General features: G+C 73.0%; 101 protein-coding genes, 3 tRNA genes, 1 pseudogene and 1 riboswitch. Of the genes and pseudogenes, 44 read left to right on the forward strand and 61 right to left on the reverse strand.

Translation table 11 applies throughout. The features are described 5' to 3' along the window. Window positions 1-189: 189 nt before the first annotated feature. A complete protein-coding gene (locus tag ACIBNE_RS20305; protein ID WP_399273400.1) occupies window positions 190-1,584 on the forward strand; it encodes a GH1 family beta-glucosidase in 1,395 nt (464 codons plus the stop codon). A gap of 119 nt (window positions 1,585-1,703) precedes the next feature. Here ACIBNE_RS20305 and ACIBNE_RS20310 read toward each other — a convergent pair whose 3' ends face one another. Next, window positions 1,704-2,204 carry a peptidylprolyl isomerase gene (locus ACIBNE_RS20310; protein WP_399273402.1) on the reverse strand — a complete coding sequence of 167 codons (501 nt, stop codon included), beginning with the start codon at window positions 2,202-2,204 and terminating at the stop codon, window positions 1,704-1,706. Between the two features lie 98 nt (window positions 2,205-2,302). On the opposite strand from ACIBNE_RS20310, the gene ACIBNE_RS20315 reads away from it, so the two are divergent. After that, entirely contained in the window at window positions 2,303-3,061 is a 759-nt protein-coding gene (locus tag ACIBNE_RS20315) for an SDR family NAD(P)-dependent oxidoreductase (protein ID WP_399273404.1), read from the forward strand. A gap of 102 nt (window positions 3,062-3,163) precedes the next feature. After that, window positions 3,164-3,520 carry a MerR family transcriptional regulator gene (locus ACIBNE_RS20320; RefSeq protein ID WP_399273405.1) on the forward strand — a complete coding sequence of 119 codons (357 nt, stop codon included), beginning with the start codon at window positions 3,164-3,166 and terminating at the stop codon, window positions 3,518-3,520. A gap of 58 nt (window positions 3,521-3,578) precedes the next feature. Here the strand turns inward: ACIBNE_RS20320 and ACIBNE_RS20325 are convergent, their stop codons facing one another. After that, window positions 3,579-4,274, reverse strand: a complete 696-nt coding sequence (locus tag ACIBNE_RS20325) for a FadR/GntR family transcriptional regulator (RefSeq protein ID WP_399273407.1) — start codon at window positions 4,272-4,274, stop codon at window positions 3,579-3,581. A gap of 189 nt (window positions 4,275-4,463) precedes the next feature. On the opposite strand from ACIBNE_RS20325, the gene ACIBNE_RS20330 reads away from it, so the two are divergent. Further along, window positions 4,464-6,233 carry a 2-isopropylmalate synthase gene (locus ACIBNE_RS20330; RefSeq protein ID WP_399273409.1) on the forward strand — a complete coding sequence of 590 codons (1,770 nt, stop codon included), beginning with the start codon at window positions 4,464-4,466 and terminating at the stop codon, window positions 6,231-6,233. A gap of 270 nt (window positions 6,234-6,503) precedes the next feature. Here ACIBNE_RS20330 and ACIBNE_RS20335 read toward each other — a convergent pair whose 3' ends face one another. Both ACIBNE_RS20335 and ACIBNE_RS20340 read right to left on the reverse strand, forming a co-directional pair. Continuing rightward, a complete protein-coding gene (locus tag ACIBNE_RS20335) occupies window positions 6,504-7,913 on the reverse strand; it encodes an ATP-binding protein (protein ID WP_399273411.1) in 1,410 nt (469 codons plus the stop codon). After that, the gene (locus tag ACIBNE_RS20340; RefSeq protein WP_399273413.1) at window positions 7,910-8,608 is read right to left on the reverse strand and encodes a response regulator transcription factor; all 699 of its coding nucleotides are present in this window, start codon (window positions 8,606-8,608) and stop codon (window positions 7,910-7,912) included. Before ACIBNE_RS20340 ends, ACIBNE_RS20335 begins: the two co-directional genes overlap by 4 nt. A 425-nt stretch (window positions 8,609-9,033) precedes the next feature. On the opposite strand from ACIBNE_RS20340, the gene ACIBNE_RS20345 reads away from it, so the two are divergent. Continuing rightward, window positions 9,034-9,255: a hypothetical protein gene (locus ACIBNE_RS20345; RefSeq protein WP_399273415.1), complete on the forward strand. Its 222-nt coding sequence runs from the start codon at window positions 9,034-9,036 to the stop codon at window positions 9,253-9,255. A 55-nt stretch (window positions 9,256-9,310) separates the two neighbouring features. On the opposite strand, the gene ACIBNE_RS20350 is transcribed toward ACIBNE_RS20345, so the two are convergent. Together ACIBNE_RS20350 and ACIBNE_RS20355 are read right to left on the reverse strand one after the other, a co-directional pair. Beyond that, entirely contained in the window at window positions 9,311-10,177 is an 867-nt protein-coding gene (locus ACIBNE_RS20350; protein WP_399273416.1) for a spermidine synthase, read from the reverse strand. Between the two features lie 54 nt (window positions 10,178-10,231). After that, window positions 10,232-10,738, reverse strand: coding sequence for a hypothetical protein (locus tag ACIBNE_RS20355; RefSeq protein WP_399273418.1), 507 nt, complete (start codon window positions 10,736-10,738; stop codon window positions 10,232-10,234). A 237-nt stretch (window positions 10,739-10,975) separates the two neighbouring features. Between ACIBNE_RS20355 and ACIBNE_RS20360 the strand changes: the two genes are divergently transcribed. Then, complete coding sequence (locus ACIBNE_RS20360) at window positions 10,976-12,373, forward strand: tetratricopeptide repeat protein (protein ID WP_399273420.1); 1,398 nt, start codon at window positions 10,976-10,978, stop codon at window positions 12,371-12,373. 21 nt (window positions 12,374-12,394) lie between these two features. Here the strand turns inward: ACIBNE_RS20360 and ACIBNE_RS20365 are convergent, their stop codons facing one another. Next, a complete protein-coding gene (locus tag ACIBNE_RS20365; protein WP_399273422.1) occupies window positions 12,395-12,997 on the reverse strand; it encodes a histidine phosphatase family protein in 603 nt (200 codons plus the stop codon). A 271-nt stretch (window positions 12,998-13,268) separates the two neighbouring features. Between ACIBNE_RS20365 and ACIBNE_RS20370 the strand changes: the two genes are divergently transcribed. The 7 genes and pseudogenes from ACIBNE_RS20370 to ACIBNE_RS20400 all read left to right on the forward strand — a co-directional run bounded on the left by ACIBNE_RS20370 (window position 13,269) and on the right by ACIBNE_RS20400 (window position 19,963). After that, window positions 13,269-14,249 (forward strand): phosphatase PAP2 family protein, encoded by a 981-nt coding sequence (locus ACIBNE_RS20370; protein WP_399273423.1) that lies wholly within the window; start codon window positions 13,269-13,271, stop codon window positions 14,247-14,249. Beyond that, the gene (locus tag ACIBNE_RS20375; RefSeq protein ID WP_399274240.1) at window positions 14,161-15,456 is read left to right on the forward strand and encodes a hypothetical protein; all 1,296 of its coding nucleotides are present in this window, start codon (window positions 14,161-14,163) and stop codon (window positions 15,454-15,456) included. Before ACIBNE_RS20370 ends, ACIBNE_RS20375 begins: the two co-directional genes overlap by 89 nt. After that, the gene (locus ACIBNE_RS20380; RefSeq protein WP_399273425.1) at window positions 15,447-17,051 is read left to right on the forward strand and encodes a hypothetical protein; all 1,605 of its coding nucleotides are present in this window, start codon (window positions 15,447-15,449) and stop codon (window positions 17,049-17,051) included. The genes ACIBNE_RS20375 and ACIBNE_RS20380 overlap by 10 nt, the downstream gene beginning before the upstream one ends. Then, on the forward strand, window positions 17,048-18,379 hold the full coding sequence (locus ACIBNE_RS20385; protein ID WP_399273428.1) for an AAA family ATPase: 1,332 nt from the start codon (window positions 17,048-17,050) through the stop codon (window positions 18,377-18,379). Before ACIBNE_RS20380 ends, ACIBNE_RS20385 begins: the two co-directional genes overlap by 4 nt. A 260-nt stretch (window positions 18,380-18,639) precedes the next feature. Beyond that, window positions 18,640-18,993: a hypothetical protein gene (locus ACIBNE_RS20390; protein WP_399273430.1), complete on the forward strand. Its 354-nt coding sequence runs from the start codon at window positions 18,640-18,642 to the stop codon at window positions 18,991-18,993. Window positions 18,994-19,193: 200 nt separating this feature from the next. After that, window positions 19,194-19,899 (forward strand): annotated as a pseudogene (locus ACIBNE_RS20395) (hypothetical protein). Continuing rightward, window positions 19,890-19,963 (forward strand) — tRNA-Lys (locus tag ACIBNE_RS20400). The pseudogene ACIBNE_RS20395 and the gene ACIBNE_RS20400 overlap by 10 nt, the downstream one beginning before the upstream one ends. Before the next feature lie 101 nt (window positions 19,964-20,064). Here ACIBNE_RS20400 and ACIBNE_RS20405 read toward each other — a convergent pair. Continuing rightward, on the reverse strand, window positions 20,065-21,426 hold the full coding sequence (locus ACIBNE_RS20405; protein ID WP_399273432.1) for a M6 family metalloprotease domain-containing protein: 1,362 nt from the start codon (window positions 21,424-21,426) through the stop codon (window positions 20,065-20,067). 291 nt (window positions 21,427-21,717) lie between these two features. Between ACIBNE_RS20405 and ACIBNE_RS20410 the strand changes: the two genes are divergently transcribed. Next, window positions 21,718-23,517, forward strand: a complete 1,800-nt coding sequence (locus ACIBNE_RS20410; RefSeq protein ID WP_399273434.1) for a putative bifunctional diguanylate cyclase/phosphodiesterase — start codon at window positions 21,718-21,720, stop codon at window positions 23,515-23,517. Window positions 23,518-23,542: 25 nt separating this feature from the next. Here ACIBNE_RS20410 and ACIBNE_RS20415 read toward each other — a convergent pair whose 3' ends face one another. Next, window positions 23,543-24,646 carry an LLM class flavin-dependent oxidoreductase gene (locus tag ACIBNE_RS20415; RefSeq protein ID WP_399273436.1) on the reverse strand — a complete coding sequence of 368 codons (1,104 nt, stop codon included), beginning with the start codon at window positions 24,644-24,646 and terminating at the stop codon, window positions 23,543-23,545. Window positions 24,647-24,863: 217 nt separating this feature from the next. On the opposite strand from ACIBNE_RS20415, the gene ACIBNE_RS20420 reads away from it, so the two are divergent. The 7 genes from ACIBNE_RS20420 to ACIBNE_RS20450 all read left to right on the forward strand — a co-directional run bounded on the left by ACIBNE_RS20420 (window position 24,864) and on the right by ACIBNE_RS20450 (window position 30,558). Continuing rightward, window positions 24,864-26,294, forward strand: coding sequence for an amidase (locus ACIBNE_RS20420; RefSeq protein ID WP_399273438.1), 1,431 nt, complete (start codon window positions 24,864-24,866; stop codon window positions 26,292-26,294). Between the two features lie 150 nt (window positions 26,295-26,444). Continuing rightward, on the forward strand, window positions 26,445-27,341 hold the full coding sequence (ehuB, locus tag ACIBNE_RS20425) for an ectoine/hydroxyectoine ABC transporter substrate-binding protein EhuB (RefSeq protein ID WP_399273440.1): 897 nt from the start codon (window positions 26,445-26,447) through the stop codon (window positions 27,339-27,341). Then, on the forward strand, window positions 27,338-28,021 hold the full coding sequence (ehuC, locus tag ACIBNE_RS20430; protein ID WP_399273442.1) for an ectoine/hydroxyectoine ABC transporter permease subunit EhuC: 684 nt from the start codon (window positions 27,338-27,340) through the stop codon (window positions 28,019-28,021). Before ehuB ends, ehuC begins: the two co-directional genes overlap by 4 nt. Before the next feature lie 32 nt (window positions 28,022-28,053). After that, complete coding sequence (gene ehuD / locus ACIBNE_RS20435; protein ID WP_399274242.1) at window positions 28,054-28,671, forward strand: ectoine/hydroxyectoine ABC transporter permease subunit EhuD; 618 nt, start codon at window positions 28,054-28,056, stop codon at window positions 28,669-28,671. Beyond that, entirely contained in the window at window positions 28,661-29,482 is an 822-nt protein-coding gene (ehuA, locus tag ACIBNE_RS20440; protein WP_399273444.1) for an ectoine/hydroxyectoine ABC transporter ATP-binding protein EhuA, read from the forward strand. Before ehuD ends, ehuA begins: the two co-directional genes overlap by 11 nt. Before the next feature lie 170 nt (window positions 29,483-29,652). After that, a complete protein-coding gene (locus ACIBNE_RS20445; protein ID WP_399273446.1) occupies window positions 29,653-30,411 on the forward strand; it encodes an IclR family transcriptional regulator in 759 nt (252 codons plus the stop codon). A 73-nt stretch (window positions 30,412-30,484) separates the two neighbouring features. Beyond that, window positions 30,485-30,558 (forward strand) — tRNA-Lys (locus ACIBNE_RS20450). A gap of 66 nt (window positions 30,559-30,624) precedes the next feature. Here the strand turns inward: ACIBNE_RS20450 and ACIBNE_RS20455 are convergent. The 4 genes from ACIBNE_RS20455 to ACIBNE_RS20470 all read right to left on the reverse strand — a co-directional run bounded on the left by ACIBNE_RS20455 (window position 30,625) and on the right by ACIBNE_RS20470 (window position 38,092). After that, window positions 30,625-33,765 carry an amidohydrolase family protein gene (locus tag ACIBNE_RS20455; protein ID WP_399273448.1) on the reverse strand — a complete coding sequence of 1,047 codons (3,141 nt, stop codon included), beginning with the start codon at window positions 33,763-33,765 and terminating at the stop codon, window positions 30,625-30,627. Between the two features lie 549 nt (window positions 33,766-34,314). Further along, window positions 34,315-34,911 (reverse strand): lytic polysaccharide monooxygenase, encoded by a 597-nt coding sequence (locus ACIBNE_RS20460; protein ID WP_399273450.1) that lies wholly within the window; start codon window positions 34,909-34,911, stop codon window positions 34,315-34,317. Window positions 34,912-35,088: 177 nt separating this feature from the next. Next, a complete protein-coding gene (locus tag ACIBNE_RS20465) occupies window positions 35,089-36,654 on the reverse strand; it encodes an SPFH domain-containing protein (protein WP_399273452.1) in 1,566 nt (521 codons plus the stop codon). 58 nt (window positions 36,655-36,712) lie between these two features. Next, window positions 36,713-38,092 (reverse strand): peptidoglycan-binding protein, encoded by a 1,380-nt coding sequence (locus ACIBNE_RS20470; RefSeq protein ID WP_399273454.1) that lies wholly within the window; start codon window positions 38,090-38,092, stop codon window positions 36,713-36,715. Between the two features lie 185 nt (window positions 38,093-38,277). On the opposite strand from ACIBNE_RS20470, the gene ACIBNE_RS20475 reads away from it, so the two are divergent. The 3 genes from ACIBNE_RS20475 to ACIBNE_RS20485 all read left to right on the forward strand — a co-directional run bounded on the left by ACIBNE_RS20475 (window position 38,278) and on the right by ACIBNE_RS20485 (window position 42,701). Continuing rightward, window positions 38,278-38,351: transfer RNA gene (locus ACIBNE_RS20475), tRNA-Lys, on the forward strand. A 472-nt stretch (window positions 38,352-38,823) separates the two neighbouring features. Next, complete coding sequence (locus tag ACIBNE_RS20480; protein WP_399273456.1) at window positions 38,824-40,764, forward strand: glycosyltransferase family 2 protein; 1,941 nt, start codon at window positions 38,824-38,826, stop codon at window positions 40,762-40,764. Next, complete coding sequence (locus ACIBNE_RS20485) at window positions 40,761-42,701, forward strand: galactose oxidase-like domain-containing protein (protein WP_399273458.1); 1,941 nt, start codon at window positions 40,761-40,763, stop codon at window positions 42,699-42,701. Before ACIBNE_RS20480 ends, ACIBNE_RS20485 begins: the two co-directional genes overlap by 4 nt. A 44-nt stretch (window positions 42,702-42,745) precedes the next feature. Here ACIBNE_RS20485 and ACIBNE_RS20490 read toward each other — a convergent pair whose 3' ends face one another. Continuing rightward, complete coding sequence (locus ACIBNE_RS20490) at window positions 42,746-43,765, reverse strand: glycoside hydrolase family 6 protein (protein ID WP_399273460.1); 1,020 nt, start codon at window positions 43,763-43,765, stop codon at window positions 42,746-42,748. 734 nt (window positions 43,766-44,499) lie between these two features. Here ACIBNE_RS20490 and ACIBNE_RS20495 point away from each other — a divergent pair. The 4 genes from ACIBNE_RS20495 (at window position 44,500) to ACIBNE_RS20510 (ending at window position 47,061) form a co-directional block, all read left to right on the forward strand. Then, window positions 44,500-44,727, forward strand: a complete 228-nt coding sequence (locus ACIBNE_RS20495; RefSeq protein ID WP_399273462.1) for an ANTAR domain-containing protein — start codon at window positions 44,500-44,502, stop codon at window positions 44,725-44,727. 34 nt (window positions 44,728-44,761) lie between these two features. Continuing rightward, a complete protein-coding gene (locus tag ACIBNE_RS20500; RefSeq protein WP_399273464.1) occupies window positions 44,762-45,520 on the forward strand; it encodes a GAF and ANTAR domain-containing protein in 759 nt (252 codons plus the stop codon). Between the two features lie 352 nt (window positions 45,521-45,872). Then, window positions 45,873-46,012, forward strand: a riboswitch (cobalamin riboswitch). A gap of 30 nt (window positions 46,013-46,042) precedes the next feature. After that, on the forward strand, window positions 46,043-46,261 hold the full coding sequence (locus ACIBNE_RS20505) for a hypothetical protein (RefSeq protein ID WP_399273465.1): 219 nt from the start codon (window positions 46,043-46,045) through the stop codon (window positions 46,259-46,261). A gap of 23 nt (window positions 46,262-46,284) precedes the next feature. Continuing rightward, window positions 46,285-47,061: a CbtA family protein gene (locus ACIBNE_RS20510; protein ID WP_399273467.1), complete on the forward strand. Its 777-nt coding sequence runs from the start codon at window positions 46,285-46,287 to the stop codon at window positions 47,059-47,061. 75 nt (window positions 47,062-47,136) lie between these two features. Here the strand turns inward: ACIBNE_RS20510 and ACIBNE_RS20515 are convergent, their stop codons facing one another. The 12 genes from ACIBNE_RS20515 to ACIBNE_RS20570 form a co-directional block, all read right to left on the reverse strand. After that, complete coding sequence (locus ACIBNE_RS20515; protein WP_399274244.1) at window positions 47,137-47,781, reverse strand: class F sortase; 645 nt, start codon at window positions 47,779-47,781, stop codon at window positions 47,137-47,139. Between the two features lie 36 nt (window positions 47,782-47,817). Next, on the reverse strand, window positions 47,818-48,366 hold the full coding sequence (locus tag ACIBNE_RS20520) for a hypothetical protein (protein ID WP_399273469.1): 549 nt from the start codon (window positions 48,364-48,366) through the stop codon (window positions 47,818-47,820). A 114-nt stretch (window positions 48,367-48,480) separates the two neighbouring features. Next, window positions 48,481-49,260: an HAD-IIA family hydrolase gene (locus ACIBNE_RS20525; protein ID WP_399273471.1), complete on the reverse strand. Its 780-nt coding sequence runs from the start codon at window positions 49,258-49,260 to the stop codon at window positions 48,481-48,483. Window positions 49,261-49,426: 166 nt separating this feature from the next. Continuing rightward, window positions 49,427-50,485 carry a 2-aminoethylphosphonate ABC transporter substrate-binding protein gene (locus ACIBNE_RS20530; protein WP_399273472.1) on the reverse strand — a complete coding sequence of 353 codons (1,059 nt, stop codon included), beginning with the start codon at window positions 50,483-50,485 and terminating at the stop codon, window positions 49,427-49,429. 63 nt (window positions 50,486-50,548) lie between these two features. Next, on the reverse strand, window positions 50,549-51,346 hold the full coding sequence (locus ACIBNE_RS20535; protein ID WP_399273474.1) for an ABC transporter permease: 798 nt from the start codon (window positions 51,344-51,346) through the stop codon (window positions 50,549-50,551). Then, window positions 51,333-52,172 (reverse strand): 2-aminoethylphosphonate ABC transporter permease subunit, encoded by an 840-nt coding sequence (locus tag ACIBNE_RS20540; RefSeq protein ID WP_399273476.1) that lies wholly within the window; start codon window positions 52,170-52,172, stop codon window positions 51,333-51,335. Before ACIBNE_RS20540 ends, ACIBNE_RS20535 begins: the two co-directional genes overlap by 14 nt. A gap of 28 nt (window positions 52,173-52,200) precedes the next feature. Next, on the reverse strand, window positions 52,201-53,256 hold the full coding sequence (locus ACIBNE_RS20545) for an ABC transporter ATP-binding protein (protein ID WP_399273477.1): 1,056 nt from the start codon (window positions 53,254-53,256) through the stop codon (window positions 52,201-52,203). After that, window positions 53,253-53,933, reverse strand: a complete 681-nt coding sequence (locus ACIBNE_RS20550; RefSeq protein ID WP_399273479.1) for a phosphonatase-like hydrolase — start codon at window positions 53,931-53,933, stop codon at window positions 53,253-53,255. Before ACIBNE_RS20550 ends, ACIBNE_RS20545 begins: the two co-directional genes overlap by 4 nt. A gap of 5 nt (window positions 53,934-53,938) precedes the next feature. Further along, entirely contained in the window at window positions 53,939-55,060 is a 1,122-nt protein-coding gene (locus tag ACIBNE_RS20555) for a TIGR03364 family FAD-dependent oxidoreductase (protein ID WP_399273480.1), read from the reverse strand. A 138-nt stretch (window positions 55,061-55,198) separates the two neighbouring features. After that, window positions 55,199-55,987 (reverse strand): GntR family transcriptional regulator, encoded by a 789-nt coding sequence (locus tag ACIBNE_RS20560; RefSeq protein ID WP_399273482.1) that lies wholly within the window; start codon window positions 55,985-55,987, stop codon window positions 55,199-55,201. A 200-nt stretch (window positions 55,988-56,187) separates the two neighbouring features. Further along, window positions 56,188-56,976 carry a hypothetical protein gene (locus ACIBNE_RS20565; RefSeq protein ID WP_399273484.1) on the reverse strand — a complete coding sequence of 263 codons (789 nt, stop codon included), beginning with the start codon at window positions 56,974-56,976 and terminating at the stop codon, window positions 56,188-56,190. A 129-nt stretch (window positions 56,977-57,105) separates the two neighbouring features. Continuing rightward, window positions 57,106-58,314: an ROK family protein gene (locus ACIBNE_RS20570; protein WP_399273486.1), complete on the reverse strand. Its 1,209-nt coding sequence runs from the start codon at window positions 58,312-58,314 to the stop codon at window positions 57,106-57,108. 56 nt (window positions 58,315-58,370) lie between these two features. Between ACIBNE_RS20570 and ACIBNE_RS20575 the strand changes: the two genes are divergently transcribed. The 4 genes from ACIBNE_RS20575 (at window position 58,371) to ACIBNE_RS20590 (ending at window position 63,263) form a co-directional block, all read left to right on the forward strand. After that, a complete protein-coding gene (locus ACIBNE_RS20575) occupies window positions 58,371-59,474 on the forward strand; it encodes a Gfo/Idh/MocA family oxidoreductase (RefSeq protein ID WP_399273488.1) in 1,104 nt (367 codons plus the stop codon). A gap of 164 nt (window positions 59,475-59,638) precedes the next feature. Beyond that, window positions 59,639-60,163: a PadR family transcriptional regulator gene (locus tag ACIBNE_RS20580; protein WP_399273490.1), complete on the forward strand. Its 525-nt coding sequence runs from the start codon at window positions 59,639-59,641 to the stop codon at window positions 60,161-60,163. Further along, complete coding sequence (locus ACIBNE_RS20585; protein ID WP_399273492.1) at window positions 60,160-60,846, forward strand: ABC transporter ATP-binding protein; 687 nt, start codon at window positions 60,160-60,162, stop codon at window positions 60,844-60,846. The genes ACIBNE_RS20580 and ACIBNE_RS20585 overlap by 4 nt, the downstream gene beginning before the upstream one ends. Then, the gene (locus ACIBNE_RS20590; protein ID WP_399273494.1) at window positions 60,843-63,263 is read left to right on the forward strand and encodes an ABC transporter permease; all 2,421 of its coding nucleotides are present in this window, start codon (window positions 60,843-60,845) and stop codon (window positions 63,261-63,263) included. Before ACIBNE_RS20585 ends, ACIBNE_RS20590 begins: the two co-directional genes overlap by 4 nt. A gap of 6 nt (window positions 63,264-63,269) precedes the next feature. Here ACIBNE_RS20590 and ACIBNE_RS20595 read toward each other — a convergent pair whose 3' ends face one another. Continuing rightward, the gene (locus ACIBNE_RS20595; protein ID WP_399273496.1) at window positions 63,270-64,214 is read right to left on the reverse strand and encodes a hydrogen peroxide-inducible genes activator; all 945 of its coding nucleotides are present in this window, start codon (window positions 64,212-64,214) and stop codon (window positions 63,270-63,272) included. A 147-nt stretch (window positions 64,215-64,361) separates the two neighbouring features. Here ACIBNE_RS20595 and ACIBNE_RS20600 point away from each other — a divergent pair, with 147 nt between their 5' ends. Both ACIBNE_RS20600 and ACIBNE_RS20605 read left to right on the forward strand, forming a co-directional pair. After that, a complete protein-coding gene (locus ACIBNE_RS20600) occupies window positions 64,362-64,916 on the forward strand; it encodes a peroxiredoxin (protein ID WP_399273497.1) in 555 nt (184 codons plus the stop codon). A 15-nt stretch (window positions 64,917-64,931) separates the two neighbouring features. Next, entirely contained in the window at window positions 64,932-65,465 is a 534-nt protein-coding gene (locus ACIBNE_RS20605) for an alkyl hydroperoxide reductase (protein WP_399273499.1), read from the forward strand. 240 nt (window positions 65,466-65,705) lie between these two features. Here the strand turns inward: ACIBNE_RS20605 and ACIBNE_RS20610 are convergent, their stop codons facing one another. The 4 genes from ACIBNE_RS20610 to ACIBNE_RS20625 form a co-directional block, all read right to left on the reverse strand. Beyond that, entirely contained in the window at window positions 65,706-67,187 is a 1,482-nt protein-coding gene (locus ACIBNE_RS20610; RefSeq protein ID WP_399273501.1) for an AI-2E family transporter, read from the reverse strand. Between the two features lie 134 nt (window positions 67,188-67,321). Further along, window positions 67,322-68,032: a transglycosylase SLT domain-containing protein gene (locus ACIBNE_RS20615; protein ID WP_399273503.1), complete on the reverse strand. Its 711-nt coding sequence runs from the start codon at window positions 68,030-68,032 to the stop codon at window positions 67,322-67,324. A gap of 419 nt (window positions 68,033-68,451) precedes the next feature. Beyond that, window positions 68,452-69,774 carry a PhoH family protein gene (locus ACIBNE_RS20620; RefSeq protein ID WP_399273505.1) on the reverse strand — a complete coding sequence of 441 codons (1,323 nt, stop codon included), beginning with the start codon at window positions 69,772-69,774 and terminating at the stop codon, window positions 68,452-68,454. 324 nt (window positions 69,775-70,098) lie between these two features. Beyond that, entirely contained in the window at window positions 70,099-70,854 is a 756-nt protein-coding gene (locus ACIBNE_RS20625) for an isoprenyl transferase (RefSeq protein WP_399273506.1), read from the reverse strand. A gap of 111 nt (window positions 70,855-70,965) precedes the next feature. Between ACIBNE_RS20625 and mgrA the strand changes: the two genes are divergently transcribed. Then, window positions 70,966-72,003: an L-glyceraldehyde 3-phosphate reductase gene (gene mgrA, locus ACIBNE_RS20630; protein ID WP_399273508.1), complete on the forward strand. Its 1,038-nt coding sequence runs from the start codon at window positions 70,966-70,968 to the stop codon at window positions 72,001-72,003. Window positions 72,004-72,273: 270 nt separating this feature from the next. Here mgrA and ACIBNE_RS20635 read toward each other — a convergent pair whose 3' ends face one another. Together ACIBNE_RS20635 and ACIBNE_RS20640 are read right to left on the reverse strand one after the other, a co-directional pair. Next, window positions 72,274-72,642, reverse strand: coding sequence for a winged helix-turn-helix transcriptional regulator (locus tag ACIBNE_RS20635; protein ID WP_399273510.1), 369 nt, complete (start codon window positions 72,640-72,642; stop codon window positions 72,274-72,276). A 123-nt stretch (window positions 72,643-72,765) separates the two neighbouring features. Beyond that, on the reverse strand, window positions 72,766-73,572 hold the full coding sequence (locus ACIBNE_RS20640) for a prepilin peptidase (protein ID WP_399273512.1): 807 nt from the start codon (window positions 73,570-73,572) through the stop codon (window positions 72,766-72,768). Window positions 73,573-73,675: 103 nt separating this feature from the next. Between ACIBNE_RS20640 and ACIBNE_RS20645 the strand changes: the two genes are divergently transcribed. Further along, entirely contained in the window at window positions 73,676-74,047 is a 372-nt protein-coding gene (locus ACIBNE_RS20645; RefSeq protein ID WP_399273514.1) for a DUF192 domain-containing protein, read from the forward strand. A 48-nt stretch (window positions 74,048-74,095) separates the two neighbouring features. Here the strand turns inward: ACIBNE_RS20645 and ACIBNE_RS20650 are convergent, their stop codons facing one another. The 23 genes from ACIBNE_RS20650 to ACIBNE_RS20760 form a co-directional block, all read right to left on the reverse strand. Then, window positions 74,096-74,947, reverse strand: a complete 852-nt coding sequence (locus ACIBNE_RS20650) for a hypothetical protein (RefSeq protein ID WP_399273516.1) — start codon at window positions 74,945-74,947, stop codon at window positions 74,096-74,098. A gap of 59 nt (window positions 74,948-75,006) precedes the next feature. Next, window positions 75,007-76,149 (reverse strand): hypothetical protein, encoded by a 1,143-nt coding sequence (locus ACIBNE_RS20655; RefSeq protein ID WP_399273518.1) that lies wholly within the window; start codon window positions 76,147-76,149, stop codon window positions 75,007-75,009. Between the two features lie 71 nt (window positions 76,150-76,220). After that, a complete protein-coding gene (locus ACIBNE_RS20660; protein ID WP_399273520.1) occupies window positions 76,221-77,099 on the reverse strand; it encodes a hypothetical protein in 879 nt (292 codons plus the stop codon). A gap of 67 nt (window positions 77,100-77,166) precedes the next feature. After that, entirely contained in the window at window positions 77,167-78,927 is a 1,761-nt protein-coding gene (locus tag ACIBNE_RS20665; protein ID WP_399273522.1) for a Hint domain-containing protein, read from the reverse strand. 136 nt (window positions 78,928-79,063) lie between these two features. Continuing rightward, complete coding sequence (locus tag ACIBNE_RS20670) at window positions 79,064-80,191, reverse strand: hypothetical protein (protein WP_399273523.1); 1,128 nt, start codon at window positions 80,189-80,191, stop codon at window positions 79,064-79,066. Between the two features lie 334 nt (window positions 80,192-80,525). Further along, entirely contained in the window at window positions 80,526-81,146 is a 621-nt protein-coding gene (locus tag ACIBNE_RS20675) for a DJ-1/PfpI family protein (protein ID WP_399273524.1), read from the reverse strand. Window positions 81,147-81,386: 240 nt separating this feature from the next. Continuing rightward, on the reverse strand, window positions 81,387-82,013 hold the full coding sequence (locus ACIBNE_RS20680; protein WP_399273526.1) for an OmpA family protein: 627 nt from the start codon (window positions 82,011-82,013) through the stop codon (window positions 81,387-81,389). Between the two features lie 8 nt (window positions 82,014-82,021). Beyond that, window positions 82,022-82,600 (reverse strand): hypothetical protein, encoded by a 579-nt coding sequence (locus ACIBNE_RS20685; protein ID WP_399273528.1) that lies wholly within the window; start codon window positions 82,598-82,600, stop codon window positions 82,022-82,024. Window positions 82,601-82,627: 27 nt separating this feature from the next. After that, window positions 82,628-83,308 (reverse strand): pilus assembly protein TadG-related protein, encoded by a 681-nt coding sequence (locus ACIBNE_RS20690; protein ID WP_399273530.1) that lies wholly within the window; start codon window positions 83,306-83,308, stop codon window positions 82,628-82,630. Continuing rightward, window positions 83,308-83,532, reverse strand: coding sequence for a hypothetical protein (locus ACIBNE_RS20695; protein ID WP_399273532.1), 225 nt, complete (start codon window positions 83,530-83,532; stop codon window positions 83,308-83,310). The genes ACIBNE_RS20690 and ACIBNE_RS20695 overlap by 1 nt, the downstream gene beginning before the upstream one ends. A gap of 243 nt (window positions 83,533-83,775) precedes the next feature. Then, complete coding sequence (locus ACIBNE_RS20700) at window positions 83,776-84,843, reverse strand: response regulator (protein WP_399273533.1); 1,068 nt, start codon at window positions 84,841-84,843, stop codon at window positions 83,776-83,778. 69 nt (window positions 84,844-84,912) lie between these two features. Then, complete coding sequence (locus tag ACIBNE_RS20705; protein ID WP_399273535.1) at window positions 84,913-86,253, reverse strand: sensor histidine kinase; 1,341 nt, start codon at window positions 86,251-86,253, stop codon at window positions 84,913-84,915. A 10-nt stretch (window positions 86,254-86,263) separates the two neighbouring features. Then, a complete protein-coding gene (locus ACIBNE_RS20710) occupies window positions 86,264-87,154 on the reverse strand; it encodes a DUF5936 domain-containing protein (RefSeq protein ID WP_399273537.1) in 891 nt (296 codons plus the stop codon). A gap of 10 nt (window positions 87,155-87,164) precedes the next feature. Next, window positions 87,165-88,103, reverse strand: coding sequence for a type II secretion system F family protein (locus ACIBNE_RS20715; protein ID WP_399273539.1), 939 nt, complete (start codon window positions 88,101-88,103; stop codon window positions 87,165-87,167). An 11-nt stretch (window positions 88,104-88,114) separates the two neighbouring features. Continuing rightward, window positions 88,115-89,452 (reverse strand): CpaF family protein, encoded by a 1,338-nt coding sequence (locus tag ACIBNE_RS20720; protein WP_399273541.1) that lies wholly within the window; start codon window positions 89,450-89,452, stop codon window positions 88,115-88,117. 35 nt (window positions 89,453-89,487) lie between these two features. Beyond that, window positions 89,488-89,853, reverse strand: a complete 366-nt coding sequence (locus ACIBNE_RS20725) for a TadE family protein (RefSeq protein ID WP_399273543.1) — start codon at window positions 89,851-89,853, stop codon at window positions 89,488-89,490. A gap of 2 nt (window positions 89,854-89,855) precedes the next feature. Further along, complete coding sequence (locus ACIBNE_RS20730; RefSeq protein WP_399273545.1) at window positions 89,856-90,239, reverse strand: pilus assembly protein; 384 nt, start codon at window positions 90,237-90,239, stop codon at window positions 89,856-89,858. 29 nt (window positions 90,240-90,268) lie between these two features. Beyond that, complete coding sequence (locus ACIBNE_RS20735; protein WP_399273546.1) at window positions 90,269-91,537, reverse strand: CpaE family protein; 1,269 nt, start codon at window positions 91,535-91,537, stop codon at window positions 90,269-90,271. Between the two features lie 7 nt (window positions 91,538-91,544). Next, complete coding sequence (gene cpaB, locus ACIBNE_RS20740) at window positions 91,545-92,258, reverse strand: Flp pilus assembly protein CpaB (protein ID WP_399273548.1); 714 nt, start codon at window positions 92,256-92,258, stop codon at window positions 91,545-91,547. A 75-nt stretch (window positions 92,259-92,333) separates the two neighbouring features. Next, on the reverse strand, window positions 92,334-93,209 hold the full coding sequence (locus tag ACIBNE_RS20745; protein WP_399273550.1) for a hypothetical protein: 876 nt from the start codon (window positions 93,207-93,209) through the stop codon (window positions 92,334-92,336). 538 nt (window positions 93,210-93,747) lie between these two features. After that, on the reverse strand, window positions 93,748-94,206 hold the full coding sequence (locus ACIBNE_RS20750; RefSeq protein ID WP_399273551.1) for a hypothetical protein: 459 nt from the start codon (window positions 94,204-94,206) through the stop codon (window positions 93,748-93,750). Next, window positions 94,203-94,772, reverse strand: a complete 570-nt coding sequence (locus ACIBNE_RS20755; protein WP_399273553.1) for a hypothetical protein — start codon at window positions 94,770-94,772, stop codon at window positions 94,203-94,205. Before ACIBNE_RS20755 ends, ACIBNE_RS20750 begins: the two co-directional genes overlap by 4 nt. Window positions 94,773-94,806: 34 nt before the next feature. Then, window positions 94,807-96,387 (reverse strand): hypothetical protein, encoded by a 1,581-nt coding sequence (locus ACIBNE_RS20760; RefSeq protein WP_399273555.1) that lies wholly within the window; start codon window positions 96,385-96,387, stop codon window positions 94,807-94,809. Between the two features lie 155 nt (window positions 96,388-96,542). Here ACIBNE_RS20760 and ACIBNE_RS20765 point away from each other — a divergent pair, with 155 nt between their 5' ends. From ACIBNE_RS20765 to ACIBNE_RS20785, 5 genes are all read left to right on the forward strand, one after another. After that, complete coding sequence (locus ACIBNE_RS20765; protein ID WP_399273557.1) at window positions 96,543-96,989, forward strand: DUF3592 domain-containing protein; 447 nt, start codon at window positions 96,543-96,545, stop codon at window positions 96,987-96,989. Between the two features lie 189 nt (window positions 96,990-97,178). Further along, complete coding sequence (locus ACIBNE_RS20770; protein WP_399273559.1) at window positions 97,179-98,885, forward strand: chitinase; 1,707 nt, start codon at window positions 97,179-97,181, stop codon at window positions 98,883-98,885. 223 nt (window positions 98,886-99,108) lie between these two features. Beyond that, entirely contained in the window at window positions 99,109-100,434 is a 1,326-nt protein-coding gene (locus ACIBNE_RS20775; RefSeq protein WP_399273561.1) for a M14 family metallopeptidase, read from the forward strand. 75 nt (window positions 100,435-100,509) lie between these two features. Further along, entirely contained in the window at window positions 100,510-103,209 is a 2,700-nt protein-coding gene (locus ACIBNE_RS20780; protein WP_399273563.1) for a serine/threonine-protein kinase, read from the forward strand. Window position 103,210: 1 nt separating this feature from the next. Next, entirely contained in the window at window positions 103,211-104,137 is a 927-nt protein-coding gene (locus ACIBNE_RS20785) for a TIGR04222 domain-containing membrane protein (protein WP_399273564.1), read from the forward strand. Window positions 104,138-104,257: 120 nt separating this feature from the next. Here the strand turns inward: ACIBNE_RS20785 and ACIBNE_RS20790 are convergent, their stop codons facing one another. The 4 genes from ACIBNE_RS20790 to ACIBNE_RS20805 form a co-directional block, all read right to left on the reverse strand. Beyond that, window positions 104,258-105,721 (reverse strand): GntP family permease, encoded by a 1,464-nt coding sequence (locus ACIBNE_RS20790; protein ID WP_399273566.1) that lies wholly within the window; start codon window positions 105,719-105,721, stop codon window positions 104,258-104,260. A gap of 207 nt (window positions 105,722-105,928) precedes the next feature. Then, window positions 105,929-106,339, reverse strand: a complete 411-nt coding sequence (locus ACIBNE_RS20795) for a RidA family protein (RefSeq protein WP_399273568.1) — start codon at window positions 106,337-106,339, stop codon at window positions 105,929-105,931. Then, window positions 106,336-107,100, reverse strand: a complete 765-nt coding sequence (locus ACIBNE_RS20800; RefSeq protein ID WP_399273570.1) for an IclR family transcriptional regulator — start codon at window positions 107,098-107,100, stop codon at window positions 106,336-106,338. Before ACIBNE_RS20800 ends, ACIBNE_RS20795 begins: the two co-directional genes overlap by 4 nt. Beyond that, complete coding sequence (locus tag ACIBNE_RS20805; protein ID WP_399273571.1) at window positions 107,097-108,209, reverse strand: sugar kinase; 1,113 nt, start codon at window positions 108,207-108,209, stop codon at window positions 107,097-107,099. Before ACIBNE_RS20805 ends, ACIBNE_RS20800 begins: the two co-directional genes overlap by 4 nt. Window positions 108,210-108,342: 133 nt before the next feature. On the opposite strand from ACIBNE_RS20805, the gene ACIBNE_RS20810 reads away from it, so the two are divergent. Together ACIBNE_RS20810 and ACIBNE_RS20815 are read left to right on the forward strand one after the other, a co-directional pair. Beyond that, window positions 108,343-109,626, forward strand: coding sequence for an amino acid deaminase (locus ACIBNE_RS20810; RefSeq protein ID WP_399273573.1), 1,284 nt, complete (start codon window positions 108,343-108,345; stop codon window positions 109,624-109,626). 43 nt (window positions 109,627-109,669) lie between these two features. Further along, window positions 109,670-111,307, forward strand: coding sequence for an amidohydrolase family protein (locus ACIBNE_RS20815; RefSeq protein WP_399273575.1), 1,638 nt, complete (start codon window positions 109,670-109,672; stop codon window positions 111,305-111,307). Window positions 111,308-111,727: 420 nt separating this feature from the next. Here ACIBNE_RS20815 and ACIBNE_RS20820 read toward each other — a convergent pair whose 3' ends face one another. Next, window positions 111,728-112,090: a winged helix-turn-helix transcriptional regulator gene (locus tag ACIBNE_RS20820; RefSeq protein ID WP_399273577.1), complete on the reverse strand. Its 363-nt coding sequence runs from the start codon at window positions 112,088-112,090 to the stop codon at window positions 111,728-111,730. An 80-nt stretch (window positions 112,091-112,170) separates the two neighbouring features. Here ACIBNE_RS20820 and ACIBNE_RS20825 point away from each other — a divergent pair, with 80 nt between their 5' ends. After that, entirely contained in the window at window positions 112,171-112,821 is a 651-nt protein-coding gene (locus tag ACIBNE_RS20825; RefSeq protein WP_399273578.1) for an NADPH-dependent F420 reductase, read from the forward strand. The last annotated feature ends 39 nt before the right edge of the window (window positions 112,822-112,860 follow it).

A 112,860-nucleotide genomic window follows, 5' to 3' on the forward strand; every position in this document is an offset into this window, starting at 1 on the left:
GGGGGGGGGGGGGGGGGGGGGGGGGGGGGGGGGGGGGGGGGGGCCCCCCCCCCCCCCCCGGCCCCGCCCCCCGCCCCCGGGGGGGGGGGCGGCCCCCCCCGCGACCAGCCGCCCACCGGCCCGCGCCCACCCACGCACCGCACCCGCACCCCCGACCACCCCTCCACCCCCTCCCCTCAAGGAGCCCGTATGTCCCTCCGCTTCCCCCCGAACTTCCTCTGGGGCGCCGCCACCTCCGCGTACCAGATCGAGGGCGCCGTCCGCGCCGACGGACGCGTCCCCTCCATCTGGGACACCTTCGCCGCCGTCCCCGGCAACATCGCCGGAGGCGACACCGCGGAGACCGCCGTCGACCACTACCACCGCCGCCCCGAGGACGTCGCGCTCCTCGCGGACCTCGGCATCGGCGCGTACCGCTTCTCCGTCTCCTGGCCCCGCGTCCACCGCGCGGGGTCCAAGGGGCTGGACTTCTACCGGGGCCTCGTGGACGACCTCCTGGCCCGCGGCATCCGCCCCCTCCTCACGCTCTACCACTGGGACCTCCCCCAGGAGCTGGAGGACGCGGGCGGCTGGCCCGCGCGCGACACCGCGTACCGCTTCGCGGAGTACGCCCGTACCGTCGCCGACGCACTCGGCGACCGCGTCCCGATGTGGACCACGCTCAACGAGCCGTGGTGCTCGGCGTTCCTGGGGTACGCGTCGGGCGTGCACGCCCCGGGCAGGACCGACCCCGTCGCCGCCCTGCGCGCCGCGCACCACCTCAACCTGGGGCACGGCCTCGCCGTGCGGGCGCTGCGCGGCGCCCTGCCCGCCTCGGCCGAGGTGTCGATCAGCCTCAACCCGAGCGTGGTGCGGGCCGCGAGCGACGCGCCCGCCGACCTGGACGCGCGGCGGCGGATCGACGCGGTGGCGAACCGGGTCTTCACGGGGCCGCTGTTCGCGGGCGCGTACCCCCAGGACCTCCTCGCGGACACCGCGCACCTCACCGACTGGGCGTTCGTCCGCGACGGCGACCTCGCCGACATCCGTCGGCCCCTGGACGCGCTGGGCGTCAACTACTACACGCCCACGCTCGTGTCGGCCGCCCCAGGAGACGCGGCGCCCGGCTCGGGCGACCACGGGCACGGCGCCGCCGCGCACTCGCCCTTCCCCGGCGCCGACTCCGTGGTCTTCCACCGGGTCCCCGGCGAGCGCACCGAGATGGGCTGGCCGGTCGACCCGAGCGGGCTCACCGAGATCCTGCTGCGGTACGCGGCGGAGCTGCCGGGCCTGCCGCTGATGGTGACGGAGAACGGCGCGGCGTACGCCGACGTTCCGGCCGCCGACGGCACCGTGCGCGACCCGGACCGGATCCGCTACCTGCACGGGCACCTGAGCGCCGTGCACGAGGCGATCAGGGGCGGCGCGGACGTGCGGGGGTACTTCCTCTGGTCGCTGCTCGACAACTTCGAGTGGGCGTACGGGTACGGCAAGCGGTTCGGCGTCGTCCACGTGGACTACGCGACGCAGGCCCGTACGCCCAAGGCCAGCGCCCGTTGGTACGCGGAACTGGCGCGCGGCGGGGTGCTCCCCGAGCCCGGGTGAGCCCGGGTGAGCCCGGGTGAGACCGGGCGAAACACCTGTTGGCCTTGGTGAAACAGGCGTTGGCACGGGAACGGGGGCCACGCCCACAGGCGTGGCCCCCGTTCGGGCGCTGGAAGCGATCAGGCCACGACGCCCGAAGCCGCGATGGTGATCTTGGCGCTCGGGGCGCCGCTGCGGGAGCCGTAGCCCTCGATCTTCTTGACGAGCGCCAGGCTCTCCTCATTGGCGACCTCGCCGAAGACGACGTGCTTGCCGTCCAGCCAGTCGGTCACGATGGTGGTGATGAAGAACTGCGAGCCGTTGGTGTTCGGCCCGGCGTTCGCCATCGAGAGCTGACCCGGCTTGGTGTGCTTGAGCTTGAAGTTCTCGTCGGCGAACTTCTCGCCGTAGATGCTCTTGCCGCCCGTGCCGTTCCCGGCGGTGAAGTCGCCGCCCTGGAGCATGAACTGCGGGATGATGCGGTGGAAGCTGGACCCGGCGTAGCCGAAGCCCTTCTCGCCGGTGGCGAGCGCGCGGAAGTTCTCCGCGGTCTTGGGGACGATGTCGTCGAACAGGTCGAAGGTGATGCGACCCGCCGGCTCGTCGTTGATCGTGATGTCGAAGTAAACCTGGTTTGCCATAGCGCCCATCCTGACATTTCCGCGGAGCGATTTCGTCCCGGGGCCTGACAGACGCGCATTTGACCTTGTCACTGGCGGCAGGGTCGGAAGCTGCGGCCATGAACGCCACAGCGAAGACCCCCGTCCGCACCGTCCTGGTCACCGGCGCCGGCACCGGCATCGGCCGGGCCACCGCCCGCGCCTTCGCCGCCGGTGGCGCCCGCGTGGTGGCCGTGGGCCGCCGCCGCGGGCCGCTCGCCGGGACGGCGGGCGACGACCCCCTGATCACGCCGCTCGTGGCGGACGTCACGGCCGACGACGGGCCCGAGCGGATCGTACGGACCGTCCTGGAGGCGCACGGGCGGCTGGACGTGCTGGTGAACAACGCGGGCGTGGTGGGCGCGGGGGCGCTGGGCTCGTACGCGAAGGAGGCCCTCGCGCCCGTCCTCGCCACCAACCTCGTCGCGCCCGTCCTGCTCGCCCAGGCCGCGCTGCCCGCGCTGGAGGAGGCGGGCGGGGTGATCGTGAACCTGTCCACGTCCGTGGGCCAGCGCGGCTGGCCGGGCAACTCGCTGTACGCGGCGACCAAGGCCGGGGTCGAGCTGCTGACCAGGAGCTGGGCGGTGGAGCTCGCGCCGCGCGGGATACGCGTGGTGGCGGTGGCGCCGGGCGGGATCGACACCCCGATCGGCGAGCACCAGGGGCTGTCGCCGGAGCGGATGGCGGCGGTCAGGAACTGGCAGGTCGCGCACACGCCGATGGGCCGGATCGGGCGCCCCGAGGAGGTCGCCTGGGCGATCACCCGCCTCGCGGACCCGGCCGCCTCGTTCGTGACGGGCGTCGTGCTGGCGGTGGACGGGGGCGCGGTGGTGGCGTGAGGACCGGGTGCGCAGGGGGCCCGTGCGGAGGGGCGGGTGCGCAGGGGGCGCGCGGAGGGGCGGGTGCGCAAGGGGCGCGCGCGGCGGTGCACCCTTGGGGCCATGTTGATCGGGGAACTGGCCAGGGCCACGGGCACCACCGCGCGCTCGCTGCGCCACTACGAACAGGCGGGCCTGATCACCTCGGAGCGCGCGGCGAACGGCTACCGGGTGTACGACGGGCGCGCGGCACTGCGCGTGCGCAACATCCGCAGGCTGCTGGCGGCGGGGCTCACTCTGGAGGACGTGACGGTGTTCCTGCCGTGCCTGGAGTCGACCGAGGACGTGACGTCCGCGCCCGCGTCCCCCAAGGCGCTGCGGGTCGCGCGGGAGCGGCTCGCGGTGCTGGAGGCGCGGATCGCCGCACAGACGGAGGCACGGGACAGGCTGCGGGCCGCGCTGGAGCGTGCGGAGGGCTAGGGACTGCGGAGGGGAGGAGAGGAGAAGGCGCTGCGGGGGCTGTCGTCGGGCTCCCGCCTCACCGTCCGTTCAGCGTGCGCAGGGTGTGCGCGATCTCGGTCCGGACCTCGTGCACCGCCGCGTCCGGGTCGCCGTCCTTGACGGCCCCGACGAGCGCCGCGTGCGCCGCGTACCCCCGCTCGCGGTCCTCGGCGCGCACGTCCAGCAGGGACACCAGGCTGATCAGCCCCTCCCGCAGGGCGGGCATGAAGTCCGCGTACAGCGCGGTGAGCACGGGGTTGTGCGCCGCCGCCACGATCGCCGCGTGCAGCGCGATGTCGGCGTCCACGAACTCCTCGTCCGAGCGGGTGCACGCCGCCGTGCGCGCCGCCATCGCCGCGTCGAGCACCGCGACGTCCTCGTCGGTGCGCCGCAGCGCCGCCAGCCGGGCCGCCTGGACCTCGATCATCGTGCGGACCTCGTACACGTCGTTGACGGCGGCCTGCCGCAGCCGCGTCCGCCAGTCCTCGACGGGCCGGGTCGCGATCACGAAGACGCCCGCGCCCTGCCGCGCCCGCACGAGCCCGGCCCCGGCGAGCGCCCGCACCGCCTCGCGCACCGTGGAGCGCCCGACGCCCAGTTCCCTGGCGAGGGTCGTCTCGCCGGGGAGCCTGGTCCCGACGGGCCACTGCCCTCCGGTGATCTGCTCGCGCAGGTGCTGGGCGGCCTGTTCGACGAGGGGGCTCGGCCGGAGCGGCCGTAGGGGCGAGGTCATGGGAGGACTTTCACCTATCAGGTTGTCTGAGGAGTCGGTTCCTGGCTACGGTAGCGCGCATGACGTACCGCGGTCTCCTTCTCGGCTGCCGCGGCGGGGCCTGACGCGACCGGCACCCCGCCGCGGGGTGCCGTGCTGCGCCGGTCGCGATCCTGCCGACCGAAGACCGAAGGAAGAGTCCCGTACGTCATGAGCAGCGTCCGCAGTGCCACGAGAGGCTTCCCCGTCCTCCCCGCCCTCCGCACCCCCCAAGGGCCCGTCCCCGCCGACGCGCCCGCCTGGAACCCGCAGCGCCCCAGCTCCATGCCGCACCACCGCTACCGCTCCGCGTTCGACCGGGTGGACATCCCCGTCGACGCGCCGCGCGACTGGCCGTCCGCGCGCTTCACCGAGGCCCCGCTGTGGGTGCCGGTCGACCTGCGCGACGGCAACCAGGCGCTCGCCGAACCGATGGACACCCCGCGCAAGCGGCTGATGTTCGACCTGCTCGTCGCGATGGGCTACAAGGAGATCGAAATCGGGTACCCGTCCGCGAGCCGGACGGACTTCGACTTCGTACGGCACCTGGTGACGGACGGTGCCGTCCCCGACGACGTGACGGTCGTCGTCTTCACCCCGGCCCGCGCCGACCTCATCGACCGTACGTTCGCCTCGATCGAGGGCCTGTCCCGCGCCATGGTGCACCTCTACATCCCGACCGCACCGACCTGGCGGGACGTCGTCCTGAAGCGCGACAGGGCGCAGGTCGTGCGGACCGTACGGGAGGCCGCGACCCGGATGGCGCGGCTCGCGCACGACGGGGTGCGGTTCGAGTTCTCCCCCGAGGTGTTCGTGCTGACGGAGCCCGATTTCGTCCTGGAGCTGTGCGACGGGCTGACCGAACTGTGGGACGCGTCCCCCGACCGCCCGGTCGTCCACAACCTCCCCGCGACGGTGGAGATCGGCACGCCCAACCTGTACGCCGACCAGATCGAGTACATGCACCGCAACCTCGCGCGCCGTGACGCGGTGATCCTGTCCGTGCACCCGCACAACGACCGCGGGACCGGCGTCGCCTGCGCCGAACTGGCCGTCCTGGCGGGCGCGCAGCGCGTCGAGGGCTGTCTGTTCGGCAACGGCGAGCGGACCGGCAACGTCGACCTGGTCACCCTCGCGCTGAACCTGCACGCGCAGGGCGTGGACCCGATGGTCGACTTCTCCGACATCGACGGGATCCGCCGCACCGTGGAGCACTGCAACCGCCTGGCCGTGCCGCCCCGCCACCCCTACGGCGGCGACCTCGTCCACACGGCCTTCTCCGGCACCCACCAGGACGCGATCGGCAAGGGCTTCGCACACCGGGCTGCGCATCCTCACGAAGAGCGGTGGGACGTCCCGTACCTGCCGATCGACCCGGCGGACGTGGGGCGCACCTACGAGGCCGTGATCCGGGTCAACAGCCAGTCGGGCAAGGGCGGCATGGCGTACCTGCTGGCCGCGGAGCACGGGCTCGACCTGCCCGCGCGGATGCGGTCCGACTACTACCGGGCCGTACAGGAGTGGACGGACGCGACGGGGCGGGAGGCGACGGCCGAGGACCTGTGGGAACTGTTCTCGGCGGCGTACCTCGTGCCCGGCACCGACGGGGAGGTGGCGCTCACCGCCTGGACGACGGAGCTGACCGGGGCGGGCGAGCACCGGTTCGTGTGCACGCTGCGGATCGGGGAGCGGGAGGCGGACTACGAGGGGACGGGCAACGGCCCCCTCTCCGCGTTCACCCACGCGCTGTCCGCGGCGCTCGGGACGCCGGTGGACGTCCTGGACTACACGGAGCACGCGACGGCCCCGGGCGCGGGGAGCGCGGCGACGGCGTACGTGGAGTGCGAGGTGGGCGGCGCGCGGGTGTGGGGCGCGGGCCAGGACGGCTCGGTGCTCACCGCGTCGGTGCGCGCGGTGCTGGCGGCGGTGAACCGGGCGTAGGCGGGGCCGCCGGGTGTGGGCGGGGCCGCCGGGCGGCGGCGTGCGTACGGTCCGTGTGCGTGCCCGGCCGGGGCGGGGGGGGGTGGGCCCCGGCCGGGCTCGCCTGGAGGGGTGGTCCGATCCCCGTGGGGGGAACCGGATGCACGCTAGCCGCCCCCGAGCGGGAAAAGCACCCGCGCACCCGCCGCGGACGGCGCTCTTAGGGTTCCCTTAAGGCTCACATGGGGGCCGATTAATCCAGGCCGCTCCCCGCGGGCCCCGCACCTCTGTTCAGGCCCGCACCGCCCGCCTCCCCTTGCGCCCCCGTCCCGGCCGTTGCCCGCGCCGCGAGGTGCCCCGTCCGTCCCGCCCGGCGAGGCCGATCCAGAGGCGCACCTCCGCGCCGCCCAGTACCGACCTCCCGATCCGTACGTCACCGCCCGTGGACTCGGCGACCCGGCGCACGATGTCGAGGCCGAGCCCCGTGGAGCCCTCCCGGCCCCCGCTGTTGCCGCGCTCCAGAGCCGCGCCGGGATCGGCGATGCCCGCGCCCGCGTCCGAGACCAGGACGATCACCGCGTCGTCCCCGGCGCTGCGGTGCACGTCGACCGCGAAGGCGGTGCCCTCGACGGTGTGCCGGAAGACGTTGCCGAGCAGCGCGTCGAGCGCCGCCGCGAGTTCCGCCCCCACCACGGGGATCCGCACCGGACGGTCCACGCCCGCGAGCCGCACCTCGCGTCCCTCGTCCTCGGCGAGCGCCGACCAGAAGGCCATCCGCTCCCGGATGACCGCGGAGGCGTCGCACCCCACGGCGGCGGACGGCTGGGTCTGCGGCTTGGCCTCGCGCGCGGTGCGGATGATCGTGTCGACCTCCCGCTCCAACTGCGCGACGGCCGCCCGGGTCTGCTCGGCCGCCGCGCTGTCGCCGAGCGAGGCGGCGTTCAGCCGCAGCACGGTCAGCGGGGTCCGCAGCCGGTGCGACAGGTCGGCGGCCAGCTCCCGCTCGTTGGCGAGGAGCTGCACGACCTGGTCGGCCATGGAGTTGAACGCGACGGCGGCCGAGCGCAGTTCGGGCGGCCCCTCCTCGGGGACCCGTACGGCCAGCCGCCCCTCGCCGAGCTGCTGCGCCGCGCCCGCGAGCCGCTGCGCGGGCCGCACCATGCGCACGCCGAGCCGGTCGGCGACCGCGACGGAGCCGACGATCAGCGCGACGCCCACGCCCGCCAGGACCAGCCAGGCCGTGTCGACGCCGTTGGTGACCTCGGCCTCGGGCACGAAGACCTCGACGATCGCGATGTCGCCCGAGCCCAGCGCGATGGGCTGGAGCAGCGAGTAGCCGCCCGCGACCTCCGTGGTGGTGGCCCGGGGCGAGCGGCGGGTCAGCTCCAGGTCGGCGACGGCGGCGCGGCGGCGGCCGATCTCGACGGCGGGGCGCCCGGCCCCTCCGGCGCGCCCGACGGCGGGGATGTGCACGGCCGTACGGCCCTGGGCGCCCGCGTCGGTGGTGGCGACGGCCCTCTCCAGCGGGGCGCGGTCGGTGGTGACGGTGAGGGTCGGGGCGATGGCGGCGGCCTGCCGCTCGGCGTAGGTGAACGCCCGGTCCTTGGCCATCTCCTTGATGACCATGCCGAGCGGCAGCGCGAAGGCGAGCACCACCATGACGGTCACGGCCAGGCTGACCTTGACCAGGGCCCACCTCACGCGGCCCCCGCGGGCGGCTCCAGCTTCACGCCGACGCCGCGCAGCGTGTGCAGGTAGCGCGGGTTCGCGGCGGTCTCGCCGAGCTTGCGGCGGAGCCACGACAGGTGGACGTCGATGGTCTGGTCGTCGCCGTAGCTCTGCTGCCAGACCTCGGCCAGCAGTTCCTTGCGCGGTACGACGACGCCCGGCCGCCCGGCCAGGAAGGCGAGCAGGTCGAACTCTCGGCGGGTCAGGTCCAGCGCCGTCCCGTCCAACTCGGCCTGGCGGCGCAGCGGGTCGACGGTGAGGCCGCCGACGGTCAGGACGCGCGAGGGCGGCGCGTCGCCCGCGAGGGCACGGGAGCGGCGGAGCACGGCGGCCATGCGGGCGGAGAGGTGTTCGAAGGAGAACGGTTTGGTGAGGTAGTCGTCGGCGCCGTCGTTGAGGAGCCGCACGATCTCCGCCTCGTCGTCCCGGGCCGTGGCGATGATCACCGGCACGTCGGTGATCCCGCGGAGCATCTTCAGCGCCTCGGACCCGTCCAGGTCGGGCAGTCCGAGGTCGAGCACGACCACGTCGAACGGGACGTGCGCGACCTCCCGCAGCGCCTCCAGGGCCGTACCCACGCTCCGTACCGTGTGCCCGGCATCGGAGAGGTGGCGTATGAGGGCCGAGCGCACGAACTGGTCGTCCTCGACGACGAGCACACTTGCCATGGGCCGCACCGTACGCCATTGGGGGCACGGGTCGTACGTGGGGCAGGATGGCCCCGATGAGACGGGGACTCGTACACGCGATCGCCTGGACGCTGGCCACGGGCGCGGCCGTCACGCTGTCGTGGTGGGGCGTGCGGACGGTGATGTCGGGAACGGTGTACGACGCTCCGCGCGCCGTGCCGCTGCCCGAGGGCCCCGAGCCGCTGGCCTCGTCGACGGCCCGTCCTAGGTCCCCGGGACCGGTGCCGTCTGCCGTGAAACCGCCGGCCCGTACGAAACCCTCCGGAACGCCTCGCGCGACCGGACAGGGCGGCGCCCGCGACGCCTCGAAGCCCGCGCGGAAACCGGCACCGTCCGGGACGCCGCACAGTGCGAACACCGCACTGTCCGGCTCGGGTTCCGGCCCGACGCACGCTTCGTCCTCCGTGTCCGTGCGGAGCTACAGCACGGAGGGGGGCCGGGCCGTCCTGGACCTGGGGCCCAGGACGGCGGCGCTGGTGTCAGCGAGCCCGGAGCCCGGCTGGGCGATGCGGGTGTGGGAGGACCCGTCGTGGATCCGGGTGGAGTTCAGCACGGGCACGCGCGCGGTGACGGTGTTCTGCAGCTGGCACAACCACCCGCCGCTGGTCAAGGTCATCGAGAACTAGCGCCCGTGCGCGGACCGGTGCCCGTGCGCACGGGCACCGGTCAGGGCACCGGCTCTCAGCGGAACACCGAGGGCGGCGGGGCGGGCGAGGGCTTCGCGGCGGCGTCCGTGACGGGTGCCGCTCCCCCGCTGAAGTCCGCGAGCCCCTTGCCGTGTTCGACCCGCCCCGGGTGCGGGTCGGTGGCCACGCGCCGGGTGAACTCCGCGACGGGCAGCGGCACGTCGGAGGCGAGCAGCACCGCGTTGCCGAAGCGGCGCCCGCGCAGCACGGTCGGGTCGGCGGCCAGGGCCAGTTCGGGGAAGACGGCGGCCGCGGTGGCGATCTGTGCGCGGAGGTGGGCCAGCGGGGGCCCGTCCGCGAGGTTGGCCGCGTAGCAGCCGCCCGGCTTGAGGACCCTGCGCACCTCGGTCAGGAACTCCGTCGACGTGAGGTGGGCGGGCGTACGGGCCCCGCTGAAGACGTCCGCGACGACGAGGTCGGCCCAGCCGTCCGGGAGCTTGCCGAGCCCGGCGCGGGCGTCGCCGTTCCTGACGCGTATCCGGGCGCCGGGGTCCAGCGGGAGCCGGGTGCGGACGAGTTGGACCAGGGGCGCGTCCAGCTCGACGACCTGCTGGGTGGAGCGGGGGCGGGTGGCCGCGACGTAGCGGGCGAGCGTGAAGGCGCCGCCGCCCAGGTGCAGGACGTGCAGCGGGCCGCCCGCGGGGGCGACGAGGTCGATGGCGTGGCCGAGGCGGCGCTGGTACTCGAAGGTGAGCCGCGTGGGGTCGTCGAGGTCGACGTGGGACTGGGGCGCGCCGTCGATCAGCAGCGACCAGGCGCGGGGCCGCTCCCGGTCGGGTATCAGTTCGGCGAGCCCGCCGTCGACCGTCTGGACGACCGCCTCGGGTGCCGCCGTCCGCTCACTGCGTCTGCTCCGTGCCATCCCGCCATTATCGGACCGCGCCCCCGTACCGCGCCCGACGGCGGGCGCCGCCCGTCAGCGGCAGCCGTCCGCCGCCTCGATCAGGCGTGCCGCCTCGCCCAGCGCGTCGCGGAGCGCCGCGGGGTCGGTGACCGGGGCCTCGCCGCTGTTCTCGCCGGGCGGGAGCAGCCAGCTGCTCGGGGTGCCGTCGGCGGCGGCCGGGGGCTCGGCCGGGAGGCGCAGGCCGCGGCCGTTGGTCCGCGTACAGGCGCTGCCCGGTACGTCCCAGGCGGCGGCGGTGCCCGGCGGGACGAGGAAGCCGAGGGTGTCGCGGGAGCAGTCGTGCACGACGGGCCCCACGGAGTCCTGCGGGGCGCCGCGCCTGAGGATGTCCATCGCTTCGAGGCCCTGGCGGGCGGGGACCGTCACCAGGTCGCAGGGCTCGACGGCGTCGCCCTCCCCGAGTGCGGGGTGCCCGGCGGGTGCGGGGTGCCCGGCACCGTCCGCGGCGCCCTTTGGACTCCCTCCGCCCGCCGTGCCCGTACTCGTGGTGCCCGTGGCTCCCGTGCCGAGTTCCAACAAGAGAACCCCTCCTCTTCCTCGCCGGGTGGAGCGCCACCGCGCGTCCGTACGTCCTCGTGGTTCAACGCCCGACGGCGTCAAGGGCTACGGCGCCACGCCGCCGCAAAGAGTGGCAGTTCATGGCAGATCGGGGGTGGGATATCCGTTTTGTAGTCGTACAGGGCTTGTGCGGCGCGCGGCACCGGGTACCTTCTTGCCCCGCCGGGACGACCGGCCGCACCGAGAGAGGGCCCGGCCATGGTGTCGACACGGGCAGTCCCCAACCTCGTATTCCGACAGTTGCGCGGGCAGCGCTCGCCAGGAGAGTTCGCCGCCGCCGTGCGCCGGGTGGCCCGGGAGATCGGCGAACAGGTCGCCTGTGACGCCCGGTACATCGGGCGGGTGGAGGCGGGCGAGATCCGCTGTCCCAACTACGCGTACGAACGCGTGTTCCTGCGCATGTTCCCCGGGCTCACCCTCGCGGACATGGGGTTCGCGGCGCGCGAGACCGTGCGCGGGCGCCGCACGGCCCGCACCGGGCACGAGGCGCACCGGACGCCGCGCACGCCGACGGTCCCCGCCCAGTTCTCGCCGTTCCCCCCGGACCGGCCGGGCCACCCGGCCCCCCTGAACCATCCGAACCACGAGGAGAGCGACGTGCTGCGTCGCGCATTCATGACGAGCGGCGGCGCCACCGTGGCGGCCGCCGCCCTGCCGGCCCTCGGCGCGGGCGCCGCGTCCGCGACCACGCCGTGGCGGGTGGGCGAAGCCGAGGTGGACGCCGTGGAGCAGGCGGTGCGGCAGATCCGGCTGCTGGACGACCGGCACGGCGCGGACGGCCTCTACCGGCAGGCGGCCCAGCCGCTGCGCGCCGCGTACGCGCTGCTCGACGCGGGCACGACCGCGCGCAGGTCCACGTCCGACCGGCTGCACGCGGGCGCGGGCGAGCTGGCCATCTCGGTGGGCTGGCTGGCGCACGACTCGGGCCGCCTCGACCGGGCCCGCTCGCACTACACGGAGGCCCTGGCCACGGCGCGGCTCGCGGGCGACGCGGCCCTCGAATCGCACGCGTTCTGCAACATGTCGTTCCTGGCCAGGGACGCGGGCCGGCCGCGCGAGGCGGTGCGCACCGCGCAGGCCGGGCAGCAGGCGGCCCGCGCGCTGGGCTCGCCCCGGCTGCTCGCGCTGCTCGCGCTGCGCGAGGCGGGCGGCAGGGCCGGGCTCGGCGACCGCGCGGGGTGCGAGCAGGCGCTGGGCCGCGCGCACGCCTACTTCGGGTACGGGGAGTCGGGCGCCGACCCGGAGTGGATGACGTTCTTCGTGGAGGCCGAGCTGGAGATGCTGGAGGCGCAGTGCTGGTCCGCGCTGTCCCAGTGGGACCGCGCCGCCGGGCACGCGCGGCGCGCGGCGGCCCTCCAGGACCCGCACTTCACCCGCAACCTCGCGCTGTACCACGCGCAGCTCGCCGGTGACCTGGCGCGCGGCGGCGCCCCCGACGAGGCGGCGACGGCCGGGCTGCGGGCGCTCGCGCTGCTGGACCAGGTCAGGTCGTCGCGCATCCAGTCGATGCTCGCCCAGACCGCGCGGATGCTGCGGCCGCACCGGCGTACGGGCCAGGTGGCGGCGTTCCTGGCGAGACGGACGGCCCCGGCGTGACCCGGGTTCGGACTCGGGCCCTCAGAGCGACAGGTGCCCCGTGTCGTTCCAGCGTTCGATCGCGGGGGCGTCGTACGCCCAGCCCAGGACGGACAGCGACGTCGGGTCCAGACGGATGCGCGCGGCGAACGACACGTGCTCGCCCAGCCAGCGCGCGCCGATCGCGCGCAGGATGTGGCCGTGCGCGAAGACCAGGACGTCGCGGTCGGCCGAGCGCGCCCACCGGACCACCTCGTCGGCGCGCGCCGACAGGGACTCCATGGACTCTCCGTCGGGCACCCCGTCGCGCCAGATGAACCAGTCGGGCCTGCCCGCCTTGATCTCGGCCGGGGTCATGCCCTCGTACGCGCCGTAGTCCCACTCCATGAGCGCGTCCCAGTCGGTGGCCCGCCCGCCGAAGCCGGCGATCTCACAGGTCTCCCTGGCCCGTACGAGGGGGCTGGTCCTGACCTCGACGCCGGGAAGGCCCGACAAGGGCGCGCGGTGCAGCCGCTCCCCCAGCAGCTTGGCTCCCGCCCGTCCCTCGGGGAGCAGCGGGATGTCCGTCCTGCCGGTGTGCTTGCCGAGCAGCGACCACTCGGTCTGGCCGTGCCTGGCGAGCAGGATGCGCGGTGCCGGTGCCATGGGGAACTCTCCCGGAATGTGCCGTCGTGCGGGTGCCTGGGCGGACGTGTCCCCGCCCCGGGGCACACGTCAGCCGCCCTTCGGCGGGTGTGTGCCGTCTTTCACATCATCGCTCACGTGAACGAGAGGCAACCTACGGGGGGAGCGGGAGCGTCCCCCTCCCCGCGTGCTCCGTGCGGTTCGCGCGGCACTTTCGATCAAGCCCCGGCAAACGGACCCGGCCACGTACACCGTACGGTTGAATCGTGGCCGTCGGCCGCACCAAGAGACGATGGAGAGCGCACGGATGCCGTACACCGCCGCCACCGCGCAGCAGAGCGCGCTGCGCCAGCGACCCCGCTGGTGGTCCGAGCTGCTGCTGATCGTCGTGGTGTACGCCGCGTATTCCGGCGGGCGGCTGCTCGCGCGCGGCAACGTGCAGACGGCCGTCGACCACGGCCTGGCGATCCTGCGCGTCGAGAAGGCGCTCTTCCTGAACGCCGAGCACCCGCTGAACCGGCTGTTCACTGACGTCCCCGCGATCGGCATACCCGCCGACTTCGTGTACGCGTCGCTGCACTACCTGGTGACCCCGGTCATCCTGGTCTGGCTGTTCAGGCGGCGCCCCCTGGAGTACCGCGCGGCCCGCACCTGGCTGATGCTCTCCACCCTGCTCGGCCTGGTCGGCTTCACGCTGATGCCGACCTGCCCGCCGCGCCTGCTCGACGCGAGCCACGGCTTCGTCGACACGATGGCGCAGTACAGCTCGTACGGCTGGTGGGGCGGCGAGGCGAGCGCCCCGCGCGGCATGGGCGGCATGACCAACCAGTACGCGGCGATGCCGAGCCTGCACGTCGGCTGGGCGCTGTGGTGCGGCGTGATGCTCTGGCGCCACGGGCGCACGCCGCTGATGAAGGCGCTCGGCGTGTTCTACCCGCTGCTCACCACGATCGTGGTGATGGGCACGGCGAACCACTACTTCCTGGACGCGGTGGCGGGCGCCTTCGTGATGGGTGTCGGGCTGCTGCTCGCCAGGCCCGCGATGCGCCTCTTCGACCGGGTGCGCACCCGGGTCGCACCGGCCACGGCGGCCACCGGGGCCCCGATTGTCAGTCCCGGATGCGAGACTTCCGCGGGTGAGCGAATCCCCGGCCAGCGGACCTCCTCCGCAGACCCCGTCGACGCTGCGGACGCAGCCGGTGCCGCAGGAACGGCCGGCGTCGCGGCGGGCGGACCAGGCACGACCGACGGCGCTTCGGCAGCGGCTCGCTGAGCTGCGCGGCCCCTCGGTCGCACCCAAGGCCCTGGACGCCAGGGCGCTGGCCGCCCTCGCCGCCAACCCCGGCTGCCGCAGACGCGCCCTGCTCGACGGCGCCGGGGTCGACAAGGCGGCCCTGGCCGTCTCGCTCGGTTCCTCTTCGGGGTACGGCCAGTCGCAGTTCGCGTTCATGCGGGGCCACGCCTTCGAGGCCGCGGTCAAGGCCGACGGCGGCACGGAACTGCTGCGCCTGTTCGCCGAGCGGACGGGCGCGGAGCAGCCCGCCAGGGACGCCGTCGCGCTGCCCGACCTGGCGGCGGCGGGACCCGAGGGCAGGGCGGCCCGCACCGCGCTCGCCCTGCGCGAGGCGACCGCGTCCGGCGGCTGGGCGCTGCTCGACCACCCGCTGCTCGCGCTGGACGTGGCCGGGTCACCGGCCTATCTGGAGCCGGACGCCGTGGTGGTGCGCCCCGACGGGCGGTGGACGGTCGTGGAGATCAAGTCGTTCCCGATGCTGGACGGCTCGGCGGACGCGGCGAAGGTCGGCGCGGCGGCCCGGCAGTCCGCGGTGTACGTCCTGGCGCTGGAGCGGATCGCGGGCGTCACCGAGGGCGCGGAGGTCGCCCACTCGGTGCTGCTGGTCTGCCCGAAGGACTTCTCCAACACCGCGACGGCCGCCCTGGTCGACGTGCGCAAGCAGCGGTCCGTGACCAGGCGCCAGCTCGCCAGGCTGACCCGCGTCGAGGACATCGCGGCCGCGCTGCCCGATGGCACCTGCTTCGACCCCGGCCTGCCCGCCGAGGAACTGCGGGAGGCCGTCGACGCGGTCGGCGCGTCCTACGCGCCGGACTGCCTGGCCGCCTGCGAGCTGGCCTTCCACTGCCGGGCGCGGGCCCGGGAGGCGGGCGCGGTCGAGGCGCTGGGCCGGGGCCTGCGCGGTGAGCTGGGCGGGGTGACGACGGTCGACGCGGTCCTGCGCGCCGCGAGCGGCGAGAGCGGTGAGAGCACCGACCCGGCGGTGGTGGCGCTGCGCAGGGCGGCGCGGCTGCGGGCGGACGCGCTGCGCGAGGCGGACGAGCGGCACGGGAGCGGGGCACTGGCGGGGACGCTGTACGAGGACGGGGCGGAGCACGAGGGCGGGGCGGTGTCCGGGAGCTGGGACGGGGCCCGGGACGGGGCCGTGGGCGGAGCGGCGCGGGACGGGGGTGCGGGATGTCGTTGATCGGCACCCTCGCGCGCCTGGAGGCGGTGCGCGACGGACGGGCGCGGCCGCTCGCGACGGTGCGCCACCGGCACCTCGCCGAGCGGCCCCTGGTGTTCGTGCCGCTCACCACCGCGGGCGAGGCGGGCGCCCCGCTGGGCGCGCTGGTCGGCACGGACCGGGACGCGCCCCGGCTGCTGGCCGTGGCCCAGCCGCGCGACCGCGACCTGCGGTTCGCGTTCCTCGCCGAGCTGGCCGACGCGGTCCTGCCGTACGTGGAGGGGTTCGCGGACGGCGTGGAGGCCGCCGAGCGCAACGAGACCGACCCGGAGACCGGCAAGAAGGTCAAGGTCGAGGTCGAGCTGTGCGCGGACGCCCCGCAGCTGGTCGTGCCGAGCCGGGCGGGCGTGGAGTACGTACGGCTCCTGGGCCGGTCGACGCGGTTCCGGCGCACCGCCGCCGACGATCCGGACGCCCCGTACCCCGCGCCGCCGCGCGTGCCGCTGCTGGGCCGCTGGCTGACCCAGTACGGCGAGCGGGCCAGGGTCCCGGGCTCCTCGCTGCTGCTGTCCGCGACGGAGCTGCTGTCCCGGCACTGGGCGACGGGCCAGTCCCACCTGGAGGACCAGCAGCTGGGCGCGCTGCTCGGCTGGATCGACCCGCCGGAGGGCGAGTCGGGCGCGGCCGCGGCGCTCCGGGCCGAGCTGGAGCGGGACGCGGCGGGCCAGCTGACGCACCCGCCCGCGGGGCCCGCGACCGACCCGGCGTTCGACAACCGGCTGCTGGCGCCCGCCATCGACCGCTACGACCGGGCGCGCACCGCGCTCGCGGCGGCCGAGGACGGCCTGACGGCCGATGCGCACCTGGCCGCGCTGTCGGCCGCCGAGCAGGAGATCAGGGCGCTGCTGACGACGGTGCTGCGGCCCACCTGGGACGCGGTGTGGCGGGCGCTGGACCTGGTGCGGGCGCTGCCCGAGGGGGCCAGGGTCGCCGACCGGTGGACGCGCGACCGCTGGTCGTACACCGCGCACCGCGACAGGGCGCGGGCGGGCGAGCCGCCGCAGCCGCGCGTCGACGACGCGGTGACCGCCGCGTCCAAGCTGGCGTCCCGCGAGACGGCGCAGGCCCGGCTGGAGGTCCAGGAGGCGCTGGACGACCCGCTCGTGATGGCGGGCCGACGGCTGGCGGGCGAGGCGTTCGCCTCCGAGGTGCTGGACGTGACGATGGCGTACTCCGAGTCGAAGCGCCCCTCCCCGCGCCCGCTGGTGACCGTGCGCACGGACGACGAGCCGCAGTCGGCAACGGCGGGCGTGAAGGTGTACCGCTCGGCGGGCGGCAAGGGCCAGGCGGCGGAGTTCGTGCGCCGGGAGGACGCGGGCGACGGGGAGGGCGCGGTGCTGGTGCTGCGGGTCCTCAACGGGATGGGCCGGGGCAAGGAGCCCGCGGATGGCTCGCTGCCGGAGAAGGGCGAGCGGGTCGTCTGGACGCTCTTCGAGCACGAGCAGCGCGGCGGCCCGGCCCTGCCCGACCCCGAGGACACCCCGTGGACCCACGGCGGCCCGCCGTCGGCGGGCGCCGAGGACCCCGACCCCGTGACGGCGGAGGACATCCTGTGACCGGCTTCGACCCGGGCGCCGCGGCGGCGCGCGCCACGGACGCGATCCTCGCCGACACGCTGGGCGCGGACGCGCGCGGCGTCGTCGTGGACTCCCCGCCGGGCGCGGGCAAGTCCACGCTGGTGGTGCGCGCCGCGCTGGAGCTGGCGCGGGCGGGGCGCCCGCTGATGGTGGTGGCGCAGACCAACGCGCAGGTCGACGACCTGGTGCTGCGGCTCGCCGAGAAGGCACCCGACCTGCCGGTCGGCCGGCTGCACAGCAGCGACGCCGATCCGTACGACAAGGCGCTGGACGAGCTGGCGCACGTGCGGAAGTCGGCGAAGGCCGCGGACCTGGCGGGGCTGGACGTGGTGATCTCCACGGCCGCGAAGTGGGCGCACGTGAAGAACGTGGAGCCGTGGCGGCACGCGATCGTGGACGAGGCGTACCAGATGCGCTCGGACGCGCTGCTCACCGTGGCGAGCCTCTTCGAGCGGGCGCTGTTCGTGGGCGACCCGGGGCAGCTCGACCCGTTCTCGATCGTGGGCGCCGAGCAGTGGGCCGGGCTGTCGTACGACCCTTCGGCGAGCGCGGTCTCCACTCTGCTCGCGCACAATCCGGAGCTGCCGCAGCACCGGCTGCCGGTCTCCTGGCGGCTGCCCGCGTCGGCGGCGCCGCTGGTGTCGGACGCGTTCTACCCGTACACGCCCTTCCGCAGCGGTACGGACCACGGCGACCGGTCGCTGTCCTTCGGCGTCCCGTCGGACGGTTCGGCGCCGGACCGCGCGCTGGACGAGGCGGCGGCGTCGGGGTGGGCCCTGCTTGAGCTGCCCGCGCGGCACACTCCGCGCACGGATCCCGAGGCGGTACGGGCGGTGGCGCAGGTCGTCCGCAGGTGCCTCGACCGGGGCGGGGCCGCGCTGTCCGAGCGCTCGGACGCCCCGGCACCGCTGACCGCCGACCGGATCGCGGTCGGCACGGCGCACCGCGACCAGGCCGCGGCCGTGCGGGCCGCGCTCGCCGAGCTGGGCGTGAGCGGGGTCGCGGTGGACACGGCGAACCGGCTCCAGGGCCGGGAGTTCGACGTGACGGTGGTCCTGCACCCGCTGTCGGGGCGGCCCGACGCGACGGCGTTCCACCTGGAGACGGGGCGGCTGTGCGTACTGGCCTCGCGGCACCGGCACGCGTGCGTGGTGGTGTGCCGGGAGGGGGTGGCGGAGCTGCTGGACGAGCATCCGTCGACGGAGCCGGTGCAGCTGGGGGTGACGGTGAAGTTCCCCGACGGGTGGGAGGCGAACCACGCGGTGCTGGCGCACTTGGCGGAACACCGGGTCCGCTACCGCCCGTAGGCCGGTGGACGGCTGTTCGCGCAGTTCCCCGCGCCCCTGACGGGGCGCCTGTACTGAACGGCCCCGTTCGGACGGACCTCCCAGGGGCGCGGGGAACTGCGCGACCGATCGGGCACGCGCCGGGCGTACCCGCCCCGCCCCGAGCGGGCCCGCCGCCCCTCTCCCCACCGCCCCCCGGAGGGTCTTGCGGGGCATTGGACAATGGACGGTGGTCTTCGCGTCTCCACAGAGCCGCACCACCCCCAGGGAGGGACACCGACATGGCCGAGCCCGAACGGACCGAACGGCAGCGGCTGCGCCCCGCACCGCTCCTCTTCGAACCTTCGGAAGCCACCTCCGACCCCGAGCACTTCTTCGACCTGGAGTCGATCGAGGACCCGGCCGAGCTGCTCGCGCGCTCCACCGAGCTGACCCTCGCGTTCCGCGCGGCGGCCGACCGGGCGACGGAGTTCCAGGCGGTCGCGGCCGCCCAGCTCGCGGACCCGCGCCGGTTCGACCGGCTGACGACCGCGGCGATCGCCGAGCGCGCGGACTGGACCGAGGACTACGCCAGGAAGATGGTCGACTTCGGCCGCGACCTGCTGCGCGACGGCGAGCCCGAGACGGAGAGATAGCCGACGGGAGAGCGGGACCCTCCGGGGGCTCGAACGGGAGCTTCCGGTTTCGCTCGTACGAGTGCCTTTTCCGCGCTCCGGGCAACCAGCCACCCGCCTGGCATATGCCGGGGCCGAAAGATACCCCGCCGCGCCCCACCCTGTCCCGGTTTCCGGCAACCCTCCGAAACGGAACCCTCACTGCCGGTACATCTGGCTGCATGAGTACCTGGCTGCGAGACGAGTTCCCCCCGGCCCTGACCGCCGAGCCGGACGACGAAGCAGACAAGGGGACGGGGCGCCGCGGCGTGTTCGCCGCCCTCCGGGAGGACGCGGGCCACAGCGCCTCGCAGATCACCGTCGCGGGGGCCTGGTGGCTCGCGTCCGCCGCGACGCACCCGCGCAGCACCCTCGCCCTCTGGGAGGGCCGGCCGACCGCGCCCGGCGTGCTGCCCTGCGGCACCGCCTTCGACGTGGTGAACGTGCCCGCCGTCTTCGGGCGCCGCATGCTCGACCTGCTCTGGGCCAGCGGCCCCGGCTCGGGCCCGGTCGCCACGCACCGCGGCAGGATGCTGCTCTTCGCCTCCCCCGGCACCGCCCACCGGCTGCCCTCGCTGCTCGCCTGGGAGGCCGGGGCCGCGGGCGGCACCCTGCCGCTGCCGCTCTGCCACGGCGCCGGGGACGCCGTGACCGTACCGGCGCTGAGCTGCGAGGACGGCTCGATGGGCCCCCGCTGGATGGTGGCGCCCGACAGCAGGCAGCCGTGGCTCCCCGGACCCGAGGTCCTGCTGTGGGCCTGCGTCCGCGCGGCCCGCACCGCTCCCCCGGCGCCCGGCGGACACCCCTTCGGAGGCGCCCTTGCGCATATCGATTTTTCCTCCCGCCGATCAGGGTGCTAATGTCTACGACGTCAGCAGGCGCCGCTAGCTCAGTTGGTTAGAGCAGCTGACTCTTAATCAGCGGGTCCGGGGTTCGAGTCCCTGGCGGCGCACAGACGGAAGAAGCCCCCGGAGCGAAAGCTCCGGGGGCTTCTTCGTATCCCCGGACATCCACGAGCCGCCCGGGAGCCGCCCGCGCAGGGCCCGCAGGGCGTCAGACCGTCGTGACCTTCACCGTCCACGCCCCCGACGGCGCCCGGTCCGCGACCTCGACCCTGATCCGCTCCCCCGACTCGCCCGGCACCGTGAACGTCTCGCCGACGCCCAGCGGCGCGTCCGCGAGCGGCGGGTACACCGACCGGTCCCAGCACGCCTCCGTACCCGGATGGGCGTCCACCACCTCGACGGGCCCCCCGCCGGACGCGGCCCTGCTGCTCACGCGGTAGATCAGCACGCCCTCCGTACAGGCGCCCCGGTCGTTGCCCGCCGAGCCGCGCGCCTCGATGGCGAGCGCGGAGTCCTCACCCGTACGGACGACCGCGAGCCGCGTCCCCGCACCGGCACCGATACCGGCACCAGCACCCGCCCCGGACCTCCCGGAGCCCGCCTCCGCCCCGGCGTTCACCGCACCCGTCCCCGCCGGACCCGCCGGACCCGCGCTCAGCGGTTCCAGGGTGAAGCGGGTCGCCGCGCGGGCGGGCAGGCACAGCACGTGGCGCCGCTCCAGCCAGCCCAGCTTCCACTTGTGCCAGCCGAACAGGTCGGGCGCGAGGCCGAACTGGCTGCCCATGACGTCCCAGTCGCCGACGTAGGTGTCCCAGTCGCCCTTGCCGTCCGCCGGGCGGTGGTACAGGTCGGGCAGGTCGAAGACGTGGCCGGTCTCGTGCGCGAGGACGTTGTCGTCGGGCGGGTGCCGCTCGAAGACCGTGACGATGCGCCGGATGTCCGTGCCGTCCGCGCGCAGCGGCTCGTCGAAGTTGACGACCTTCGTGGCGTCCGAGTCGACGCCGGGCGCGTCCGGGTCCGCGACCAGGTAGACGATGTCGTACCGGGAGAAGTCCACGCTCGGGTCGGCGGCGCGCACCGCGTCGCGCAGGTACGCCGAGCGGCGCCCCGCCTCCCAGTCCCGCCGTATCGCGTACGAGGTGGAGGTCGCTGGCATCTCGATCCACCGCCGCTGGGCGTGCGCCCGCAGCTGGAACCGCCCGTAGGAGGCGCGCTCGAAGAAGCGGCTGGTCACCGGGAAGTGGTCGGCCGCGAGCTCGGCGGGCGCGACGAGCGGGGTCGAGTCGGGGAAGGAGAGGAAGACCATGACGGCGTCGAGCTCGCGCACGGGGCGCGGGTAGGCGCCGTTCCAGGTGTCGAGGCCCAGCGAGTGGTGGGCCTCGGTGCGGGGCAGCGCGCAGGGCCCCTCGGCGGTCGGCGCCGCGACCGCGGGGCCCGCGACGAGGCCGGTGGCGGCGAGTGCCAGGAGGGAGGTGAGGGCGGCCGTCGCCGCGCGCAGGCTCGGCCGCCCCACTCCCTCGGGTGTCTGCTGACGCGGCACGTCGACCTCCGGGTGCGGAAAGCGGGACATCCCACCCACCCTGTGACGATTTCGCGCGGTACGCCCTGTTCCGCTGCCCCAGTCGGGTGAGGCCCACACGCACCAGAAACATCACAGAAAGTCACAAGTGATCACCCGGAACCCGCGCCGGACAAGACCCGCGCAGAAACGATCAGTCGCGAACAGCAACGTCCACCAGGTGCGCATGATCACTGTGGCGAAGCTAGCTGTGCCGTTGCGCCAGCCTCTATGATCGGCACACTTTCCTGCGTGGATTCCGCCCCGGCGGCAGTCCCCCGAACTGCACTGCGGGAGCGAGCGGTGAGCGGAACATCCGACGGTCTCGTCCGGCCACCGGTCACGGAGCGTCAGCACACGGTCGGGCGCACCGCATCAGAACTGCGCGACTACCGCGCCGCCTTCAACGCCGCCCACCTCGCCATGGCGGTGGTCGACCGCGACGGCGTCGTGATCGCGGCGAACGACGTGCTCGGCAGCCTCGTGGGCGCCGACCCCGCCGACCTCTACGACCAGGCCGCGGCCGACCTCTTCGACCTGGCGTCCGACGGCCGCACCTGGAACGCGTACCGCGACGTGCTGCGCGGCAACCGCAACCGCTTCCGCTGCACCCGCCGCCTCAAGCACCCCGACGGCCGCTCCCTGTGGGCCGAGGTCATCGTCGCGCCGCTGCCCGACAGCTCCCACGTCCTGCTGTCCATCAACGACATCAGCGACCGCCGCGAGCTCCAGGCCAGGCTGCGCCACCTCCAGATGCACGACCCGGTGACCCGGCTGCCCAACCGCACGCTCTTCTTCGAGCGGCTCTCCCAGGCGCTGGAGGCCCAGTCGTACGACGACGGCTCCACCACGGGCCGGATCGGGCTCTGCTACCTGGACCTCGACGGCTTCAAGGCCGTCAACGACACGCTCGGCCACCGCTTCGGCGACCGGCTGCTCGCCGCCGTCGCCTCCCGGCTGACCGCCTGCGCCGACCAGACCGGGTACGCGCGCAGCGGCGGGCACCTCGTGGCGCGGCTCGGCGGCGACGAGTTCGCGATCCTGGTCGAGGACTCGACCGGCACGGAACAGCTGGCCGACCTGGCGCGCGCGGTGCTCTCCGCGCTCCAGGCGCCCTTCGACCTGGCGGGCCAGCGGATCTCGGTCTCCGCCTCGATCGGCGTGGTGGAGCGGGCCGCCGCGGGCAACAGCCCGACGGGCCTGATGCAGGCCGCCGACACCACGCTGTACTGGGCGAAGGAGGACGGCAAGGCCCGCTGGACGCTCTTCGACCCGGAGCGCAACGCCCACCGCATGACCCGCCAGGCCCTGTCCTCCACGCTGCGCGAGGCCGTGGAGCGCGGCGAGTTCGCCCTGGAGTACCAGCCGCTGGTCGGGATGGACGACGGGACGGTGCGGGGCGTGGAGGCGCTGGCGCGCTGGAACCACCCGCAGTTCGGGCAGTTGTCGCCGAATCGGTTCATCGCGATCGCCGAGGAGGACGGCTCGATCGTCCGGCTCGGCCGGTGGGTGCTGCGGACCGCGTGCGAGCAGGCCAGGCAGTGGCAGAAGGACCACCCGGGGGTCAGGCCGATCTTCGTCAGCGTCAACGTGGCGGTGCGCCAGGTCTGGGACTCCGACCTGGTGGCGGACGTCGCGGAGATCCTCGCGGAGACGGGGCTGGCGCCGCACCTGCTCCAGCTGGAGCTGACCGAGTCCGCGGTGATGGGCTCGGCCGGCCGCCCGCTCCAGGCGCTCCAGGCGCTCAGCGACATGGGCGTGCGGATCGCGATCGACGACTTCGGGACGGGGTACTCCAACCTCGCCTACCTGTCGCGGCTCCCCGTCTCCGTACTGAAGCTGGACGGGTCGTTCGTGAAGGGCTTCAGGTACGACGACGGGGCGCACCCCAACCCGGCCGACGAGACGATCGTCGAAGCGATGGTCGACCTCGCGCACCGGCTCGGCCTGACCGTCACCGCGGAGTGCGTGGAGACCTCGGGCCAGGCGCAGCGGCTGCGCCGCATCGGCTGCGACACCGGGCAGGGCTGGCTGTACTCGCGGGCGGTCGAGCCGTCCCGCATCGCCGCGATGATCAGCGGCGACGCGACGGTCGGGGGCTGAACCGGGGCCCCGGTCACCCGGGCCGTCAGCCCGGCAGCCCGTACGCGTCCGCGATCAGCTCGTACGAACGCAGCCGCGCGTCCCCGCCGTGCGCGTTGGCCGTGATCATCAGCTCGTCGGCGCCCGTGCGCTTCTGGAGGTCGTCCAGGCCTGCGCGGACCTCGTCCCCGGTGCCGTGCACGACGTTGCTCAGCCAGCCGTCCACGAAATCGCGTTCCGCGGCGCTGAACTCGTACGCCGCCGCCTCCTCCGGCGTGGGGATCAGGCCGGGCCGCCCGGTGCGCAGCCGGACCATGGACAGCGCGCCGGTGAGTACCTGGCGGTACGCCTCCTTCGGGTCGTCGGCCGCGAGGGCGCCCACGCCGATCAGGGCGTACGGGGCGTCCAGCACCGCGGACGGGCGGAACGACGCGCGGTACAGGTCGAGCGCGGGGATCGTGTTCTGCGCCGAGAAGTGGTGCGCGAAGGCGAACGGCAGTCCGAGGACGCCCGCGAGCCGGGCGCTGAAGCCGGACGAGCCGAGCAGCCAGACCGGCGGGCGGCCCGAAGGGCCCTGCACCGGTCCCGGCACGGCGTGGATGCGGGCGTACGGGTGCCCGTCGGGGAAGTCGTCGTCCAGGAACCGGGTCAGTTCGGCCAGCTGTTCGGGGAAGTCATCCCCAAGCTCTCGGCTTCGCTCGAGCAGGGGAGACCCCACTGCCCCTTCGTTCAGCCGGTCCGTGCGGCGCAGCGCGGCCGCCGTGGCGCCGTCCGTGCCGGGCGCGCGGCCCAGGCCCAGGTCGACGCGGCCCGGGGCCAGCGCCTCCAGCGTGCCGAACTGTTCGGCGATGACCAAGGGAGCGTGGTTGGGCAGCATCACACCGCCCGAGCCGAGCCTGATGCGCTCGGTGTGGGCGGCGAGGTGGGCCAGGATCACGGCGGGGGACGAGGAGGCGACGCCCGGCATCGAGTGGTGCTCGGCCACCCAGTGGCGGTGGTAGCCGCGCCGCTCGGCGAGCTTCGCGATCTCCACACTGGTGGCCAGGGCCTGGGTCGCGGTGCGGCCCTGTCCCACGGTCACCAGATCGAGCACCGACAGGGGTACCTGTGCGTCGCCGTTCGCCGTGCCTCGAATGTCGTCCGCGTCCACCGGGGGCCCTCCTGAGCGTGCTCGTACGTCTGCCGAAGGGCTAACAGGAGGGTCACTCCGCTTATTCCCCGCAGGTCGGCCCGCTTCGTGGAGTCCACGCCGGTCGCGCCGGTCACGGCGGTCGCCGAACGGTGGATCGCGGGCGCGGCCCCCGACGTCTTCGAGCGGAAGCCTCCGCCGAACGTGGTCGACGGGGAACGTGGGTACGTCACTGGGCATGACTGACGCGACCGAGTTAAGCGAACTGACAGCACGTCAACTCCTGACCGGTTACGAGAAGGGGGACTTCTCCCCCGTCGAGGCGGTCCGCGCGGTGCTGGCGCGGGCGAAGGAAGTGCAGCCGCTGTTCAACCCGTTCGTACGGCAGGAGGAGTTCGACGAGGCGGGGGCGCTCGCGGCGGCCCGGGAGTCGACGGCCCGCTGGCGCGCCGGGGAACCGGCCGGCCTGCTCGACGGGGTGCCGGTCACCGTCAAGGACCTGCTGCTCACCCGGGGCACGCCGACGCTGCGCGGCTCGCTGACCGTGCGGAACGAGGGGCCCTGGGACGAGGACGCGCCGTCCGTGGCCAAGCTCAGGGAGCACGGCGCGGTGCTCGTCGGGAAGACGACGACCCCCGAGTTCGGCTGGAAGGGGGTCACCGACTCGCCCGCCTTCGGGATCACCCGCAATCCGCACGACCCCGCGCGCACGGCGGGCGGATCGAGCGGCGGGAGCGCGGCGGCGGTGGCGCTCGGCGCGGGGCCGCTGTCGCTGGGCACGGACGGCGGGGGCTCCATCCGCATCCCCGCGTCCTTCTGCGGGGTGTTCGGTCTCAAACCCACCTACGGGCGGGTGCCGCTGTACCCGGCGAGCCCCTTCGGCACGCTCTCGCACTGCGGCCCCGTCGCCCGGGACGCGGCGGACGCGGCACTGCTGCTCGACGTGATCAGCGGGGCGGACTGGCGGGACTGGACGCACCTGGGGGCGGCGGGTGCGGTGATGCCGGTGCGGGACGCGCTGGGCGGGCCCGAGGGGGCGGGCGTACGGGGCCTGCGGGTCGCGTACTCGCCGTCCCTCGGCGGGCAGGTCGCGGTGCGGCCCGACGTCGCCGCGGCGGTGCGGGCGGCGGTGACGCGGCTCGCGGAGCTGGGCGCGTACGTGGAGGAGACGGATCCCGACATCCGCGATCCCGTCGAGGCGTTCCACACCCTGTGGTTCAGCGGCGCCGCGCGGGTCGTGCAGCGGCTCGGGCGGGAGCAGCGGGAACTGCTCGACCCCGGGCTGCGGGAGGTCTGCGCGCGGGGCGCGCGGTACAGCGCGCTGGAGTTCCTCGCGGCGACGGAGGTGCGGGCCGATCTGGGGCGGCGCATGAACCGCTTCCACGAGCGGTACGACGTGCTGGTCACGCCCACCCTGCCGATCACCGCGTTCGCGGCGGGCGTCGAGGCGCCCGGCGGGGGCGTCGCCGGGGGCGGGGCGCGGCGGTGGACCGGGTGGACGCCGTTCACGTACCCGTTCAACCTGACGCAGCAGCCCGCCGCGTCGGTGCCGGTCGGCCCGGACGCGGGGGGCCTGCCGGTGGGGCTCCAGGTGGTGGCGGCGCGGTACGGGGACGGGCTGGTGCTGCGGGTCGCGCACGCGCTGTACGGGGCGGGGGCGGCGGGGTAGGGCGGTAGGCCGGAGGGCGGGGCGGTAGGGCCGGGGGGCGTAGGCCGGGGGCCGGGGGCCGGGCGGGCGCACCGGCCCCGTCAACCCCGCCGAACCCGCCGTTCTCGATCCGCCCGCATACCTCGCGTGGAGTCGGGTAGCCGCGCGCCCATGGCTCGTACAAGAAAGACCGGCCCGCCCGCATCCGGCCACCGGGAGCGCATACCGCGGCGCTCGCTCCTCCTCGGCTGCGGCGCGGCCGCCGCCCTCGGGGCGGCCGGGTGCTCCAGGGTGCCGTCCGGCGACACCCTCGCCCGGCTCACCTCGCAGGGCACCGTGCGCCTGGGCATCGCGGGCGAGGCCCCGTACGGCTTCATCGACGCCGAGGGCGACTTCACGGGCGAGGCCGTGGAACTCGCCAAGGTCGTCTTCAAGCGCCTCGGGGTCCCCGGGGTCCAGCCCGTCGCGACCGACTTCGCCTCGCTCGTCCCCGGACTCAACTCCCAGCAGTTCGACGTCGTTTCGGCCGGGATGTACATCAACAAGGAGCGCTGCGCCCAGGTCCTCTTCGCCGACCCCGAGTACCAGATGCTCGATTCCTTCATCGTCAGGAAGGGCAACCCCAAGGGCCTGCGCGACTACGCCGACGTCGTGCGGACCAAGGCGCGCTTCGCCACCGGCGCGGGCTACGCGGAGATCGCGTACGCCGTCGAGGCGGGCGTGCCCGAGAAGGACGTCGTGATCCTCCAGGACCCCGTCGCCGGGCTCGACGCGGTGGAGTCGGGGCGCGTGGACGTCTTCGCCGGTACGGCGCTGACCAGCCGCAACGTGGTGCGCAAGAGCCGCAGGGCGGAGGCCACCGAGCCGTTCGCGCCGACCGTCGGCGGAAGGAAGAAGGTCGACGGCGGCGGCTTCGCCTTCCGCCGCGCCGACCGCGGGCTGCGCGACGCCTTCAACGTCGAGATCCACAAGATGAAGAAGAGCGGCGAACTCTTCCGCATCCTGGAGCCGTTCGGCTTCACCAGGGCGGAGATGACCGACCTGACGGCCGAGGAGCTGTGCGCATGACGTCCGGACTCTGGACGAACTGGGTGCTGCCCGGCATCTGGGTCACGGTCCAACTCACCCTGTACAGCGCGGCGCTGGCCACCGCCATCGCGTTCGGCGTCGGCACGGCCCGCACCCACCGCTCGCGCCTCGTGCGCTTCCTCGCCGGTTTCTACACCGAGGTCTTCCGCGGCACGTCCGCGCTGATCCTGATGTTCTGGCTGTTCTTCGTGCTGCCCGCGCTCTTCGGCTGGGCCCTCGTCCCGATGTGGGCCGCGGTGCTGGCGCTGGGCCTCGGCTACGGGGCGTACGGCGCCGAGATCGTGCGCGGCGCGCTGAACTCCGTGTCCCCGGCGCAGCGCGAGGCCGGGATCGCGCTCAACTTCACGCCCTGGCAGCGGCTGCGGCTGATCCTGCTGCCGCAGGCCGTGCCCGAGATGATCCCGCCCTTCAGCAACCTGCTGGTCGAACTGCTCAAGGGCACGGCGCTGGTGTCGCTGCTCGGCGTCGCCGACGTGTCGTTCGCGGCCTACCTGGTGCGGCTCGCCACCCAGGAGAGCGCCCGGATCTACTCGATCACGCTCGGGATCTACTTCGTGCTCGCCTTCGTCCTCACCCGCGGCATGAAGGCCCTGGAACGCCGGGCCAAGGCCGGGATCGGCATCGACGTGAAGGCCACGACCGCCGGAGGTGCCCGGTGAACGGCTGGGACTGGGACGCCGTCTGGGACTTCATGCCGCGCTTCTGGGACGGGCTGCTGGTCACCCTCCAGGTGCTGGCGCTCGGCTCGCTGCTCTCGTTCTCGCTCGGGCTGCTGTGGGCGATCGCCTTCCGGGCGCCGACCCGCTTCGTGCGCTGGCCGGTGAACCTGGTCACGGAGTTCATCAGGAACACCCCGCTGCTCGTGCAGCTGTTCTTCTTCTTTTTCGTGCTGCCGGAGTGGGGCGTGCAGTTCTCCGCGCTCACCACCGGCACGCTGGCGATCGGCCTGCACTACTCGACGTACACCGCGCAGGTCTACCGCGCCGGGATCGACGCCGTGCCCGCCGGGCAGTGGGAGGCGGCGACCGCGCTGAGCCTGCCCGTCGGCCGGACCTGGACCGCGGTGATCCTGCCGCAGGCGATCCGGCGGATCGTGCCCGCGCTGGGCAACTACGTGATCGCGATGCTGAAGGACACGCCGCTGCTCGCCGGGATCAGCGTGCTGGAGATGCTCCAGCAGTCCCGGCTGGAGAGCGCGACGACGTTCCAGTACACCGAGCCGCTGACCGTCGTCGGCGTCGCCTTCGTCCTCATCGCCTACCCGGCTTCCCTTCTGCTGCGAGCCCTGGAGCGCCGTCTTGTCCGCTGACACCACCGACACCACCGACACCACCAACACCACTGACACCGCCGAGAGCGCCGACACCACAGCGCCCCCCGGAACCACCGACCTCATCCGCTTCGAGAACGTCACCAAGCGCTACGGCGACCACACCGTCCTCGACGACCTCTGCTTCTCCGTGCGCCCCGGCAAGCACGTCACGCTCATCGGCCCCTCGGGCTCGGGCAAGACGACGATCCTGCGGCTGCTGATGACGCTGGTGAAGCCCGACTCGGGCACCATCCGGGTCAACGGCGGGCAGCTGTACCCGGCGCCGGAGAGCGAGCTGCGCGAGGTCCGCAAGGACATCGGCATGGTGTTCCAGCAGTTCAACCTCTTCCCCAACATGACGGTGCTGCGCAACATCACCGAGGCCCCGGTGCGGGTGCTCGGCCTCTCCAAGGACGAGGCGGAGGCGCGCGCCAGGGAACTGCTCGACATGGTGGGGCTCGGCGACCGCTGCGACGCGAAGCCGACCCAGCTCTCCGGCGGCCAGCAGCAGCGGGTGGCGATCGCCCGCGCGCTGGCGATGCGGCCGAAGGTGCTGCTGCTCGACGAGGTGACGTCGGCGCTCGACCCCGAGCTGGTCGCGGGCGTCCTCGACGTGCTGCGCGACATCGCCCGCACCACCGACATCACGATGCTCTGCGTGACACACGAGATGAACTTCGCCCGGGACGTCTCGGACGAGGTCTTCATGTTCGACCGGGGCAAGGTCATCGAGTCGGGCCCGCCGGAGCGGATGTTCTCCGCACCGGACCACGAGCGGACCAGGGAGTTCCTGAGCGCGGTCCTCTGACGGGGCGAAGATCGCACGGCGTGCCTCTGGCACGTGCCAGATCGGTGCGCCCCTGGTGACGGCCGGGGGCGCACTGTGATTCTGACCAACATCCGTGTCACTTCCGGCGCTTGGCCGTTATCGTGGAACGCGAGGACCGCCGTTGTGATCCGGTACTGGTAGGGGGACGCGTGGCCCTGAAGCCCGAGCCGACCGCACCGTTCCATTCGGTGCAGTACGCACTGCGCGTACTCGAAGCGATCGGCAGACACGGCGGCGGTGTCACCGACACCCAGGTCGCCCGCGAGACGGGACTGCCCCCGGGGCACCTCGCCCCGCTGCTCGCGATGCTCCTCAGGGAGGGGTACGTCGAGCAGGCGGGCGACGGCGCCTACGTGATCGGCGACTCCCTCGTCCTGCTCGGCTCGGGCGCCGCCCGCCAGGAGGCCGTGGCGGCCAAGCTCGACGCGACGCTCGCCGAGCTGCGCGACTCCGTCGGCGCGGCGGTCTACGTCAGCCGGTACATCGACGGCGAGGTCCGGATCACCCGGATCGCCGACGGCCCGCGCACCCCCGCGGTCAAGGAGTGGGTGGACTTCCGCTCCTCGGCCCACGCCAGCGCCGTCGGCAAGTGCCTGCTCACCCAGCTCGACCGGGACGGCCGCCGCGACCACCTCTCCCGCCACAAGATCGCCCGGCTCACCTCCCGGACGATCACCAGCGAGAAGGTCCTCTTCTCCAGGCTCGACAGCCAGCCCGCGACGGTGCCGGTGCTCGACCTCCAGGAGTACGCGGTGGGCACGGTCTGCGCGGCCGTGCCGCTCACCGCCGGGTCGGCCGTCGGCTGCCTGGCGCTCTCGCTGCCCGTGGAGCACGCGCACCGGCTGCGCTCGGCGGCGGACGCGCTGAACCGGCAGGCCGCGCCGATGGTCCTCTCGCTCACGCTCTGAGGGCCGGGGGGCGGCCGGAAGCGCGTGGTCGGGAGCACCCCGAAAAGCCAGGTAGTATTAACTCTGTCAGCAGGCGCCGCTAGCTCAGTTGGTTAGAGCAGCTGACTCTTAATCAGCGGGTCCGGGGTTCGAGTCCCTGGCGGCGCACAGACGGGAGAAGCCCCCGGAGCGAAAGCTCCGGGGGCTTCTTCGTGTCCGGACCCCGGCGCCCGGCTAGCAGCAGCCGTCCCCCCTCATCAGCTCCCCCACGGCCGACCAGTCCCCGCTCCCGTCCCCGGACCGCCGCCGGCCGCCGTACGGCTCCGCGAGCGCCGCCCTCTCGTGGACGCGCCCGCCGACGACCGCGCCCCCGATCCGCACCAGCGTCCCGAAGTCGTCGAACGGGTCGCCGTCCACCAGCGCCAGGTCCGCGAGCTTCCCCTCCTCGACCGTCCCGAGGTCGTCCGCCGCGCCGAAGATCCGCGCCGGGACCGCCGTCACCGTCAGCAGCGCCTCCGCGGGCGAGAAGCCGTGCGCCACCAGGGCGCGCAGCACCAGGTGCAGGTACATCCCGACCGGGGTGAGCGGGGTGTCCGTACCCATCGCGACGAGCCCGCCGCCCGCGATCACCGTCCGGTAGGTGTCCAGCTCGCGGCGGTGCGCCTCGCGCTCGGCCGCCGTCGGCGCCTTCGCCGCCCGCTCCCTGATCGACGCCACGTCCCAGGGCGGCATCATGTCCGTCACCCGGGGGTCGTCGACCAGGTCGGGGTTCTCGGCGAGCAGCGCGTTCGCGCTGAACGGGGTCGCCAGCAGGTGGAAGCCGCCCCGGGTGTAGTTCTCGACCGTGTCCGCGTACGTACGGCTCGCGGAGGTCGCGCCGTGGCCGTACTCGGTGCGCTCGGTGGCCACCAGGTGCGTGGTGAGGTCCTGGCCCGTCTGGACGCCCTGCGAGCACAGGTGCGAGCCGGAGAGCACCCCGAGCCGTTCGTGCCCGAAGCGGGCGGCCGCCGCCATGTACGCGGCGGGGGCGCGGACGTACGTCTTCACGAAGTCCCAGTCGAGCGCGGCGCCGCGCGCCAGGGAGCGGCGCAGCCCGTCCGCCGTGCGGTGGGCGCGGCCCATGGAGTACGCGACGCGCGGCCCGTCGAGCAGTTCCCCGGTGGTCAGCAGGCGCGGACCGTTGAGCCGCCCGGCGGCGATGTCCTCCCTGAGCCTGGCCTGCTCCAGCGAGAAGCCGCCGAGCGCGACGGTGGTGGTGACGCCGTAGGCCAGTTCCAGCGCGGTCTGCCGGGCGCCGTAGGTGTACTGCCAGGGGTGGGTGTGGGTGTCCCAGAGGCCGGGCAGGACGGTGCGGTCGGAGGCATCGACCGTGCGGGTCGCGCGGCGGCCCGCGCGGTGCGGCTCGACGGCGGTGATCCGGCCGTCGCTGATCAGGACGTCGACGTCCGCGCGGGGCGGGGCGCCGGTGCCGTCCCAGAGCTGCCCGGCCCTGACGACGGTGTCGACGGGGGCGGGGCGGCGGTAGCGCAGGGCGACCGGGACGCGGCGGGCGGGGCCGCCGTCGAGCGGGGTGAGCGTGAGGCGCCCTTCGGCGAGGTGCAGGAGGGTGCGGGAGTCGCCCGACCAGGAGGGGTGGTCGGCGCCCTCGTCGCCGATCTTCCTGGGCTCGCCCGCCGGGGTGCCGTCGGGGTGCACGGGCAGCACCCAGAGCGCGGACTCGCTGACGCACGCGAGGTGGCGGCCGTCGGGCGACCAGACGGGGCCCGACGCGTAGCGGTCGGAGAGCGAGGCGAAGGGCGCGAGGGCGTGCAGCCGGGCGGCGCCGGTCTCCGTGTCGACGGTGCGGATGAGGTTGTAGCCCTCGCGGAAGCGCTGGTTGAGGCGGTTGCGGTCGCAGTACGCGAGGTACCGGCCGTCCGGCGACCAGCTCGGCGGCCCCGGCAGCCCGCCGCCGCCGAGCGGGGCGGCCAGCGCCTTCTCCCCGCCGGTCGCCAGGTCCCGCAGCAGCAGGTTGCCCGCCAGGTCGAGGCAGGCGAGGCGGGTGCCGTCCGGGGAGAGCGCGCCGTGCACCCGGCCGCCGGGCGCCAGGACGGTGTCCTCGCCGGTGGCCAGGACGTGTCTGCGCACGGCGTTGAGGCCGCCGTCCCGGTCGTCGGTGTACAGCAGGGAGCGGCCGTCGCGCGCCCAGGAAGGGCCCTGGAGGTACGCGGTGGGCGCGGCCTGCACCAGTTTGCGCGGCGTGCCGCCGCGCGAAGTGGGCTGGATCCAGAGGGCGTTGAGCGCGACAAATGCGATGGATCGCCCGTCGGGCGAGAGGACGGGCTGCTGGATGCCGCGCACGCGGCGGGGGCCGCGGGGCTCGAAGTCGTACTCCTTGGTCCGGTACGCGGGGCGCCGCACGTCCAGCGTGGCACTGAACGGCACGGGGGTCTGGGGGCCCGGCTGGTTCGAGCCGCGCGGGCGCACGATCTGGAAGCCGCCGTCGACCGTGACGAGCAGCCGCTCCTCGTCCAGCCAGCGGGGCGGGGAGGCGACGAGCTCGCCCTTCACGGGGACGGGCGCGCCGTTGGCGACGAGGACGACCTGGTCGAGGCGGGCGCCCGGGTTGACGGTCCGCAGCCAGGCGGGTCGGCCCCCGGGCGAGAACGCGGGGGCCTGGAGGTTGCCGGGCTCGGTCTCGGTGTACCGGACGGTGACGGGGCCGCCTCCGGCGGGGACGTCGGCGAGGGTACGGGCCCTGAGGGTGGCGCCGTCCAGGTGGGCGCGGACGAAGACGACGCGCTCGCCGTCGGGGTACCAGGTGGGGTCGAAGTCCTCGAAGGGCCCTTCCCCTTCGGTGAGCGGCGTGAGCGTGCCCGTACGGATTTCGACGGTCCAGATGCGGTACGGGCTGCCCTTGACCGGGTCGCCGCCGCGCTCCGAAGCGAAGGCGATGCGGGTCCCGTCCGGGGACCAGGAGGGGCCGCGGTCGTCCCAGGGCCCGTCGGTGAGCTGCCGCAGCCCGCTGCCGTCGGTGTTCATCACCCACACGTGGAACTGCCCGCCCTTGTAGCAGGCCATGGCGACGCGCCGCCCGTCCGGCGAGGCGACGGGACGGGTGGGCTCCAGGTCGGGAGTGGTGAGGGCGCGGGCGGGGCGGCCGTCGTCGCCGAACTCCCAGAGGACGTTCTGCACTTCGGCGAGGTAGCGGCCGGGACCTGCGGGGGTGGCGCCGCCGTTGGTGGCGGCGGTGAGGTGGAGGGGGGTGCGGGAGGTGGTGGCGGCGGCCGGCGCGGGCGCGGCGCCGGCCGTGGGGGCGTTGGCGAGGGTGACGAGGGCGGTGCCCGCGGTGGCCTGGAGGAAGAGGCGGCGCGGCACGGGTGGCGTGGGCGACAAGGGGACCCCTTGGTCTCGGGGGGTGCGGTCGCTCCCACTCGTACCGGTGGAGGGCGTGCCCCGGCGAGAGGGCGGGGCAGGATTCAGCCGGACGTGGCAGGGCTCGCGCGATCCTTGGGGGCGCCCGGTCCTTGAGGGCACCCGGCCCAGGAGCGGCGTCCCTTCCAGGAGCCGCGTCCGGGGCGGGCCCGCTCCGGGTTCGCGGGTGCGCGGCCGCGTGCGCCCCGCACTCGCGCGGTTCCCCGCGCCCCTGTCGGGGCCCCGTACGGGACGCTCCCGTCCGGCACGGGTGCGCGGGACGGTCCCGTCCGGCACAGGTGCGCCCCTTCAAGGGGCGCGGGGAACCGCGCGACCGGCCCTTCACCGGGCCGCGGGCGACCGGCCGCCGGGAGCGGACTCGCCACCCCGCAAGGGGACGGGCGCCGTGCGCGCGTGCGCGGGGAAGGCCCCCGCGCAGGGGAAGCCGCACGCCCAGCGCCGTACGGCCGGTGCCCGGCGGCGGGTGGGGAGAAGGCCCCTCACCCGCCGTCCCGGGTCACCGGCCCGCACTCAGACCCGGACGTCGGCGCACGAGTAGAACGCGTTGCCCGTGTCGTTGATCGTCCAGACGCCCAGGATCAGGTGGCGTCCGGTCTTGCCGGAGGGGATCGCCGCCTGGTGGGTGACCGTGGCGTCCGGGCGCTGACCGCCGTACGGGATCGACAGGAACGGCTGCGGGTCGAGGTCGGCCCTGGTGAGCGCCCTCTTGCCGTCCCAGCCGTTCTTGGTGATGTAGTACTTGAAGTCGGTCGTGGAGTGCCGTGCGGTGATCCGCCACCGGAAGCTGTAGCTCTGCCCCGCGCTGACCTGCGTGGTCGGCCAGGCGCCGCCCCGCGGGTCGTCGAGCTGTGAGAACTGGCCGAGGCCGCCCGCACATATCCGCCCGTCGGACGGGCCGCCCGCCGGGAAGCCCTTGGGGCCCTCGACGCTCTGCGGCTCCCACTGGATGGGACCGCAGTTGGTGACAGAACCCTGCTGGCAGAGCTTCGCCCTGCTGACAGGGCTGTCCACATAGCCGTGACCGTCGGCGCTGCCGGTCGCGAGCGTCGTCACGCCCGCGACGGCGAGGCCGATCACGGCCGCGTACATCCTGTTGTTCTTCCGCATGCTGCCGCTCCCGTAGAACGTGGGGGAAGGTTCTGTGAGCCGTGCTGTGCGGTCTAGACCAAGTCCCAGATTATTGACGGGACTTGAACATGTCCATACCAATGGCCGTCGGTTTCGGGATGCGGACCCCAGGATTCTGGCCGCGCGGGCGGCGCCCGCCCCTCGGGGCGCCTTCCCTCAGGGCGCCTCCACCCCGCCGGCCCGGCCCGTGTAGAACGCCACGGTCAGGTCCTTCACCAGCGCCTTGCGCTCGTAGTCGTCCAGTTCCACGAGCCCCCGCGAGGTCAGCCGGTGCACCGTGTCGTCGACCGCGTCCACCACCGAGGTGAGCACGCTGTCCCGGTGCTTGGCGTCGATCGCCGCGACCCGCCGCCGCTGCATCGCCGCCGCGACCTCGGGGGCGTACTCGATCCTGGTCGGCTGCGCCGAGAAGACCTCGATCCCGGCCGCCTCGCCCTCCGACCTGAGCAGCCGCGTCAGCGCGTCGCCCACCGCCTCGGCGTTGCGCAGCGTCGGCGCGTCCTCGTGGAAGGCGTCGGCGGGCAGCTGGGAGAGGACCCGCGCCATCGCCGCCTCCACCTGCTCGCGCAGGTACGCCTCGTGGTCGGCCACGCCCAGCACCGCCCGCGCGGTGTCCCGCATCCGCCAGACGACCAGCACGACCACCCGCAGCGCGGTGCCGCACGAGTCCACCGCGGGCAGCGGCTCGCTGCGCCAGTGCCGCAGCCGCACGTCGACCCGGCGCCGCAGCAGCAGCGGGCTCACCCACACCAGGCCCGTGCGCCGCACGCTCCCCCGGTAGTCGCCGAAGAGCGTGAGCACCCACGCGTACCCGACCCTGCCCCTGCCGAGGCCGCCGAGCGCGAAGAGCACCACCGTCACCAGCAGCGCGAGCAGCGCCCACCAGCCGAGCCCGATGCCGTGGTACGGGTACGTGCGCGCCCCGAGCCCCTTCAGCAGCTCGCCGGGCGCCGCCCCCACGCGCCACAGCACACCCGCGATGGCGGCGAGCCCGGCCAGCCCGACGAGCGCGGCGATCCACCCCGCGACCACGGGCCCCCGCCGCTCCGCGATCGCCGGATCCCCGACGGGCGCGGGCCGCGCGGGCGCGGCGGGCGGCGCGGACACGGGACGCCTCGCGGCGGGGGGCCGCGCGGCGGGCCTCGGGGCGGGCCCTGCGTCGTCCCGGAACAACAGGTGCACCGGGATCGCGGAGGTCACCTCGTTGGCGATGACCGAACCGCGCCGCGCCCCGGGGGGAACGGCGCCGCCGGAAGCGGATCCGCCGGAGGCGGACGCACCCGGGACGGCGCCACCGGGAGCCGCGGCACTGGACGCCACCACCCCGGAAGCCACCGCGCCGGAAGGCACCGCGCCGGAAGCCGTACCGCTGGACACCGCGGCGCCCGCGGCCACCGCCGGGGCCGGTTCGGCGACCGGGCCGTCCGCGCGCACCGCCTCGGCCTCGGGCGCACCCGCGGGGCCCGCGACCGTCGCCGACGGGACCGCCGCCGGTCTCGGCACGGGCGCGGCCGGTTCGACCGCGGCCTCCTCCCGGCCCTGCGGCACGGCGGGTCCCGCCGCCGCGCCCGGGTTCGGCGGACCCGCCGGGCCCGTCCGAACCGGCCGCGCCGCCCTATCGGGCCGCTCCGGCCGCCCCGCCCCGGCCTCCCCGGCCTGCCCGGCCTCCCCCGTCACCCCGTCCTCCCCCGGCGTCCCGTCCGCCCGCTCCGTCTGGTCCATTCGTGTCACCCGTTCCGTTCCGTCCGCTCCGACCGGCCCGCCCGGTCGATGCCCTCGCTCATCCGAAGAGCCGTCGCCACGTCTCGGGGCCCGGGTAGCCGTCGGCCGCCCCGGCTCCCCAGCCCTGCGCCCGCTGGAACGCCTCGACGTTGCGCCGGTCGGCCTCGCTCCAGCGGGGCCCGGGGCCCGACGTGTAGTGCTTGCCGAACCCGCGCTTCACCAGCTGGCGCCCCAGCTGCTCCACGTACGCGTTGGACTGCCCCGGCTTGAAGTGGCCGCGCCCGGGGAAGGCCGCCGCCCCCGGCGCGCCGCCCGCCCCCTTGGCAGGGGCAGGGGCCGCGCCGCCCCTGCCGGAGCCTGGCGCCGCGTCGCCGATGTCCTTGCCGCCGCCGTCCACCAGCAGCCGCCAGGTGTGCGGCCCCGGCAGTCCGTCCGCCTCCGCGCCCGTCCAGCCCTGCGCCCGCTGGAACGCCCGGGTGGCGCGCCGGTCGGCGTCGCCCCAGCGCGGCCCCGGGCCCTGGCTGTAGTACTTGCCCGCGCCCCGGTCGACGAGCATCTGCCCGAGCCGGGTGACGTACTTGTTGGAGGCGCCGGGCCCGAAGAACTTCACGCCCGGGTAGCCGGTCGCGCCGACCCCGCCCCCGGTGGTGCCGCCCGCCAGGCCCTTGTAGCGGTAGGCGACGTACCGGGCGGAGTTGTTCCAGTACGCCATGGGCGTGGCCTGCTTGCGGGTGCGCGGGCGGGCCTGCTCGTAGGCGATGTAGTACGTGTGGGTGTAGTCGGTCCAGCCGCCGAAGATCGTGACGTGCGAGCCCCTGGTCGGGTTCGCCGGGTTGTGGAACAGCAGGATGTCGCCGGGCTGGAGGTCCTCACGCGCTATCCGCGTCCCGTACTGCGCGAGGCTTCCCGTCCATTCGTTGCCGCCGAGGTTCCAGGCCATCGAGACGAAGCCCGAGCAGTCCTGGCGGTACCCGTCCGACCAGTACTTCTCCATGCTGTACGGGACGCTCGCGCTCACCCAGCGCTTGGCCCGGTTGATGATGTCCGCCCGGGTCGTGGTCCGCAGCGCCTTGGTGGAGAACGCCGCAGGGGTGGCGGACGGGCCCGCGAGGGGCCGTCCGTGCAGCGGGGCCGCCCCGCCCTGGGGCGTGGCCGGATCCGCATCCCGCGCGGGGGCGGCGCCGAGCGTCCGCAGCGCGACCCCGCTCGCCGGGCCGTCCGCGGCGGCCGCCTCGCCCACGAGGGCGTCGGCGCCGCTGCCCATCACCACCCCCGCGGCGGTGACGAGCACCAGGGCGCGGCGGACGCACTGGGCCCCGGGGTGACCGCCCGCGCCCGGTGGCAGCGCCCCGGCCGCGAGCGCCCTGCGGTGCTGGACGCAGCCCGCGCAGGCGCAGTCGTCCGCGGGCTCGTACTCCTCGAAGACCGGAACAGTCATGCGATTCCCCTCCGCACTCTCAAGAATCTTTTGACGCATCCGCACGGGCGCCAGTGTCTCAACTGTCCCGACAAATCGCATTTTGACGGAGCAACGGTAAAAAACGACCATCCGACCCCGCCCCGGCGAGCCGCGCGCGGTGCGGAGCACCCCCGGACGTCGGGTAGAGTTATGCAGGTCAGCAGGCGCCGCTAGCTCAGTTGGTTAGAGCAGCTGACTCTTAATCAGCGGGTCCGGGGTTCGAGTCCCTGGCGGCGCACAGACAGTCGAGGCCCCTTCGCTCCACGCGAGGGGGCCTCGGTCGTATCCGCCCTCCCCGAGGCTCCCGGCCGCTTCCCGCAAGCCGGGTACCGGCCATTCACAGAGCCTCCACACGGGGTCCGCAAACCGTGTCCATAGCCGTTAAACTGCCTTTTTCGCCCTTGCCATCCCGCGGTGGCTCGTGGAACCTATGCTGAAGCCGCCGACTCCAAAGGGGCGCGGGGCCCCAGAAGTTGGGGGCGGCGCGCAGGGGGCTCCGGTCGAGGCGTCCGCGAGGCGGGGGTCCCGTTCGACGGGCCGCGGCGGGCGGGCATCATGCAACCGGAGGACGACGCTTCCATGTCCGTGGGAGCGACCCGTCCACCACTGACGTACCTGTGACACGCCCGGGGCGACCGAGGGGGAAGCACCTCGCCGGGCGGACCGACCGAACCAATTCACGCAGTGCCATGCGTGCGGGGGGATGACCGATGACCTCGACGCCGACCGGTTCCCGGCCGGAGGACGACCCGTCCCGTACGACGCAGCTGCGAATACCCCCGCAACCCAGGACGTCGAGGCACCGCACGCCCAAACCCCTGCCGAAGTACGACTACGAGCACTACAGCCGGCTCGCGGGACCGCTGACCCAGCCGGCCAAGGACGAGCCGTACGAGGTGCAGTACCGCTCCCTGATCTCCCAGGAGCCGCACCGGATACGCGCGGCCCTGCTGCTGGGCGCCGCGCCGCTGGTCTCGCTGGGCCTCTTCGTCTGGCTGATGCAGCCCGAGCACTGGACCGAGCGCGACCCGAACCTCAAGAACGACACGCTGCTGGTCCTCGACGTCGTGATGCTCGTCTCGATCGGTCTGATCGAGCTCTTCCGCACGATGAACGTCCTCTCCAACGCGCACGCGACCCTCGTCGCCCGCGACCCGGTGCCCGTCGTCCCCGAGCACGGCACGCGCGTGGCCTTCCTCACCTCCTTCGTTCCGGGCAAGGAGCCCCTGGAGATGGTGACGAAGACCCTGGAGGCCGCCGTGAAGATCCGGCACCGGGGGCTGATGCACGTCTGGCTGCTCGACGAGGGCGACGACCCCGCGGTCAAGGAGGTCTGCGCCCGGCTCGGCGTCCACCACTTCTCCCGCAAGGGCGTCGCGAAGTGGAACCAGGCCAAGGGCCCGCACCGCGCCAAGACCAAGCACGGCAACTACAACGCCTGGCTCGACGCGCACGGCGGCGACTACGACTTCTTCGCCTCCGTCGACACCGACCACGTCCCGCTCCCCAACTACCTGGAGCGGATGCTCGGCTACTTCCGCGACCCCGACGTCGGCTTCGTCATCGGCCCGCAGGTCTACGGCAACTACGACACCTTCGTCACCAAGGCCGCCGAGTCCCAGCAGTTCCTCTTCCACGCGCTGATCCAGCGCGCGGGCAACAAGTACGGCGCGCCGATGTTCGTCGGCACCTCCAACGCCGTGCGCATCAGCACGCTCAAGCAGATCGGCGGGCTCTACGACTCGATCACCGAGGACATGGCGACGGGCTTCGAGATCCACCGCCACAAGAACCCGGCGACCGGCAACAAGTGGCGCTCGGTCTACACCCCCGACGTGCTCGCCGTCGGCGAGGGCCCGACCGCCTGGACGGACTTCTTCACCCAGCAGCTGCGCTGGTCGAGGGGCACGTACGAGACGATCCTCAAGCAGTACTGGAAGGGCTTCGGCACGCTGCCCGCGGGCAAGCTCTTCAACTACACGATGATGATCATCTTCTATCCGATGTCCGCCCTGAACTGGATCCTGGCCGCGCTCTCCTGCGCGCTGTTCCTGGGCATGGGCGCGTCCGGCGTCCAGATCGACCCGGTGATCTGGATGATGCTGTACGGCAACGCCTCCGCGCTCCAGATCGGCCTCTACGTCTGGAACCGGCGCCACAACGTTTCGCCGCACGAGCCCGAGGGCTCCGGCGGCCTGGCCGGCATGGTGATGTCCGCGCTCTCCGCGCCCATCTACGCGCGCTCGCTGATGGACGCGGCGCTGCGCCGCAAGAGCTCCTTCGTGGTGACCCCCAAGGGCGACTCGTCGAGTCCCGACACCCTCTTCGGGACCTTCCGGATCCACCTCTTCTTCATCGTGGTCTTCGGCGCCTCGATCACGGCCTCCTTCTTCAACGGGCACAGCCACCCCGCGATGCTCACCTGGGCGGCCCTCGCGACGCTCATCACCGCGGCGCCGATCATCGGCTGGCGGTACACCGTCAGGGCCGAGAAGAAGAGCCGGAAGAGCAGGAAGGGCAGGCGCAGGGCGGGCCACGGGCAGCGGCCGCGCACCGGGCCCATGCAGCAGCGGCCCGCACCGCACCGCCGGCAGGGCGACGGCGACACCGACCAGACCATGCAGATCGCCCTTGGGGGACGCAGCGAATGAAGTACCGTCCGAGCCGCCGTACCCGCCGCCTGGCGATCAGTACGGCGGTCGTCCTCGCGCTCGCCGGAGCCAACGGACCCTGGCTGTACCGCACGGCCTCCGAGCGCTACCACGAGTACAAGATCAACCAGCCGGACTACAAGGCCGAGAACGGCCACTGGGACTTCCTGGACGTCCCCTCCGAGTACCGGATCAACTCGATCCACGCCGCCCTGCTGCACACCGGCAAGGTGCTGCTCGTCGCGGGCTCGGGCAACAACCAGAAGAACTTCGACGCGAAGAAGTTCGAGTCGGTGCTGTGGGACCCGAAGACCAACGGCTTCAAGATGATCCCCACGCCCAAGGACATGTTCTGCTCCGGGCACACCCAGCTGCCCGACGGCAAGCTGCTGATCGCGGGCGGCACCAACCGGTACGAGAAGCTGGCCGGTGACGTCACCAAGGCCGGCGGCCTGATGATCGTCCACAACGAGAACCCGGACAAGCCGATCACGCTGCCCGCCGGGACCCGCTTCACCGGCAAGGAGAACGGCAAGACCTTCGTCTCCAAGGACCCGCTGCTGGTCGAGAAGGCCAAGAAGGTCTTCGACCCGAAGACCGGGAAGTGGCTGCGCAACGACCCGGGCTACGGCCGCATCTACGTCGAGGCGAAGGAGTCCGGCAAGGAGTACGAGACCGGGACCGAGGACAACTACCGGATCCAGGGCCTCGGCGGCGAGGACTCCCGCAACACCTACGGCATAGCCCAGAAGCTCGCCCTCGACAAGAAGGACTTCCAGGGCATCAAGGACGCCTTCGAGTTCGACCCGGTCGCCGAGAAGTACGTCAAGATCGACCCGATGAACGAGGCGCGCTGGTACCCCACGGTGACCACCCTCGCGGACGGCAAGCTCCTCGCCGTCTCGGGACTCGACGAGATCGGGCAGATCATTCCCGGCAAGAACGAGACGTACGACCCCGAAACCAGGACCTGGAAGTACACCGAGGCCGTCCGGAAGTTCCCCACCTACCCGGCGATCTTCCTGATGAACAACGGCAAGCTCTTCTACTCCGGCTCCAACTCCGGGTACGGCCCGGCCGACGTCGGCCGCGATCCGGGCGTCTGGGACCTGAAGACCAACAAGTTCGACAAGGTCCCCGGGCTGAGCGACCCGGACCTCATGGAGACCTCGGCGACGGTGCGGCTGCCGCCCGCCCAGGACGAGAAGTTCATGGTCATCGGGGGCGGCGGCGTCGGCGAGTCCGAGGAGGCGAGCGAGAAGTCCCGGCTCGTGGACCTGAAGGAGGCCGCCCCGAAGTTCCGCGACGGGGCCTCGCTCGCCAAGGGGACGCGCTACCCGAGCGCGTCGCTGCTGCCCGACGACAGCGTGTTCGTCACCGGCGGCTCCAGCGACTACCGGGGGCGCGGCGGGTCCAACGTCCTCCAGGCGCGGATGTACGACCCCAAGACCGACGCGTACAAGCGCGTGGCGGACCCCAGGGTCGGGCGCAACTACCACTCCGGATCCTTGCTGCTGCCCGACGGGCGGGTCATGATCTTCGGCTCCGACTCGCTCTTCGCGGACAAGGCGAACACCAAGCCCGGGGTCTTCGAACAGCGCATCGAGATCTACACGCCGCCCTACCTCTACCGCGACGCGCGGCCCGTCATCAGCGGCGGACCCAAGCGGATCGAGCGCGGCGCGACGGCGGAGTTCGAGGTCGGCGGGTCGGTTTCGGGGTCCGTGGGGACCGCGAAGCTGATGCGGCCCTCCGCGGTCACCCACGTCACCGACGTCGAACAGCGGACGGTGGCCCTGAAGGTGACGAAGACGGCGGGGGGCGTGTCGGTGACGGTGCCGAAGAGCCGGGCGCTGGTGCCTTCGGGGTGGTACATGCTGTTCGTGACCGACGCGGTGGGGACGCCGTCGGAGGGGTACTGGGTCGAGGTCCCGTAGGGCCTGCCGTACGGGGGGCGGGCGGGACCCGCCCCCCGCGGCGGCTACTTCGCGTTCCGCGCCAGGCCCAGGGCGTACTCGGCGAACCAGTCCCCCGCCTTCGGACCGCCCTTGCAGTCCCCGTCCGACTCGCCGGGGCGCTTGATCCACAGGTAGGCCGCCACCTTGGGGTCCCCGGTCCTCACCGTGGGCATCTCCCCGAGCGCCCGCCCCGGAGGGTTGCACCAGGTCTCCCCGGGGTCGCCCCCGGTGTACGGGCCCTTGCCGTTGCGGCTGGTGTCGATCACGAACGGCTTGCCGCCGACCTTCTCGGACACCTTCTTCCCGTACTCCCGGCTCGCGGCCGTCGTCTGGAAGTTGGAGACGTTGACGGCGAAGCCGTCCGCCTCCGCGATGCCCGCCCGCCACAACGGCTGGAAGATCTGCTCGGGCCTGCCCCAGCCCGCGTTGCCCGCGTCGAGGTAGACCTTGGTGTTCGGCTGCCGCTTCAGCCGCTCGACCGCGCCCTTCAGGAGGGCGTACCGCTCCTCGTGGTACTGCCCGTCCGTGCAGTTGTCGACCATGTGCATCACGGCGTCCGGCTCCAGGACCACCGTCGCCCTGCGGTCGCCGATGCCCTCGGCGACCTCGTCCAGCCAGGCGCGGTACGCGTCCCCGTCGGCGGCCCCGCCCGCGGAGTGCTGGCCGCAGTCGCGGTGCGGGATGTTGTAGAGGACGAGCAGCGCGTCCCGGTCGGCCTTCGCCGCGGCCTCGGTGAAGCCGCGCGCCTCCTCCTGCGGCTTCTCCGTGCCGATCCACTCGGCGACCGGCTGCGCGGCGATCTTCCCGATCAGCGCGGCGTTCCCGTCCTCGCCGTCCCCGGCGTAGTCGGCGGCCTGCCGGGCGGCGCGGCTGTCGGGGTTGACCCAGTAGGGGGCGACCTCCTTGGGCCGCTGCGCCACCGGGGGCACGGTGCCCTTCTTCCCGTCCCCGTCGGACGAACAGCCGCCGAGCAGCAGGGCCGCCGCGACCGTCAGGGCGCTCACCGCCCCGACCGGACCGCCGCGCCGGTAACCGCCGTACATCCACTCCCCCTTGGGTGCACCGAGTCCGCTCCGGACAGGACCGGGCGGATCAATCGTGACACACCCGCCCCGCGCGCCGGGATGCCGGGCGGGGACGCCCCCCGGCCACCCCGTGACCGCCCCGCAGCAGGTGAAGGGCCGCAACAGCCCCTCCGGGGCTAAGCTGTGCGGCGCTGCTCGGAAACTTCGGGAGGAGGGCTTGGTCAGCGCGCACATGGCCGCCCTGCTGGACGAGCTGGCGGCCCATCGCACCGCCGGTCTCGACGTCTCCTTCGCCCGCCGCTGCTGTGTGGCCCTCGGGGTCGACGGACTGGCCGTGACGCTCTGCGACAACGGCTCCTTCGGCGAGCTGATCTGGGCGAGCGACGAGCTCAGCGCACGCCTGGACGACCTCCAGTTCACGCTGGGCGAGGGACCGGGACCCGACGCGGCCCGCGGCCTCGGACCGTCGCTGGACGCCGATCTGCGGCTGGTGCCGCAGGCCAGGTGGCCGTCGTTCCTGCCGGCCGCGGAAGCGCTCGGACCGAGCGCGGTCTTCGCGCTGCCGCTCCAGATCGGGGCGATCCACGTCGGAGTGCTGACCTGCCGGAGGGACGTGCCGGGGCCGCTCGGTGAGGCCTCGCTCGTCGACGCCCTGGTCTTCACCGAGGCACTGACCCTGGCCCTGCTGGGGGAACGGCGCGAGGGGGGAGGACGGATGGCTGGAGGAGGGGGTCTGGCTGCACCGCGCGGAAGTGCACCAGGCGACCGGCATGATCTCCGTACGGCTCGGGATCACGCCCGCCATCGCGCTGCTGCGGCTGCGGGCCTACGCGTTCGCCGAGGAGCGCGCGGTGCTGGAGGTGGCCAGGGACGTGGTGGCGAGAAGGCTTCGATTCCCGCTCCCGGGGGAGCAGCAGAGCGAGGGGAACGAGGCGGGGGACCGTGGGGGCAGCGACGACGACAGGGGGACGGGACGATGAACGTTCCGCACTCCGCCGGATCAAGGTGACAGGCATGGACAACCCCTTGCGCGAACAGCAGCTCGCCTCGGTCTTCGCGGAACTCGCCGACACGCTCGTGGACGACTTCGACGTCATCGAGTTCCTGCAGCGGACGGCGGCGCGCTGCGTGGAACTCCTCGACGTCAGGGCCGCCGGGCTGATGCTGCTCAACCAGCGCGGCAGGCTCCAGACGGCGGCCTCCTCCGACGAACGCGCCTGGCTGCTCGGCGTGCTGGACGCCCAGCACGCCGAGGGGCCCTGTCTGGACTGCTGCCGCACCGGGGCCCCGGTGGGCCCGATCGCGCTCGACTCGGCGGAGGCGGCGGCGCGTTGGCCCGCGTTCACCGCGCACGCCCGCGCGGCCGGGTTCGTGAACACGTTCGCCGTGCCGATGCGGATGCGGGAGAACCCGATCGGCGCGCTGAACGTGTTCCTGAACGCCGACCAGCACCCGCCCGATCCCGCCGACGTACGGCTGACACAGGCGTTCGCGGACACCGCGACCATCGGCATCCTCCAGCAACGGACCGTGCAGCACGGCGAGTTCCTGCTCGGCCAGCTCCAGTCCGCGGTCACCAGTCGCGTCAGGGTGGAACAGGCCAAGGGGATACTCGCCGAACGCTGGGGAATCTCGGTGGACGCGGCCTACGAGGAGCTGCACGACTACGCGGCCGCGCACCGCGCGCCGCTGTCCCAGGTGGCGCTGGCGCTGGTCAGGGGCGAACTGGACGCGGAGGCACTGCGCGCGGCCGGGGACGAGGAGCGGGACTGAGCCCCACGGGCGCGGCCCGCGCGGCGCGCCCCGCGCAGGGCACGGACAGCGACTGGTTCGCGACATCCCGTCAACGGCCCCCTAGGCTCTGCCCGTTCGCCGTTCTAAAGTGAGGCGCAGAGGCCCCGGTCCCCGGCCCCGAGCACCACGGCTCCACGGACCCTCCAGACCTCCCGTGCAGGCGCCGGGTTCCTCCCGCAGCCCGCGCACCCACGGTCGAGGACCGGTCCGGTCGTCGGCTCCGGGGGGAGCGGGCCGTCGGCCGGACCAGGTGGTGCCCCGCGGCCTCTCCGCACCCCCGAACAGGTGTTCCGCCACTCGGACGTTTGGTTGACAGGTTCCGGCCATGCTGGGACTCTCGCGGACGACAAGTCCATACATCGAGGCGACGCCAGCCAGGAACCCGGTGCGAATCCGGGACGGTCCCGCCACTGTGAACCCGTGCGCCACGCGCGGGAGAGTCAGGTACTGGCCCGTCGTCCTCCTGCCATGGGGCGTGGAAACCCCAGAAGGAGCACCGGTATGTCCCTGCACTCCGCACCGTCGACCGACACCGCGGCCGTCCCCGCCGCGGCCATCAGCACGCGCGACTGGCTGATCGCGCTCGCCGCCGCGATCGTCGCCCTGCTCGCGCTCTACGCGATCTTCATGGACAACGGCACCGTCGTCTCGGCGACCGGCGAATACCTGCACGAGTTCTCGCACGACGGGCGGCACCTCTTCGGCGCCCCCTGCCACTGACCGGGACGGACACCCAGCACACCATGGCGATCACGTCCCCCGTACTGCCCCTGCTCGGCCGCGGCCTGGCCGCGGGCGGCGCCGCCGGTCTGGCGACCGGCCTGTTCTCGCTCCTCCTCGCCGAGCCCCTGATGGACAAGGCGATCCGCCTGGAGGAGGCCCGCAGCGAGGCGGCCCACTCGCACGGGGCGGCAGCCGCTGCCGCCCAGCACCACGAAGAGCTGTTCAGCCGCTCCACCCAGCACTTCGGCCTGGTCGTCACGGCCGTCGTCGCCGGGCTCGCGCTGGGCGCCCTGTTCGCCGTCGCCTACGCGCTGGTCCACCGCCGCACGCCGACCGCGGCGCCGTGGCCCCGCGCACTGCTCTTCTCGGCGGCGGCGTTCTGCGCCGTCTCGCTCTTCCCCGGCCTGCGCTACCCGGCGAACCCGCCGGGCGTGGGCGACTCCGGCACCGTCGCCCACCGCCAGGACCTCTGGCTGGGCGCGGTCGCCGTCGGCGTCCTCGGGATGTTCCTCGCCCGGCAGGTGTACGTGCGCCTGGCGGGGCGGCCCGAGCCGGTGCGCCAGCTCGCGGTGGCCGGTACGGCGGTCGCGGTGCTCGCGCTGCTGTTCGCACTGCCGGGCAACCCCGACGAGGTGCCCGTGGCGGCGACGCTGCTGTGGGACTTCCGGGTGCTGTCGCTGGCCTCGCACGCGCTGCTGTGGGCGGTGTTCGCCGCGGTGTTCGGCGGCCTCGGGCTGCGGGCGGCGGGGCGGGCCGAGCGGGTGACCGGGCCGGTGGCGGTGACGCCTGCGGCGTGAGGCCTGCGGCGTGAGGACAAGGGTGTGACGACAGGGGCGCGGGCCGCTCGGAGCCGGTCCGCGCCCGTCCCCCGTTCACACCTTCTCGGCCGCCCGGCCGACGCCCGTCAGGAACGCCGACACCACCACGTTCGCGGTGTAGGCGCGCGCCTCGCGGTCGTACGTGCCCCCGCAGGTGATCAGGCGCAGCTCCGCGCGGCCGTCGGCCCTGGGGCCGTACGCCTTGCGCGGGTCGAACTTCTCGCGCGTGAAGACCTGTACGTCGTCGATGGTGAACTCGGCGACCGAGCCGTCCGTCCTGGTGACCTTGACCTGTTCGCCGGGGCGGGCGGCGCTGAGCCCGTAGAAGACGGCGGGCTTGGTCTCGGTGTCGACGTGGCCGACGAGCAGGGCGGCGCCCGCCGCGCCGGGCTCGGTGCCCGCCCGGTACCAGCCGACGGTGTGCGGCATCTCGAAGGGCGGCGGGTCGATCGCCCCTCCGGCGTCCAGGCCCCGTGGGATCACCGGGGCCCGGATGCCTATGGAGGGGATCTCCACCTGGTGCGGCCTGGCCGGTTCCAGGGGGTCGTGCGCGGGCGGCAGCGGTACGTCCAGGGGGCGGCCCACCGCGGCGACGTCGCCGGTCGTGGGGGTGGCGACGCCCGCGGGGCCGTTGGTGACCTCGCGGCCCCACAGCCACAGGCCGAGCAGCAGCACCGCCCAGGCGATGCCGGTGATCATGCGGCCGTGGCCGCGGCTCTCCCCGGACACCGCGGCCTACTCCAGGTCCGCGCGGCGGCGGCGTACCGTGCGCAGCGCGACCGCGACGGCCGCGACGGCCGCGAGCGCGAGGCCGATGAGGGCGTGCCGGGTGCCGGGGCCCTCCTCGGTGGCGGCGGTCTCCGTGACGGCGCCGCCCTCGACGGGACGCTCGGCCGCGCCGCCGCCGCCCGCCCTGACCGGGGCGGTGGGCTGGACCTCGTGGTGGACGACCGTGAAGGTGCCGGCCTTGTGGTGGTCGTGGCCGTCGCAGGTGACGGTGATGTCGTAGGTGCCCGGTCCGACGGACGACTTGACGGTCGTCTCGCCGTAGAGGGGGGTGCCCTTGCCGTTGTCACCGGTGAGCTCGGCGTCGGCGACGAACGCGGAGGACTTCGCGGCGCCGGTCGTGCCTTTGCAGTCGGTGACCTTGAGGGCGATCTCGCCGCCGGGCGCGATGGTGGACGGGGTCGCGGTGGCGGAGACCGATTCGTGGGCGAACGCGGGGGTCGCCGTGAGTAGGGTGGCCGCGGCTGCGGCGCAGAGGGCGTGGGTTGCTCTGTGCATCGTGGAACCTCCTGGTAATCGAAGGTTCACGTGCGGTGAGCGCGTTCGCATCCGCAGGGCTGGACCACTCCGCCGTACGGGGGTGGGGCGCGGTTCCCCGCGCCCCCGGCCCGCCTAGACCAGGTCCACCAGGTCCGCGATCGAGTCGACGATGCTGGAGGGGCGGAACGGGTACTTGTCGACGTCCGACGGCGTCGTCAGGCCCGTCAGGACCAGGTACGTCCGCATCCCCGCTTCGAGCCCCGCCAGCACGTCCGTGTCCATCCGGTCCCCGATCATCGCGCTCGCCTCGGAGTGCGCCCCGATCGCGTTCAGCCCCGTCCGCATCATCAGCGGGTTGGGCTTCCCGGCGAAGTACGGCTCCTTGCCCGTCGCCTTGGTGATCAGTGCGGCGACCGATCCCGTCGCGGGCAGCGGCCCCTCGATCGAGGGGCCCGTCTCGTCCGGGTTCGTACAGATGAACCGCGCCCCCGCGTTGATCAGCCGGACCGCCTTCGTCATCGCCTCGAAGGAGTAGGTACGGGTCTCGCCGAGCACCACGTAGTCGGGGTCGTGGTCGGTGAGGACGTACCCGATGTCGTGCAGCGCGGTCGTCAGGCCCGCCTCGCCGATGACGTACGCGGTGCCGCCGGGCCGCTGGTCGTCCAGGAACTGCGCGGTCGCCAGCGCGGACGTCCAGATGTTCTCGACGGGGATGTCCAGCCCCATGCGGGCGAGCCGCGCGTGCAGGTCGCGCGCGGTGTAGATGGAGTTGTTGGTGAGGACCAGGAACGGCTTGCCGGTGTCCCGCAGCTTCTTGATGAACGCGTCGGCGCCGGGGATCGGCACGCCCTCGTGGATGAGGACTCCGTCCATGTCGGTGAGCCAGGATTCGATCGGCTTGCGCTCTGCCATGGGACGGGACTCCTGCCGTGCAAGTGCTGATGTGCTGGGGACGCCGCGACGGCACTGTGGCGGACGCCCCCAGCATATTCAGGAAGTGCCGATCCTGACCCCGTCGATCTTGACCGGTCGGTCTCGACCCGACTCGACCGGTCGGTCTTCGGGGCGCGGCGCCCGGTCAGCTCCCCGTCGCGGACTTCCACGCGCCGACGTACTCGTCCAGGTTCGTGCCGATGTCCTTCCAGTCGGGCTCGAAGACCTCGATGCCCGCCATCAGCTTCGTCAGCGCGACGGCGTTGGCGTCGGTGGCCTTGACGTCCTTGCGCGCGCTGAATCCGCCGCCGACCCCGCTGACGTCCCGCTGGGCCTGCTCGCCCAGCATGAAGTCGAGCAGCTTCTTGCCGTTCTCGGTGTGCGGGGCCTTGTCCACCAGGCCCGCCGCGTACGGCAGCGCGAAGGTGGTGGGGGTGCCCGTCCCCTTCGCGGGGAACCAGATGCCGAGGTTCGGCATGGACTTGGACTGCGCGAAGTTCATCTGCACGTCCCCGTTGGCGACGTGCAGCTCGCCCTTGTCGACCTTGGGCGCGAGCTTGCCGGTGGAGGCGGACGGGCCGACGTTGTTCTTCTGGAGCTTCTTCAGGTACTCCATCGCGGCGTCCTTGCCGCCGAAGTCGTGCATCGCCTTGATGAGCACGGCGGTGCCGTCGCCCGCGACGCCCGGCGTGGAGTACTGCACCTTCTCCTTGAACTTCCCGTCCAGCAGCTCCTCCCAGCTCTTGGGGGCCTGCTTCAGCTCCTTCTTGTTGTAGACGAACCCGAAGTAGTTGTTGACCACCGAGGTCCACTTGCCGCCCGGGTCCTTGTCGGCGCCGCTGACCTTGTCGGCGCCCTCGGGGCGGTACTCCTGGAGCAGGCCCTTCTCGTCGGCCTGCTGGATGAAGGGCGGCAGCGTGACGATCACGTCGGCCTGCGTGTTGGACTTCTCGCGGACGGCGCGCTGCACCATCTCGCCCGAGCCGCCCTCCACGTACTTGACCTTGATGCCGGTCTCCTTCTCGAAGTCCTTGAAGACCTTGTCGTACCAGCCGTCGCCCTTCTCGCCCTTGAGGCCGTCGGCGCTGTAGACCGTGACGACCTTGTCGTCGGAGGCGGCGGAGCCGCCGCACGCGGTGAGGGTCGTGGCGAGGACGATGCTGCCGGTGAGGGCGGCGAGCGGCATGAGGTGGTTGCGGCGCATGGGGTTGCTTCTCCTGTCGGGGCAGGTCGGGGCGGGTCTGAGGGAGGGGGACGAGCGGGGAGGTCAGCGGTAGGAGGCCCTGGTGCGGACGCGGGAGACCGCGAAGAGCACGAGGAGCGTCGCGGCCATGAGGACCACGGCGACGGCCGCCCCGGTGAAGAGCGACCCCCGGTCGGTGGCCGCGAAGACCTGCACGGGCAGGGGCGTCCAGTCCGGCGGGTAGAGCATCACGGTGGCGCTCAACTCGCCCATGGACAGGGCGAAGCAGAGCCCGGCGGCGGCCGTCAGCGACGGCAGCAGCAACGGCAGTTTGATCCGCCACAGCACGTACCCGGGCCGGGCGCCGAGCGAGGCCGCGGCCTGCTCGTACATCGGGTCGAGACGCTGGACGGCAGCCGAGACCGACTGGTGGGCGAACGCCGTGACGAGGATGGTGTGCGCGACGATCACGATCCAGCGCGTGCCGTTCAGCAGCACCGGCGGCTTCGAGAACGCGACGAGGACCGCGAGTCCGACGACCACCGAGGGCACCGCGACGGGCAGCATGAACAGCGCGTCCAGCACCGCCCTGCCCCGCTTGCGCAGCCCGGCGGCGGCGAGCGCGGCCCAGGTGCCCAGCGTCAGCGCGAGCAGGCTCGCGGTGAGCGCGGTGACCAGGCTGGTGGTGAGCGCCTCCATCGACTCGCCCCTGGTCGCGGCGGCGTAGTTCCCGGTGGTCGGGCCCGAGGGGAAGGCGCCCGACCAGTTGGTGGAGAACGACGCGGCCAGGATGACGACCAGCGGGAGCGCGAACAGCGGCAGGAAGAGGAGGAAGAATCCGGCCCAGGTGGCCCACTTCCCCGTACGGCTATGCACCAGCACGCTTGCTCACCACCCGGTAGAGGCCGTAGAGACCGACGGAGATCGCGATGTTGACGACGGCGACGACGCAGGCGGCGGCGTAGTCGGACTCCAGGATCGCCTTGCTGTAGACGAGCATCGGCAGCGTCGTGACGTCCTTGGCGCCGGTGAAGAGCACGATGCCGAACTCGTTCAGGCACATGACGAGCACCAGGCTGCCGCCCGCCGCGAGCGCGGGCAGCGCCTCGGGGAGGATCACCTGCCGCACGATGCGCAGGGGCCGCGCGCCGAGCGAGGAGGCCACTTCGAGCTGGGCGGTGTCCAGTTGCGAGAAGGCGGCGAGCAGGGGGCGCATCACGAAGGGCGTGAAGTAGGTGATCTCGGCGAGGAGCACGCCCCAGGGGGTGGTCAGGAAGTGGAACGGCCCCTCGGCGGCGCCGGTCACGTCCGTCCACACGCCGTTGGCCATGCCCACGGTCCCGTAGATGAAGAGCAGGGCGAGCGTGATGAGGAAGGAGGGGAAGGAGAGGAAGACGTCGATGAACTTGGCGACGGCCTTCCCTCCGGGGAACGGCACGAACGCGATGACCAGCGCGAGCGCGAAGCCGAGCACGAGGCACCCGGCGGTGGCGGCGACGGCCAGCCAGACGGTGGTGGTGAGGGCGGAGCGGAAGGACTCGGAGGCGAAGACGTCGGCGTACGCGCCGGGGGCCAGCGACTCGTCCACGACCAGGGCCAGGGGGTAGAGGAAGAACACCCCGAGGACGGCGACGGGCGGCAGCGCCCAGACCCAGGCGGGCACGGCGGGCGCGCGGCGCGGCGCGGCCTTCGCCGGCAGCGCGGTCACGGCCGCCGTCCCGCTCGGCGCGGCCGGGCTACTCACCGCCCACCCCCGCTCCCAGCAGCACCCCGTCCTCCGGCGCGAAGTGCAGCGTCACCGCGTCGCCCAGCGCGGGCGTCTCCCGCAGCTCGCGGACGTCGGCCATCACGCGGTGCCCGGCCACGTCCACGTACAGCCGGTGCGTCGCGCCCCGCCACTGCACCTCCGCGACCGTCCCGCGCAGCGCGTTGGGACCCTCGCCGAGCCCGACCAGGTGCGGTCGCACGCACAGGGTCGCGGCCGCGCCCGCCGCGACGCCGTCCGAGACGGGCACGTCCAGCTCCGTGCCGTCGAGCGACACCCCGGCCGGGGACACCTTCACCGGGAGGAGGTTCGCGTTGCCGACGAACGACGCCGTGAACTCCGTGCGCGGCCTGCGGTACAGCTCCTGCGGCGTGCCGCAGTCCCGCAGCCGCGCCTTGTCCATGACCGCGATCCGGTCCGCGAGGGTGAGCGCCTCGACCTGGTCGTGCGTGACGTACAGGATAGAGACGTCGGGCAACTCCCGGTGCAGCCGGGCGAGTTCGGCGAGCATTCCGGAGCGCAGCTGCGCGTCGAGCGCGGAGAGCGGCTCGTCGAGGAGCAGGACGCCGGGCCGGATCGCCAGGGCCCGTGCGATGGCGACGCGCTGCTGCTGTCCGCCGGACAGCTCGCGCGGGTAGCGCTTCGCGTACGCGGCCATGCCGGTCATCTCCAGCGCCTCGGCGACCCGTCCGGGGATCTCCGCCTTGGGCGCCTTCTGGGCGCGCAGCCCGAAGGCCACGTTGTCCGCGACGCGCAGGTGCGGGAAGAGCGCGTACTGCTGGACGACCATGCCGATGCCCCGCTTGTGCGGCGGCAGCCCGGTGACGTCGCGGTCCCCGATCAGCACCCGCCCGGAGGCGGGCGTGACGAATCCGGCGACGGCGCGCAGCGCGGTGGTCTTGCCGGAGCCCGAGGGGCCGAGCAGGGCCATCACCTCGCCGGGTTCGACGGTCAGGTCGAGCGAGTCGAGCACGACGTTGCCGCCGTAGGCGACGGTGACCCCGTCGAACCGGATGCCGCTGCTCACGACCCCACCCGCCGTAGCAGCGCGGGCAGTTCGGCGATCGAGTCGAGGACGTGCGTGGCGCCGCCCCCGCGGAGCCGCCCCTCGTCGTGCGCGCCGGTGAGCACGCCGGCGACGACCGAGGCCCCGGCGCGGGTGCCGGTGAGCATGTCGTACGAGGTGTCTCCGGCGACCGCGACCGCGCGGACGTCGTCGACCGCGCCGGTGCGCAGCAGCGCGGCGAGGACCATGTCGGGGTGGGGCCTGCCCCGGCCGCCCGCGTCGGCGGGGCACAGGGTGAGCGGTACGAGGCCGCGCCAGCCGAGGGCGTCGAGGATGGCGTCCTGGGTGGTGCGGGAGAAGCCGGTGGTCAGGACGACGGTCCTGCCCTCGTCGGCCAGCTCGGCGATGGCGTCGGCCGCACCGGGCAGCGGGGCGACGAGGCCGCCGTCGACCAGCTCCCCGTACGCCTCCTCGAAGGCGGTGTTGGCGGCCCGCGCCTTGGTCTCGTCGCCGCCGAAGAGGTGCCGGAAGACGGAGATCTTGGACTCGCCCATGGTGGCGCGGACGTGGTCGATCATCCCTGCCGGGTCCTCGCCCATGCGGTGCGCGGCGGCGGCGAAGGCCCGCTCGACGAGCCCGCCGTCGGCGACGGTGGTGCCGGCCATGTCGAGCACGACCAGATGGTGACGGTGCGTCATATTCTTTACCAGCCCAGTTCGTTCGCGGTCTTCTCGGCGATGGCGGGCGAGCAGGTCATGCCTCGCCCGCCGGGTCCCGTCACCAGCCAGACGCCGTCGCGCACCTGCTGGCGGTGGACGACGCGGGTCTTGTCGACGCACTGCGCGTACACCCCGGCCCAGCGGCGGCGGATCTTCGGCAGCGGGCGGCCCAGGAAGGACTCGACGACCTCGACGAGGTGGTCGTAGGGGTCTTCGAGGGTGTCGAAGGCGAAGGGGTGTTCGTACTCGTGGGTGTCGCCGATGGTGAGCCCGCCGTCCGCGCGCTGCACCATGAGGAGCTGCATCTTGTGCGCGGCGGCGACCGGGGCCTGCTCCTGGGCCGCGTTCAGCTCGTCCAACTGCGGGCCCGCGTACGCCGGGTAGTAGCGGAAGCTGTCGGCGTCGGCGACGGACGTGGTCAGCGGCTCGCCGAGCGGGTCGGTCTGCATCATCTGGAGGCGGACGCGGCGCACGGGCAGGTCGGGGGCCAGCTCGCGGACGAGCCCGCCGAGCCAGGCGCCGGTGCACAGGACCACCGCGTCACCGGTGTGCACGTCGCCGTGGTCGTCGCGCACGGCGTGCTCGCCGACCACGTCACGGACCTCGCGACCGGCCAGGAAGGTGTAGCGCCCGGACGCCAGGAGCTTCTCGCGCAGGGCGAGTTGGGCGGTGCGGGGCTCGACGGCCGCGTCCCGCTCGCAGTGCAGCGCGGCGAGGAACCCGCCGCGCAGGGCCGGGTTGACGGCGCGGGCCCCGGCCGGGTCGAGGAGGCGGTAGCCGCGGGCCGCCGCGTCGGCGCGCCCGACGGCGGCCTCGGCGACCGCGAGTTCGGCCTCGGTGCGCACGGGGGTGAGGGAGCCGTTGGCCCGGAAGCCCAGGCCCGGCACCTCGGCGCCGATCTCCTCCCACAGGGTGCGGGCGCGCAGCGCGGTGTCCAGCTCCTCGCCGCCCGCGCGCCCGCTGACCCATATCTGTCCGAAGTTGCGGAGGGAGGCGCCGCGCGCCTCGGCCTCCCGCTCGATCTGTACGACCTCGTGGCCGCGGCCTATTGCGTGCCAGGCGTGCATGGTGCCCACCACGCCTGCTCCTACGACGATGACTCTCACGTCGGCCACGCTCGTGGGGGCGGATGGCCCGTTCGGGTCCGGGTGGCAACGGGTCGGTGAACGCGTACCCAAAGATGGACCAGACCCGTTACCTTTCCGTGACCTCTCGGGGCGGATCTCCTTCGCCCCGGGGCGGGTTCAGCCGCTGTGCGTGCCGCTCAGATGCGTGGTGAAGCTGAACCGGTCACCGCGGTAGAGGGTGCGCACGCGCTCCAGCGGCTTGCCCGCCGCGTCCCGCGACACGCGGTGGATCAACAGCATGGGCAGCGCGGGCGGCGTACCGACCAGCAGCGCCTCGCGGGGCGTGGCCAGGACGGTCTCGATGCGCTCGTCGGCGTACCCGAAGGTGATCGAGAGCCGTTCGTGGAGGTACGCGTAGAGCGAGGAGTCCGGGTCGAACTCGACGTCGAGCAGCGGGACGCGGGCGACCGGGATGTACGTGCTCTCCAGGCCGACCCGCTCGTCGTCGGCGAGCAGCACCCGCTCCAGGTGCCAGACGGGCTCGCCGTGCCCGGCGCCGATGTCGGCGGCGAGCGTCTCGGGGCAGGGGAAGCGGTCGAGCGCGATCAGTCTGCGGCCGGGGCGGCGGCCCTGTCTGCGGACGCCCTCGGTGTAGCTGGCGAGGGACAGCGGCTGTTCCAGCTTGGGGCCCGCGACGACGGTGCCCCGGCCCCTGCGGCGGAGCCTGCCTTCGAGGATGAGGTCGCGCAGTGCCTGGCGGACGGTCTCCCGGGAGACCTCGTAGCGCAGCGCGAGGTCGCGCTCGGGCGGCAGCGGGCCGCCCTCTCCGAGGTCGTCGATCAGCTCGGCCACCTGCGCCTTGACCGCGTAGTACTTGGGCACGCGGCCGTGCTCGGGGATGCCGGAGCGCACGGGCGCGCCGGGCGCGAGGTCTCTGGGGTATTTCGGGTAGTCCACGTAGTCCACGCGTCGGATGCTCGCAGACGTGCGTGAACGCACGACAGAGCACGTATGACGAGGCTGGCGGGAAACGCTCGGGCGCGGGCCGGGTGCTCGGGCGCGGGCGATCACCTGCGGGCCGGTGGTGGGGCGGTCGCGCGGTTCCCCCCGCCCCTGTCGGGGCGCGAGCGGGCTCGCCCCAGAATCCCCACCCACCCCACAGACAACTACCCCCGAACACCCCGGAAGCGGCGCGAACCCAACACCAACGCCCCGCCCCCCGCGATCAACGCCCCCGACACCGCGCCGAGTCCGCGAAGCGGACCACTCGCGCCGGTCCGGGCGAGCTCACCGCCCCCGAACTCCCCACCCGCCCCGTCGTCCCCGCCGCCCCCGCCGTCCTCTCCCCCGTCCCCGCCCTCCAGCACGGCGAACGCGTAGTCGTTGGACTCCCCGACCCACTCGCCGTCGTCACCGACCCGCTGCACGACCGCCGCGTTGGCGACGACCCGTTCCGCCGCCGCCCCGGGGGCGAAGGCGAGCCGCACCCGGACGGTCACGGTCCCGCCGCCGGGGATCGTGAAGCCGGGGAAGCCGTCGTCGAAGACCCCGACGTTCTCCTGCGCGTCGGTCTCCTCGAACCGGACGGGATGCCAGGCGCGCCCGGCCGGATCGTAGAACTCCAGCCTGACCTGCGCGGGTTCGAGCGCGCGCGCCCGGTCGACGAGGACGAGCACGGGATGGATGCCGCGACAGGCCGCCGCGGTCGTGTTGGCCAGGTCGATGGACCAGGTCCGGGGGCCGCCGCCGGAGGCGTACGCGGCGGGGCCGCCGTGGATCCGGGTGTCGACCGGGAAGTCGGCCGCGGCCGCGCCGCCGCACGGGGCGGCCCGCAGGGACACGGCCCCGGTCGCGGCCCGTGCGTCGGCACCCGTGGCCGTGCCCGCGCCCAGGAGCGCTGCGGTGGCGAGGGCCACCGTGGTGACTCCGGTGGCGATGGCGTGGCGCGGTCGCATGAGGGCCCTTTGCTGCTCGCGTGAGCGTGACGGTGGCCCGACCCTGCCACGGGCACGGCCCGGAACGCGGACACGGCGTACTAGTACGAACAGATCACCGCCGAAGTCCCCCCTGTCGGCGCAGTCACCTCACGCCGGATGCCCGAACAGGGGCGCGACGACGAGCTGCGCGGCCCCCTCGGCGACGTGGGCCGCGATCGGACCGGCGACCACGCCCCCGCCGGAGGACGCGCCCCCTCCCCGTGGCGGGGCCGCCGCCCCACCCGGCACCGCCCCGCCCGGCACCGCCCCGACCGGAACCTCCGTCCCCGGCCGCTCCGCCAGCACCGCCGCGACCCCCCGTACGAACAGCTCCTCGTCCGCCGCGACCACGCGCCCGCCGATCAGCACGCGGTCGATGTCCAGCAGCCCGACGAGACCGGCCGCGCCGACCCCGAGCACCCTGGCCGCCCCCGCGAGGTCGCCGCGCGCGACGGCCGCCAGGCACAGCGCCTCGACGCAGCCCCGGCCGCCGCAGGTGCACGGCGGGCCGTCGAGCTGGACGACCTGGTGGCCGAACTCGCCCGCCCCGGTGCGCGGCCCCCGGTAGAGCGCGCCGCCGAGCACGAGGCCGGCGCCGAGTCCGGTGCCCAGGTGGAGGTACGCGAAGGAGTCGCCCGCTCCGGCGAGCGCGAGCCCGAGCGCCGCCGCGTTGGTGTCCTTGTCGAGCACGACGGGCAGGCCCAGGCGGTCCGCGAGGCGGTCGCGGAGCGGGTGGCCGTCCCACTGCGGGAAGCCGGTGACGCGGTGGAGGACGCCGAGGCGGTGGTCCAGCGGACCGGGCGCGGCGACGCCCACGCCGAGGACGGCACCGGGGCCGGGCGCCCGCTCCCCCAGCCCGTACGCCCCTTCTCCGCACTCCCCCACCCCGTACGCCCCCTCCCCGAGCAGCGCCCGCACCTCCGCCACCGCCGCCGACTCCACGGCGTCCGCGCCCGCGCCGAGGTCCAGCGGGGCCCTCCTGGCCGCGACGACCGTGCCCGCGAGGTCGACCAGGACGGCGGTGAGCTCGTCGCGGTCCAGGTGCAGCCCGACCGCGTGCGCGGCGGACGGGACGAGGCGCAGCACCGTACGCGGCTTGCCGCCGGTCGACGCGCGGTGCCCGGCCCCGGCCGCCAGTCCCTCCGCCCTGAGCCGACCGACGATCTTGCTGACGGCCTGCGGGGTGAGCGCGGTGCGCTCGGCGAGCTCCAGCCTGCTGATGCCCGCCTCCCCCGCCGTGCGCAGCAGGTTCAGCACGAGGGCCGTGTTGTGGCTGCGCAGCGCGGGGAGGTTCGCGCCGGTGTCTGTCCTGTTCACGGTCCCATTGTCGCTGCGGCTTGCACTTAGGCAACAGCGTTGCCAAAGTGAGCAGCATGACTTCCCCCTTGGTGTCCCCCACTCCCTTGGCGTCCCCCACGGCGTCCCCCGCGACCCCGATGCGCGTCGGGCTCGTCGGCTACGGCCTCGCGGGCTCCGTCTTCCACGCCCCGCTCATCGCGGCGACCGGGGGGCTGGCCCTCGACACGGTCGTCACGTCCGACCCGGAGCGGCAGGAGCGGGCCCGTACGGAGTTCCCCGGCGTGCGCTGCGTCGCTTCGGCCGACGCGCTGTGGGAGCGGGCCGACGAGCTGGACCTGGTCGTGATCGCCTCGCCGAACAGGACCCACGTCCCGTTCGCGACGGCCGCGCTCAAGGCGGGGCTCGGGGTCGTCGTCGACAAGCCGGTCGCCGGGACGGCGGCGGAGGCGCGGGGGCTCGCGGCGCTCGCCGACGAGCGGGGCCTGCTGCTCTCCGTCTTCCAGAACCGCCGCTGGGACAACGACTTCCTCACCCTGCGGGCGCTGCTCGCGGCGGGCGAGCTGGGGGACGTGCGGCGCTTCGAGTCGCGGTTCGAGCGGTGGCGGCCGCAGCCCAAGGGCGGCTGGCGCGAGTCCGGGGACCCGGCGGAGATCGGCGGGCTGCTGTACGACCTGGGGAGCCACGTCGTCGACCAGGCGCTGACGCTCTTCGGCCCGGCGGAGCTGGTGTACGCGGAGGCCGACGTGCGGCGGCCGGGCGCGGCGGCGGACGACGACACGTTCATCGCGGTGACGCACGCGGGCGGGGTGCGGTCGCACCTGTACGTGAGCGCGACGGCGGCGCAGCTCGGGCCGCGCTTCCGGGTGCTCGGCTCGCGGGCCGGGTACGTGAAGTACGGCCTCGACCCGCAGGAGGCGGCGCTCCGGGCGGGCGACCGGCCGGGCCCCGGCTGGGGCGAGGAGCCGGCGGAGATGTGGGGCCGGGTGGGGGCGGGCGAGTCGCCCCTGACGGGGGGCGGTCGGGCGGTGCGGACGGTGCCGGGCGACTACCCGGCGTACTACGCGTCGATCGCGGAGGGCCGCAATCCGGTGAGCGCGGAGGAGGCGGCGGCGACGCTCGACGTCCTGGAGGCGGCGGGGCGCTCCGCGCGGGAGGGCTCCACGATCAGACTGCGGTAGCCCGGGGGCGCTCGTCCCCCGGGGCGCCGTTTCGCCTGCGGCGGGCCACACCCCACCGCAGGCGAAACGGACACCCCCGCGCCACAAAACCACGAACCCCCACGTCAGGGGCTATGCGCGCCGCGTATACACACTAGGTATACACACCATGTAGAGTGTCCCGCATGTCAATCGGTCACACCCTCCTCGGGCTCCTGGAATCGGGCCCCCGCCACGGCTACGACCTCAAGCGCGCCTTCGACGAGAAGTTCGGCCACGACCGCCCGCTCCACTACGGGCAGGTCTACTCGACGATGTCCCGCCTCCTGAAGAACGGCCTCGTCGAGGTCGACGGGATAGAGGCAGGCGGCGGCCCCGAGCGCAAGCGCTACGCCATCACCGAGGCGGGCATCACCGATGTCGCCGGCTGGCTGGCGCAGCCTGAGAAGCCGGAGCCGTACCTCCAGTCCACGCTCTACACCAAGGTCGTCATCGCGCTCCTCACCGGCCGCGACGCCGCCGACCTGCTCGACACGCAGCGGGCCGAGCACCTGCGCCTGATGCGCATCCTCACGGACCGCAAGCGCCGCGGCGACCTCGCCGACCAGCTCATCTGCGATCACGCCCTGTTCCACCTGGAGGCCGATCTCCGCTGGCTGGAGCTCACCGCCGCCCGTCTCGGGCAGCTCGCTACGGAGGTACGCAAGTGACACCCGCAGGCTCCCTTCTCGTCGCGCGCGACCTGCGCAAGTCGTACGGTCCGACGCCCGCGCTCGACGGCGCCTCGTTCTCCATCCACCCCGGCGAGGTCGTCGCCGTCATGGGCCCGTCGGGCTCCGGCAAGTCGACCCTGCTGCACTGCCTGGCGGGCATCGTCACCCCCGACAGCGGCTCCATCACCTACGGCGGCCGCGAGCTGAGCACCATGTCGGACGGCCGGCGCAGCGCCCTGCGCCGTACCGAATTCGGCTTCGTGTTCCAGTTCGGCCAGCTCGTGCCCGAGCTGACCTGCACGGAGAACGTCGCGCTCCCCATGCGCCTGAACGGCGTGAAGCGCAAGGAGGCCGAGGAGCACGCGCTGCGCTTCATGGCGCAGCTGGAGGTCGACGACCTCGGCGCCAAGCGCCCCGGCGAGATCTCCGGCGGCCAGGGCCAGCGCGTCGCGGTCGCCCGCGCCCTCGCCTCCAACCCCAAGGTGCTCTTCGCCGACGAGCCGACCGGCGCCCTGGACTCGCTCAACGGCGAGCGCGTGATGCAGCTGCTCTCCGATGCGGCGCGGTCCTCGAACACCGCCGTCGTCCTCGTCACCCACGAGGCCCGGGTGGCCGCCTACTCGGACCGCGAGATCGTCGTGCGCGACGGCAAGTCCCGTGATCTGGAGTACGCCGGATGACCCTGCTCGACCAGCGGAAGGACGCCCCCTTGAACCCGGCGCCCGCCCCTGTCCCCGTACCCGCCTCCCGGTTCTCGCTGTGGCTGCGCGACCTCGGCCTCGGAGTGCGCTTCGCCGCGAAGGGCGGCCGCGAGGGCTGGGTGCGCACCGTGCTCACCGCCGTCGGCGTGGGCCTCGGCGTCGCGGTGCTCCTCGCCGCGACCGGCGTGCCGAACCTGATCGACAACCGCAGCCAGCGGAACGTCGCGCGCTCCCCGAGCCTCTCGGGCACCGGGGCCCCGGTGACGAAGGCGGGCGACACCACGTTCATCGTCGCCGACGCCTCGGTGGACTACCGCGACGACACCATCGGCGGCCACCAGCTGCGCGCGGAGGGCGAGCACCCGGTCCTGCCCCCCGGCGTCAGCCGCTTCCCCGGCCCCGGCGAGATGGTGGTCTCCCCCGCCCTGAAGGAGAAGCTGGAGGCGGCCGACGGCGAGCTCCTGCGGGAGCGGTTCAAGCCGTACAAGATCATCGGGACCATCGGCGAGGCGGGCCTCACCGACCCGTACGACCTGTACCTCTACCTCGGCAGCGACACCCTCGCCGAGGGCCCGAACGGGATGAAGAGGGGGGTCGGCTGGGGGTACGACGCCCCGAGCGACCCGATGAACCCGGCCCTGGTGATCCTCGTCGTGCTGATGTGCGTCGTGCTGCTGGTGCCCGTCGCGATCTTCGTCGCCACCGCGGTGCGCTTCGGCGGCGAGCGGCGCGACCGGCGGCTGGCCGCGCTGCGGCTGGTCGGCGCGGACATCGCGACGACCAAGCGCGCGGCGGCGGGCGAGGCCCTGTTCGGCACGCTGCTCGGGCTCCTCGCGGGAGCCGTGTTCTTCTACGGGGGCCGGGAGCTGATCGGCTCCTTCCAGGTGTGGAGCTTCGCCGCCTTCCCCTCGGACCTCCAGCCCTCCCCCGCGCTCGCCGCGCTGATCATGGTGGCCGTGCCGGTGTGCTCGATCGCGGTGACGCTGCTCGCGCTGCGCACGGTGTCCATCGAGCCGCTGGGCGTGGTGCGCCAGGGCAAGGAGCGGGTCCGCAGGGTGGCGTGGCGCCTGCCGATGCCGGTCATCGGCGTGGGGCTGCTCCTCACGGCGGACACCTCGGGCTACGACGTCAGCCCGATGACCATGGCGTCCGTCTCGCTCGGCATCGTCCTCGTGCTGGTCGGCCTGGTCACCCTGCTGCCGTGGCTGGTGGAGACGGTCGTGCTGCGGATGCGCGGCGGGCCCGTGCCCTGGCAGCTCGCCACCCGCAGGCTCCAGCTGTCCAGCGCGGCGGCCTCCCGCGCGGTCAGCGGCATCACCGTCGCGGTGGCGGGCGGCATCGCCCTCCAGATGTACTTCGTGGGCGTCAACGACGACTTCACCGAGGTGACCGGCCAGGACACCGACCGCGCCCAGATGGGCACCTACTCCAACACCGGCAGCGGCGAACTGGCCGAGCGCACCGTCAAGGCGCTCCGGGCGACCAAGGGCGTCAAGGACGTCAGGGGCTCGGTGAACATCGACACGGCCGTGCTGGGCTCGAAGGCCGCGGACGGCTCGTACCTCGCGATCCCCATCAAGTACGGCTCCTGCGCCGACTTCCGGGAGCTGCTGACGCTGTCCTCCTGCAAGGACGGGGACGCCTTCCTCGCGTACGAGCCGAAGGACAAGTCCGAGGAGTGGGTGAAGGCCGCCCGTCCGGGGCGGACGCTGGACCTCAACCCCTACAGCGACGTGCCGGACCAGGCCGACCCGATCCCGTGGAAGATCCCGAAGAACGTCCGCACGGTGCCCCAGCGGGTCGACCCCAGCGGCGACAAGCAGAGCGGACTCTTCGTCACCACCAGCGCCATCGACCCGTTGAAGGCGCGCGCCGCGACGACCGCGATGCACATCAAGACGGACCCGTCGGTGCCCGACGCCGCGGACCGCGTGCGCAACGTCGTGTACGGCATCGACCCGGCGACGAGCATCTACACCTACGCCACGACGCAGCGGGACAAGCAGTACGAGGCCGTGCGCACCTCGCTGTTCGTCGGCGCCACCGCCACGCTGCTGCTGATCGCCGCGTCCATGGTGGTCGCGCAGATCGAGCAGCTTCGCGAGCGCAAGCGGCTGCTGTCGGTGCTGGTCGCCTTCGGCACCCGCCGCGCCACGCTGGCCTGGTCGGTGCTGTGGCAGACCGCGATCCCCGTGGTCCTGGCGACGGCGATCGCCACCGTGGGCGGTCTCGGGCTCGGCTGGGCGATGCTCAAGCTGGTCGACCGGCAGGTCACCGACTGGCTGCTGTTCCTGCCGCTGACAGCGATCGGCGCGGGGCTCATCGCGGCGGTGACGCTGTTCAGCATGCCGTCGCTGTGGCGCATGATGCGCCCGGAGGGCCTGCGCACCGAGTAGCGCCGCTCAGCCGACGACGCGTACGGGAAGCGGGGCCATCGCCTCCCTGAGCGCGGCGGCGAACTCCTCGAACTCGCCCTGGCGGGCCGCTCCCGAGCGCATCGCCAGGGCGATTCGGCGTGCCGGGGCGGGCGCGGCGAAGCACCCGGTGGCGAGGTGGCCGCCGCGCCCGGTCTCCACCTCGACGGCGGTGCGCGGCAGCAGCGTCACGCCGAGCCCGCCCGCCACCAGCTGGACGAGCGTGGCGAGTCCGGCCGCGGTCGTGGTCACCGCGGCGCCTTCCTCGCGGCCCGCCTCGCGGCAGACGTCCAGGGCCTGGTCGCGCAGGCAGTGCCCCTCGTCGAGCAGCAGCAGCGGCAGCTCGCGCAGCGCCTCGCGGGGGATGTCGACGCGCCCGCCGAGGGCGTGCCCGGCCTCCATGACGAGGACGAAGTCCTCCTCGAACAGCGGCAGTTCGGTGACGCCCGGCACCCCGAGCGGCACGGCGAGGAGCAGCAGGTCGAGGCGGCCGGCGGCCAGCCCGTCCAGGAGCGAGGCGGTCTGCTCCTCGTGCACCTGGAGGTCGAGCTCCGGGTAGCGGTCGTGGACGAGCCGGAGCACGGTCGGCAGCAGGTACGGCGCGACCGTCGGAATCACCCCGAGCCGCAGTACGCCGGTGAAGGGCGCGCGCACCGCCTCCGCCTCTTCGAGCAGCGCGCCGACCGCGTCCAGCACGGCCCTGGCGCGCACGGCGATGCGCTCCCCCGCGGGCGAGAGCAGCACTTTGCGCGTCGTACGCTCAAGGAGCTGGACACCCAGTGCCTCCTCCAGCGAGGACACCGCCCCGGAGAGCGCGGGCTGACTCATCCCGATTGCGGCGGCGGCGTCCCGAAAGTGCAGGTGCTCGGCCACGGCCGCGAAGGCGCGCAGCTGTGCGACGCTCGGCTGCTTGCCCCTGTTTGTGACGGCCACTGATAGCCACCTCCGATCAACACTTCCGAGTGTAGCTATTTCCCTGATCAATGCACTCTGTGCCAGAGTGGAACTCGTCCAACCCCCAGAAAAGCCCCCGGAGGGCCCCAAAAGGGATTCCCGGGTCGCAAGCTGCTAGGAGTGCGCGTGCTCACTGTCGGTGACAAGTTCCCCGAGTTCGACCTGACTGCCTGTGTCTCGCTGGAGAAGGGCAAGGAGTTCGAGCAGATCAACCACAAGACCTACGAGGGCAAGTGGAAGATCGTCTTCGCGTGGCCCAAGGACTTCACCTTCGTGTGCCCCACCGAGATCGCGGCCTTCGGCAAGCTGAACGACGAGTTCGCCGACCGTGACGCCCAGGTCCTCGGCTTCTCCGGCGACTCCGAGTTCGTGCACCACGCCTGGCGCAAGGACCACCCGGACCTGACCGACCTGCCCTTCCCGATGCTGGCCGACTCGAAGCACGAGCTCATGCGCGACCTCGGCATCGAGGGCGAGGACGGCTTCGCGCAGCGCGCCGTCTTCATCGTCGACCAGAACAACGAGATCCAGTTCACGATGGTGACCGCCGGTTCCGTGGGCCGTAACCCCAAGGAGGTCCTGCGGGTCCTCGACGCCCTGCAGACCGACGAGCTGTGCCCGTGCAACTGGTCCAAGGGCGAGGACACCCTCGACGCGGGCGCGCTGCTCGCCGGCGAGTGAACGGACTGATCTGAGATGTCCCTCGACGCACTGAAGTCCGCCATACCGGACTACGCCAAGGACCTGAAGCTGAACCTCGGCTCGGTCATCGGCAACAGCGAGCTCCCCAAGCAGCAGCTCTGGGGCACGGTCCTGTCCTGCGCGATCGCCTCGCGCTCGCCGATCGTGCTGCGCGAGCTGGAGCCCGAGGCGAAGGCGAACCTCTCGCCCGAGGCGTACACGGCCGCGAAGTCGGCCGCCGCCATCATGGCGATGAACAACGTCTTCTACCGCACGCGGCACCTCCTCTCCGACCCGGAGTACGGCACGCTGCGCGCGGGCCTGCGGATGAACGTCATCGGCAACCCGGGCGTGGAGAAGGTCGACTTCGAGCTGTGGTCGCTGGCCGTCTCCGCGGTCAACGGCTGCGGGATGTGCCTGGACTCGCACGAGCAGGTGCTCCGCAAGGCCGGGGTGGACCGGGAGACGGTCCAGGAGGCGTTCAAGATCGCGTCGGTGCTGGTCGCGGTGGGCGCGACGCTCGACGCGGAGGCGACGCTCAACGCTTAGCGCGTGACTGAAGGGGCGGTACGGGACCCAGGTCCTGTACCGCCCCTTCGATGTGCCCGGGGGTGGCGGGCCCGCTCGGGGCGCGCCTGTGCCGAACGGGCCCGTCCAGCACAGGGCCCCGCCAGGGGCGCGGGGAACTGCGCGAGGGTGGGGCACACGCCGCACGTACCCACGCGCCCCGAGCGGGCCCGCCCCGAGGCACCGCCCGCCCCGGGACCGGGCCCCCTCAAGGGGCGACGCCTACTCGGGGACCCCGTCCCCCTCGCCGCCGCCCGCCGAGTACACCCTCAAGTACCCGACGACCGTATTGGTCACCGCCACCAGCGGCACCGCCACCACCGCTCCCCCGATCCCCCCGACGTACCCGCCCGCGGCGACCGACAGGACCACCGCCAGCGGATGCACGCTCACCGCGCGCCCGAGGATGAACGGCTGGAGCACGTGCCCCTCGATCTGCTGCACCGCGAGCACCACGATCAGCACCATCAGCGCGGTGAACACCCCGTTGGTGACGAGCGCGACGACGCACGCGAGCGCCCCCGAGATCACCGCGCCCACCAGCGGGATGAAGGCGAACAGGAAGATGAAGACGGCGAGCGGCACGGCCATCGGCACTTCGAGGAAGTAGAGCCCGAGGCCGATGAAGATCGCGTCGATCAGGGCCACTATCACCGTGCCCCGCACGTACGCGGTGAGCGTGCGCCACGCCCGCGGCCCCGCCCCCGCGATCCCGGGCCGCGCCTCGGCCGGCACCAGCTTCAGCACCCAGCGCCAGATCTTCTTCCCGTCGTACAGCAGGAAGAGCGTCGAGAACATCGCCAGCAGCATCCCGGCGAGGAACTCGACCAGCACGGTCACGCCCTCCAGGCCCGCGCTGGTGATCTCCTCGGTGTTGGTGCCGATCGTGTCGCTGAGGTTCTTGGCGATGTCGTTGATCTGCTGGTCGGTGACGTGGAACGGACTGTCCAGCAGCCACCGCTTCAGCTCCTCGATGCCCTCCCGCACGCGGTCGGAGAGGTTGTCGAGGTTGTCCATGACCTGCCACACCACGAACCAGCCGACCAGGCCCATGACGACGAAGCCGAGGATCGCGGTGAGCGCGGTGGCGAGGCCGCGCGGCAGTCCGAGCCGCTTGAGCCGGGAGACGGTCGGCTGGAGCAGCGCGGTGACGAGCAGCGCGGCGGTGAAGGCGAAGATCACCAGCTGTACGGCGCTGATGACCTTCATCAGCACCCAGACGGTACCGGCGAGGATCAGCAGCCGCAGGCCCACCTCGCCCGCGACGCGCAGCCCCCACGGGACGGCGTCGGCGGGGTGGGGCCTGGCGGCGACGACGGTCGCCTGCAGGGGAGTGCCGGGCGCGGGCCCGAGCGGGGCACCCGGGTCCGCGTGCGTCTCCCCTGACCCGGCGCCGACGGCCACCGCGTCCACGACCCCGACAGGAGCCGCACCACCGGCAGCCGCGCCACCGGCAAGCGCGCCGCCCGACACCGCGTCAGCCGACGCGGCCTCGGCCCGGCCCGCACCCGCGGAACCCTCACCCGCGGAACCCGCACTCGGCCCCGCGCCCTTGGAGGCACCGGCCGCCCCCGGGGCCCCGGCCTCGTCCACGTCCGCGTCGGGCAGCTCCCGCTGCACCTCCGCCCTGCGTTCTTCCAGACGTCGGCTCAACCGGGTCAGCCCCGCACCCAGTCTGCCGAGCGCCCCAGGCACTCTCGACATGATCTTTCCCTTTCCCCCGTGTCTCGCCACCACTCCCCCCGGAGCCGTCGGGTCCTGACCGTACACGTGCGAAACCCCCCACCGTAGGACGGCGGGGGGTCTCGCGGAGTTGAGCCGGGACCGGGCGCGGGGGCCTAGTACCAGTTGTGCTGCTGCCAGAACGACCAGGCGCCGCAGGGGCTGCCGTAGCGCTCGTTCATGTAGTTCAGGCCCCACTTGATCTGGGTGGCCGGGTTGGTCTGCCAGTCGGCGCCCGCGGAGGCCATCTTGTTGCCGGGCAGCGCCTGCACGAGGCCGTACGCGCCGGACGACGGGTTCTGCGCGCGGTAGTTCCAGGTCGACTCGTGGTTCACGATGTTGCTGAAGCACTGGAACTGGTCGCCGGGGATCATCTGACGCGCGATCGCCTGCACGTCGGAGATCGAGTACGAGCCCTGGACGGAGAAGCTGGAGGCGTCGCGGCCGGCCGAACGGCTGGCGCGCTCCTCTTCCTTGCGCTCCTTCTCCTTGGCCTCTTCCTCGGCCTTCGCCTCGTCCGCCGCGGCCTTCTTGGCCTTGGCGTCCTTGGCGGCCTGGATGCGAGCCGTCTCCTCAGCGGACTTCTTGGCGGCGGAGTCGGCGGCGGCGGCCTGTACGTCGGCCTGCTGCGTCAGGGCCGCGGACTGCACCAGAGCCTGTTCCCCAGCGGGGATGTCGGCGAGGAGCGTGGTGTCTGCGGCGGTCGCCTCGAAGTTGTTGTTGTCGTCTACCGGGGCGTTACCCGAGGCAACGCCCACGACGGCGCCAACGGTGGTGACCGCGGTGGCAGATGCCACGGCGAACCCCCGGACCGAGATCCGGCTCACACGGTGTCCTTCCAGCATCGCCCGCACAGGTGACCACGCGGGCGCGTTCGTGCCCCTGGCGCTGGCGCTCCCTCATGCTTGGGTCACGGGAGGCACGGGCCCGGTGGGCAACTCCCCTGCGGGGAGCGCCGCGTGGTGCTCGCGGGCGGCATACGACGACGGCTGTTGAGTTGTGTGGTGCGGTCTTCCCGGGAATTCGGGTACCCGAGTCGACCCAAGTGCCGTATGCGGGGCCTGACGGAAGCAAGACTCTGCCGGAAGTCCACACCGGGAAGCAATTCCCCGCTGAGTGTGAAAGCTCACACCTCGTTTACCGCTCCCGGTCCGAGGAAACCCGGGCGTAGCGAGAGGCCGCCCGGCTACGCTCTTCGGCCCGGCCGGGCGGCCCCTCGACTGTTGACGCCAGTTGTTCCGATTGGTCAGATCTGACCGTCTTCCAGCATCTCCGTCACGAGTGCGGCGATCTGCGAGCGTTCGGAGCGGGTGAGCGTGACGTGGGCGAAGAGCGGATGGCCCTTCAGCTTCTCAACGACGGCGACCACGCCGTCGTACCGGCCGACGCGCAGGTTGTCCCGCTGGGCCACGTCGTGGGTGAGCACCACCCGCGAGTTGGACCCGATGCGCGACAGCACGGTCAGCAGCACGTTGCGCTCCAGGGACTGCGCCTCGTCCACGATCACGAACGCGTCGTGCAGCGAGCGGCCCCTGATGTGGGTGAGCGGCAGCACTTCGAGCATGCCGCGCTCCAGCACCTCCTCGATCACCTCGCGGCCCGCCACCGCCGAGAGCGTGTCGAAGACCGCCTGCGCCCACGGGCTCATCTTCTCGGCCTCGGTGCCCGGGAGGTAGCCCAGCTCCTGGCCGCCGACCGCGTACAGCGGGCGGAAGACCATCACCTTCTGGTGCTGGCGCCGCTCCAGGACGGCCTCCAGGCCCGCGCAGAGCGCGAGCGCCGACTTGCCGGTGCCCGCCCTGCCGCCCATCGAGACGATCCCGATGTCCGGGTCGAGGAGCAGGTCGAGCGCGATGCGCTGCTCGGCGCTGCGGCCGTGGATGCCGAACGCCTCCCGGTCGCCGCGCACGAGCTGGACGTTGCCCTCGGCCGTGACCCTGCCGAGCGCCTTGCCGCGCTCGGACTGCAGGACGAGCCCGGTGTGCACGGGCAGTTCGGCGGCCTCGGGGACGTACAGCGTCTCCTCGGTGAAGAGGAGGTCCACCTGCTCGGCGGAGAGGGAGAGTTCAGACATGCCGGTCCAGCCGGAGTCCGTGATCGCCAACTCCGCGCGGTACTCCTCGGCGAGGAGGCCCACCGACGACGCCTTGATGCGCAGCGGCAGGTCCTTGGAGACGACGGTGACGTCGTACCCCTCGGCCTGGAGGTTGCGGGCCACCGCGAGGATCCGCGAGTCGTTGTCCCCGAGCCGGTAGCCGGCGGGCAGCACCCCGGGGTCGGAGTGGTTCAGCTCGACGCGGAGCGTGCCGCCGAGCTCTCCGAGCGGGATGGGCGCGTCGAGCCGTCCGTACCGGATCCGGAAGTCGTCCAGCAGGCGCAGTGCCTGCCGGGCGAAGTAACCCAGCTCCGGATGGTGTCTCTTGGCCTCCAGTTCCGTGACGACCACGATCGGCAGCACGACTTCGTGCTCCTCGAAGCGGGTCATGGAGTTGGGGTCGGCCAGCAGGACGCTGGTGTCGAGAACGTAGGTGCGCCGGTCTGGCAGGCGGCGCTTTGTGCTGGTCACCACGGAAGGACGTACCCCCTCTGAGAAACACGCACGGTGTCGGGGTGCGACGGCGTCGCGGGCTGGCGTCGGACCGGGCCCAGACCCTGCGCACGCGCGCGGGCCGGGCGCCGGCCCCTCGCGTCCTTCGTGTGCAAAGGGCCTCCCGGGCGAGCGGGACTGTTCCGTGCCGCTCACGAGGGGGGTATTCCCTCGAACATGCACGGCCATGCAAGGTCAAATGACCGGTTCCCGACGCTTGGGTAACGTCCGCGCGCGAAAGACGACGGGGCCGGTCGCGCGTCCGCGACCGGCCCCGTCGTTCCGTGGCTGGTTCCAGGTGTCCGCTCAGGCTCCGTAGCGCCTGTGGCGAGCCGCGTAGTCGCGGAGCGCGCGCAGGAAGTCGACCTTGCGGAAGGCCGGCCAGAAGACCTCGCAGAAGTAGTACTCGGAGTGCGCCGACTGCCAGAGCATGAATCCGGACAGCCGCTGCTCGCCGCTCGTGCGGATCACCAGGTCGGGGTCGGGCTGGCCGCGCGTGTAGAGGTGTTCGCCGATCAGGTCGGGGGTGACCAGCTCGGCGACCTCCTCCACCGGCTTGGTGGAGTGGTCCAGGAGCAGCGAGCGCACCGCGTCCGCGATCTCCTGGCGCCCGCCGTAGCCGACGGCGACGTTGACGAGTATCCCGTTGACGGCGGCGGTGGCCTCCTCGGCCTCCTTGAGCACGGTCTGCGTACGGGAGGGCAGCAGGTCCATCGTGCCGACGTGGTGCACGCGCCAGCGGCCGTCCGCCGCGAGGTCGCGGACGGTGTTCTCGATGATCGACAGGAGGGGGGTCAGCTCGGACTCGGGGCGGTCGAAGTTGTCCGTGGAGAGCATCCAGAGCGTGACGACCTCGACGTCGGTCTCGCTGCACCAGCCCAGCAGTTCCTGGATCTTGTCGGCACCCGCCTGGTGCCCCTGTGCCGCCGTGCCGCCGGACGCCTTCGCCCAGCGGCGGTTGCCGTCCAGGATGACGCCGATGTGCTTCGGCACCTGGTCGTGGTCGAGGCGGCCTCCCACCCGGTGTGCGTAGAGCCTGTACACCAGGTCGCGCAGGTTCACAGTCTTTCAGCCCCTCCGTGCTGTGCCAGTCCCCCGAAGCGGCCACATTACTGCGCACGGGTCGCACGGGCCCAACTCGGTCTGTCACAAGTCCGTGATAAGGAGGGAAACGTGACTGAATCTCTCCTCTACCGCGCGGCGGACGACCGGTACGACTCGATGGAGTACCGGCGCAGCGGCCGCTCGGGCCTGAAGCTGCCCGCCGTCTCCCTCGGGCTGTGGCACAACTTCGGCGACGACAAGTCCCTGGACTCGCAGCGCGCGATCCTGCGCCGCGCCTTCGACCTCGGGGTCACCCACTTCGACCTGGCCAACAACTACGGCCCGCCGCCCGGTTCGGCCGAGCTGAACTTCGGCAAGCTCTTCGCGCAGGACTTCGCGCCCTACCGGGACGAGCTGGTCCTCTCCACCAAGGCCGGGTACCTGATGCACCCGGGGCCCTACGGCGAGTGGGGCTCCCGCAAGTACCTGCTGTCGTCGCTGGACGCCTCCCTGAACCGGATGGGCGTCGACTACGTCGACATCTTCTACTCGCACCGCTTCGACCCGAACACCCCGCTGGAGGAGACGATGGGGGCGCTCGCCTCCGCCGTCCGGCAGGGCAAGGCGCTGTACGTCGGCGTCTCCTCGTACAACAGCGAGCAGACGGCCGAGGCGGCGCGGCTGCTCAAGGAGATGGGCGTCCCGGCCCTGATCCACCAGCCCTCGTACTCGATGATCAACCGCTGGACCGAGGACGACGGCCTCCTCGACACGCTGGAGGCGGCCGGGATGGGCTGCATCTCCTTCGTGCCGCTGGCGCAGGGCCTGCTCACGAACAAGTACCTGGGCGGCATCCCGGAGGGCTCGCGGGCCACGCAGGGCAAGTCGCTGGACCCGGGGCTGCTGACCGACGAGGTCGTGCGGCGGCTGAACGGTCTGAACGGGATCGCGAAGCGGCGCGGCCAGTCGCTGGCTCAGCTGGCCCTGAACTGGGTGCTGCGCGATCCGCGGATGACGTCCGCCCTGATCGGCGCGTCGAGCGTGGCGCAGCTGGAGCAGAACGTGGCGGCGCTGTCGGGTCCCGAGCTCACCGCGGAGGAGCTGACGGAGATCGACACCTTCGCGGTGGACACCGAGGGCACGAACATCTGGGCCGGCCGGGGCTGAGGCGCCCGCCGGGGGGGGGCTTCCTGCGCCGGGAAAAGACGGGAAAAGAAAACGGGCCGGTCCGTGGGGGGGATACGGACCGGCCCGAGGGGGGGTTTCCACCATAACCCTTCGTAAGTGATGCTGCGTGCAACGGCGTGCCGTAATTACGCTCCGAAAACGGCGGACTCCGGTACGGGCACGGAATCAGGGCCTCCAGTGCGCTCCCGGGGCACTTCGGGTGTCCCCCTGAAGGGGGACCCCGACCCCGCGGCGCCGCCTTGACGGCCGCTACGCCGCGGGGGTGGCCGCGGCCTTCCGGGCGACGACGCGCTCCATGTGGGTGTCGCCCCACTCGCCGAGGGGCAGCAGCGCGGTGTTCAGCGCCTGGCCCAGTTCGGTGAGGGAGTACTCCACCCGGGGCGGGACCTCCCGGTAGACCTCGCGGTGGACGATGCCGTCCGCCTCCAGCTCGCGGAGCTGCTGGATGAGGACCTTCTCGCTGATGCCGTTCACGTGCCGGCGCAGTTCGCCGAAGCGGTGCGTGCGGGTGTGCAGGGCCCACAGGATCATCGGCTTCCACTTGCCGCCGACGACGTCCACGGCGGCCTCCAGGCCGCAGCTGTAGCCGCCCCTGCGCACACTGTCGGTCTTGGCCACGCCCAATTCCCCTCTGCCGGGCAGTACTTACCCGCACGACGGTACAGCCCCACGGGCGGGCGGGGCGGGGGCACCGGCCCCGTACCCCGCCTCCGTACCCCGGCCCCATGCCCCGCCCCCGGTCTACGACGTCACCGCTCCCAGCAGCATTCCCGCCATCCCGCCGGCGATCATGAACGGTCCGAACGGGATCGCCGTCTTGCGGCCGCCCCTCCGCGACACCATCAGCCCCAGCCCGTAGACCGTGCCGAACAGGAACCCCGCGAACGCCCCCGCGAACAGGACGTCCCAGCCGTACCAGCCGAGCGCCACGCCCAGCGGAACCGCCAGCTTGACGTCGCCGAAGCCGAGGCCGTTCGGGTTGATCAGGAACAGCACGAAGTACGCACCGCCCAGCGCGAGCCCGCCCAGCAGGGCCGTGGTCCACGCTCCGCCCGCCCCGGGCAGCAGCGCGGCGCCCCCCAGGAGCAGGGGGACGACGACGGCCAGCGGCAGCGTCAGGTGGTCGGGCAGCCGGTGCACCCGCCGGTCGACGACCGAGAGGAGCACGGCGAACGGCACGAGCGGCAGCCAGACCGCCAGCTCGGGCCGGAAGCCCGTGGCGGCGGCGAGCAGGGCGCAGGAGAGCGCGGAAACCGCCGGGACGAGCACGGCGGGACGCCCGTAGACGGGACCCTTCGCCGGAGCGGGGCCGACGGCGCTCCCCGGGCTCCCGCCCGCAGCGGCGCCCCCCGCCCCCGGCACCCCGCACGCCCCGCACCGCGCGCGCCCGAGCCAGCCGCCCGCCGGGCCCGTGAACGGGTGCCCGCCGGGGCACGTCCCGCGCCACCGCTCCTCCGGCTCCACCGAGAACCGGTACGCGGCGCGCGGGACGAGGAGTCCGGTGGCGGCGCCCCAGACGGTGGCGACGGCGATCAGCATGACGTACACGCCGAAGACCCTAGGCGCTGCCCGGCCGGGCGGTCATGGGCCCTGGGGCCCAGGCCCGGGGGCCCACAGCGCGCCCCGCGGCACCCGCGTTACGGTCTGCGGCATGGCGAAGAAGTGGCGTGACGGCAAGGGCGGACTCACGGTCCGAGGAGAGCGGGAGCAGGACGGCGGAACCTCCGTACCCCTGGAGATCGCCGCCTCCTACCGCGCGCGGACGCGCGGGCTGCTCGGGCGGGACGGGATCGAAGGGGCGCTGATGCTGACCCCGTGCAGCGGGGTCCACACCTTCCGGATGCGCTTCGCCATCGACGTGGCGTACCTCGACAAGAACTTCTCCGTCGTCGCCGTACGGACCATGCGGCCGGGCCGCCTCGGGCTGCCCCGCCTCCGCGCGCGCCACGTGATCGAGTCGGAGGCCGGGGCGATGGAGCGGTGGGGCGTCGTGCCGGGGGCCCGGCTGACCGTGCGGGTCTGAGCCGCGGAGGTCCGGCCGCAAGCCGATGCCGCGCGTCGGCGCCGCGCGCTACGGCAGCTTCGCCACCTGCGCCGCCGCCAGCTCCGTCGGCAGCTCGGGCGTGGTGGCGTTCACGAAGTTCGCCGTGTAGAGGACCGTGAGCGTGGCCCCGTGGCGTACGAGCTGGAAGACCAGCGGGACCCGCTCCCCCTCCAGCACCCCGGTCACCTGGTACGCGAGTGACTCCTCGCCCGCCTGCGGGTCGGGCAGCCTCTTCACCTCGGCGTAGGTGGACGGGCCGTCGCCGCCGCTGGTCGTGAAGCCCTTGCGGCACGCGTCGACCGCTGCGGACACGTCCCGCAGGACGGCCCCGGCCGAGGCCCTGGTGTGCGCGGAGAGGAATTCGGTCACGACCGTCTGGTCCTCCTCGCCCTCCCGCGACGCGTCCGTCAGCACCCGGGTGACGGTCGCGCTCGCCCCCGGGCCCGGCACGCCGTTGATCACGGAGGCGAGCGGCGCGCACTCCGGCTCCTCGGACCGCTCCGTGCCGGAGGCCTGGCCGCCCTCGACCGGCGAGACCTCGAAGCCGGGTACGTCGCCGGTGGCCAGGACGAGCTTCGCCAGCTCGGCCGCGGTCGGGACCCGGCCGCTGCTCACGGGCCGGTCGGCGGCCCCCTTCGGTTTCCCGGCCCCGGCGGAAGGGCCACCGGCGGACGGGCCACCGGCGGACGAACCGGCGGGGGACGAACCGGCCTCCCCGCTCGTACCGCTCTCCCCGCTCGTGCCGCTTTTCCCGCTCGTACCGCTCTTGTCGTCGGAGCCCCCGGACTCCCCCGCGCCCCCGCAGGCCGTTGCCGTGAGCCCCAGCACCAGGGCCACCGCGGCCGCCACCACCGTCTGCCGTACCGCACGCACCGTCATGGCACGCACCGTAACAACCGCGCCCCGCGCCCGGCATGGGCCCCGAGGGCCCAACTCCCTTACGGCGGGCCCGAACCGAGCAGCGTGAACGCCCCGTACGCCGCCGATGCGACGGCCAGGGCGCCGACCGTAAGCGCCGCGTTCCTGGTGCGCAGCCCCGCCAGGGCCACCGCGGCGGGCAGGAGCAGCGGGAACGCGGGCATCATCAGGCGCGGCCGCGAGCCGAAGTAGCCCGAGCCGACGAGCGAGATCGCCACGAGCACGACCGTGTAGACGAGCAGCGGCAACGGCTGCCGCTGGCGTACGCACAGGACGACCACCCAGACCAGCAGCGCCAGCGCCGCGCACAGCCCGAGCGCCGCGGCGGGGGGCAGCCCGACGATGAACCGGGCCAGGGCGACCCCGCCGTCGATGTGGTTGCCCCACTGTCCCTGGACGTCGAAGTAGGCGGTGGCGCTTCCCCGTTCCACCCCCACGTACACCACGTAGGCGAGCCAGCCCAGCGGGGCGAGCAGCACCCCGGCCGCCATCCGGGGCGGGAGGCGGCGTTCCTTCACCACGTGCGCGAGCGCGGTGATGCCCAGCGCCGCGATGAGCGCGGCGGCGGAGGGGCGGGTGAGGCCCGCGAGGACGGTGAGCGCCCCGGCGAGCAGCCACCGATCGCGCAGCACGGCGTACAGCGCCCAGGCCGCGAGCGCCGTGAACAGCGTCTCGGTGTACGCCATGGACTGGACGTACGCCGTCGGGTACACGCCCCACAGGACCGCCAGCAGCACCCCCGCCCTGCGGCCCGCGAAGTGCGCGCCGCACGCGTAGGCGCCCCAGGCGGCGGCGAGCGAGGCGGCCCAGGAGACGACGAGCCCGGCGTCGGCCGCGCCGAGCGGGGTGATCGCGGCGAGTCCCCGCTCCAGCATCGGGAAGAGGGGGAAGAACGCCAGGTCGGAGTGGACGTCGCCGTTCGGGAGCGTGATCGTGTAGCCGTAGCCGTCCTCGGCGATGCGGCGGTACCAGACCGCGTCCCAGCGGCTGGTCAGCAGGTGGTGGGCGTCCTTCCCCGCGATCGCGGCGGCCGCGCCGAAGACCACGAGCCCGACCGCCCTGGTGGCCGCGTACCCCCACAGGGCGGGGGCGGCGGCCTTCAGGGCGCGGCGCGGGCCGCCGGAGCGGCTCGTCGGTTCCGCGTGGAGCTGATCTTGGGACATGCCGCCGATTATGTCCCCGCCGCCCCGGGCCCACCCGCCGGGCCGGGCCCGGGAGGCAGGCGCCCGGCCGGTCACCCCCAGGGCAGCGCGGCCGGGCGGCGGCGCCACCACCAGCCCCGGTCGGCCGCCGCCCGGCCCGAGCCGGTCAGCCGTCCCGTCAGCGCGCCGCCGTCGTCCTCGGTGTGCGCGCGGAACACCGCGTCGAGCCCGTCCACCGCCCCGGCCAGCCGCTCGCGGAACCCGTCGGGCGCCGTCGCGAGCCGCTCGGCCAGCTGGTCGCGGGTCCGCAGGTCCGCCAGGTACAGCTCCTGCGGATAGCGGCCCGTCGGCGCCCAACCGGACGCCGTGCGGGACACCAGCCGCTCCCAGAGCAGCAGCTCCTCCCGCGCCCTGTTCTCCGGGGACGGCGCGGGCGCGGTGCCCTCCGGGTCCGTGGCGGCGGCGAAGGCGTCGGTGACCGGCGTGGCCAGCGGCTCGGCCCGGTGGAACTCCGGCAGCGGGCCGACGCGGGCGCCGGGGAGCTGGGCGAGCGGGGCGTCGGACGCCTCCACGGTCAGGACGGGGCGCCCGCCGCTCCCGTCGTCCGCCTCCTCGACCCGTACCCGCGCCACCGTCCCTTCCGGCGTGGCGGCCCAGTACGCCGAAGGGGCCGGCTCCTGCCCCGGGTACAGCACGGTCGTCCCGGTCCGCGCCGCGAGGCGCAGCGCGGCCCGTGCCTCGTTCGGCGGGTCGCTCACCGCGTCCGAGACGTAGACGTCCCAGCTCAGCGCCACGTCACCGGTCACCGGGCGGTAGCCGCAGAGCACCGGGGCCGCCCAGTCGCGGTCGTCCTGCTCGGCGTCCTCGTCCGCGACGTCCACCTCGGCGGCCGTGACCCCTGTCAGGTCGGCCAGCGCCGCCGCCATCTCGTCCGGCGCCGGTCGGCGCACGGTCAGGAAGTTGTAGATCACCGGTCGCCCACCCGGCCGATCGTCCGCCTGCTCACTCGGCCCGTCGTCAGCCTGCTCACTCGGCCGGTCACTTGTAGGTCCCGTCGTACACCTGCTTGGCCTTCTCCACCACTCCGGGGTTGTTCGCGAACCGTGGGTTGCGCGTCAGGGCCGGGACGTCCGTCCTGCCGCCCGCCTTGGCGATCTCCTTCAGGGCCGCGTACTCGTTCCTGTCCAGCTCCACGAGCCCCTTGCCCGAGATGGGGAACGTCCTGCCATTGTCCTCCACCCCGTACTTCCGGCCGTTGATCTCGTACGCGCTGCCGTTGTCGACGAGCTTGGCCCTGCCCTCCGCGATGCCCTGGATGTCGGCCTCCACGTCCGCCTCCCTGCCCTTGAGGATGACGGTGTTCTTCTCCTTCACCATGCCGTTGCGCGCGCCCGCCACGCTGTGGCGCGGGTGCGGCGGCTTGAGCTTCTTCCCGGCCGCCGGTCCCTTGACGCCGGGATCGGTCTGCCACTCCTTGCAGGGGTTGTTGTTGTGGACGAGGGCGGACGCGGACCCGATGCCCACGTAGTACGCGTGGATGCCGTCGACCGCCAGGTCGAAGGTGGTCTGCCGCTGGGTGTACCGGGCGACCGAGGTGACCCGGAGGCCGGACCCGTCGGGCAGCCGCAGCACGTCCCCGGCCTCGATGCCGCCCGCCTCCGCCCAGCGCCGCTCGCCGGTCAGCCAGAAGGGGTGGGTGTCCGTGGCGGTGACCGTGCCCGCCGCCGTGCCCAGCCGGGTGAAGTCCTTGTCGTCGTGCGTGACGAAGGTGTGCGTGACCCGGCGCCGCTCCGTGCGGCCGTGCCGCGGGTCGGTGGCGAGGACGCGGTCCCCGATCCGTACCGACTCGATCGGGACGCGGGTCCCGTCCGCGCGCAGGACCGGGGTGCCGGGCGGGAAGCTGTGGCCGACCAGGCAGTCGCCGGGCTTGTCCGGGTCGGGCTTGTCCGGGTCGGGCTTGTCCGGGTCGGGCTTGTCCGGGTCGGGCTTGTCCGGGTCGGGCTTCGGGTCGTCCTTCGGGTCGGGCTCGTGGGGCTTCTTCTGCTTCTCCGCGTCGAGCTTCTTGCGCGCCTCGGCGAGCTTCCCCTCGGCCTCGGCCACCCGTTTGCGGTTCTTGATCAGTCCCTTGAGGCCGTCGTAGAGGTCGCCGCCGTGCCTCTTCAGCCGTTTGATCAGGCCGGCGGCCTTCTTCCACTTCCACGGCATGCCGTACTTCTTGGCCAGTTTGGCGACGGCCCCGCCGATCAGGCTCAGCAACACGTTGACCAGCGTCTCCGTGCACGCGCCCATGTCCCCCTGGGTGATGCACGCCAGCGCGTCCTTGATGCCCAGCTCTTCGGCCAGGATGTCGGCGAGTTCCTTCGCCGCCTCCAGGGCCTTGTCGGAGTCGGACTTCTCGTCCCGCTTGGCGTCCTGGAGTTCCTTCAGCGCCTGGTCGTAGGCGATCTGCGCCGGGGAGGCCGGGTCGTCGGTGCTTCCCGGCGCCTTCGTGCCGTCCGGTCCCTGCGCCCGGGGCTCGCCGCCGTCGCCGTCGCCACCGCCGCAGTTGCCGCCGCCGGTGAGCCTGCACACCTCCGTGCCGATCCGCTGCGACAGCTCCGCGCCGATGCCCGTGGCCACCAGGGACCCGATGATGGCGGCGACGATCAGCACCAGGCCCAGGTACTCCAGGGCCCCCTGCCCCGACTGCGTCCTCCGCAGACCGACGAGGCGGGTGTCCGTACGCGCTCCCGCCCTCCTCGCGCGCGAACGCCCGCGGGTGCGACGCGGATCCCTCGGGTGGTCCCCCTGGTGCGACATGGCCGGAAGGCTAGTCACCGGGGCGGCCGGACGCGTGGGCCCCGGGACCCAACCCGGGGCCCGTATCCCCGTATCCCGTACCCCCGTGTCCCCGTACTCCCGTACCCCCGTATCCCCGTATCCCCGCGCCCGGTCCTCACTCCGTGCGCTCCCGCACCTCCTCCAGCAGCGCCGCCGCCTCGATCGCGCCGATCCCCGCCGCCGCGCACCGCTCCGCGAGCGGGACCACCCAGGGGGCGAACCTCGCCGGGTCGCCCGCCATGCGCAGCCAGCGGAACACCGAGCCCGCCGCCTCGTCGCGCAGCAGCAGGACCAGGTCGAGCAGGACGGCCTCCACCTGGGCCAGGGCGCGCTCCTGGAGGCCGTACACCTCGCCCCTCCCCCGCCGTTCGCACACCCACGCGTCGACGTCGGCCCAGGTGAAGCGGCCGTCCTCGGGGATCCGGGCGAGGAGTTCGCGCTGGATGTCGTCCCAGACCTCGCGCATCCTGCCGGTCGGCAGGTTCAACTCTCTTATGTGCGGCGGAAGTTCGCGGTCCTCCAGGAGCAGCGTCAGCAGTCCGCGCGCCTCGCCGACCCGCCACTGGGTGTACGGCTGGTCCAGCGCCTCGGGTCTCCTGCGCAGCGCGGGCGGCAGCACACAGTCCCCCTCGTACCACCAACGGCGCACCGCTGGGCTGAAGTTGACCACCAGGACGTCCCCGGCTATCACCCGGAACACCCCGCCCTCGCAGTGGATGACGCTCTCGTGGACCTGTCCCGCCTCGTCGCGGCGCTCCTCTATGCCCGTGACGTCCCAGCCGCCGACCTCGTCGGACGGCAGCGGAACCTGCGAGAGGTCGCGGAACTCCCACTGCACCGGCGGCACGCACCACACGGGGAGCGAGGGCCAGCTTCCGGCCTCCACGCGCAGCGTCCAGTCGGTGCCGCAGGTCAGCACCACCGAGCGGCCGCTGGCCACGATGAACTCGACGGCTTCCGGCTCGCCCGCCTGGCCCTCGGGGCGGTAGAAGATGCCCTGCACGCCCGTGATGCGCGCGTCGCGCAGCCAGGCGGTGCCCCAGTCGACCTGCCAGCCGTTGCGCGCGAAGACCTCTTCGGCCTCGTCGCGGTCGGCCAGCCATTCCCCGACGCACTCGTGCTCCATCTCGGGGTCGTCGGCCAGCCGGACGTAGACGCCGGTCTCGTGCAGGTCGACACGGATGAAACGGCCCTTCTCCTCACCGCCGACGAGCCGTCCGACGGCCCCCAGGGGCACCACCACGACCTCTTCCTCCCCACACGCTCCCCACACGGGCTTCCGCCCCTGGCTTCCCCGCTCGCCCTCCCGCTTTCCCCTCGCTCCAGGGTCCCACTTCGGACGCCTCAGTGGGGCCCGGGACCGGCTTGAGAATGCCCTTGTCCCACAACCTTCAGGCCGCGTCGGGGAGTACTGGGAATAGAGAGGTGGATGTGGGGCAGAGGGTTCGGTCCCCGGGCGATCGGACGGAAAACCGCGTACGGGAGGCGGCGCGCGGGAGGGGCGGGAAGCGCGGAAAGGGCGGGAAGCACGGGCGCACCCCCGTGGCACCCGCCCTTCCCGCCCGACTCTCGGCGGGCTACGCGGAGAACTCGGCCCGGAACCGCTCCACGATCCGCGCGGGGGCCTTCTCCGGGGAACCGGCGTCGTACGGCGGCTGGGGGTCGTACTCGATCATCAGCTGTACGGACTGGGCGTGTTCGTCGCCCGCGATCCCGCCGACGAGCGTGAGGCCCATGTCGATGCCGGACGAGACGCCGGCGGCGGTGACGTACTTGCCGTCGAACACGACCCGCTCGCCGGTCGGGTCGGCGCCGTACCCCTTGAGGGCGTCGAGGTAGAGCCAGTGCGAGGTGGCGCGGCGCCCTTCGAGCAGCCCGGCGGCGCCGAGCAGCAGGGAGCCCGTGCAGACGGAGGTCGTCCAGGTGGAGGTGGCGTCGACGGCGCGCAGCCAGTCGAGGACGGCCCGGTTCCGCACGTCGGGGGCGGGGCCGCCGGGAACGACGACGATGTCCGGCCGGGCCACGTCGGCGAGCGCCCGCCCGGCGACGAGCGTGAGGCTGCGGGTGTCGTCCAGGACGGGCCCCGCCTGCTCGGCGACGAAGACGACCTCGGCGCCGGGGAGGGCGCTGAGCGTCTGGAAGGGGCCTATGGCGTCGAGGGCCGTGAAGTTGTCGTAGAGCAGGACCGCGATCTGCATTCCGTCCCCTTAAGGCGTGGGTGGACCGGCTGTTGCCGCTCGGCACTCCGATTGTTCGGGGACGGAAGGGATGTCCACAATGACGAATACCCCACCTTTCCTGCCACGCCACCCCAACGGCACCGCCCGACGCCCCACGGCCCTCGCCCCTCGGACCTCGGGGGCCCGCGCGAACGGGCCCGACGCCGCGCGGAACGCGGTGCCGGGCCCGTTGGTGTGCCGCTGCGGTGCCGCTGCGCCCTAGTCGCCCTTGCCTCGCGGGAAAGTGATCTCCACGCGGCGGTTCTTCTTGCGGCCCTCTTCGGTGCTGTTGTCGGCGATGGGGTAGTCCTCGCCGTAGCCCCGGATCTCGAAGGTCACGCCCGGCACCTGCTTCGCCAGAACGCCCTGCACCGCGTCGGCGCGCTGTTTGGAGAGGACGTCGCCGTGCTCGGACGAACCGAGGTTGTCGGTGAAGCCGAAGACGCGGATGCTCCTGGCGTTCTGCTTCTTGATCTCCTCGGCGATGCCGGCGATGCGGGCGTTCGCGGCGGCGCCCAGCTTCGCGCTGTCCTTGCCGAAGAGGACTTCGGCCTGGAGGGCGAAGGAGACGTCGGTGTTGGTCTCCGAGCGGCGCTCGTCGCCGCTCAACTCCTCGACCACGGACTTGATGTCCAGCACGCGTACGTCGCCCAGGGACGCGCCGTCCGCGAGCATCAGGCCGTCGGCGCCTGGGTCGACCTTGACGGGGGGTTCGGCGCTGGGTGCCGCGGTGGGGTTCTCGTCGGCGACGGCCGTCGATGCGGCCGCGGTCAGCGAAGCGCTGAGCATCACCGCCGCGGCCACGCGGAGTGCGATGCGGCGGTGCGTGGGGGCGTTCGAATCCATGGGTGTCATCACCCGGAGATCTTGATCGTGGCGATGGGCATCGTCGGCACCTGGAAGTCGACTTCGGACGTGGTCTCGGGCGGGGCCGGGAACTGGGCGTAGAACGCCTGTTCAGCGCCGGGTGTGAACCCCTCGAACTTGGTGCACAGGCAACGTCCGTCCGTGTCGCGAAGGATCAGGTAGCGCTTCTTGCCCGCCTTGTCGACCAGCGAAGAACCCGCCATGGAGGCGCTGTTGCCCGCCAGCTCCTGCTCGTCGCCCTGCCAGCCGGGGGCGGCGAAGATCTCGCCCGTCTTGTTCTTCACCCGGCCCTTCACCGTGACGAAGCCGCCCGCGTCGCGCCGGGCGGCGTTGATCACGATCTCCACGCCTTCGGCGTTCTTGACGGTGGCGAGAACCTCGGATTCGTCCTCCTCCGCGGGAGCACTGGGCTTCTGCCCGGCGGAAGCCGGAGTCCGCTCCTTGGATTCCTCGCTCTTCTTCTTCCCGTCATCGCCCCCGCAGGCCGTCAGGGAGACGGCCATCGCCACGGAAGCCGCAGCCACGGCGGCCCTCTTGAGGCGTACTCGGGTCAGGGCTGCACGCATGAGCGCGCTCCTCTCGCTGTCATTCGTTTACTGGCCGGTCAGATGGACGGAGAAGAGGTCGGCCAAGGACGGAAGGTCGTCGAGCTTTTCGGGGTCGATGGAGATGTCGTCACGGTCGTCGCACACGAACTTGTACCACTTCGACACCTCTTCCCCGCCCTCGTCCTCCTCTTCGCCCCCGTCCTGGCCGCTCGGGCCGGGCGACGGCGTCGGGCTGGGTTCGGGCTTCCTGCCCTCGTCCTCCTCGATCCGGCAGCGCGGCTCGATCACCGCTGTCGCGGTCGCCGTGGCCTTCGTGGACTTCGTGGACTCGATGACCGAATCGCCGACGGTCTTGTCGGTGCGGACCTTGACCGTGTACGTACGCCCCCCGGACCAGCCGGATTCGCACCCGTCGACGCTCGCCCCGTTGCGGCCGGCGAACGTCGAGGCCTCGGCGCAGGAGCCGTGGCCGAAACCACGCCCCTCGATGAGGTCCTTCCACGCGACGAGGTCGAAGAGGGCCGGCCACCTCAGCCCGTCCCTGGCGCCCTGGGCGGCGGCCAGCGCGGCCGCGTCGGCCGCGGTCTGGGCCTCGTTCTTCTTCATGGAGGCCTGGCCGACGGCGAAGTAAACGAACGCGAGGAAGAGCAGGCTCGCCACCATCACGATGTAGATGGGGAAAGCCTGCCCTGCCTCGCGGTGCTTCGGAGCGCTCAGCGCTGCCACTATCCGGTGATCTTGGCGATCTCCGTCTTGATCTTCGTCGAGATGGTGGTGCCGAGGTTGGTCTGCATCAGTGCGAGAACGATCGCGACGACCACGATGATGATGCCCATGTACTCGACCGCGCCCTGGCCCCGCTGGCCCTTCGGCTTGGTCTTCATGTAGTCCATGCGGAACTGGGCCCAGGCCCTCGTGTTCTCCACGGCCTTCAGCAAGGTGACCTTCATGGTGTTCCCCTCCGAGTGCGGCCGACCTCGATCCGGCCGACGGGTAAGTCTCTGTGGTGCCGTCGGCGTTACCGGCTTCCTCCTGGCCGGTGCCGCTTGCGACACGAGAAACGTACTCGGAAACACTTTGCGCACCAGAGGGCCCGTGGGCCCAAACGCGGGCCCAACCACGGGCCCAGCCGGCCCGGGTCCCGCTCCGGGCCCGTCGGCCCGCGTCCTCCGTGCGCCCCGCACGTCGCCGCTTCACGACGCGTTCCCCCCAGGTGACGTGTGTGCCGTGCCGAGCCAGACCGCTATCGCCTCGCTGCGCGTGCTCGCGTGGAGCTTGGCGAAGATGCGGTTGATGTGGTTCTTGACCGTCTTCTCGCTGATGAAACAGGTGGCCGCGATCTGCTGATTGCTCATGCCCGACGCGATCAGGTCCATCACCTCCGCCTCCCGTGAACTCAGTCCGAAGCCCTTGCGGTCGGCGGCACGCGTCTCTCCCGCCATCGCCGAAGACTGTGCCACAGGTGATTGCACTTGCGAAAGTGTTCGCGGCTGCCGCACCTGTGGCGGGATGCCGTCGAGAGGCTGAACGCCCGGCAAATGGCCCGGGATATGGGGGTTTTCAGGTACTCGTCCAGGCTCGGACAGCGGCCCGTACCCCTGTCCGGATACCGGTGCACGACCGTGTGCATGTGCATCATGCGCCGTCGTCAACGCCGTTCCCAGGCCCTCTGGCAGCGCCGCGCCGGGGCCGGTCGGGGGGCCCTGGCGCATGTGCTGGAGCAACGCGTTCGCCGCCGTCGCCGTGAAGTGCGCGCGGCCCGCCCTGATGTCCCGTACCGCCTGGACCAGTTGGTCAGCCGTGAACTCGCCGTGCACCAGGTAGCCGCCCGCGCCCAGGCGCAGCGCCTCGTGCACGATCTCGCTCTCCCTGCTGTAGGTCAGCATCATGACCGGCGCGACCCCGACCAGGTGCGGGAGCGCCGAGATGCCGTCCACGCCCGGCATGCGCACGTCCAGCAGGACCACGTCGGGCCGCAGCCGCACCGCCGCCTCGTACGCCTGGCGGCCGTCCGCCGCCTCGGCCACGACCTCGATGTCCGCGCGGCCCGAGAGCAGTACGCCCAGGCCGGCCCGTACGACCGGGTTGTCGTCTGCCACCACGACGCGCAGCGCCGCGGGCGGCGGCATCGGCGGGGCCGGGGGGAACGCGGGCATCGGGGCGGGCTGTGCACCGTGCGGGGGGTACGAGGGCGTCTGCTGGGAGACGTGGGGCTGCTGCGCCCACTGCTGACCCGTCGTACGGGAAGCCTCGTCCGGCATCTGCGGTCTCCTCTCGATCTAGTGGGGGGAAGAAAATGCGGGGGGGGGTGGGGGGGTGGGGTGCTTCGGTCAGTCCAGCGGCGGCACGCGCCCCGTCGTCACCTGCGGGGTCTCCTCCGGGAGCAGCGCCGCGAGCGGCAGTTCCACCCGCACCTCCGTGCCCCTGGCCGCCCTGCCCTTGCCGATGCGGATGCGGGCGCCGATGGAGGCCGCCCGTTCGACCATGCCGACGAGGCCGAAGTGGCCCGCGCGCCGGAGTTCTTCGAGGGTGGTCCCGGCGGGCAGCCCGCGCCCGTCGTCGTACACGCTGACGCGCACCACGTCGCCCACGACGCCCGCCTTCACCTCCACGTAGCCGGGCCGGGCATGGCGATGCGCGTTCTCCATGGCCTCCGTCGCGACGGTCAGGAGCTGGCGCGCCACCGCCTGCGGGACCTGCGGCACGGGCACGTCGCCGAGCCGCAGGAAGACGGCGCGCAGGCCGGTGCGCCGGGTGAAGTCGGCGGTGCGGGAGGAGAGTTCGCCGAGCACGTCCACTCCCCCGTCCAGGCCCGACTCGCGGCGCAGGTCGGAGAGGAGTTCGCGGGACTCGGCCGCCGCACGCCTGGCGGACCTGGCGACCAGCTCGGCCTGGTGCTTGACGATCTGCGGGTCGGTGCGGTCGGCGGACGCGGCCAGGCCCTCGGCCGCCAGGGCCAGGCCGTGCAGGGTCTTGGCGACCGAGTCGTGCATCTCGCGGGCCAGGCGGGCGCGCTCGGCCTCCACCGCGCCGTTGACCGCGAGCCGCGCCCTGGTCTCGGTGAGCGCCTGGCTCGCGCTGCCCATCCGGAGCATCAGGTTGCGCAGGGTCACGCCGACCGCGCCCGCCAGGACGCAGAATCCCGGCAGCAGCAGCGAGGCCGCGAGGCTCGCGTCGAGGTCCCGGTTGGCGCCGTAGGACGCGGCGAGCACCAGGCACTGCACCGCGGCGAACACCCCCGCCGTCCGCCAGCCGTAGAGCAGCCCGGCGAGCAGCGGCGTGCACACCACCGCGTACCCGACGGAGGACTCCGGGGTGGCCGTGAAGACGAGCAGCGCGCCGAAGAGGGTGTCGACGGCGAGCAGCGCGGGGTGGCGCAGCAGCAGCGGGCCGAAGCGCTCCCAGTCGCGGTAGAGGGCGTACGAGCCGACGAAGGTGACCAGGACGGCCGCGCCGACGAGCCAGCTCGCCGGGCCCTTCGCGGAGTTGTCGATCGCGGTGGGGGTGCCGATCGCGATCATGGCCAGGCGGAACAGGAACACCTGCCTGGCCAGCGCCTGGAGGGCGTTGACCTGGATGGACACCGTGGGTGCCGGCCCCGGTGGGGTGCTGAACGGCAGGCCCTGGTCCGCGGTGGGTGAGGGGCCGGCCTGGAGCGGGACGGACGTCATGGGCGGTCGTTCACTCCCCTCCGGTCAGCGAGCCGAGGTCCGTGCCGGAGCCCAGGAGCATCGCGGTGACCATCAGGATCATGGTCGCGGGGACCATGAAGGTGGTGACCATGAGCGTCGCCTTCGGCACGGCCTTGGCGGCCTTGCGGCGGGCGTTCTGGGCGTCGGTGCGGCGCATGTCGGCGGCGATGGCGATGAGCGTGTCGACGATGGGGGCGCCCAGTTCCTCGCCCTGCTGGAGCGCGGTGACGAACATCGCGACCTGCTCGGAGTCGTTGCGGCGGCGCAGTTCGTCGAACGCCTGGCGGCGGCTGACGCCCATGTCCATCTGGCGCAGGGTGATGCGCAGTTCGTCGGACCAGGGGCCCTGGTACTTCTCCGCGACGCGGTCCAGGGCCTGGCGGAAGCCGAGCCCGGCCGAGACGACGACGGCGAGGACGTCGAGGAAGTCGGGGAGGGTGCGCTCGATGTCGTCCCTGCGCTGGCGGACCGCGGCCCAGATGCCGACCTCGACCCAGTACAGCCCGAAGGCGACCATGAGCAGCGCGAGGAAGATCTGGCCGTTGGTGAGCATGGCGAAGGCGGCGAAGCCGCCGAGCGCCCCGTAGACGGCGCGGCGCGCGGCGTAGCGGTCGATGGTGAGGCCGCCCGGGTTGCCCGCCATGTCGATCTTGCGGCGCTTCTCGTTGACGCGCTTGGGGCCCATCATGCGCAGCACCAAGGGGGCGTAGCGCATGCCGAGCCGGTCGATGCCGGAGCCGACGGCGGTGGTGCGGGTGGAGCCGATCTCCAGGGCGACGGCGAGGTCGCCGGGGAGCTTGGCGTCCGCCCGGTACATCCGGATGCCCTTGAAGACGCCGAAGACGCTGAGGCCGAGGAGGAGACCGAGGATCAGTGACATGGGTGCCCCCTCAGATGTCGATCTTGGAAATGCGGCGGATGGCGACGAAGCCGAGGACGTAGAGGCCGATCGAGACGACGACGGCGATCTGGCCGCCGAGCGATCCGGTCATCCGGTCGAGCGCCCCCGGCAGCATCTGGTCGACCATCAGCAGCGCGCCGACGCCGATCGCGGGGACGGCGTAGGCCGTGGTGTTGACCTGGGAGAGCTGGGTGCGCACCTCTCGCCTGGTCTCCTTGCGCTCCTCCAGCGTGTCGGTGAGGTTGCGCAGCGAGGAGACGACGGTGCCGCCCGCCCGGTTGGACAGGATCAGCGTGGAGACCAGTACGACCAGTTCGCGCGAGGGCAGCCGCTCGGCGAGTTCGCTGAGCGCGTCGTCCAGGCTGCGCCCGACGGCGAGCTGGTCGGAGACGGTGCGCAGTTCGTCGCCCGCGGGGGCCTCCAGTTCGTCGGCGGCCATGCCGATGGCGGTGCGCAGCGCGAGGCCGGCCTGGGTGGCGTTGGCCAGGACCCGGGAGATCTCGGGGAGCTGGCCGATGAACGCCTCGATGCGCTTGGCTCGGTGCCAGTTGAGGAAGGTGTTCGCCGCCCAGACCCCGGCGAGGCCGGCGAGCGGGCCGAAGAAGGAGGCCAGCACGGACGAGGCGATGAGCCAGAGCGCGACGACGCCGCCGAGCATGTAGGCGACGTACTCGCCCGGAGTGAGGCTGAGGCCGGTCGCGGCGAGCTTGAGCTCGATCTTCCGGCCGTACTTGGTCCTGCGCAGCCGCCGGTCGAAGGCCGCGAAGCGGCGGCCGCGTCCGGTGTCCGAGAGCTGTCCGGTGTTCGAGAGGCGCTCGACGAGCGCGTCGCGCTGGGCCCTGCCCGAGGTGTACGCGTGCAGGCCCGCGACGCCGAGCACGCAGCACAGCAGCGTGACGCCGATCGTCAGGAGGGCGAGATTGTCCATGGCGGGGGTACCTACTTGGCTTCTCGGGCGGAGAGGTGGCCGTCGGCCGCGGCGACTCCGTAGGCCTGCGGAATGGGCTGGCTGGCCATGTAGAGGCGCTCGGCGAGGCGGCGCGGGAGCGGGCAGTACTGGAATTCGCCGTGGATCCGGCCGTCGGCCGCCATCGGCCTGGCGTTGAAGCGGGCGAGGGTGACGATGCGGTACGGGGCGCTGCCGTGCGAGTCCAGGTAGGAGATCTCCGTGACCCGGCGGGAGCCGTCGGCGTGCCTGGTCAGCTGGACGATGACGTCGACGGCGCTGTTGATCTGGTCGTGCAGGGCCTCGAAGGGGACGTTGATCTCGGACATCGAGGCGAGCGTCTGGAGCCGCATCAGCGCGTCCTCGGCGCTGTTGGCGTGGACGGTGGCGAGCGATCCGTCGTGACCGGTCGACATCGCCTGGAGCATGTCGAGGGCCTCGCCGCCGCGGACCTCACCGACGACGATGCGGTCGGGGCGCATGCGCAGGGAGTTGCGGACCAGGTCGCGGATGGTGACCTGGCCCTTGCCCTCGACGTTGGCCGGGCGGGATTCGAGGCGGATGACGTGGTTCTGCTGGAGCTGGAGCTCGGCGGAGTCCTCGATCGTGACGATGCGCTCCTCGCCCGGGATCAGTCCGGAGAGCGCGTTGAGCAGGGTCGTCTTTCCGGTGCCGGTGGCTCCGGAGACGATGACGTTGAACTTGGCCTGGACGAGCCCGGAGAGCAGCAGCAGCATCTGCTCGTCGAGCGAGCCGAAGCCGATCATCTCCTGGAGGCTGAAGGACCGGGGGAAGCGCCGGATGGTGAGCGTGGGGCCGGTCAGCGCGAGCGGCGGGATGATGACGTTGACGCGCTCGCCGCTGGGCAGGCGGGCGTCGACCATCGGGTTCGACTCGTCCACGCGGCGGTTGACGGTGGAGACGATGCGCTCGATGGTCTGCATCAGCTGTTCGGTGGAGGCGAACCGCAGCGGCAGCAGCTCGACCCGGCCGCCGCGCTCGACGAAGATCTGGTCGGGGCCGTTGACCATGATTTCGGTGATGGAGGCGTCTTCGAGGAGCGGTTCGAGCACGCCGAGGCCGAGCGCCTCGTCCACGACGCGGCGGATCAGCTGGCCGCGTTCGACGGTGGACAGGACGGGGCCCTCGCGGCTGATGATGTGCCCCAGTACGCGCTCCAGCCGGGCCCTGCGGTCCGTGGCGGCGAGCGACGACATCTCCGCGAGGTCGATCTCCTCCAGGAGCTTGGCGCGGTACGTGGCGACCAGGTGGCCGTCTTCCCTTCCCCCGCCGTTGTCCTCGGGGGCGGTGACGCGTGCCCGCAGACTCATGGGTCGTAACTCCTCGGTTGGTGCGTGTGGGGCGGTCAGTCGCGCTGCGAATCGCGGGGCATGGTGGCCGACTTCTCGACCGTCTCGTCGAACAGTCCGGGGAAGAGGGAGGGGATCTTGACCCTCGCGGTCACCGTGACCGACTCTCCGCCCCGCTCCGGAAGGAACTCGGCGTTCCCCTGGAGCCAGTTGCTCAGGGACTCGCTGCCGACGCTCTGGAAGTCCCCGCCCTGCGCCGCGCTGCGGGCCGACGCCCTGGCCGCCGTGCCCGCCTGCTGGGCGGTGAAGGCGACGATGCCCAGCTGGATCGCGGCGAGCGCGATGATCAGGAGTACGGGGAGGAAGCCCAGGTACTCCAGGGCCACCGAGCCCCGTTCGCGGTTCTTCCTGCGGATGTTCACGGTCAGTCGTTCCCTTCCGCCGCCGCGCCGCCGGTGGCGCGGATCGTCACGGGCAGGCTGATGAATCCGGGGACGAGGAGGGGGGCGCGGAGCTCGACCGTCGCCTTCGCGACGCGGTCGTCGCCGCCGCACTCCACGTCGCCGTTCTCGGCCCACGCCCCGGGCAGCCGGTCCTTGCCCGCCTTCCGGCAGGCCGCCCCGCCGTCCACCGCCCCGGCGCGCGCGGCCTGGTCGGCCGCCGCGCCCGCGAGCGTGAAGGTGTAGCCGATCAGCACCATCTGCCACAGCAGCACCACGGTGACCAGGATGATCGGCACCATCCCGGTGAACTCCACGATCAGCTGACCCCGGTCGCCCTTCAGGCGTCCGGCGAGCCGACCCCGCATGCCGCCGTCCCCCGCGACCCGCACCGGCCTCAGCCCTCTCCGTGGTTTCCGCCGCGGCGGCGCCGGACGCCGATCGAGCCCCGGTCCCCGCCGCCGCGCAGCCGGCCCTGCTTCTCGGGTGCGTCGGGTGTCTTCACGAGCCCCAGTTCGCCCGCCAGCCCCCACAGCGCCTGCTTCACCGTGGACTTGGCCTCAAGCTCGTGCATCCGGCCCGCGTCCACCACGGACTGGAGCTCCTTGAAGGCCGCGGGGACCGCGATGCCGGCCATCCTGGTGCCGGTGATCTTCTGGATCAGCGGGGGCTGGATCTCGGTGCTGCGGTTGTACCGGTTGACCAGCGTCAGCGTGTCCTCCGCCTTGCGGATCTGGAGCCGGTCCCACAGCCGTACGACGCGCTTGGCGCCGCGCACCGCGATGACGTCGGGGGTGGTGACGAGCAGCGCGGTGTCGGCCATCTCGATGGCGGCGGCGTTGGCGCCGTGCATCTGGCTGCCGCAGTCGACGACCACGACCTCGTACCGCGAGCGCAGGGCGCTGACGATCTGCCGGGCCGCCCGGTCGCTGACCTCCTCGCCCCGCTCGCCCTCGCCGGGCGCGAGCAGCAGGGCCATGCCGGTCTCGTGGCTGAAGACGGCGTCCTGGAGGACGCGCGGCGAAATGTCGGTGATGGCCGCGAGGTCGACGAGGGAGCGGCGGAACTGCACGTCCAGGTAGGAGGCGACGTCCCCGGCCTGGAGGTCCATGTCGACCAGGGCGACGGTCCTGCCCGACGCCCTGGCCGCGAGGGCGAGCTGGATGGCGGTGAGGGTGGTGCCGACGCCGCCCTTGGCGCCGGTGACCGTGACGACCGTGCCGCCGGGGCCGGTGAACACGTCGGCGCCCGCGCCGAGGTGGCGCCTGACCCCGGTGGACCAGGAGGCGGCGGCCTGGACGCGGTTGGCCAGCTCCTCGTAGCCGATCGGCAGCGCCACCAGGCCGCGCGCGCCCGAGTCCATGGCGGCCGAGAAGAGCCCCGGGCTGGCGTCGGCGGTGATGAGCACGACCCCGACCGCGGGGAAGCGCAGGGCGACCTCCCGGATCAGCTCCAGGGCGGGCACCGGGCCGATCCGCTCGTGGACCAGGACGACTTCGGGCAGCTCGTCGAGGGACTCGCCCGCCAGGCGCGCGAGCGTGTCGATGAGCTGCGTCGAGTCCACGACGGGGGCGGCCGGCTCGGCGTCGGGGAGCTGGCTGAGCAGGGTGGTGACGGACCGGGCCGCGTCGGGGTCGCCGACGGCCGGGAGGATCCTGGTGGTCATCCAATCCTCACTTGTCCTTGTCCTTGGGGAGCGTGTAGGTGCGGTCGCCGGGGCGGATGGTCTTCTCGCCGCCGGGGGCGACGAGCGCGAGGCGGACGTGCTCGGCGAAGGACTCGGCGTAGGTCACGCGCTGGGTGTCCCAGGTGTTGAGCGCGAAGGTGATCGGGACCGCCTCCGAGCCCTTGCCGCCGCGGTCGTTGTCCTTGGACTCCAGCGCGGTGAGCTTGCCGACGTCCAGGACCTTGGCACCGGCGACGATGACCTTGGACTGGGCCGGGTCGCCCTCCTTCTCGCCCGCGAAGGTGGCGTAGATGTTGACGGTCGCGCCGGGGGTGATCTTTCCGGCCACGCCGGTCGCCGCGTCGATCATGATGGCCATTTCCTGCTCGCCCGCCTCCAGGGCGGGGCGGCGCACGATCATGTCGTTCTGGAGCAGCGAGCCCGCGCGGAGCTGGGTGACGGCGATCTTTCCGTCGACCTCGGAGATGTCGGTCACCGCATTGTCCGAGAGCCAGCGCTTCGGCATCGAGATCTCCTCGAACTGGCCGGAACTGAGCGGGGTGTACGGCGCGACATTCGACTTGATCCTGTACGCCGTCACCTCGGGGCCGACCTTGGAATTCACGTCGCTGATCACCGAGAGCACCCCGGCGAACGCGGCGAACGCGCAGAGGACCGACAAAAGGAGGAGTATCACGCCGCGGCGCTGGCGGGAGTTCATGGCCGTACAACCTCGATCGAGTACGTGGAGCGGAGGCGGACAGGAAGGGCGTCGGGGAGGCGGGAGGGCGGGGAGTCAGGAGCGCCCGGGGGCCCCGTGCGGGGCGCCCGACGCGTGGGTTCTGTTCTCGGGGACGTGCAGCGGCGACGTGCAGAAGCCGCAGCGGTCGCCGATGAGCTCCAGGCCGCACCAGTGGCACTTCTCGCGCCGTACGGAGGAGACGAGTTGGTAGAGGACCGAGATGTCGGGGAGGAAGGCCGCGAACTCCGTGAGCTTGCCCGTGCCCCACCAGCGGGCCGACTCGGCGGGCAGCGCGACCTCCTGCACCCCCTGGACCTTCCAGGCGGGCGCGAGCGTGCCGGTGACCCAGTCGCCGCCCAGCTGCCCCTTGGCGACCACGAGCCGGGTGCCGAACTCGGGCCCGGCGAGCGGCCGCGCCTCCTGGCCGACCTTGACCAGCTGCGGGTTCGGCCCGGCCAGCACCGCGAACTGGGAACCGGGCATCCAGCCCTTGAGGTGCGCCTTGAGGCTGACCGGGACGCGGTCGAGCTTGGCCACGGAGTTGAGCAGGGCGCCCGCGTAGACGTAGTGCGAGAGCAGGCGCGCGGCGGACGCGACGACGCCCGGGGAGAAGTCGCAGACGGACAGCTGTCTGAGCTGGCGCACGAGGACCGCGAGGCCCAGCGGCGGCAGGTCGGACTTCAGCAGGGCGATGCGGTCGCTCTCCAGGATCGCGCGGACCGCGTGCAGTCTGCGCTCCTGCGCGGCGGAGACCGTGGACGGGTAGAGCACCACGACGAAGCCGTGCTGCTCCAGCAGGACCTGGGTGTCGGCGAGCGCCGCCTCCAGCGGCTGGTCCTGCGGCGACTGGAAGACGGCGGCCGTCGGCGTCTGCTGGTCCACTGGCGGCAGCACCAGGTCAGCGCTGGTGACCGCGATCGCTGTCGACACTTATCTGATCCCCGTCCACTCGGTCCCCGGCTGTCCGGCGACCGCAGATCGTTTTACTGCGCAGCGCAACCGCATACGGCTGCCTCAGCACTTTATCCACGACTTACTGGCCGGAGAACACCCCAACTTTCCCGCACACGAAGCGAGTCACCCTGCCATTCATCACCAAAACCGGACAGAGCGGGCGCGGAGTTACGGCCACAGGACAGTCTCGTGACCAACCTGAAAGATGAACGGGAAACAACCTGAGAATGCGGATCGCCGAATGCCCGGTCCAACTGACCGCAGGGCACGGCGATTTACCGGGAGAGCATTCGGGACCCTGTGACGGCAGTGGCAATTGTGAAGAAGGTCACCGCGCGGGGGTACGCACGGCTGGACTACACCAATGGGAATTCGATTGCGACCCGTGCAATACGAGGCTGTACCCGTGCTGTGAAATTCAGGGCTGTCCCTTAGAAGTAATTCCCGACCGCACACGGACGACGCCGGTGCCGTCGTGGCGCGGCGCCCCGGCGAGCGCCGCGCCCGTACGGAACTAATCCCCGCGCAGCCGCCCGAGCGTCCAGCCCGCCGCACAGCCCGCGCTCAGCACCGCCACCGCGACCAGCAGTTCCTGGACGCTCTGGTCCTCCCAGCGGGTGGTCACCACCAGCAGTTGGACGGCGAGCGGCACGGCCAGCAGCGCGACGGCGTGCCGGCCGGCCGAATACCGGTGGGGCTCGGCGTGCACCAGCGAGGACGCGGCCACGGCGAGGGCCACGCAGATCAGGTTCGGCAGGTGGATCGCGAACAACTGGGACGGCACGGACTCCAGGGAGTCCGTGGAGTTCCCGACGATCAGGTCCACGAGGGTGATCTGGAGGTACTCCGTCACCGCGAGCGTCAGGATGCCCGCCGCCCAGGCCCTGGCCAGCGCCCAGCCCCAGGGGACCTCCTCGCCGCCCGCGGGCGCCTGGGCGCCCCAGCCGCCGTTGCCCTGCCAGCCGCCGCTCATCGCACGTCCACGCTTTCGACGACCTTGTCCACGTCCTGCTCGGAGAGCGCGCTGCCCGTCGTGTTGATCCTGACCAGCACCGGCTCGTCGTCGGCGTCCATCGTGACCACGTCGGCGCCGGTCACCAGCGTGCCGTCGGGGACCCCGCCGGGCTGCTCGTCGGGCCCGGCACCAGCGCTGTACGTGTAGTCGACGCGCTCGGCCTCCCGGTCGCCGCCGATCTTGAACTGCTCGTTGCCCTTGATCTTGCCGCCCGGCTGGAGCGAGGCCATGGCACCGGCCGCCGCGGTCCCCGCGTCGCCCGCCTTCATGAACTTCAGCTGCACGGCGATCTTCGCGACCTCGGTCCCGTTCTTGACCAGCACCGCCGCCGCGTCCGTACGGCCCCGGTCCTTCTGCTCCAGGACCTTCCAGCCCTCGGGGTACGAGACCCGCACGGATCCGGCCTCCAGCGTGCCCCAGCCCTTGGGGGCGGCCGGCTCGTCCGCCCCGCAGCCGCCGACGGCGACGGCCGCGGCGAGGGCGAAGGCGGCCGCGAGGGCCCCGCGCCTGGTGTTCTTGCTCATCACTGCTCTCCTCGGCCCTGTCAGCCGTACGCGATCACTTGGCACAGTACGAGTACGGCATGTACTCGCGCTTGCCGTCGGGCTTGGGCGCGCCCAGGAAGTCGGCCTGCTCCAACTTCATGTTGGTGTGCTCGAAGCTCACCTTGGCGCCCAGCGTGAGGCCCAGGTTGACCTCGAAGCCGTACTCCTCGGCCTCGGTGGTGCCGGAGAAGCGCTGGTAGCTGGAGACGCCCTCCTCGTACATCAGCTTCTCGAAGTCGCTCTGGGCGTCCGCCTTGTTCTTGGGGGCCTTGTCGCCGAAGAGGTAGACGAAGGGGGCGACGTTGTTGCCCGAGCCGTCCAGCCAGTTCTCCACCGTCTCGCGGTTGCGCTTCACCTTCTCGGCCTCGCCCGGGGCGTCCAGCTTCTTGTCGCCCGGCGGCGGGAAGGCGATCGTGTTGGTCGTGACGTGGGTCTCGCGGTCCTTGTCGGTGGTCTGCGCGCTGCCCTTGTTCTTCTTGGGCTTGCCGTCCTTGTCGACGTCGGTCTTCGAGTCCTTGTCGCCGGTGATCTTGCCGTTCTCGGTCTTGCGGGTCTCGATGGACTGCGTCATGTCGACGCGGGCCAGCGAGCCGTCGGGGTAGCGCATCACGGTCATGGTGCCGGTGCGGATCTGCCCCTTCTCGACCTTGTCGCTGAGCGGCCCGAGGGAGAGGTTCGCGGTGCCCGCGTACTCCAGCGTGAACTGGTACGTGTAGCCCTTGGTCGGCGGCTTCGTCGCGTTGTTGTTGGTCACGGTCGCCTCGGGGGCGAGCTTGAACTTCCCGCCGAGCTGGAGGCCCAGGCCCTTCTCGTCCTTCTGGGCCTTCTTCAGCGCCGCGTCGCCCGTGACCTCGGCGCCGATCTTGCCGAAGGTGATGTGGCCGCCGTCGAGCTTGGAGTTGATCTCCTTGGTGAGCCGGTCCATCTCGGCGTACGGGCCCTTGCCGAAGATCCCCATGAGGCCGTAGCCCATGTTGGCGTTGCCGCCGTGGGTGATCTGGGTCTCCAGGGCCTGCAGGCGCTCGACCTTCTCGCGCAGCTCCTTGGCCTCCTGCTTGTTGTTGAAGACCCAGGTGTCACCGTTGGTGACCTTGATGCCGCCGCCCAGCTCGACCTTGTCGCCGCCGAGCTTGCCGACCTTCACCCCGGCCTTGACGTCCTTCTTGGCCTTGACGGAGGCGGCGTCGGTGAAGGTCAGATAGACCTTGGTGTCGCCCTCGGGGGTCTTGAACTCCTGCTCCTGGAAGCCGTACTCGTTGCCGATGGAGAAGAAGCCGATGGTGGCCTCGGCGCCCGCGACGTCCTCGACGCTGGAGGTGTTGCAGACCTTGGGCTCGTACTTCTTGTTGTCCAGGGGCTTGTCGCCCGGGGCCGCGATCGACTTCACGTCGCAGTTGCCGCCGCCGGTCGCCCGGCAGATCGCCGCCTGGATCGCGTCGGCGACCTGGCCGCCGATGCCCGCGGCCGAGAGCCCGAGGACGATCGCCACGACGACCACGATGGAGCCCAGGTAGTCGACTCCGGAGGCGCCTCTGTCCAGGCCGCCCCCGCGTCGCATCCAGGCCAACGCCGCTGCCCCGCGTCTGCGCTCCACCGCTCTCCCTCCCCCGGCTCATGCGTGGTGCATGATGCATGTCTGCACTGGTGAGGCTAGGCGGACGCACGAGCCGGGGGATGGGTCCCGGGGCCCAAAGACGATCGGGCCCAGGCCCAATTCCGGACAGGGCGCCGAGTGAGGAGCGCGGTCGCATGAGCGATGCGGCGATCGGAGTCGTCGTGCTGGGCGGCATGGCGGTGCTGCTGACGAGCGTGTTCCTCACCTACGCGCAACGGCTGCGCCGGGTGGCGCGGGCGCTGCGGCGCGGCGAGCGGACGACCGGGCGGCTCGTGCGGACCGCGTACGAGAAGCGGGTGAGCGGCGAGGGACGCGAGGCGCGCCACTTCTTCGCCTTCGAGACCGCCGACGGGCGCGAGGTGGAGTTCGAGGACTACAGCATGGCCGTCGGGCTCGCCCCCGGCGACCCGGTCACCGTCAGCTACGACCCCGCGGACCCGGAGCGCAGCGCGACCATCGCGAACCCGGACGAGGGCCGGCTGTCGGCGATCGGGGTCCCGGTCTTCGCGGTGGTGGTGAGCGGGCTGCTGCTGCTGGGACTCGCGCTGATCGGAGCGGCCGCGCTGGGGCTGCTGGGCTGAAGGGGGTGCGGGGGGCGTGCTGCCCGGGTAGTGATCTTCAAGTGGGGCGGGGGCGCGGGGGTTTCGCGTACCGGTCGGTGCCAGAGGTCTTGACAACGTTAATGGTCTGGACCATTTTGTAGCCCCAGCGGTGGCCACCGTTCCCGTGCAACTCCCCCACCCCCCGACATTCCCCATCGGAGGCAGCAAGTGGACCGCACCAGCAGACACCGCAGAGGGCTGCGCCGCCCCGTGCTCGGCGGCGCCCTCGCCGTCGTCGCCGCAGGCACGCTGACCGTGACGGGCCTCGCGACCAACGCGCAGGCCGCGGACATCAACGTCGCCAAGAACTCCGGCTTCGAGAGCGGGCTCTCCAACTGGACCTGTACTGCGGGCAGTACGGTCTCCTCCCCGGTCCACACCGGCGCCTCCGCGCTCCAGGGCACGCCCGCCGGGCAGGACAACGCCAGGTGCTCGCAGACGGTGAAGGTCAAGCCCAACTCCACGTACGCGCTGAGCGCCTGGGTGCAGGGCAGTTACGTCTACCTCGGCGCCAGCGGCACCGGCACCACCGACGTCTCCACCTGGTCGCCCGGCGGCTCCGGCTGGAGCGAGCTGAAGACCAGCTTCAAGACGGGCGCGAACACCACGTCCGTGACGGTCTACACGCACGGCTGGTACGGCCAGAGCTCGTACTACGTCGACGACGTGAGCGTCTTCGGGCCCGACGGCGGCGGCGGTGGCGACCCGGACCCGGTCGTCCCCAACCCGCCCGCCGGTCTCGCGGCCTCCGGCGTGACCTCCTCGTCCGTGACGCTCAACTGGGGCGCCGCCGCCGGGGCCACCGGATACAACGTCTACCAGGGCGGCACCAAGGTGAAGTCCGTGACCGGCACGTCCACGACCGTGGACGGGCTCGCCGCGGAGACCGCGTACCAGTTCCAGGTGACCGCGACCAACTCCGCGGGCGAGTCCGCGAAGTCCGCGACGGTGACCGCGACCACCTCCAAGGACGGCGGCACCCCCAACCCCAACGTGCCCAAGCACGCGGTGACCGGCTACTGGCAGAACTTCAACAACGGCGCGACCGTGCAGAAGCTGCGGGACGTCCAGGCGCAGTACGACATCATCGCGGTGTCGTTCGCCGACTCGACGACGACGCCCGGCCAGATCGTCTTCAACCTCGACCCGGCCGTCGGCTACGCCAACGTCGCCGACTTCAAGGCCGACATCGCCGCGAAGAAGGCCGCGGGCAAGTCCGTGATCATCTCGGTGGGCGGCGAGAAGGGGAACGTCACCATCAACAGTGACGCCTCCGCCACCGCCTTCGCCAACAGCGCGTACGCCCTGATGCAGGAGTACGGGTTCAGCGGGGTCGACATCGACCTGGAGCACGGCATCAACTCCACGTACCTGACGAAGGCGCTGCGCCAGCTGTCCGCGAAGGCGGGCGCGAACATGGTCCTGACCATGGCGCCGCAGACGATCGACATGCAGTCGACGGGTACGGAGTACTTCAAGACCGCGCTCGCGGTGAAGGACATCCTGACCGTGGTCAACATGCAGTACTACAACAGCGGTTCGATGCTCGGCTGCGACGGCAAGGTGTACTCGCAGGGCTCCGTCGACTTCCTGACCGCGCTCGCCTGCATCCAGTTGGAGGGCGGCCTCGCGCCGAGCCAGGTCGGCCTCGGAGTGCCGGCGTCGCCGCGCGGCGCCGGCAGCGGTTACGTCGCCCCGACGATCGTGAACAACGCGCTGGACTGCCTGGCGCGGGGCACCGGGTGCGGTGCGTTCAAGCCCACGAAGACGTACCCGGGCATCCGGGGCGCGATGACGTGGTCGACGAACTGGGACGCCACGGCGGGCAACGCGTGGTCCAACGCGGTGGGCCCGCACGTCCACGCCCTGCCGTAGCCGGTACGCACGCGGCGGGGCGCGGATCGCCCCACCCCGCCGCGTGCGCCCCTCTCCTCCCCGACCGCAGCGCCGCCGCTCCCCCGGCGGCGCTGCCGCGTTCCGCCCGGGGCGGCCGGGTGGGGTTCTCGCGGCGGGCCCGCCCCTTGGCCGGAGTTCATCTTGACGGGGGCATGTCAGCGCAGCAGGCTTCCTGGGCACCCCCACAACCACAGGAGCCCTCATGCGACTACGCCTACGCGCGGGCTTACTCGCCCTCGCCGCCGTCCTCGCCGTCCCCATCGCCGCCACCGCGTCCCCCTCCCCCTCCCCCGGCCCGCAGAGCCGCGCCACCGCCGCCGACGAGGCGGTCAAGCAGTACCGGATCGACGGGCCCGCCACCCCCGCCGCCCGCACCGCGATCGCCGCCGCCTCCGGCGTCTCCATCGACGAGGTCGCCGACCACTCGATCGTCGTCACGGCCGACGCCGCCCAGGCGAAGAAGCTGCGCGGCCTCGGCCACGTGCTCAAGGAACTCCCGGGACCGCCCTCCGGGGGCGCCGGGACCGGCGCCGGGATCATGGACTTCCCGCCCGCCGACTCCCGGTACCACAATTACGCCGAGATGAACACGGAGATCAACCAGCGCCTCGCCGCGTACCCCGGCATCATGAGCAAGCGGGTGATCGGCAAGACGCACCAGGGCCGCGACATCATCGCCATCAAGATCAGCGACAACGTGGCCACGGACGAGAACGAGCCCGAGGTCCTCTTCACCCACCACCAGCACGCCCGCGAGCACCTCACCGTCGAGATGGCGCTCTACCTGATACGGGAGCTGGGGGCCGGATACGGCTCCGACTCCCGCGTCACCAACGCCGTCAACGGCCGCGAGATCTGGATCGTCCCGGACCTCAACCCGGACGGCGGCGAGTACGACATCGCGTCCGGCTCCTACCGCTCGTGGCGCAAGAACCGGCAGCCCAACTCCGGCTCCTCGTACGTCGGAACCGACATGAACCGCAACTGGAACTTCAAGTGGGGCTGCTGCGGCGGCTCTTCGGGCTCCACCTCGTCCGAGACCTACCGGGGCTCCGCCCCCGAGTCCGCGCCCGAGGTGAAGGTCGTGTCCGACTTCGTGCGCTCGCGCGTCGTCGGCGGCAAGCAGCAGATCAGGGCCGCCATCGACTTCCACACGTACAGCGAGCTGGTGCTCTGGCCGTTCGGCTACACCTACAACGACACCGCGCCCGGCCTCACCCAGGACGACCGCGACGCCTTCGCGACCGTCGGCCGCAAGATGGCCGCGAGCAACGGCTACACCCCCGAACAGTCCAGCGACCTCTACATCACCGACGGGTCGATCGACGACTACCTCTGGGGCGCGCACAAGATCTTCGGCTACACCTTCGAGATGTACCCGCGCTCGGGCGGCGGCGGCTTCTACCCGCCGGACGAGGTCATCGAGCGCGAGACCTCGCGCAACCGGGATGCCGTGCTCCAGCTCCTGGAGAACTCCGACTGCATGTACCGTTCCATCGGCAAGGAGCAACAGTACTGCACCAGTTGAAGATCTTCGCGTAGCTGAGCCACCCCTTGCCGTGGCACTGTGGACCCGCACTGTTGCGGCAGGGGGAGGTGCGGCATGACGAGGACGGGCGCACGCGTCCAGCCACTGGGCGGCGACGATCCACGTCAACTCGGGCGCTACCGGATGCTGGGCAGACTCGGCTCCGGCGGCATGGGACGGGTCTACCTCGCCCGCGCCGCCGACGGGAAGCTGCTCGCCGTCAAGACCCTCCTCGCCGACGGCGTCGCCAGCGACGTCGACCGCCGCCGCTTCGCCCGCGAAGTGGCGGTGGCCCGGCGCGTCGAGAGCGTCTTCACCGCGCGCGTGCGCGATGCCGACCCGGAGGCGGAGCGGCCGTGGATGGCCATCGACTACATACCCGCGCCCTCCCTCTCCGAACTCGTCCGCACCGCAGGGGTGTTGCCCGCGTCCGCCGTACGCTGGGTCGCCGCCGGGACCTCGGAGGCGCTGGTCACCCTGCACACCGCCGGGATCGTGCACCGCGACGTCAAACCGCAGAACATCCTGCTGCCGCTCGCCGGGCCCCGCCTCATCGACTTCGGCATCTCGCACGCCACGGACATCACGCGCACCAGCCTCACGCTCGGCACCATCGCCTTCACCTCCCCCGAGCAGGCCTGCGGCAACCCCTCGACCGCCGCGTCCGACGTCTACTCGCTGGGCGCCACGCTCTTCCACCTCGCGGTCGGCCGCCCGCCCTACCCGGAGGGCGAGACGACCCTGCAACTCCTCGGCCGGGTCCAGCGCGGTGAGCTGGACCTGACCGGACTGCCCAAGGAACTCGTCTCCGTCATCCGGCCCTGTCTCGCCGTCGACCCCGCGTCACGTCCCCAACCGGCCGACGTACTGGCCCAGTTCAGGGCCGGACTGGCCGGGCTGCCCGTCTCGCACAGCGGCACCCGCTGGCTGCCGCCCCGCTGGACGGAGCCCATCGAGGCGTACGCGAAGCAGGGCCGCGACCTCCTGCGCGGCGGCCAGCCGCCGACTAGCCCGGACGCGCTCACCGTCGACCAGCGCACGGACGCGGTGCCGCCGCCCCCGGCGACCAGGATGTACACCCGCTCGCCCGAGGACCGCGCCCGCGAGGAGCGGGAGCGGGCGGAACGGGAGCGGGCGGAACGGGAGCGCGAGGAGCGGGAGCGCGCGCTGCGGGAACGGGAGCGCGAACGGGCCGCCCGCGAGCACGAGCGCGCGGAGCGGGAGCGGGCGGAGAAGCGCGCGGAACGCGAGCGCGAGGCCCGGCTGCGCGCGGAGGAGGAGCTGCGCCGCCGCTCCCGCCCCGGCGGAGGCGCGAGCGGCGCGGCGGGGTCCGGTGCAGCGGGGTCCGGTGCGGGCGGTGCGGCGGGGTCGGGCGGTGCGGGGTCCGCGGGCTCGGGGGCTGCGGGCTCGGGCGCGTCCGGGGCCGGTGGTGGTGGCGCGGGCGGAGCCCGTACGGGAGTCGGGGTCGGGGTCGGGGCCGCCGAACGGTCCCGGGCCAGCCGGGAACAGGCCGAGCGCGACCGGGCCGCCCGCGCCGCCAGGGACCGCGCCGCCCGTGCGGAACGGGAACGGCAGGCGCGCGACGAGCTGGCAGCCCGGCTCCGCGCGGAGCGCGACGCGCGGGAGCGCGCGGGCGGCGGCGCGGGGGCCGGGGCCGAGCCAGGGGCGGGGCCCCGCGCGGGATCCGGTGCGGGATCCGGCGCGAAGGGCGGCGGCTCGGGCCCCAAGGCCGGGTCGGGGGCAGGGTCGGGGTCCGGGTCGAACGCCGGGGCGGGGTCCGGGGCGGCGGGTTCAGGGGCCGGTTCACGGCCGGGCTCACGGTCGGGTTCAGGGGCGGGCTCGGGGCCTGGGGCGGGGTCCCGTACGAAGGCCGGTGCGGGACCTCGTACCGGATCGGGCTCCGCGTCGGGACCCGAGGCCGCGTCCCCGTCCGGAGCGGGCGCCGGGCGCTCGGCACCGGGCGGCGGGTCCGGCGGGCTCGTCGGGCCCGGCAACGGCGGTACGGCGCCCGGGGGTTCGGCCGGGAAGACCGGAGCCGTCATCGCCGTCATCGTCCTCGTCGTGGTGGGCCTCTTCTACGCCCACAGCCAGGGCCTGCTCCCCTGGAACGACTCCTCGTCCGGCACGTCCAGCACGTCGGGCACCACGGGCTCGTCCGGCAGTACGGGCGGCACGAGCGGCCTGAGCGGCACGGGCGGCACGGGCGGCACGAGCGGCAGCGGCACCGCCGGGTACGGTTCCGTCTCCACGCCCGCCCCCGACCCGACGCCCTCCGCCTCCCGTACCGACCTCGCCTTCCGCGCGGTCTCGCCCGGCGACTGCCTCGACGTGTACGACGACGGGTACGACACCTGGAGCAAGTCCGCGCCGGAGGAGGTGCGTTGCGACTCGGCCGCCGCCTACGTCCGCGTCACCGACGCGGGCACCGGCAGCGCGCGCACCGTCGACTGCGGGAACGGGCCCGGCGAGGACGAGTGGTTCCACAGCGGCAGCGACGACGAGGACACCTCGCTGTGCCTGCGCCGCCAGTTCCGCGCGGGGCAGTGCTTCACGGCCAAGATAGACGGGAACAAGAAGGCCAGCGCCGACCTGATGGTGGTGTGGAGCTGCGGCTCGGACCGGGTGCCCAAGCGGTACACGCACGTCCTCCGGATCACCGGCTACTACACGATGCCGTCCGACCGCTCGCGGCTGCGCTGCGGTTACGACAACACGACCTACTGGACCTGGGACGTCGACGACGGAAAGTCCGTGATCTGCGCGAAGGTGGCCTGAGATGCCGGTCCTGCCGACCCTCCTCCTGCTGTACGCGGTGCCCGCCGCGAGCCTCGTCCTGCTGGTGTGGAAGCGGGCCGCCGCCCTGCGCCCCGACCCCGAGCGGCCCGCCGCGGCCGACGCCCCCGACGACCCGCTGGCGGTCGCCTTCCTCGCCGGCGGGTCGGGCCGCCTCGCGGACACCCTGCTGTACGGGATGCGGAACAGGGGGTACGTGCGGCTGGTGGCGAACCGGGCCCAGCCGGGACCGCTGGCGGCGGACGCGCTCCGCCCTCCGGTGCCGTACGTCCCCGGGTCCGGGCCCGCGAGCACCCTGCACCCCCTGGAGCGCTTCGTCCTGGGCCGCCTCCCGGCGACCGGCGACCTCCGCTTCGACCGGCTGCACCGGGCGATCAGGTCCTCCGCCGAGATCAGGCAGGTGGAGAAACGTCTCGTCGCCGACGGGCTGCTCAGGCCCGAGCGCAGCCTGTCGGCCTGGCGGCGCCAGCGGCGGCTGCACCTGTTCCTCTGCCTGCTGGCCATCGTGCTCTCCGTGCGGATCGGCGCCTACCACGACGACGGCGCCGTCTCCTGGCTGCCGCAGGCCGCGTGCCTCGTCTTCACGCCGTTCCAGGGGTTGCCGGTGAAGTACCGGCGGACCCCCGCCGGCCAGGCGGTGCTGGACCGGCTCCAGACCTCGAACCGCACCGCCCGTTCCGCCTGGGCCGCCCCGCCGTCCTCCGCGTGCGACTTCGCGCAGCTGGGCGTCGCGGGGATGGCGGTCGCCCTCTTCGGACTCTCGGTGTTCCCCGAACCGGGGCAGCTGAGCGTCGAGCACGTGGCCGAGAAGTCGGCCGCGTCGAGCACGTCGGGCGGCTGCGGGGGCGACGGCGGGGGTGGTGGTGACGGCGGCGGCTGCGGGGGCTGCGGCGGGTGCGGCTGCGGCTGACGCCGCCGCACGGGGAGCCCAGGACCACTGGGCACGGGAACGCGGGAAACGGGAGCACGGGAACGCGGGAGGGGCGCCGCCGGACGGATCCGGTGGCGCCCCTCCCGTACGTACCGCCCGCTACACCGCGAGGCTGACCAGTGCCGCGACCGCGAAGCCCGCGACCGACAGGACCGACTCCAGGACCGTCCACGACTTGAGCGTGTCGCGCTCGGAGATGCCGAAGTACTTCGCGACGATCCAGAAGCCGCCGTCGTTGACGTGCGAGGCGAAGATCGAGCCCGCCGAGATCGCCATGATGACCAGCGCCAGGAACGCCTGCGAGTGGTCGCCGCCCTCGACCAGCGGCAGCACGATGCCCGCCGTGGTGACGATCGCGACGGTCGCCGAGCCCTGCGCGACGCGCAGCACCAGCGAGATCAGATAGGCGAGCACGATGATCGGCAGGCCGACGTCGTTGAAGGTGTCGGAGAGCGCCTGGGCGACGCCGCTGGCCTTCAGCACGGCGCCGAAGACGCCGCCCGCGCCGACCACCAGCAGGATGTTGCCGACCGGCTTCAGCGACGAAGTGGACACCTGCTCAAGGGACTTGCGGGACCAGCCGCGCCGGATGCCCAGCAGGTAGTACGCCATGAGCAGCGCGATCGTCAGGGCGACGAACGGGTTGCCGAAGAACTCGATCACGCTGCGGAGAGTCGAAGGGTCGAGCGCGATGGAGGAGAACGTGGCGGCGAGGATCAGCACCAGCGGGGTGCCGATGATGAGCAGGACGGTGCCCAGCGGCACCGGGGACTCGTCGGAGCCCTTGCGCTCGGCGGCGACCGCCGCCTTCGCCTCGTCGGCGGCGTCCAGCATGTCCTGCGGGACCTCGACGAAGATCCGCTTGCCGATCCAGCCCGCGTAGGCCCAGGCGGCCAGCACGGCCGGGATGCCGACGACGACGCCCATCAGGATGACCCAGCCCAGGGAGACCTTGAAGAGTCCGGCGGCGGCGACGGGGCCCGGGTGCGGGGGCAGGAACGCGTGGGTCATCGACAGGCCCGCGAGCAGCGGCATCGCGTACAGCAGGATCGACTTGCCCGAGCGCTTGGCGGCCGCGTAGACGATCGGCGCGAGGACGAAGATGCCGACGTCGAAGAAGACCGGGATGCCGAAGATGAGGCCGGTGAGGCCCATCGCGAGCGGGGCGCGCTTCTCACCGAAGAGGGAGAGCAGCCGGGAGCTCAACACCTCGGCCCCGCCGGAGACTTCGAGGATCGCGCCGAGCATCGTGCCGAGGCCGATGATGATCGCGACGTGGCCGAGGATGCCACCCATGCCGGATTCGATGACCGAGACGGCCGCCGACTTCTGGACGGTGCCGAAGAGTTCGGTGACGGACAGGCCGGCGGCGAGGCCGACGGCTATGGAGACCGCGAGGAGCGCGACGAAGGGCTGGAGCCTGATCTTGATGATCAGGAAGAGCAGGAGGGCGATGCCGAGCGCGGCGACGGTCAGCAGCCCTGCGGTGCCGTCGATCAGGAGCAGCAGGCCGCCCGTGTGGGGCGGCGCCTCGACGGGTGGGGGCGCGGCGGCGGTGAGCATGGCGGAACCTCGTTGTTCGCGGGGGATTTCGGGTACGGCGGACCGCGGCAGGGCGCGTGCGCCGTGCCGGGGTGCGGATGGGTCGGAAAGCTCAGGGGATCAACCGTGGTCGGGGAGGGTGGCCCCGCACGGCCCTCGGGGGAGTGGAGCCGTGCGGGGCCGGTCTTCAGTACTGCCGGACGCTTCGAAGAGTCGGAAGGGTGCCGGTCAGCCGAGGACGGCGAGCGCGTCGATCTCGATGAGCAGCCCGGCGGGCAGGCCCACGTAGACCGTGGTGCGCGCGGACGCGGGGGCCTTCAGGCCCTGCTCCTCGAAGTACGCGTTGTAGATCTCGTTCATCTCGGCGAAGTGGTCCACGTCGGTCAGGTAGACGCGCATCATCATCACGTCGTCCCAGCTCGCGCCGCCCTCTTCGAGGATCGCCTTGACGTTGGCGAAGGTCTGGAGGGTCTGCTCGCGCAGGGTGGGGCCCGCCACGGTGGGGGCCTGGCCCTCGACGGCGGGCAGGAAGCCGACCTGGCCCGCGACCTGGAGGATGTTGCCCTTCTTCACGCCGTGCGAGAACTTCGCGGGCGGGGCGGTGTGCGTGGCGGGGGTGATCGCGGTCTTCTCGGTCATGAGCTGCGTTCCTTCGGTGGGGTGTTGCCGGAGTAGTCCCGGCTGATGGCTTCCGCCGTGCGGCGCACCAGCGGGAGGATCGTGAGGAGTTCTTCGGCCGTGACGACGACGTTCGGCGCGGAGACCGACATCGCGGCGACGACGCGCCCGTCGGCCCCCCGGACGGGCGCGCCGATGCAGTTGATCGACTCCTCGTGGCCGCCGAGGTCGGTGGCCCAGCCCTGTTCCCGCACGAGCGCCAGCTCCTTGAGGAAGGCGGCGGCGTTCGGCGTGGAGCGCGGGGTGTAGGCGGGGTAGTCGAGCGAGTGCGCGACGGTGTGCCGCTCGGCCTCCGGGAGGTCGCCGATGAGCAGCTTGGCGACGGCCGCGACGGTGATCGCGACGGGCTTCCCGATGCGGGAGTACATCCGTACGGGATAGCGGCTCTCGACCTTGTCGATGTAGAGGACCTCCTTCTCCTCGTACACCGCGAGGTGGACGGTGTGCCCGCACTCCTCGTTGAGGCGCACGAGGTGGGGGTGGGCGATCTCCCGGACGTCGAGGTTCTCGACGGCTTCCTGGGCGAGCGCGAAGAGCCGGGCGCCGAGGCGGTAGCGCTGGTCCTGCTGGCGGTAGACGAGGCCGTGCTCGTGCAGGGTGCGCAGCAGGCGCAGGGCCGTCGACTTGTGTACGCCGAGGCGCTCGGCGACCTGGCCGAGGTCGGCGGGGCCCTGGGCGAGCAGCGGCAGGATGCTCAGCGCGCGGTCGACAGTCTGGCTCATGGGTGAAGCACCTCCGTGGCGTCCCCGGCTTCCGTCCAGCCCGGTCCGAGTCGAAGTCTCCCCCAGGCGTCCGCGTCGAGTGCGGTCAGCCGGTCGGCGAGGTCGCCGGCGGGCGGCGCGGCGAGGTCGCCGGGGACGGTGAGGGCGGCGGCGGCCATGAGGTGTCCGTGGCGCACCCGGTCGGGCACGGGCAGGCCGCGCAGGGTCCCGGAGAGGTATCCGGCGGCGAAGGCGTCGCCCGCGCCGACGGGGGCGACGACGTCGACGGCCAGGCCGGGGACGTGGACGGGGTCGGCGCCCTTCTCGTACGCGGTGGCGCCGGCGGCGCCCTGCTTGACGATCACGGTCTCCGGCTCGGGGAGCGCCGCGCGGATCGCGTCCGCGCCGTGCACGTCCCAGGCCTCGGCGGCCTCGTCCTCGCCGACGAAGACGACGTCGGCGCCGCGCGCCAGCTCCAGGAGGACGGCGGGGCCCTCGGGGGCGCCGTGCCACAGGCCGGGGCGGTGGTTGACGTCGAAGGAGACGAGGGCGGGGCGGTCACGACGGGTGCCCGGGGTGCCGTACGCGGCTGTGGCGCCCGGCCCCGCGGAGCCGCGTCCCGGCTCCGCCGCGCCGTACCCCGGCTCCACCGCGCCGCGTCCGGTGAGCAGTGCGCGGCTCAGGGCCAGGCAGTCCGGGGAGAGCGCGGCGGTGATGCCGGTGAGGTGGAGCACCCTGGCGGGGCCCGGGTCCGTGTTCGCGGGGGACATCGCGGACGCGGCCGAGCCCGCGCGGTAGTAGACGACCTCGTGGGTGTCGGTGCCGCGCTCGTCGGCGGTGCGGAAGTACACGCCGGTGGGCCGGTGCGGGTCGCGGGCGACGCGCGAGGTGTCGACGCCGTGCGCGGCGATCGTCGTCAGGAGGTGGTCGCCGAAGCCGTCGGCGCCGACCCGGCTGACCCAGCGCACCCGGTGCCCGGCCCCGGCGAGGGCACACGCCACGTTGGACTCGGCGCCGCCGATGGAGCGGCCGAAGGAGGGCACGTCCGCCAGCGGCCCCGGGCGCGAGGGCAGGAACGTCACCATGGACTCGCCCAGGCAGACGACGTCGACGGGTTCGGTTCCTGGCACTGGTCGGCTCCCTGGTCTGGCGGGCGGTGGAGCGCCGGTTCGTACCGTTGACCCGGCGTTGGCTCGGATGTTAGACAGCGGTAAGCGATATACGCAATGGGTGTTGCACATGTTGCAACCTGAGGAGGTTTCGATGGCCGTCGAGCGACACGAGCGACTTGCCGGGCGACTGGCCGACGAGCGCGTGGACCACCGCTTCAAGGCGCTGCCCCCGGACGCGGCGGGCCGCACCGTGGGCGAGCTGGCCGCCGAGCGCAGGAACCTCTTCACGGGCGGCTTCACCACCCCCGTGCTCGCCCTGGACGCGGCCTCCCTGGAGCACAACCTCGCGCTCCTGGAGACGTACGCCGCCCGGCACGGCCTGACCTTCGCGCCGCACGGCAAGACCTCCATGGCCCCGGCCCTCTTCCGCCGCCAACTCGACCGGGGCGCCTGGGGAATCACCGTCGCCGTGCCCCACCAGGCCCGCGTGTGCCGGGAGTTCGGCGTCGACCGGATCTTCCTCGCCAACGAGCTGGTCGACGCGGCGGCCCTGCGGTGGCTCGCGGGCGAACTCGCCGCCGACCCCGCCTTCCGCTTCGTCTGCTACGTCGACTCGGTGCGCGGCGTGGAGCTGATGACCGAGGCGCTGGCCGGGGCGGCGCGCCCGGTGGACGTGGTGGTGGAGCTGGGCGCGGGCGAGGGCGCGCGCACCGGGGCCCGTACGGAGGAGGAGTGCGCGGCGGTCGCGGACGCGGTCGCGGCGAGCGGCGCGCTGCGGCTCGTCGGGGTCGCGGGGTACGAGGGCGAGGTGCCGGACGCCTCGCACGCGACGGTCACCGGCTGGCTGCGCCGGCTCACCGCGCTGGCCGTCGACTTCGACAAGGCGGGCCGCTTCGCCGGGCTCGACGAGGTCGTGGTGAGCGCGGGCGGCTCCGCGTGGTTCGACGCGGTGGCCGAGGTCTTCGCCGAGATCCCCGAACTCTCCGTGCCCGTACTGAAGTTGCTGCGCTCCGGCGCGTACGTCTCGCACGACGACGGCCACTACAAGCACCTCACGCCCTTCAACCGCGTCCCCGAAGAGGGCGCCCTGCACCCCGCCTTCCGGCTCTGGGCGCAGGTCGTCTCGCGCCCGGCCCCCGGGCAGGCGTTCGTCAACGCGGGCAAGCGGGACGCGGCGTACGACCTGGACCTGCCCGAGGCGCAGGTGGTCCGCTCGGCGCGGGACGGCGCGGTGCGCCCCGCGACCGGCATCACCGTCACGGGCCTCTCCGACCAGCACGGCTGGCTGGCCCTGGACGAGGGCGCCGAGCTGGAGGTGGGCGACTGGGTGGGCCTCGGGCTCTCGCACCCGTGCACGTCCTTCGACAAGTGGCAGCTGATTCCGCTGACGGAGGCGGACGGCACGGTCACGGAGTACGTCCGCACGTTCTTCTGACCCCGAGCACTCCCCCTCGCCCCTCCGGAAGGAACCGCCCCGCATGAGCAAGCACCCCGCCGTCGACCTCGTGATCCGTGACGCGACCGTCGTGGACGGCACGGGCACGGACTCGTACCGCGCCGACGTCCGCGTCAGCGGCGGCCGGATCACCGACATCGTCAGGGAAGCCGCGGACGCGGGCTGCCAACGCCCCACGGCGACCCGCGTGCTGGACGCCGAAGGCCTCGTCCTGTCCCCCGGCTTCATCGACATGCACGCCCACTCCGACCTCGCGCTGCTGCGCGACCCCGACCACAGCGCGAAGGCCGCGCAGGGCGTGACGCTCGAAGTCCTGGGCCAGGACGGCCTGTCGTACGCCCCGGTCGACGACCGCACCCTCGCGGAGGTCCGCCGGCAGATCACCGGCTGGAACGGCGACGGCTCCGACATCGACTTCGACTGGCGCACGGTCGGCGAGTACCTGGACCGCCTCGACCGCTCGCACGGCGGAGAGGGCATCGCGGTCAACGCCGCCTACCTCGTGCCGCAGGGCACGGTGCGGATGCACGCGGTCGGCTGGGAGGACCGCCCGGCGAGCGCCGCCGAGCTGGAACACATGAAGCGGCTCGTCGCCGAGGGCCTGGAACAAGGCGCGGTCGGCATGTCGTCCGGGCTCACCTACACCCCCGGGATGTACGCCGACGACGCGGAGCTCGCGGAGCTGTGCCGGGTGGTCGCGGCGTACGACGGCTACTACTGCCCGCACCACAGGTCGTACGGGGCCGGGGCCCTCGAAGCGTACGAGGAGATGGTCGACCTCACCCGGCGCGCGGGCTGCGCGCTGCACCTCGCGCACGCCACGATGAACTTCGGCGTGAACAAGGGGCGGGCGCCCGAGCTGCTGGCGCTGCTCGACTCGGCGCTCGCGTCCGGCTCGGACATCACCCTGGACACGTACCCCTACACCCCCGGCTGCACGACGCTGGTCGCGGTCCTGCCGAGCTGGGCGAGCGAGGGCGGGCCCGACGCGGTGCTCGCGCGGCTCGCGGACGAGGAGACGGCGGAGCGGATCCGCCACGACCTGGAGGTGACCGGCTCCGACGGGTGCCACGGGGTGCCCGTCGAGTGGGACACCATCGAGATCTCCGGCGTCTCGGACCCCGGCCTCGCGTCCTGCGTGGGCAAGACGATCGCGCAGTCGGCGCGGATGCGGGGGGAGGAGCCGTGGGTGACGGCGCGGCGGCTGCTCGTCGCGGACCGGCTCGGCTCCACGATCCTCCAGCACGTGGGGCACGAGGAGAACGTCCGGGCGATCATGAAGCACCCCGTGCACACGGGGGGCAGCGACGGGATCCTCCAGGGGTACAAGCCGCATCCGCGCGCGTACGGCACGTTCCCCCAGTACCTGGGGCGGTACGCCCGTGACCTCGGCGTCCTGTCCCTGGAGGAGACGGTCGCCCACCTCACGTCCCGCCCCGCGGCCCGGCTGCGGCTCCCCGACCGGGGGCTGGTCCGCGAGGGCTACCGGGCGGACCTGGTCCTGTTCGACCCCGGGACGGTCGCGGCGGGCTCGACGTTCGAGGCGCCCCGGACACTGCCGGTGGGGATCCCCCACGTCCTGATCGACGGCCACTTCGTGATGGAGGAGGGCCGGAGGACGGGGACGCTGGCGGGGAGGGCGGTGCGGCGGGGGCGGTAGGGGGTTACCCGGGGGCGCCAGGTCCTCTTGGGGTCCCGTTGCCCGGGGGCGCCGTCTTTTGCGCCCACGCGGCGGAGCCGCACATCGATACAGCCCCGCGCCCCTGGGTGGATGGGGTGACCCGGTCAAGGGTTGGTTGCCCGGGGGGCCGGGGGCGCTCCAGGGTGCACTCCTCGGATCACGAGCCGTGGCCGTCTTCAGTCCTGGATAGCCCGGGTCTTGGCTCGTGCTCCTGCGGGGAGCACCCCTCCGACCCCCACCCCGGGGAGCCGAGGCGGTCCCGGAGGACACGGCCCTCGCGAGGAGCAACGTCCCGCACAGGTGCGCCCCTTTAGGGGCGCGGGGAACTGCGCGAGCAATCGGGCACACGCGGAACGTACCCGCGAACCCCGGGCGGTGGTCGTCCACGCTCCTGAGGGCTCATCGTCGCACGGTGCCCGCCGTGTCCTCCGCCGACTCCTGCGCGGCCACCACCTCGTCGCCGTGCTCGAAGGCCCACGCGCCGATCGCGTCGATGGGGCCCAGCAACGTGCGGCCCAGCGCGGTGAGTTCGTAGGAGACCCCGGGGCGCGCGTCGTGCCGGGCGACCAGGCCGTTGAACTGGAGCCGCCGCAGCGTCTCGGTGAGGACCTTGGAGCTGATGCCCCCGATCTGTTCGCGCAGTTCGACCGGGCGCCTGGGGCCCTCGCGCAGCGCCCAGAGCACCACGGCGTTCCAGGTGTTGGAGAGCAGGTCGAAGGCGAGGCGGGCGCGGCAGTCGGCGAGGAACACATCGGTGGGCACGTACCAAATGGTGCCCGAACGTCTCTCTAGCGTCAGTACGGAAAGTTGAAGGGTTGCGGCAGGGAGACAAGGGGACACTCATGCGGATCGGCGTACTGGGTACGGGCAACATGGCCGACGCGCTCGCCACGCACTGGGCGCGGGCCGGGCACGAGGTGACCGTCGGAGGGCGCGACCCGCACAGGGCCGAGCGGCTCGCGGCGCGCGTCGGGGGCGGTGCGCGGGCCGCCGGGCTGCGCGAGGCGGCCGGGTCCGGCGAGGTGGTGCTGGCCGCGCTGCCCTTCGGCGCGGGCGCGGGCGTCGTACGGGAGCTGCGCACGGCCCTGGAGGGCAAGGCGCTGGTCGACTGCTCCAATCCGGTCGGTCCTGGCTTCCGCCTGCTGACGGACGGCGGCCCGTCGGCCGCGCGGCTGCTGGCGGACGCGGCGCCGGGGGCCCACGTGGTGAAGGCGTTCAACCTCTGCCACGAGGACGTGTGGCGCATGGCTCCCCCCGTCTTCGACGGGCGCCCGCTGGCCGTGCCGGTGTGCGGGGACGACGCGGCGGCCGTGGGGCTCGTGCACGCGTTGGTACGGGACGCGGGCTGCACGCCCGTGTCCGGCGGCGGCCTGGACCGGGCGGGGCTCCTGGAGGCGACGGCCGCGCTGTTCATCGGGCTGTGGGTCGGCGAGGGGGCGGATGCCCAGGCGATCGCGCCTCCGCTGGCGTACTCGACCGGGCCGGGGCAGTAGGGCGGGGCGGGGGCTTTCCCGGACCGGATTTCCGTGCCG

The sequence above is a fragment of the Streptomyces sp. NPDC050504 genome (assembly GCF_044458065.1).
GTDB lineage: Bacteria > Actinomycetota > Actinomycetes > Streptomycetales > Streptomycetaceae > Streptomyces.

Excerpts from the sequence above, each read along its gene's own strand:
- ACIBNE_RS20305 (WP_399273400.1), top strand. The coding sequence starts at position 190 with ATGTCCCTCCGCTTCCCCCCGAACTTCCTCTGGGGCGCCGCCACCTCC.
- ACIBNE_RS20310 (WP_399273402.1), bottom strand. The coding sequence starts at position 2,204 with ATGGCAAACCAGGTTTACTTCGACATCACGATCAACGACGAGCCGGCG.
- ACIBNE_RS20315 (WP_399273404.1), top strand. The coding sequence starts at position 2,303 with ATGAACGCCACAGCGAAGACCCCCGTCCGCACCGTCCTGGTCACCGGC.
- ACIBNE_RS20320 (WP_399273405.1), top strand. The coding sequence starts at position 3,164 with ATGTTGATCGGGGAACTGGCCAGGGCCACGGGCACCACCGCGCGCTCG.
- ACIBNE_RS20325 (WP_399273407.1), bottom strand. The coding sequence starts at position 4,274 with ATGACCTCGCCCCTACGGCCGCTCCGGCCGAGCCCCCTCGTCGAACAG.
- ACIBNE_RS20330 (WP_399273409.1), top strand. The coding sequence starts at position 4,464 with ATGAGCAGCGTCCGCAGTGCCACGAGAGGCTTCCCCGTCCTCCCCGCC.
- ACIBNE_RS20340 (WP_399273413.1), bottom strand. The coding sequence starts at position 8,608 with ATGGCAAGTGTGCTCGTCGTCGAGGACGACCAGTTCGTGCGCTCGGCC.
- ACIBNE_RS20350 (WP_399273416.1), bottom strand. The coding sequence starts at position 10,177 with ATGGCACGGAGCAGACGCAGTGAGCGGACGGCGGCACCCGAGGCGGTC.
- ACIBNE_RS20360 (WP_399273420.1), top strand. The coding sequence starts at position 10,976 with ATGGTGTCGACACGGGCAGTCCCCAACCTCGTATTCCGACAGTTGCGC.
- ACIBNE_RS20365 (WP_399273422.1), bottom strand. The coding sequence starts at position 12,997 with ATGGCACCGGCACCGCGCATCCTGCTCGCCAGGCACGGCCAGACCGAG.
- ACIBNE_RS20370 (WP_399273423.1), top strand. The coding sequence starts at position 13,269 with ATGGAGAGCGCACGGATGCCGTACACCGCCGCCACCGCGCAGCAGAGC.
- ACIBNE_RS20380 (WP_399273425.1), top strand. The coding sequence starts at position 15,447 with ATGTCGTTGATCGGCACCCTCGCGCGCCTGGAGGCGGTGCGCGACGGA.
- ACIBNE_RS20390 (WP_399273430.1), top strand. The coding sequence starts at position 18,640 with ATGGCCGAGCCCGAACGGACCGAACGGCAGCGGCTGCGCCCCGCACCG.
- ACIBNE_RS20405 (WP_399273432.1), bottom strand. The coding sequence starts at position 21,426 with ATGTCCCGCTTTCCGCACCCGGAGGTCGACGTGCCGCGTCAGCAGACA.
- ACIBNE_RS20420 (WP_399273438.1), top strand. The coding sequence starts at position 24,864 with ATGACTGACGCGACCGAGTTAAGCGAACTGACAGCACGTCAACTCCTG.
- ehuB (WP_399273440.1), top strand. The coding sequence starts at position 26,445 with ATGGCTCGTACAAGAAAGACCGGCCCGCCCGCATCCGGCCACCGGGAG.
- ehuC (WP_399273442.1), top strand. The coding sequence starts at position 27,338 with ATGACGTCCGGACTCTGGACGAACTGGGTGCTGCCCGGCATCTGGGTC.
- ehuD (WP_399274242.1), top strand. The coding sequence starts at position 28,054 with ATGCCGCGCTTCTGGGACGGGCTGCTGGTCACCCTCCAGGTGCTGGCG.
- ACIBNE_RS20460 (WP_399273450.1), bottom strand. The coding sequence starts at position 34,911 with ATGCGGAAGAACAACAGGATGTACGCGGCCGTGATCGGCCTCGCCGTC.
- ACIBNE_RS20465 (WP_399273452.1), bottom strand. The coding sequence starts at position 36,654 with ATGGACCAGACGGAGCGGGCGGACGGGACGCCGGGGGAGGACGGGGTG.
- ACIBNE_RS20470 (WP_399273454.1), bottom strand. The coding sequence starts at position 38,092 with ATGACTGTTCCGGTCTTCGAGGAGTACGAGCCCGCGGACGACTGCGCC.
- ACIBNE_RS20480 (WP_399273456.1), top strand. The coding sequence starts at position 38,824 with ATGACCTCGACGCCGACCGGTTCCCGGCCGGAGGACGACCCGTCCCGT.
- ACIBNE_RS20485 (WP_399273458.1), top strand. The coding sequence starts at position 40,761 with ATGAAGTACCGTCCGAGCCGCCGTACCCGCCGCCTGGCGATCAGTACG.
- ACIBNE_RS20490 (WP_399273460.1), bottom strand. The coding sequence starts at position 43,765 with ATGTACGGCGGTTACCGGCGCGGCGGTCCGGTCGGGGCGGTGAGCGCC.
- ACIBNE_RS20500 (WP_399273464.1), top strand. The coding sequence starts at position 44,762 with ATGGACAACCCCTTGCGCGAACAGCAGCTCGCCTCGGTCTTCGCGGAA.
- ACIBNE_RS20505 (WP_399273465.1), top strand. The coding sequence starts at position 46,043 with ATGTCCCTGCACTCCGCACCGTCGACCGACACCGCGGCCGTCCCCGCC.
- ACIBNE_RS20510 (WP_399273467.1), top strand. The coding sequence starts at position 46,285 with ATGGCGATCACGTCCCCCGTACTGCCCCTGCTCGGCCGCGGCCTGGCC.
- ACIBNE_RS20515 (WP_399274244.1), bottom strand. The coding sequence starts at position 47,781 with ATGATCACCGGCATCGCCTGGGCGGTGCTGCTGCTCGGCCTGTGGCTG.
- ACIBNE_RS20520 (WP_399273469.1), bottom strand. The coding sequence starts at position 48,366 with ATGCACAGAGCAACCCACGCCCTCTGCGCCGCAGCCGCGGCCACCCTA.
- ACIBNE_RS20525 (WP_399273471.1), bottom strand. The coding sequence starts at position 49,260 with ATGGCAGAGCGCAAGCCGATCGAATCCTGGCTCACCGACATGGACGGA.
- ACIBNE_RS20530 (WP_399273472.1), bottom strand. The coding sequence starts at position 50,485 with ATGCGCCGCAACCACCTCATGCCGCTCGCCGCCCTCACCGGCAGCATC.
- ACIBNE_RS20550 (WP_399273479.1), bottom strand. The coding sequence starts at position 53,933 with ATGACGCACCGTCACCATCTGGTCGTGCTCGACATGGCCGGCACCACC.
- ACIBNE_RS20565 (WP_399273484.1), bottom strand. The coding sequence starts at position 56,976 with ATGCGACCGCGCCACGCCATCGCCACCGGAGTCACCACGGTGGCCCTC.
- ACIBNE_RS20575 (WP_399273488.1), top strand. The coding sequence starts at position 58,371 with ATGACTTCCCCCTTGGTGTCCCCCACTCCCTTGGCGTCCCCCACGGCG.
- ACIBNE_RS20580 (WP_399273490.1), top strand. The coding sequence starts at position 59,639 with ATGTCAATCGGTCACACCCTCCTCGGGCTCCTGGAATCGGGCCCCCGC.
- ACIBNE_RS20590 (WP_399273494.1), top strand. The coding sequence starts at position 60,843 with ATGACCCTGCTCGACCAGCGGAAGGACGCCCCCTTGAACCCGGCGCCC.
- ACIBNE_RS20605 (WP_399273499.1), top strand. The coding sequence starts at position 64,932 with ATGTCCCTCGACGCACTGAAGTCCGCCATACCGGACTACGCCAAGGAC.
- ACIBNE_RS20610 (WP_399273501.1), bottom strand. The coding sequence starts at position 67,187 with ATGTCGAGAGTGCCTGGGGCGCTCGGCAGACTGGGTGCGGGGCTGACC.
- ACIBNE_RS20645 (WP_399273514.1), top strand. The coding sequence starts at position 73,676 with ATGGCGAAGAAGTGGCGTGACGGCAAGGGCGGACTCACGGTCCGAGGA.
- ACIBNE_RS20650 (WP_399273516.1), bottom strand. The coding sequence starts at position 74,947 with ATGACGGTGCGTGCGGTACGGCAGACGGTGGTGGCGGCCGCGGTGGCC.
- ACIBNE_RS20655 (WP_399273518.1), bottom strand. The coding sequence starts at position 76,149 with ATGTCCCAAGATCAGCTCCACGCGGAACCGACGAGCCGCTCCGGCGGC.
- ACIBNE_RS20665 (WP_399273522.1), bottom strand. The coding sequence starts at position 78,927 with ATGTCGCACCAGGGGGACCACCCGAGGGATCCGCGTCGCACCCGCGGG.
- ACIBNE_RS20675 (WP_399273524.1), bottom strand. The coding sequence starts at position 81,146 with ATGCAGATCGCGGTCCTGCTCTACGACAACTTCACGGCCCTCGACGCC.
- ACIBNE_RS20680 (WP_399273526.1), bottom strand. The coding sequence starts at position 82,013 with ATGGATTCGAACGCCCCCACGCACCGCCGCATCGCACTCCGCGTGGCC.
- ACIBNE_RS20685 (WP_399273528.1), bottom strand. The coding sequence starts at position 82,600 with ATGCGTGCAGCCCTGACCCGAGTACGCCTCAAGAGGGCCGCCGTGGCT.
- ACIBNE_RS20695 (WP_399273532.1), bottom strand. The coding sequence starts at position 83,532 with ATGAAGGTCACCTTGCTGAAGGCCGTGGAGAACACGAGGGCCTGGGCC.
- ACIBNE_RS20700 (WP_399273533.1), bottom strand. The coding sequence starts at position 84,843 with ATGCCGGACGAGGCTTCCCGTACGACGGGTCAGCAGTGGGCGCAGCAG.
- ACIBNE_RS20705 (WP_399273535.1), bottom strand. The coding sequence starts at position 86,253 with ATGACGTCCGTCCCGCTCCAGGCCGGCCCCTCACCCACCGCGGACCAG.
- ACIBNE_RS20710 (WP_399273537.1), bottom strand. The coding sequence starts at position 87,154 with ATGTCACTGATCCTCGGTCTCCTCCTCGGCCTCAGCGTCTTCGGCGTC.
- ACIBNE_RS20715 (WP_399273539.1), bottom strand. The coding sequence starts at position 88,103 with ATGGACAATCTCGCCCTCCTGACGATCGGCGTCACGCTGCTGTGCTGC.
- ACIBNE_RS20720 (WP_399273541.1), bottom strand. The coding sequence starts at position 89,452 with ATGAGTCTGCGGGCACGCGTCACCGCCCCCGAGGACAACGGCGGGGGA.
- ACIBNE_RS20730 (WP_399273545.1), bottom strand. The coding sequence starts at position 90,239 with ATGCGGGGTCGGCTCGCCGGACGCCTGAAGGGCGACCGGGGTCAGCTG.
- ACIBNE_RS20735 (WP_399273546.1), bottom strand. The coding sequence starts at position 91,537 with ATGACCACCAGGATCCTCCCGGCCGTCGGCGACCCCGACGCGGCCCGG.
- cpaB (WP_399273548.1), bottom strand. The coding sequence starts at position 92,258 with ATGAACTCCCGCCAGCGCCGCGGCGTGATACTCCTCCTTTTGTCGGTC.
- ACIBNE_RS20750 (WP_399273551.1), bottom strand. The coding sequence starts at position 94,206 with ATGAGCGGCGGCTGGCAGGGCAACGGCGGCTGGGGCGCCCAGGCGCCC.
- ACIBNE_RS20755 (WP_399273553.1), bottom strand. The coding sequence starts at position 94,772 with ATGAGCAAGAACACCAGGCGCGGGGCCCTCGCGGCCGCCTTCGCCCTC.
- ACIBNE_RS20765 (WP_399273557.1), top strand. The coding sequence starts at position 96,543 with ATGAGCGATGCGGCGATCGGAGTCGTCGTGCTGGGCGGCATGGCGGTG.
- ACIBNE_RS20775 (WP_399273561.1), top strand. The coding sequence starts at position 99,109 with ATGCGACTACGCCTACGCGCGGGCTTACTCGCCCTCGCCGCCGTCCTC.
- ACIBNE_RS20780 (WP_399273563.1), top strand. The coding sequence starts at position 100,510 with ATGACGAGGACGGGCGCACGCGTCCAGCCACTGGGCGGCGACGATCCA.
- ACIBNE_RS20785 (WP_399273564.1), top strand. The coding sequence starts at position 103,211 with ATGCCGGTCCTGCCGACCCTCCTCCTGCTGTACGCGGTGCCCGCCGCG.
- ACIBNE_RS20790 (WP_399273566.1), bottom strand. The coding sequence starts at position 105,721 with ATGCTCACCGCCGCCGCGCCCCCACCCGTCGAGGCGCCGCCCCACACG.
- ACIBNE_RS20795 (WP_399273568.1), bottom strand. The coding sequence starts at position 106,339 with ATGACCGAGAAGACCGCGATCACCCCCGCCACGCACACCGCCCCGCCC.
- ACIBNE_RS20800 (WP_399273570.1), bottom strand. The coding sequence starts at position 107,100 with ATGAGCCAGACTGTCGACCGCGCGCTGAGCATCCTGCCGCTGCTCGCC.
- ACIBNE_RS20810 (WP_399273573.1), top strand. The coding sequence starts at position 108,343 with ATGGCCGTCGAGCGACACGAGCGACTTGCCGGGCGACTGGCCGACGAG.
- ACIBNE_RS20815 (WP_399273575.1), top strand. The coding sequence starts at position 109,670 with ATGAGCAAGCACCCCGCCGTCGACCTCGTGATCCGTGACGCGACCGTC.
- ACIBNE_RS20825 (WP_399273578.1), top strand. The coding sequence starts at position 112,171 with ATGCGGATCGGCGTACTGGGTACGGGCAACATGGCCGACGCGCTCGCC.